The following is a 115,343-nucleotide window of genomic DNA, read 5'->3' on the forward strand; positions in this document are numbered from 1 at the left end:
TATGAAGAAAATGGCCTTAGCCAAGGCAGCATAAGCCAAAAAAACCTCAAATCTGGTCGGAAACCTCGCTAATCTAGTACATAACTCGCTTATTGCCCTTCAAGAACCCAACACTCGAACAATAAAGCTGCTATAAAAAATATCGCGATCGCAGCCTTCGGCTGCTAGAAAAAATAAACCCCTCTGAAAAAAGAGGGGTTTATCATCAATCTGCCACCGCACTAGCGGTGGTTTTTTTTTGTGTGTATGTAAAAGCGCTTATACCAACTTATTGACTCGCTTCTGGGTTGTACCACAAGCGCGTATCATCAACCGGTGTCGCCTCTGGCAACTGCGGGTTATCTAAATTAAACACTCGTCTTTTATCAATTTGTAATTGGTCTAACATACCTTGGTGTTTAGTGCGAAATAAGGCTTCAAAAGAGCCATCCTCAATGGCGCGCATTAACCCAGTTTCAATCAATCGTGCCATAGTCGGGTTTGCACGGTTCACAAAGAAATACATCGCACTGGTGTAATGTATCGCGAGATCAGGCTCTAGTACAACGGATGAGTCGAGTTTTGGGTTAGCAAGCTCCCCTTCAATCTCAGAGACCGAACGCGGGAAAAAATCTCCCATGCCATTAGCGAGTTGCTGATAGCCAGTGTTAAAATCTGAGATCAACAACACATTGAAACCATTGGCTTGTAATATTTTGGTATCGGGCCACTCCTCGCCTTGTAACGGGACGAGTTTAAGTAGAGAGGACAGATTTTTTACCGCTTGAAACTTCGGCTTTGCCTGCTCGTTAATCGCAAACACACGCCACCCTATCAGCCCTTTAGTAATAGGAATTCGAATAGGTAGTAGTTCTTTTTCCCGCTGAATATCCGTCATTGTCCATACCACGTTTATTTCGCGGTTTTCTTTCAACAAACGAACGGCTTTCCCCTGAAGCATAATGCGTTCTGAGGGCATTAACGAATACCGTACACCGGTTTTATCCAATGCCAGTTCTAACAACGCAAGGGGGTATTCGTGGCGTAAATCGTCTTCATCTAACGGACGAGGATACGTAATCGACCATACTGCAGCATGTAACTGCCCAACCAAACAAAACCAAAGTACAACTAAAAGACTAAGCTTGCTTACGCTGCTGCATCTCATCCTTGACCTGCTCCTCATCGTTTACGGCAACCACAATTTCAAACCCATAACGCCCGCCTCGTTGAATAGTGAACGAGCTCAAACGGCCTCGGGCAGGATGATGTGCTTCATCTAACCAAATCCAGCTAACCTGTACGAAGAACGTATCCTTCGACAATGGCATTACTTGTGTAAGATTCGGGATATAAGTCCCTGCATTTCCAGCGGCTTGATGCACCAAATAACTAGCAACGTGGGTAGCTATTTCTTCGCGTGAATAACACACGCGCTTATCGTCTTCATCAACGAAAATAGAGGGTAAATGATAACAATCAGCCATTTTTTCACAATCGTGCTCACTGGCATGCTGAGCCAATAAATGCAAAAACCCGCTGAGTTCAGCTTCACACTCACTGATTCCAGCGATAGGCCAACCTTCGATTGCCTTCATGTTATTCAATACCTATGTACTTATGTGTTTGTAATGATAGACGCCAATTGCGACGAATACAGGTTTCTATTGCTAACGACGTTGCTCTAGGTTGTTGGCTAATGGGCTGCAAACAAATGTGCTTGGGTACGTCTTCACCAAGCGGTGCTAGTAGCGCATCGAGCTCATCAATATGCTTTTGCATTGCAATCGGGTGTTTAACCTCATCGGCACGCCGCAGTGCACTTTCCAACACCGCATAACCACCACGCATGTTTATTTTCGGTGACACTGTTACCCATGTGTCGGGCTCACACTGTACTTCAAAGGTGCCACTGGTTTCGATCTGACTAGTAAAGCCTTGCTCTTTCAACAACCTAGTAAGTGGGACAAGATCATACATACAAGGTTCCCCTCCCGTGATCACCACATGTTTGGCGTAATATCCCTGTTGTTTAAATATAGCAAGTAATTGCGCAGGGTCAGAAATAAAGTAATGCTCGGTTTCCTCAGTTTGCATAATTATCGCGTCGGGTGAGGTCGCCATCTCAGCTTTAGTTTCCCATGTGTGCTTGGTATCACACCAAGGGCAGCCTACGGGGCAGCCCTGTAAACGCACAAAGATCGACGGCACGCCTGTGTGCACGCCTTCACCCTGTATCGTTTCGAATAATTCGTTAATTTTCAGTATTTGATCGCTCAAAGGACCACCTTATCTTTTTGCTTGTTGGGATTTTACCAAGGATCACATAGAATTCAGTCATCATTTCTCAACTTTTGATCTTCATGTCTGAAAAAGTCATTGTTATCTACTCGGGTGGTATGGATTCATTCACCGTACTTCACAAAGCATTACGCGAAGGCAAAGCGCCTATGGCGTTGTCTTTTAATTATGGACAACGCCACAAAAAAGAATTGGATTACGCCGCTCGCGTTTGTGATGCTATTGATATTCCTCATAAAATTGTTGATATTTCTGCTATCAATAGCTTGGTAGGCGGCTCTGCACTTACCGATGATATCGATGTGCCAGAAGGCCATTACGAAGAACCAAGCATGAAACAAACCGTTGTGCCCAATCGCAACATGATTTTACTGTCTCTTGCGGTGGGTTATGCGGTAAGCGAAGGCGCTACCAAAGTGTATTACGGCGCGCATTCTGGCGACCACGCCATTTATCCCGATTGTCGTCCAGAATTCGTAGAAAAAATGAATGACGTTTGTGCCATTGCCAACTACGAAGCCGTGGAAATTGTTACCCCCTACTTAAAGGTCAGTAAAACAGCAATTCTGACTGATGGCTTAGCCATGGGGCTAGATTACGGAAAAACCTGGACGTGTTACAACGGCCGTGAAAAAGCCTGTGGCCAATGTGGCGCTTGTCAGGAGCGTTTAGAAGCCTTTACCGAGAACCAAGCTACCGACCCTCTCGATTACGAATAACGCACAACCTGATACAAGCCTGACAAAACAAAAAAGGGCCGATTAAGGCCCTTCTCTCACAATCTGCCTAAACACAATCAGATTACTTGTCTTTCATCGCTTCGGAAATAAAATACGACAGCTCGCGAATACAATGGCGTAATACTGGATTTAATCGGGTGTTTTTACCATTCATCACAAAAATTTCGTGATCAAAGTTAAACAATGACCCTTTCGCAATAGGCACTAAGCCTAAGCTCACCCCTTGTTCTTTTGCCATATAATCGGGTAATAACCCCACGTATTCACCCGTCATCATTGCCGACATGGCGGCATCATATGAATCAGAAAACGTTTGAATAGCTAGGCGGCGATCATCTTCAATGTAGTTTGCTGAAGACAAACCCGATATACCGATGGCGGGGTAATCTTCAATTTTGACATCAGAAGGTAGCTCGTCGACATCTTTGTATTTGGCTAAAGGATGACTCGGTGCACAATATAAACGCCCTTTACAGCTTGTGCCTACTGGGTGGAAGGTCACCGATTCCGGCTTCACCATGTCATAAGTAGAAACAACCAAATGACACTCACCCGACAAGGCGACGTGCTCGACTTCGTTGTACAAACGAGTTTGAATATTCACGTGGATGTCATCAAACTTCTTCATGGTGCTTTTTACGGCTTTACTCACTGCCAACTGCAGTGACAACGGAAAGCCCGTCATCAATACCAGCGTAATATGGCCAGAGTAATCGTCGTGCAAAGATTTCAGGTTAAACACAAAGTTATCAAACGCATTGAAAATACGTTTGGTTTCCTGAAATACCACTTCCCCTTCCTTGGTCATTTGAAAACCACCTCGCCCACGGTGACATAACACCAGGTCCAATCGTTCCTCAAGCTTTTTGATAGCAGCGGAAATATTGGGTCTTTGCATACGCAAGACAGGTTCGGCAGCGGTAAATCCATTACAACTCGCAACCGCATAAAACACGCGGAGCAACTTAATGTCTGACTCTTGTAATCGGTTCAACATGGTAGCACCAGTTTTAGGTATAGTTATTGATACTCGAATCAATAATAGGCAAGTCACATAGCGATTACAACGACTAATTGTCGCTAACAGTAAAAAGCCCCATAAAATGGGGCGTTAAACGCAACAAAGGTTGTATTTTTGGGTCACTCATGTGCTAAGACAACGCAACAACCTGCTTTCTTAATGTTTCAATTTCATCTCGCACCGAGGCCGCTTTTTCAAACTCCAACTCCCGTGCATATTCAAACATGGCCTTTTCCAGCTCATCAATACGGGCCATAAGATCCGTAGCACTCGCCGCTTTCTCTTGTTGTTTCTTCTCAGCGACTTTTCGCAGCTTCACTTTACCAGATTGCGGATAGGTATCACTGCCTATATCCATTATATCGGTAATTGGCTTCACCAGACTTTGCGGTGTTTTATTGTTAAGCCTGTTGTGTTCGATTTGTTTCTCTCGTCGACGCGCCGTTTCATCCATCGCCTTTCGCATCGATTTAGTGATCGAATCGGCATACAAAATAGCGCGGCCATTAATGTGACGAGCGGCGCGACCAATGGTTTGAATCAATGACTTTTCAGCGCGTAAGAAGCCTTCTTTGTCTGCATCTAAAATAGCCACCAAGGACACTTCTGGCATATCCAAGCCTTCACGTAATAGGTTGATCCCGACCAGCACGTCAAATTTACCTATCCGCAAGTCGCGAATAATCTCTATCCGTTCAACGGTATCAATATCTGAGTGTAAGTAACGCACCTTTACGCCGTGTTCATTGAGGTATTCACTCAAATCTTCTGCCATGCGCTTAGTCAGAGTGGTGATCAGTACCCGTTCGTCCAGCGCAACGCGCTTCTGAATCTCAGACAATACGTCATCGACTTGCGTGGCAACAGGCCGCACCTCAATTTCAGGGTCAAGTAAGCCCGTGGGACGTACTACCTGCTCGACAATATCGCCTTCGCATTTCTGTAATTCATAATCACCGGGGGTTGCAGATACATAGATGGTTTGCGGTGAAATACGCTCAAACTCTTCGAATTTCAGTGGCCGGTTGTCGAGAGCCGATGGCAAACGAAAGCCAAACTCCACCAGCGTTTCTTTTCTTGAGCGATCCCCTTTGTACATTGCCCCAACTTGAGAAACAGTGACGTGAGACTCATCGATAAACAGTAAGCCGTCAGCAGGGAAATAGTCCAATAACGTTGGGGGTGGCTCCCCGGGTGTGCGCCCAGACAGATAGCGCGAGTAGTTTTCAATACCCGAGCAATATCCTAGTTCTAACATCATTTCTATATCAAACTGTGTGCGCTGGGAAATACGCTGCTCTTCAATAAGCTTATTGACCGATTTAAGCTGATCTTTTCGCTCAACCAGTTCTTCCTTAATGCGCTCTACTGCATTGAGTATTTTTTCCCGTGGCGTTACATAATGCGTTTTAGGAAAGACAGTAGCGCGGATCACCGACTTCTCCACTGCCCCAGTTAATGGGTCAAACATGCTGATCTTGTCGATTTCATCGTCAAACAACTCGACCCGCACCGCTTCTCTTTCAGAATCTGCAGGGAAAATATCAATAACGTCGCCACGCACTCGAAATGTACCGCGTTCGAAAGCAATATCATTGCGGGTATACTGCAATTCAGCCAAACGGCGCAAAATATCGCGCTGGTCCATGGTATCGCCTTGACGCAAATGCAATAGCATTTTCATGTAGGATTCTGGATCACCAAGACCGTATATAGCAGACACACTGGCAACAATGACAACGTCTCGTCGCTCCATCAGTGCTTTGGTTGCCGACAAACGCATTTGTTCAATATGATCATTGATCGAGGCGTCTTTCTCAATAAAAGTATCAGTACTCGGCACATAGGCCTCCGGCTGATAATAATCGTAGTAAGACACAAAATACTCTACGGCGTTATTGGGGAAAAACTCTTTCATTTCCCCATAGAGCTGAGCTGCCAAGGTTTTATTATGGGCAAGAATCAACGTGGGTCGTTGTACCTCGGCAATCACATTCGCCATAGTGAAGGTTTTGCCCGAGCCGGTTACCCCAAGTAACGTTTGGCAAGCCAGGCCATCCTCCAACCCCTCCACGAGTGAAGCGATCGCCGTGGGCTGATCACCGGCAGGCGCATAAGAAGAGGCGAGTTCAAAACCTTTAGTCATTCGTTTTCTCTACTTGTTCATTGTCTATGCGTGCTACCGCCCGCTTAAACCAGATAAAAGACAGCGACGCCATCGCAAAATTTGCCACTACACAGCCCCAATACAACCCGTGTAAGCCAAACCAAACACTTCCCGCAACTGCAAAGGGAACGAAAAACACAAACAACCGCAATACACTGAGGATTAAGGCCGCCATTGGCAAATGCAATGCGTTAAGCGAAGAGTTGGTCAAGATAACAGTGCCCTGCAGCCCATACCCTAACGGAACTATAGTCAGGAACAAGGTAAGCAACTTTGCCACTTCCGGCTCTTTGGCAAAAGTGTCAGCAATAACGCCCGCTAACAACCACAATACGAAAAATATCACTGCCTGCCACAGAATAATGAAGCGAATAGACAATAGATACGACTGCTTCACTCGGTCGATCAATCCGGCGCCGCTATTTTGACTAATAAAGGGCGGCAGTGTCATCGACATGGCCAGAATCACGATACAGGCGATCGACTCTAGGCGGGTTCCCACGCCCCACGCTGCAACCGCCTCTGCGCCGTAGGTCGCCACAACCGCCGTCATCACGCCTCCCGCAATAGGCGTTAACATATTCGCCCCCGCTGCCGGCAATCCAATTTGCAAAATTTGACGGCTTCGCTGTGCTAGCTCGGCACCAGACAATAAACGGGGAAGCATGAGTTCACGAGTACCGGTAAGCAAGCGCAAAATCCAAATAACACAAATAAACCACGCAATTAAGGTAGCTAAAGCCGCGCCTTGAATACCTAAAGCGGGCACAGGGCCCCAACCAAAAATCAGTAAAGGGTCGAGCAAAGCGTTTATTCCACCGCCTGTCGCCATAATAATACTCGGCGTTTTGGTATCACCACACGCTCGCAATACACTATTTCCTACCATAGGGACCGATAAAAATACTGCGGAGAAATACCACACCTGCATGTAGTGAGTAATAGGCACCAACAATGCATCACTCGCTCCCATTACGGAAAACACAGGGGCGATGAATAGATAACCCAGTGCGGCCAACAAGCCGACCAAAATCGCTGAGAGCATAAGTGCGCCCGTAGCCATACTTCTGGCTTCATCGAACTTTTGTTGCCCTCTGAGTCTGGCGACTATCGCCGACGTACCTATACCTAGCCCAATATTGAGGCTAATCACGGTAAAGGTTACTGGAAATGTAAAACTGATTGCCGCGAGTTGCTCAGTTCCCAGCAAACTGACAAAAAAGGTATCTACCAAGCCAAAGCTCATCATCATGATCATGCCCATGATCATTGGGATAGTCATTCGTTTGAGCGTACTGGCAATATCACCTTCGGTTAAGTTGGCTTGTTGCTGTCGATTTACTTTTATCTTCTTATTCAAAAGGTTTGCATCCTTTAATAGCAGTATGCCAGTTTACGTCGATACATTAATAAATGTGAGGCTCGCTATTTTCGCACAAATGAGTGAACAATCTACGTACATTAAAATAGCCAAACTCGTATTTTGTGTCGAACCGTCTATTTTCAATAAATAAATATTTCTATTAAGTCGATATTCTCTTTATCGAAACACTGTCTTTATTTTCGACAATTCACCTAGTAGATGAGAGACAAATGACGATAGAGTGACAAACAAATGACATGCCGCGCTTTTTTGACACTCTTGATGACGCAAAATCAGGCTTTTTTTGTATGATAAATTTTTATTTGCTTCTGCCTGAAAAGAAAAACAAATGATAAAACCATGTTAAACCACCGTTAACACCCTAAGTAATTCACAAAATTTTGGTGCTATCACAGCCGTATTTTTTTGTCTAACTGAAAATAACAAAAATCGGAGCTTCACGTTAAACAAAAATATAAAACAATGATTTAAAATACATTTTTCTTTAATTCAACTTATTTAACCAGCCGTATTGACAACACTGTCGGGTTAGTGAACCCCATCATCACAATTCTATTAACACACTTATCCACAGTTTCCGTGGATAAGTGTCAAAGAGCCAGAAAACACGGGAAGTTAAGACCGATCAACCAATACTTAGGTAAGTGATGACTAACCTCTTGAGTTAAGTATTAAGGTTACACTTTTATTAAAACATGGATAGGTATACAGTATTCAAGCACTTTCTAAATCACTTTAATTATATGCTTATAACCATTTATTTGTTTTTAGGTTTCTTATCAATCTGGTTATAAGTGTATTGAACACTCAGACTATTAGAATGGTCACCAGAGCAATATTTCTACAATAAAAAGTGTAAAAAACGCCGTTTTCAGCCTAGTTTTTAGCCGAAAACGACAAATTAGCTATTTTTTCAGCAAACGATACAAAAATTTTAGAAAGTTTGTTGACAGCAACGAAGGACGTCATTAATATCTCGCCCCGTTGAAAAGACAGGTCCCCCTTAGCTCAGTTGGTTAGAGCGACGGACTGTTAATCCGCAGGTCCCCCGTTCAAATCGGGGAGGGGGAGCCACTTTTCAGCAAGGTGAAAAATCGATTCCCCCTTAGCTCAGTTGGTTAGAGCGACGGACTGTTAATCCGCAGGTCCCCCGTTCAAATCGGGGAGGGGGAGCCACCTTTCCTTTTCTAGTACATCCGTACGACCTAATTCCATTATTTATATATCAATCCGTGATCACGTGATTTACCGCTTCGTGTGGCCTATCCTGCTGCCGAAAACACAGTATGAATTCAATTAGAAATAAGCGATAATACAGCCCTTAATTCTCTCTTAAACAACGGCTTTGATCCTTTACGACCAGTGCCAACGTTTATAGGGTCGAGTCACTATTGCCAATTCTGCTTGTGGTATACTGGCTGGAATCTATATAGCAAACGCAAATATTCAAACGAATAAACGAATTTAATAGAACCTGATGACTGATTTTTTGCTGTTGTTGGTTGGTACTGTATTGGTCAACAACTTTGTATTAGTAAAATTTTTAGGGCTATGCCCTTTTATGGGTGTATCGAGCAAACTCGAAACAGCTATGGGTATGTCTATGGCAACAACCTTTGTACTGACACTCGCCTCTGTGTCTAGCTACTTGGTTGAAACCTACATTCTCGCCCCACTAGGCATTGAGTTTTTGCGCACCCTGTCGTTTATATTGGTTATCGCCGTTGTTGTGCAGTTTACTGAAATGGTTGTGCACAAAACCAGCCCGACCTTATACCGTTTGCTAGGTATTTTCTTACCGCTAATCACTACCAATTGCGCTGTGTTAGGTGTCGCTTTGCTGAATATTACAGAGCAACACTCTTTAGTAGAAAGTATCATTTACGGCTTTGGTGCCGCTGTGGGCTTTTCTCTCGCAATGATTCTTTTTGCCGCTATGCGTGAACGCCTTGCAGCGGCAGACGTACCCGCTCCGTTTAAAGGTGCATCGATTGCCATGATCACAGCGGGATTAATGTCACTTGCCTTCCTCGGCTTTACTGGCTTGGTGAAAGTGTAATGACTGTCACTTTCGCAATGATCGCCATTGGCCTGTTAGCATTGATCTTCGGCTTAGCCCTTGGGTATGCCGCCATTCGCTTTCACGTTGAAGGCGACCCACTCGTAGACCAAATTGATGCCGTACTACCTCAAACCCAATGTGGTCAATGTGGCTATCCCGGTTGTCGACCTTACGCCGAAGCAATTGCCGACGGCGATGAAATAAACAAATGCCCGCCAGGTGGTGAAGCAACAATCAAAAAGCTGGCCGACATGATGGGCGTAGAGGCTAAGCCTCTGGATGCGGCTCACGGCGAAGAAGACGTTAAACGCGTTGCTTACATTCGCGAAGATGAATGCATTGGATGCACCAAGTGTATACAAGCCTGCCCTGTTGACGCCATCGTTGGTGCAACGAAGCACATGCACACTGTGATGATAGACGAGTGTACTGGCTGCGACTTATGTGTTGACCCCTGCCCCGTTGACTGTATCGACATGGTGCCTATTGCCACGACTACGGCCTCGTGGAAATGGAATTTTGAGCAATCCCGTTCTGGCGATATCCCGATTAAAATGGTGTCTTAATTAATGATGTACCCTGATTTTGAAACCATCACGCAACATCTGGAAAACGGCAAGCTATGGGACTTCCCCGGTGGCGTTCATCCTGATGACAAGAAAGCCCTAGCAAGTGAATCGCCCATTCAAACGATTCCGCTGCCAGACAAATGTTACATCCCCGTTAAGCAACACATTGGCGTAGAAGGCCATACGCTTGTTGCCGTTGGCGATAAAGTGCTGAAAGGGCAACCGCTCACGCGCAGTAGCCACCCGTTTGCCGTTCCCGTACATGCCGTTACTTCAGGCGAAATTACGGCAATTAAAGAACACGTATCAGCGCACCCGAGCGGCTTGCCTGAAATAATGATTGAGCTTACCCCCGATGGCCTAGAGCAATGGACTGAGCTATCACCGCTTACCGATTACCAAACTCAAGATAAAACAAAGGTCATCGAGGCGATTTGCGATGCAGGCATCAGTGGTATGGGTGGCGCGGGCTTCCCTACTCACATAAAAACCAATGCCCGCGTTGATGTAGAGTTTTTAATTATCAACGGGGTGGAATGCGAACCCTATATTACCTCTGATGATCGTTTGATGCGGGAACACGCTTGGCAAATTCGTCAAGGCATTGATGTGTTGACGCACTTGGTAACCCCAAAATGCGTGATAGTGGCAATTGAAGACAACAAGCCTCGGGCCTTAGAGGCCATGCGTATTGCTTGTCAGGGTAACGACCGCATTAAAGTGGTGTGTGTACCGACCAAGTATCCTACCGGTGGCGAGAAGCAATTAATTCAAGTACTCACTAACCGTGAAGTACCGAGAAATGCGCTTCCCGCTGATGTGGGAGTGTTGATGTTTAACGTTGGCACCTGTTATGCGATTGCTGACGCTATTTTTCACGGTAAGCCTCTGATCCAACGCGTGGTTACTATTACTGGTGAAGCCGTTAAAACACCTATGAATGCATGGGTGTTGTTAGGTACGCCCGTGTCTCACCCGTTATCGATCGCAGAATATTTGCCTAAAAAGCAGTATCAACCACGCATTGTAATGGGTGGCCCCATGATGGGCTTTAGCTTAAGCACCATGCAAGTACCTGTGGTAAAAACCACTAACTGCTTACTGGCGCCCGGCAAGAAAGAACTGGCTGATGGCGACAATGAACGGCCGTGTATCCGTTGTAGTGCCTGCGCCGATGCTTGTCCCGTGAGTTTGTTGCCGCAACAGATGTTCTGGCATGCCAAAGCTAAAGAGCTCGATAAAGCCGAAGACTACAACTTATTCGACTGCATAGAGTGCGGAGCTTGCGCTTATGTGTGCCCGAGTGAAATTCCTTTGGTGCATTACTATCGCCAAGCCAAAGCGGAAATAAAAATACAGCGCGATGAAAAGAACAAAGCAGAAAAAGCCAAAGCGCGTTTTGAGGCACGAAAAGAACGACTTGAAAAAGAAAAACAAGCTCGAGAAGAAAAACATCGCAAAGCAAAAGAAGCGCGTAGTGCGTCAGCAGTGAAAAAAGCGACTTCAGCCAGTGCGCCTGCAGTCGAGCAAACGAATGATGTAGCCCCTAAAGACAAGGTGGCGGCAGCACTGGCACGCGCCAAGGCGAAAAAAGCCCAGCTCGCTGCGAGTACAAATTCACCCGACAACACACCTGAAAAAACCGAACCAGCACCGGTCAAAGCTGCCGATGAAGGTAACGACAACAAGGCTCGTGTAGCGGCCGCTATTGCTAGAGCAAAAGCCAAGAAAGCCGCCCAACAACAAGCGAGTGCGCTTGAGTCTGCCCCCGTTCTGGAGCAATCCGAGAATGAAGAAGTTGGTGACGACGCTGAGGCTAAAAAGAAAGCTCGAGTCGCTGCTGCGGTAGCAAGAGCCAAGGCCAAAAAAGCGGCTCAACAAGCCGCGCAGTCAGATTCGTCTGTCACGGAAGATAAAGCGGAAAAAACTGACAACCCAGACACCAACAGCAATGACACTGTCAGCGCGCCATCAACGTCCGCGGAAGACGATGCAGAGGCTAAAAAGAAAGCCCGCATTGCCGCTGCGGTAGCAAGAGCCAAAGCCAAGAAAGCTGCGCAACAAGCAGAGAAGCCTGATGCACCAAAAGCAGAAGGCGAAGCGTTACAGAATGACAAGCCTGAGGCTGAAAGTCATGACGCGGCAAGCGCCCCATCAGCAACAGTTGAAGACGACGCAGAAGCGAAAAAGAAAGCCCGCATTGCAGCGGCTGTGGCAAAAGCCAAAGCGAAGAAATTGGCACGCGAAAACAACGAAGAGAATTCATAGATGGTTTCACTGAGTCTATCCAGTTCCCCGCATCAACGTGTTAAACGCGACACCGGTCAAGTTATGCGTTTGGTTATTTATGCGATGATTCCGGGCATCATTACCCAGTGGTTATTTTTTGGCTGGGGCGTACTCGTGCAATGCGCCCTAGCAACCATCACTGCATTAGCCACCGAAACTGTCATTCTTGCCTTGCGCAAGAAAAACGTCGAACGCGCCCTCAGTGACTACAGTGCCATCGTAACTGCATTATTAATTGGCGTTAGCATACCGCCGTTCTTACCTTGGTGGATGACAGTATTAGGCACAGTATTCGCCATTGGCATGGTTAAACAATTATACGGCGGTTTAGGGTTCAATTTATTCAACCCTGCTATGGCTGCCTATGTCATGCTGTTGGTGTCTTTTCCGGCGGCCATGACAATGTGGTTACCCCCCGCAGGTTTGGCTCAGTATAGCCTGTCTGCGATGGATGCGCTGTCGATGATTTTCACCAATTATTCAACATCCGGTTACGACATTACTCAATTAAAATCCGCTGTCGATGGCTTTACCATGGCAACACCGTTAGACCATGTAAAAACGGCATTGACCCAAGGGACAACCTATACAGAAGCATTGCAAAGTTCGCAGTTTACCAGTAGTTGGCTTGCCAGTGGTGGCGCAGGCTTCCTTTGGGTCAGTTTAGCGTATTTACTGGGTGGCCTGTTCCTGATTGGCACAAAGGTAATCAACTGGCGTATACCAGGTAGCTTGTTATTGTCAGCCGTCGTAGTCGCTCTAGTACTTCACTTGATTGATGCGGATCATTACGCCTCACCACTTTTCCACTTGCTTAACGGCAGCATAATGATTGGCGCGTTTTTTATCGCCACCGACCCGGTTTCAGCTTCAACCACTCCGAAAGGTCGCCTTTGGTACGGGGCACTCATTGGTTTTTGGGTTGTTATTATTCGCACCTTTGGTGGTTACCCTGATGCCATCGCTTTTGCAGTGTTAATTATCAATATGGCGGTGCCACTTATTGACTACTACACCCAACCCCGTACTTACGGCCATAAGAGACAGGGGTAAAAAACATGTTTCAATCAATTGGTAAAAACGGGGCCTTACTGGCTGCTTTTGCGCTGGCGACAACGTCTTTGATTGGGGTGACTCATATTCTGACCAAAGACAGGATTGCCGCTCAACAAGCCTTAAAGTTAAAACAAACCCTCAATGAGGTGATCCCCCCCGCGTTATACGACAATGTTTTGCTAGAAGACTGCATTGAAATTCCCGACCCCATTCAAGGTGAAAAGGTCATGCAACGGGTGTACCGCGCACGCAGCAACAATACACCGACGGCGCTTGCCATTGAGTCGACTGCGCCTAACGGTTACAGTGGAGACATCCATTCTATTATTGGCGTAGATACACAAGGCAATGTGCTGGGTGTACGCGTACTTGATCACAAAGAAACACCAGGGTTAGGCGATAAAGTTGATTTGGCAGTGAGTGACTGGGTATTGTCATTTACCAACAAACATTTTACGCAAGACAGTCAATCGCAATGGCAGGTGAAGAAAGACGGGGGGCAGTTCGACCAATTTACCGGCGCCACCATCACGCCTCGTGCAGTGGTCGGCAGTGTTGCGTCTACCCTCAGCTATGTGATTACCCATCAACAAACGCTGTTTGATAGACCTTCCCAGTGCTCTGGGCTTGCAGAGAGCGAGGAATAAGCATGAGTGAATATCAACAACTCACACTCGAAGGGTTATGGAAAAACAACCCTGCCCTTGTACAGTTACTGGGTTTATGCCCGTTATTAGCAGTAACCACCAGTTTTATTAATGGATTGGGGTTAGGGATTGCCACCACCTTGGTATTAATAGGTGCGAACATTACCGTGTCATTAATCCGAAACGTGGTGACCAATGAAATTCGCATACCCGTATTTGTTATGATCATCGCGGCTTTTGTTACCATCGTCCAATTGTTGATGAATGCCTTCACCTACGACCTGTATCTCGCCTTAGGAATTTTCATCCCCTTGATAGTGACCAACTGTGCCATTATTGGTCGCGCCGAAGCCTACGCGTCGAAAAACCCCGTCGCGCAGAGTGCATTCGATGGCTTGGCTATGGGAGTTGGGTTCACACTAGTATTGGTATTGCTTGGTGGTGTACGAGAGGTACTCGGCAGCGGCACCTTATTTTCAGGCGCAGACCGCTTACTCGGTGCTTGGGCCAGCGACATGACGGTCACCCTATTTGCCACCGAAAATCCATTCTTGTTGGCCATTTTACCCCCCGGTGCGTTTTTGGGGATGGGGTTACTCATCGCCATCAAAAATAGTATTGACACTAAACTGGCACAACGTGCAGAATCCGCGAGCGACGCTAAAACCATTGTTCGCGCCCGAGTAACCACAGATTCATAAAAAAGCGATTCTGATGACTACAACAATCAGTAAAAAAGAAAAAGTCGAAGCCATCGTTAATATACTCGATGAACTTTATCCTGAAGTGCCGATCCCACTGGATCACAAAGACCCTTACACCTTGCTCGTTGCGGTGCTGTTGTCTGCTCAATGCACCGACGAACGGGTAAACCAAATTACGCCTAAACTCTTTGCTCGCGCCGATAACCCCTTCGATATGGTGTTGTTGAGCATTGAAGAGATTAAAGAAATTATTAAGCCTTGTGGCTTATCGCCAATGAAATCTAAAGGCATCTGGCACTTGTCAGATATGATCATCAAGCAACACAATGGTCAGGTTCCACAAGATTTCGCCGCGTTAGAAGCCATGCCGGGTGTTGGGCACAAAACCGCCTCAGTGGTCATGTCTCAAGCGTTTGGCGTGCCAGCGTTTCCTGTCGATACTCACATTCATCGACTGATGTACCGTTGGGGGCTATCCAATGGCAAAAGTGTTGAACAGACCGAACGTGACGCAAAGCGCTTATTCCCACGAGAAAAATGGAACGATTTGCACTTACAAATTATTTATTATGGTCGCGAATATTGCCCAGCTCGAGGGTTTTCATTAGAAAAATGTATCATTACGCGCCAATTCGGACGCCGCAGTTTTATTAATGAAGTGCTCAAAGAGCAAGAGAAAAAACAGAAAAAAGCGGCAAAGCGTTAGCCATATCAACGCTATGATTCTTTTGAATAACGCGCTATTCCATCGTTCCTAAACCCACATTTCACATGGACTTTACTACATGAAACTGGAATCTATTATAGAACGCGTGATGTACGCCTCCCGCTGGCTACTCGCGCCGATTTATTTCGGCTTAAGCCTAGCGCTTATCGCCTTGGGTATAAAATTTTTTCAGGAAATCTTTCACCTTCTTCCCCATGTATTTGAAATTGGCGAAACCGATATTGTCTTAGTGGTATTGTCGCTGATCGATATTGCGTTGGTGTCCGGGCTTATTGTGATGGTGATGTTCACTAGTTATGAAAACTTTGTCTCGCGTATCGACCTATCTGAAGACACAGAAAAGCTCTCATGGCTAGGTACGCTTGATACCGCCTCATTGAAAAGTAAAGTGGCCGCGTCTATTGTTGCAATTTCCTCTATTCACTTGCTTAAAGTGTTTATGAATGCAAGTAAAATAGACAATGACAAACTGCTTTGGTACGTCGTCATACACCTTACCTTTGTGATTTCTGCCGCCGCAATGGGCATGTTAGACAAAGCCACGCGTAAACACTGATCACCACCAGCAACGTATATACTCGATAACTGGCCTAGAGGCTTTGCACGTCACCACTTAAAATATGAGTGAAATGCTAATCCAAGCTGTCATCGAAATGTCTTATCCACGCCGTAGTCTTCACTACGGCGTGTTGCTTTAAGGAATATGATAATGAGAATGTTACATACCATGCTTCGCGTCAAAGACTTAGACGCATCATTGCACTTTTATACTCAAGTAATGGGTATGCAATTGCTACGTCAAAGTGAAAATACCGAATACGAATACACCCTCGCGTTTGTCGGCTATGGGCCCGAATCAGAACAAGCCGTCATTGAGTTAACCTACAACTGGGGTGAAAACGACTATGACAAAGGCAACGCCTATGGTCACGTAGCGTTTGCGGTAGACGACATTTATACCTTTTGCGAAAACCTTGAGCAAAAAGGCGCTGATGTGTATCGCAAACCGGGGCCAGTAAAAGGGGGTTCTACGGTCATCGCATTTGTGCGTGACCCCGATGGTTACGCTATTGAATTAATCGAAGAAAAAGCCTAAACCTGACAATAGGGTGAAAGGCAAAACGGAATTGCGCTATGAAAACAACATTAATTGCAACTTTTACCTGCTTAGCTAGTTTCGCTATACAAGCAGACCCTTTCACCCTGATCGCCCACCGTGGCGCCTCCGGTTACCTGCCAGAACACACGCTTGAGGCCGCTTCGCTTGCCCATGCGCAACAACCAGATTTTATCGAACAAGACGTGGTGATCACGAAAGATGATCAAGCGGTTGTTTTACACGATATACATTTAGAAACCGTAACAAATGTGGAACAGGTGTTCCCGAATCGTCATCGTGAGGATGGACGTTATTACGCCATTGATTTTACCTTAGCCGAACTTAAAACCCTGCGTGTTCATGAACGTGAAAACGCCGACGGTTCGATGGTTTTCCCGAACCGGTATCATGGCAATGGTCATTTCACTATTGCTACGCTGAGCGAGCATATCGAAACCATTGCTGAGCTCAACCGGCTTACAGGGCGTGACATTGGCTACTACCCAGAAATAAAGTCGCCGGCATTTCACCGACAGGAAGGTAAAGATATCAGTAAAATTGTGCTCGCGATTCTGCGTCACTATCACCTCGACAGTGCCGAGGCCAATATTTACGTACAATGCTTTGATTTTGAAGAACTGCGTCGCCTGCGAAACGAATTGGGTGCAAAAGTAAAACTGATACAACTATTGGCCGAAAACAGTTGGCATGAATCACCGACCGATTACGACCAGTTAAAAACGGCGCAAGGAATGCAAACCATAGCAGAAGTGGCGCAGGGAATTGGGCCGTGGTTGGGCCAAATGTCAGACCCCAATGCTGATACGCCATTTGTTTTGGCTGATTGGGTAAAAGCGGCACAAAAAGCGGGCTTAGCCGTTCATCCATACACGTTTCGAATGGACGCATTACCACCAGGTTTACAAGCCGAACAAGTGCTCAGCATTCTGAAAAACCAGTGGCATGTGAATGGCGTATTTACTGACCAAGTACCTCCAGTAAAAGCCTTGCTCAACAAGCAGTAAACAATATTAAAAAACAAAGGGCCGATACAATATCGGCCCTTTGTTTATTGTTTTTATGAGCAAATTTAAGGTTTTGACAACCTCACCACGACACGGCGGTTCGTGGCTCTGTCACGACTGGTCGCGTTTGGCGCAATATGGCGTTTTTCACCATGCCCCGTCACTTCTATTCTGTCTGACGCAACCCCAAGATTGGTAAAATAGGTTTTAATTTCATTCGCACGGCGAATCGACAACTGTTCGTTATTCCAGCGCCCGCCGTAGCTGTCGGTGTAACCGTCTAATAACACCAGCTCTAACGCTGCATCTTCTTTCAGATACTCGCCAATCATTTGCAATCGCTTCTCAGAATACTTTGTCAGTTCGACAGAGTTCGATTCGTAACTCAATACGGTATAAGCAATATCGTCAAAACTATACGGCAATAAATTAGACACGCAATCGACAAACGTTTGATAGGCTGGAGCAAAATTGCTGGCATTCAGCGCCACTGCCACTTTGTCATTTTGGTTATACCAGTCTTGATAGTAAATCGTCGGCCAATATCCTTTTTCTAATTCAGACAACATTGTCCATGCCGCCTGTTCAGGCAAATCGCCATCATACTGTTTGCGGATAGTCATTTGAGCTATTTCATGACGTTGTCGGCCCGGCATCCAGCGCGGCGGGACCGAATACACGGCCGCCATACCAAAGTTTTTAGGCAATAGTTTCATTTGCAGGTCAAATTCCATATTGAGCTGCTTAGAAGCCACACTGGTAAAATTGGCTTTGCCATACCCTGGCACAGGGTGCGTCAAGGTACATTGCAATCGAGAGCCTTGTTGCAGCATCCATTCAGAATTTTCAACAGTCGAGGTATATTGACGCATTGCCGCTTGGGAATACGCACTTACCAACAGTAGTGAAAGTAGTAAAGGTTTGAACATGGACTGCGCCCTACAATAATTAAAATGACTCAGTTTAAAAAACAATTTTGTCATGCCTGACTTAAGTATCGTCACTTACGCGTAAAAGTTTAGTCAAAGGTAGATACTACTGTCTAATGTTGCGATAATCACGGTTTTTAGTCTGCCTTTTCAGGCGTACACTCATTCATGTTTAATAAGGCAGTTATGTCAGCTCAGTCAAATAAGCTTAATCAACGCTTTCGCGGTTATTTCCCAGTGATTATCGATGTTGAAACTGCGGGGTTCAATGCCCACACTGACGCCCTACTTGAAATTGCTGCTGTTACAGTAAGTATGGATGACAACGGCGTACTACACCCTGCTGACACTTTCCATTACCACGTTAATCCATTTGAAGGGGCTAACTTAGAACCAGCCGCTCTCGAATTTAACGGGATCGACCCTCATTGTGCATTGCGCGGGGCAATTGAAGAGTCTGAAGCAATGAAGTCGCTATGCAAAGGTATTCGCAAAGCCCAAAAGGACCAAGACTGTCAGCGCTCTGTGATTGTGGCGCACAATGCGACCTTTGATCAGAGCTTTGTAAATGCGGCAATTGAGCGCAGCAGTATCAAACGCACGCCTTTTCATCCTTTTGTGTCCTTTGATACCACCACCCTTGCAGGGTTAGCATTAGGACAAACCGTACTGGTGAAAGCGTGTCGAGCGGCAGGAATTAGCTTTGATCAGAACGAAGCACATTCAGCACTTTACGATGCGCAAAAAACCGCAGAACTGTTCTGCTACATCGTCAACCGATATCAGTCGCTCGGTGGCTGGCCTCTGATTGAAAACGATGAAGGCAATACATCGTCATAACCCCTGTTTCGCCCGCCGTTAACACCAAAATCGTCGATTGGGTTAATCGAGTTTTACGATCAATAAAATAGTAAAAATTGAACAATAAACTTGCATTAAGACCGAATAGTAATTATTATCATTTGCAGAATTACTTGGAGTCTTCTGATGTACGTGTGCATGTGTTACGGCATAACAGACAAACAAATTAAACGAGCGGTTGAAGCTGAAGGCGTAGGCAATATGCGTGAACTGCGTCAGCATTTGTCTGTTGGCGCTCAATGCGGTAAATGCATCCAAATGGCTCAGCAAATTATCGATTCCACTATTATCGATGAGTCGTTGTTTAAAGACGTAGGCTAATTTGCGCTAAACCATAGTAAACAGATATAAAAAAACCCTGAATAACATTCAGGGTTTTTTCGTTTAAGAAGGTTTACTCTTCCGTTTTATGCTTTGCCGCTGTCTCTTTGATCAAGGGCTGAAGCTCGCCTTGTTGGAACATTTCAAGGATGATATCGCATCCACCAACCAACTCACCTTCTACCCACAACTGTGGAAATGTCGGCCAATTAGCATACTTAGGTAGCTCCGCACGGATATCAGGGTTTTGCAAAATATCGACGTAAGCGAATGCTTCACCACATGACATAAGCGCCTGTACGGCTTGTGCTGAGAAGCCACAGCTAGGTAGCTTTGGAGAGCCTTTCATATATAACAGAATGGGGTTCTCTCCAATCTGCTGTTTAATTCTATCTACTGTGCTTTGTTCGCTGTTTGCGTCCATTTGGGCCTCGCTCAAAAATCTGTATTAGGCAAAGATATGGGGGATTCATTGTCAAAATCAATCCCCGAATACATTTCAAAACACCAGTCTATCACGCCTTGATCACATCGCCTACTCACTCACAGGTTTCACATTCGCAAAATTTCTTCAATTCTCACAACGACGCCATTAGTGCGATTGATCTTTCTCGACTCTCGCCGCTTAATCACTTAGGCTAGTGAACATAAATGTTTTTTTGCCGCAAGTCGCGTTAACGCGAATAACGCTAAACCCCACGAGGTTTTATCGTTCAGCGGCAAAATTTCAGCTCAATGACCAAGAAAACTTCTTTTTCTGTCATTGAGTTAACACAATTCATCCCTATATAGGGACGTACTAGGAAAGTTCGGTTAACTCCCGACAGGCAATATATCAATAAATGCAAACCCCTTTGCAAATTAACCAAGACAAATATGGAGACTCATATGGCTTTTGAATTACCAGCGTTACCTTACGAAAAAAATGCACTAGAGCCGCACATTTCGGCAGAAACAATTGAGTATCACTACGGTAAACACCACGCAACTTACGTGACTAAACTAAACGGTTTGGTTGAAGGTACTGAGTTGGAATCAAAGAGCCTTGAGGAAATCGTTAAGACTTCTGAAGGTGGCGTTTTCAATAATGCAGCACAAATTTGGAACCACACTTTCTACTGGCATTGCCTAAGCCCAAATGGCGGTGGCGAGCCTTCAGGTGACCTTGCAGACGCTATCGTTGCAAAGTGGGGTTCATTTGCTGATTTTAAAGCGGCGTTCAACGACAAAGCAGTTAACAACTTCGGCTCTAGCTGGACGTGGTTAGTAAAAACTGCAGACGGTAGCCTAGACATCGTAAACACAAGCAACGCTGCAACACCTCTAACAGACGAAGGTGTTACACCTCTACTGACTGTTGATTTGTGGGAACACGCTTATTACATCGATTACCGCAATGTACGTCCTAACTACCTAGAAGGTTTTTGGGCGTTGGTAAATTGGGAATTCACTGCAGAAAACTTCGCAGCTTAATCGGCCCAATATTGCGTTAATTTAATGCCTCGCTTATGCGGGGCATTATTGTTTTTAAACGGCGAAAACATCAGACTCCACAGCCCTTAAAAAGAGGGAAAATAGCCATATAACCAAAAATTCTGACGAAGTAGCGCCCCTGCCAAGCTCAATAACCACCCAGCCCCGCGCCAAACTGTTCGATATTTAAACAGCCTTTTGCGACGAAAAATCCTTGATCCTGCTTACTTTTCGTTCATTTCAGGTCTAGTATGAAATTACGGGCTCCCGTTTTTTCGACAGAGGTATTCATGGGCATCTTTGAACATTACCAACAACGATACGAAGAACATAAGCACGAAGAGTTCAGTATTCAGGAGTTTTTAGCGCTGTGTAAATCTGATCCAATGACCTACGCCAACTCGGCAGAACGATTATTACAGGCCATTGGTGAACCCGAAATGATTGATACCGCAAAAGACTCTCGATTGAGCCGTATCTTCTCTAATCGCATCATCGCACGCTATCCCGCATTCAGTGAGTTTTATGGTATGGAAGAAGCCATAGAACAAATTGTGAGTTATTTGCGTCACGCCGCTCAAGGCTTGGAAGAGAAAAAACAAATTTTGTATTTACTTGGCCCCGTGGGTGGCGGTAAATCGTCTTTGGCTGAACGCCTAAAAGAGCTGATGCAGAAAGTGCCTATTTATATGCTGAAAGGTTCGCCGGTTAACGACCACCCTTTTAGTCTTTTCGATGCAGCGGAAGACGGTGACATTTTACTGAAAGAATACGGCATTCCTAAACGCTACTTACGCGGCATCATGTCGCCGTGGGCAAGAAAACGCCTGCACGAATTTAATGGTGACATTACTAAATTCAAAGTCGTGCGCGTTTATCCCTCTATACTCGACCAAGTGGGGATTGCCAAGACAGAACCCGGTGATGAAAACAATCAAGACATTTCATCCCTTGTCGGTAAGGTGGATATTCGCCGTTTAGAACAATTCGCACAAAACGACCCAGATGCATACAGTTATTCAGGCTCATTGTGTAAAGCCAACCAAGGGCTGATGGAGTTTGTAGAGATGTTTAAAGCTCCGATCAAGGTGCTGCATCCACTATTAACTGCCACACAAGAGGGTAACTACAACCCGACAGAAGGCTTTTCGGCCCTGCCTTTTGACGGCTTAATTTTGGCTCATTCTAATGAGTCAGAGTGGCAATCTTTCCGTAACAACAAAAACAACGAAGCGTTTCTTGATAGGGTTTACATTGTCAAAGTGCCTTATTGTCTGCGCATGAGTGAAGAAATTAAGATCTATCGCAAGCTACTCGACAACAGTGAACTCAATGGCGCGCCTTGCGCACCTGATACGCTGGAATGCTTAGCGCAATTTACCGTACTTTCGCGCATGAAAGACCCAGAAAACTCCAGTATCTACTCAAAAATGCGTGTTTATGATGGCGAAAGTCTGAAAGATACCGACCCTAAAGCGAAGTCTTATCAAGAATATGTGGATTACGCGGGAGTCGATGAAGGCATGGACGGGCTATCCACCCGGTTTGCGTTCAAAATATTGTCTCGTGTATTTAACTTCGACCACAGTGAAGTGGCTGCTAACCCTGTGCATTTATTCTATGTGCTTGAGCGCCAAATTGAGCGAGAGCAATTCCCACAAGACACGGCTGATCGCTACAAAGAATTTCTCAAGGGTTACTTAATTCCCCGTTATGTTGAATTTATTGGCAAGGAAATTCAAACCGCGTATTTGGAGTCGTACTCCGAATACGGCCAAAACCTATTCGACCGCTACGTGACTTATGCCGATTTTTGGATTCAAGACCAAGAATACCGAGATCCGGAAACTGGCCAATTGTTCGATCGAGAATCGCTTAATGCTGAACTTGAGAAAACTGAAAAGCCAGCGGGCATTAGTAACCCCAAAGACTTCCGCAACGAAATCGTCAACTTTGTGCTGCGCGCACGTGCCAACAATGGCGGCAAAAACCCAGCATGGACGAGTTACGAAAAGCTGCGCACCGTCATTGAGAAGAAAATGTTCTCAAATACAGAAGACTTATTACCCGTTATTTCCTTTAACACCAAAGGCAATACGGAAGACAAGAAAAAACACGATGACTTTGTCAATCGCATGACGGAGAAAGGCTATACACAGAAACAAGTGCGCTTACTGTGCGAATGGTATTTGCGCGTAAGAAAAGCATCTTAAGGAGGCAGCCTTACGGGTAGTCATTATGGCGCATTTTATAGATAGACGTCTCAACAGCAAGGGTAAAAGTACCCTAAACCGACAACGCTTTTTGAAGCGCTATAAGCAGCAAATCAAACGAGCAGTGTCAGATGCCGTCGGCAAACGTTCAGTCACCGATTTGGATACGGGCGAACAGGTCAGTATTCCTACACGTGATATTTCCGAGCCTGTATTTCATACCGGTAAAGGCGGTAAACGTACCGTTGTTCACCCTGGGAATGACCAATTCACAGCCGGCGATCGCATTGACCGCCCTCCTCAAGGCAGCGGACAAGGTTCTGGAGAAGGTGAAGCAGGAAACAGCGGTGAGGGCCAAGACGAGTTTGTATTCTCTATATCAAAAGACGAATATTTAGACCTACTGTTTGACGATTTAGCCTTGCCTAATTTACAGCGCAATCAATTCGATAAAGTGGTGCAGTACGAAACGTATCGCGCTGGTTACCAAACCGATGGCGTACCCAGCAATCTGGATATTGTACGGTCACTCAAAGGCTCTGTTGCGCGTCGCATTGCGCTTACTGCAACGAGCAAACGAGAACTCAGAGAATTGGAGGAGAAGCTCGAGGCCTTAAAGCAAGATAAGCACGACAACACCCTCGCGATCATTGAATTAGAAAAACAAATTGAAGCACTGAAACAAAAAATTTCAGCCGTACCTTTTATCGATACCTTCGATCTTCGATTTAAGAATTACGACAAGCGCCCTATCCCCACCAGCAAAGCCGTGATGTTTTGCTTGATGGATGTGTCTGGCTCGATGGATCAGGCAACCAAAGATATGGCAAAGCGCTTTTATATTTTGTTGTACCTGTTTCTTACCCGAACCTACGAGAATGTAGAAGTGGTGTATATCCGGCATCACACCCAAGCAAAAGAAGTCGATGAACAGGAGTTCTTTTACTCCCAAGAAACCGGCGGCACAATTGTGTCCAGCGCGCTCAAACTGATGGATCAGATCGTCAAAGAACGTTATCAGGAAAGTGACTGGAACATCTACGCAGCACAAGCCTCCGATGGCGATAACTGGGCCGATGATTCCCCCTATTGCAGGGAGTTATTAGTGAATAACTTGTTACCGGCAACCCGCTATTTCGCTTATATCGAAATTACCGAACGTCAACATCAGAGCTTATGGCGCGAATACCAACATGTCGAAGCCGCTACCGATAACTTTGTGTGTAAACACATTCAATCGGTGAACGATATATACCCCGTGTTTAGGGAGTTATTCCAACAATCTTCCGTCAATTCGGAAACGGGAGGGCAATAATGCCAACAAAGAGCAAAACCAACAAAACGTGTTTGAGCGACGGCCCAGATTGGACATTTGAATTGCTTGAACAGTACGAGGCCGAAATCGACCGCGTCGCCAAACTCTATAAACTCGATATTTATCCGAACCAAATTGAAGTGATTACGGCAGAGCAAATGATGGACGCATACGCCAGTATTGGCATGCCCATTAACTATACTCATTGGTCATTTGGTAAAAAATTTATTCAAACCGAACAACAATATCGTCGCGGTCATATGGGGCTGGCCTACGAAATCGTCATTAATTCCGACCCGTGTATTGCCTATTTAATGGAAGAAAATACCGTGACTATGCAAGCGCTGGTGATGGCTCATGCCTGTTACGGGCATAACTCTTTTTTTAAAGGTAACTACTTATTTAAAACATGGACTGATGCGAGTTCCATTATCGATTATTTGGTATTTGCGAAAAAATACATCCATCAATGCGAAGAAAAGTACGGCGTAGAAGCGGTAGAAAACACTCTCGATTCGTGCCACGCCCTCATGAACTATGGCGTAGACCGCTACAAACGTCCTCAAAAAATCTCTATTCACGAGGAGCAATTACGGCAGAAACAGCGGGAGAAATATTTGCAGTCGCAGGTTAATGATCTGTGGCGCACGCTCCCTGAACACCACGCTGAACACAAACCGCAAAAACTGCGTTTTCCCAAAGATCCTCAAGAGAACTTACTCTACTTTATTGAGAAAAACGCACCACTTTTAGAGCCTTGGCAACGAGAGTTAGTGCGTATTGTAAGAAAGGTCTCGCAGTATTTTTACCCCCAAAAACAAACCCAAGTAATGAACGAAGGATGGGCCTGCTTTTGGCATTACCATATTCTCAATCACCTTTATGACGAAGGGCTTGTCAGCGACCGCTTTATGCTCGAATTTTTACATAGCCACAGTAGCGTGGTGATGCAGCCGGAATACAACAGCCCCTACTATTCAGGTATTAACCCCTACGCCCTTGGGTTTAATATGTTCATGGACATTAAACGGGTGTGTGAAAACCCCACAGAAGAAGACAAATATTGGCTACCTGAAATTGCTGGGAAAAACTGGTTAGACACCGTGCATTTCGCCATGGAGAATTTTAAAGACGAGAGTTTTATTAGCCAGTTTTTGTCACCCAAGCTAATGCGCGACTTTAAACTTTTTGCGATTGAAGACGACACGGCTAACCCTTTTATTAGTGTATCGGCAATTCACGATGAAGAAGGCTATGCGTTAATTAGAGAGCGCCTGTCGGCACAGTACAATTTGAGTAACCTCGAACCTAACATTCAAGTTTACAATGTAGATGTGCGCGGTGATCGCTCACTCACTCTTAGGTACATACCACAAAATGGTGTACCACTCGCCGATTCAAAAGACGAGGTGATGCGTCACCTGCATCGCTTATGGAAGTTTGATGTCAGTTTGGAAGAAGAAGTCAGCCCCGGTGTCGTGAAAACCATCGCTTGCTGCAGGCGGTCACCAAATGCAGCCTAACCACATGAGGTTGTAAAGAATAAGTATTGCAACATTAACTCACAACAGGCCTTGTTACTTGGCGTAATTAGGCCACTATTTTTGACTCCGAAACTGGCAGCCCTTGTTGCGCAAGATATTCGAATGCGTCATCGACATTTTCGAAATGCGCAACAATGTGGTTTTTGTAGCCTTCTTCAAACATCTTGTTGATTTGAAAGTCTTTTAGAGGGTCTGGGGCGTAAACTCTCACGGTATGAGACATGCCGTTGTCTACACACCACTCCAGCATTTCCTTCACCATAGCCTCAACGGCAGGCGTAGATAACGCCCACTCCTCTAAATAAACAATGTGCGCCCAAGGTTTGTTCCACACTGTTTTGGCGAGTGCTTTAAATGCGCGAATAAAACGTTTTGCGATCCCTTCATTCCAAGCGCCGTACACATACACCACTAACACTTGGTTGTCTTTTCGCAATTCATATCTTGGCTTATTCGACATCTTTTCACCTGACTACATCTGAAACGCTACGCTGTTGTTGTATGCGAGGCACTGTGTTCCATCGCTTTACCTTTAACAAATAGTAAGCTTAAGGTACCAATCATTGCAAATACCGCCGCCAAAAAGAAGGTTTCGAATGCCCCTTCACCTTGTTGCCAGTATAAACCCGCTATGTAATTCCCGATGGCACCACCAATTCCAAACGCCACACTAATATAAATTGCCTGTCCACGACTCTGGCAATGGGCTGGAAAGTACTGATAGATAAAATGGACTGAAGCCGAATGATTAAGACCAAAACTCAGTGCATGAACCAATTGACTGACAAACACCCACAGCGCCACATGGGCATAATCAGCTAGCATGTACCAGCGCAAGCTAGTGAGCAATAAACAAGTGAACAATAGTGTTTTTACACCAAAGCGGCTGATAAAACGCCGCGCAATCAGAAAGATGCCGACCTCAGCCAATACGCCCAACGCAATAAATAATCCGGTTTCTTGGCCTGAATAGCCGAGATCACGCAAATAAAGAGCAAAGAAACCGTAGTATGCGCCAAAGCTCATTTGCAACATAGAGGCAGAGAAAATAAAGATCACAAAGGGCTTGCGAAATAACAATGGCAAAATAGGTGTCTGATGGCTTTCAACGTCTTCAGCTCGCGCAGGCTGCTTGATAAACAGCGAGCTGACGAACAACAACGACAATACCATCATTGACGCATACACTGGAGCCTCAGAAGAAAAGACATCCAATGCTTTACCTAACCCAACGGTTAAGACAATAAAACCAATACTGCCCCACAAGCGCACATTGCCATACCCGCCTTTGCGGTTGGCCACGCATTGCATCGTGATGACTTCTAACTGCGGCAAAACCGCCGTCCAAAACATCATCATTAATCCAAACACTAAGGTGAGTAACCAGAAGCCGTCAACCCAAAACACCGCGACAAAACTCAGTACCGTTAACCCACAACCTAGTCGTAGTACTCCTACGCCATCACCCGACTTATCGGATAAATTAGCCCAAAGTGTCGGCCCTACAATGCGGGCAAGAGTGATAATTGCGAGCAGCTTACCAATATCTACCGAGCTGAATCCTCGTCCGTCGAGGAAAATCCCTAAGTACGGGGTGAGTACCCCTAATTGGCCGAAATAGAGAAAATAAGTAGCACACAAAATAAAAATATTGCGGCGAGAAAAAGAAGACCCGTCTAACATAACGGGCCTTGCGTGTAACAATTGAACATACCGTCCCTTGATTTTATTGAGCAGACCCCGGAATAATCGGTGTTTGAGAACTCACATCTGCATTTTGCGCCCGATGGCGTAGGCAATGGTCCATCAGAACGAGTGCCATCATTGCTTCTGCAATAGGCACAGCTCGAATACCCACACATGGGTCGTGACGCCCTTTGGTAACGATATCAATAGGGTTACCGTCAATATCAATAGTACTGCCTGGTACAGAAATACTCGATGTGGGTTTTAGCGCCATGTGTACAACCACATCTTGCCCGGTTGAAATACCGCCCAATACGCCACCAGCATGGTTTGAGGTAAACCCTTCTGGCGTCAGAGAATCTCGATGTTCACTGCCCAGTTGGGTGACTACGTCAAAGCCGTCACCAATTTCCACACCTTTCACGGCGTTAATCCCCATCATGGCATGAGCAATATCGGCATCTAAACGATCAAAGACTGGCTCACCCAAACCAACAGGTACTTGGGTAGCAACCACTGACACTTTAGCCCCCACAGAATCGCCTGATTTTTTCAAATCACGCATGTACGCATCCAGTGCGTCTAACTTGCTCTCATCAGGGCAAAAGAACGGGTTGGTATTAATCACATTATAGTCAACCGTATCCATCGCAACTGGACCAAGCTGAGACAAATAGCCGTGAATTTCAATACCGTGTACTTGCTTAAGGTATTTCTTGGCAATACCCCCCGCCGCAACGCGAATAGCCGTTTCTCGTGCCGATGAACGGCCGCCACCACGGTAGTCTCGAGTTCCGTACTTTTGTTGATAGGTGTAGTCTGCATGACCAGGGCGAAAGCGATTTGCGATGTTGGAATAGTCTTGGCTGCGTTGATCTTTGTTTTTTATCAACAACCCAATACTGGTTCCTGTAGTCTTGCCCTCGAACACACCAGAGAGAATTTCCACACAATCATCTTCGCGTCGCGCCGTCGTATAACGAGATGTGCCCGGTTTGCGGCGGTCGAGATCAATCTGTAAATCTTCTGCGCTAATTTCAAGCCCCGGAGGACAACCGTCCACAATACCACCTAACGCGATACCGTGACTTTCTCCAAACGTGGTAACAGAAAACAACTTACCAAAGGTATTACCTGCCATAATGCGTGTCTATTCCTTCTCTTGCCAATAACGCTCTAACTCTTCACGAACCACAGCGAAAATACCTTGGCCACCGTTCTCGAACGACAACCACTCAACTTGTAATCCGGGGAAACGTGCTGCCATGTGCACTTCACTGTTCCCCACTTCAACAAACAACCAGCCGCCCGCAACCAAGTGTTTGGGTGCTGCCTGCAAGATAGTCTCAACTATATCTAAACCGTCTTCGCCCGCCGCTAATGCCAGCTCAGGCTCGTGATGGAATTCATCGGGTAAGTCACCCATGTCTTCCGCATCAACGTAGGGCGGGTTTGATACGATAAAATCGTACTGTTGGCCTTCCAACGCAGTAAATAAATCGGATTGGATAGGAAACACGCGGTCAATCACCCCGTGTTCTTGAATATTCACGTCGGCAACAGCAAGGGCATCGGTGCTAATATCAACCGCGTCAACTTCTGCTTCGTCAAAAGCGTAGGCAAGCGCAATCGCGATACAGCCGCCTCCCGTACACATATCCAAAATACGACGAGGCTCGTGTTGTACCCACTGTTCAAAGCGGTTTTGTATCAGTTCAGCAAAAGGTGAACGTGGGATCAGCACTCGCTCATCGACATAAAACGGCAAATCACAGAACCATGATTCATGGGTGATATAGGGTAATGGCAAACGAGTTTGCACACGCTTTAACACCAATTCCGCCACTTTCGAGCGTTCACTGCGCGTTAATCGTGACGCGAAAAGACCATCGCCAGTATGCTGTGTGATCGTATGTGGGAGGTGCAAAGCTTGCAGAACCAAGCTCACAGCTTCGTCCCAAGCGTTGTCTGTACCATGACCAAAGAAAAGCTCAGCGTCGTTAAAGCGGCTGACAGCCCAACGCACAAAATCCAACATAGTGTGGAGATCTTCAATGGCTTCATCGAGGTAAATTTTATCAGTCATAAGACTCGCGGTGCATGTGTTGCGACAAAGCTGGTATCATACCGAATGTTGGCGTAAACCCAAACAGGTAGCGGCCAGTAAATTACGCTATTAGTTATATTTACTTTATCTGTTCTATTAGAACTGGTTATTTATCCGTCAACCAGTTGAGAATCGCCCTATATCAACCTTAACGATGCGCAATAAAGACCACTGAACATGAAACGCTCTCCTTTTAAAGATGCTTTAAAAAAGATGGATCGCACGGCGCTGCGGCCTCGCAAGAACCTGCAAAACCCCGAAGATTCAACAGAACAAGAAGAGCCATCTTTCGCATCGCTAATGTCTGGCGTAAAACCATTAACCCAAGATACCTATGTTCCACCGAGAAAAAAGCCCCGCCCCGGCAAAAATCAAGTACAACTAAAACACCACAAGCAGCGTGAGGCTAGCTTCGCTTTTTCTGATATTTACCAAGCGCATTTTAATCAACATGGCCCGCTGAAACATTGTCGTGAAGACGTCCCCACCTTTGAATTAAAACGACTTCGTCGTGGCGACTATTACCCTGAATACGTGCTCGATTTACACGGTTTAACGCGGGAGCAGGTAAAACAAGAGTTGTCAGCGCTCGTCGACACGGCGCGAAGAGAGCTCATTGACTGTATTTGTATTGTGCATGGAATTGGTGAAGGTGTGCTGAAAAATGCGCTACCTCATTACTTGGTACAACACCCATTTGTGAGAGCATTTCACCAAGCACCATTAGAATATGGTGGTCACGGCGCATTGTTGGTACTACTCGATGTGAATCATCCTCACAGTCAATACGACTGATATAAAACTCAAGCAAAAAAAAGCTACCTGACCGCACTCTAAAAGGATAACGGCTCAAATTACCCCTCTCGGTTCAGGTAGCTACGCCAAAACTGGCAGTGAGGACGTGCGACGAACCTGCTCGTTCGTCTCCTCAAACAACAAACATCGGTAGCAATTATTTATCGTGATCAGCGCTATTGCTCACGAATAAATAAGTGTAATACGCCATCATCACTACAATGATGAAAATACCTAACAAAGACCCCCAGACCACAGGATCTTTAATCATTGTCATAAACATACGTCACCTCGAACAGTGTGCATTGCCCAGTCAACCTTTGAGCGTATTACGTTAAAAAACACCACACCTAAAACCGTTTTTGGTTGGATTAAACAAAAAAGTTTGATGTTTTGTTTCGATATGAAGAGTTTGCAATGAATGGAGAAAAATAACCCTGATCTAAATCAAACCCTTGCAGAGCCTGACTTCAAGAACATGACCTAGATCAAAATTTAAAACAAAGACTGCGTATTTCAACGCAAAAGAAAAATAGAGAACAAAAAAAACGCATAAAATGGCGAAAATAGTATTGAAAACAATTCTCATTTACAATAGTATTAATCCTGCCTGTTCGACGTTAGATATTTACGGTCTTGGCCTAGCGTCGTATCTTTAGACAGGTGCAAGGGGTTGCACCTGTCTTCTTTTCCCACCCAGTTCTCTACCACTTAACTAAACAGTTTCCAAAACCAACTTTTCTGTAAGTCTTCTTCACATGTTTTAAGTTGCGATGCATAGCGGAGCGAACGCGATTTCACCGTGCTTGACACTTTTTTCAGCCACGGTTTGGCATTGTAGGAACCACGGCGATATCCACCCCAGCCTTCGTGGTAATTTAAATACTGCGCATAGGCATCCCATTTCGACACGCCGTTCACTTTATGCGTTTTGCTGATAAACCATCCCATAAAATCGATAGCATCTTCAAAATCATCGCGATCAGCACCACTGTTTCCTGTTTCGCGAATATAATCGCTCCACGTAGGTGTTTTGGCTTGAGAATAACCATAGGCAGAGCTTACCCGACCCCATGGAATTAAACCGAAGAACACATAATCTCTCGGCGGTAAGGCATCGTGGCGAAACGAGCTTTCTTGATACATCATCGCCATTGGCACGTGAATAGGAACGCCCCATTTGTCCCTCGCATCAGCTGCAGCATCATACCAATCGTCTTTTTCGTAAAAAATTTCACAAAGATTGCTGATGTCTTTTGGAGGAGTGGTTGCACACCCCGCTAGGAGTAGCGGCGTAGTCACAACTACACCGGAGAAAAACATGCATATTTTTTTGAACTTTCTGCTCATAGGATGTCCAACTCTATAGTTCTAGCATAGTGTGTTTCCCTGGAACGAATCTTGTGCCTGACGAGTTTTCGTCAGGCATTTTTTTTGGCTGGAGGCGCCGCAAAATAGTCTCGTATAAAGTCGTCAAAATGCACACTATCTGACGTTTCTATTGTTCGTTGGGCTGCTAACGAATCAACCGCCGCTTGCTTAAACCCTGCTTCGTCTTGAAATTGATAGTCATAACCATCAAACGCTGATTTATAGTGCTTTGCAATATCACGACCCACATAGCCGTTATCACCCTCTTCGAGCAATTTAGCTAGCCACTGCCCAGATAATGTCAGTGATGGGTCTTGCACCTTTTTCCATTCGCGGGCAACGGCATCACTATATCGCGTATTGTTGTTTGCGCGGTCTAATAATGCTGCCGCTTGAGAAAAGTCAGCAAACAAACTTTCTGCCCATGCCGACATTGTTACCTCAGCGCCATCGCGAACCAGCGTTAAACCGGGCTTTCTGCCCTCAAGTACAATACGCTTCAAGTTTTCATCTGATGCTTTAAATTGCACTTCATCCATTTCGGCACTGGGCTTAAGTAAACAACTCACTAAAAACACATCGAGAAAATCGATTTGATCGCGCTCAATCCCAACCGGAGAAAAAGGATTCACATCCAACGCGCGTACTTCAATATAACTCACGCCACGACGCGCCAAAGCGTCGGTAGGTTTTTCCATCGATGCCGCAGGCTGTTTGGGACGAATCGGAGAGTAAAGCTCATTTTCAATTTGGAGTACGTTGCGACTAAGTTGCTGATAGTGCCCTTCTTCGCCGGCGGCGAACTTTTCAAACCGCGGAGAAGGGGTATACATGGCGCCGCGCAACAAACCTATATAGGTGTCGAGTTGGTTGTAACAAATCTTCAGTGCCGATTGTTCGCTATTGGTATAACCCAAATCACTCATTCGCAATGACGTGGCATATGGCATGTAAAGTGTGCCCTTGCCCAAATGTTCAAACGGCAAGGCGTGTTCTTTTCCTTTTAAGAAAGAACTACACAAAGCAGGAGATGCGCCATACAAATAAGGAATAAGCCAGCACATTCTGCGGTAGTTGCGGATCAGTGCAAAGTACTGTGAAGAAACAAAATCCTGACTGTATTCTTGACCTTGAAATTCAGCCCATGCGCGCCAAAACGTATCGGGTAACGAAAAGTTAAAATGCACACCCGCAATGGCCTGCATCATACTTCCGTAACGGTTTTTCAAACCTATTCGGTAAACGCGCTTCATTTTCCCAATGTTCGACTCACCAAAGTACGCAATGGGAATATGACTTTCATCATCGATAAAGCAAGGCATACTCATCGGCCAAAGGCTCTCATCACCGAGATTACCGGTGACATATTTGTGAATATCCCACAACTGCCCAATCGTAGTATTGGCATCAGACTCTGGCGGCGTAATGAATTCCAATAGCGATTCAGAAAAGTCCGTTGTAATAGAGTCGTGCGTTAATGCCGCCCCTAATGCCTGAGGGTGAGGCGATTGGGCTAAGCTTCCATTAGGGTTGATACGCAACGTTTCGCGCTCAACGCCGCGTTTTATTTCTGGCAATGCTGATTGAAACGCATCAGAAGCAAGGGCCTTCAGCGCGTCGGTAAATTGATGAGTGGTCGCAGTCAAAGCATGTATCCATAAAAAGCAATATCCCTCAAGATGAGGGATATTGTCTGTGAATTCAAGTGCGGGTTACCCTGAGGCTCCCGCACAAAACTATCGAGAGTGTACCAGTCTAAAACGACACTGACATGTCAATAATCGGAATATCCAGTTCGCTCAACTGTGGCATCAAGCTCGCTTTGTCTCCAACAACAATAATTTGTGCGTCGTCAAGATTCAGCATCTCTTTTGCCAACCCATTGATTTCTTCTTGAGAAATGGTTTTGATAATCTCCATTTGCTCATCTCGATAATCGGCGGGTAAGTTATATTGCAATAAGCGCGACAAGAAACGCCCTTTGCTGCTTGGCGTTTCGTATTTAAGCGCTTCACTCAAGGTATAAGCGCTACGCATAAAGCTTAGCTCGCTCTCGGTCACGCCATTATCGCGGTATTGGTTAATCTCTTTCAGGAACTCAGTAATCGATGCGCCAGTACTACTTGCGGTAACATCGGCACCTGCGTCAAAAGATCCCAAGGTTTTACCGCCGTTAAAGCCTGAACGTGCGCCATAGGTATAGCCCTTGTCTTCACGAAGATTTAGGTTAATACGGCTATTGAATGCTCCGCCCAAGGGGAAGTTCATCAAACGAGCGCGGAATTGCTTCCCTGTCGCATCATAAGGCAAACTGTGTTTAACAATTGTCACCACCGACTGCGGCGCGTCTGGCTTGTCAATCAAGTAAATGTGTTGCGATTTATGTTCAGGGAAAGGTGCATAATCTGGAATAGCGTAATCTTCACCCGCCCAATCAGCCAAAAATGATAAAGACGACTCAGTTTCAGCTTGGGTAAGGTCACCCACCATAACGATTTGCGCTTTGCTTGGGTTAAAGTAACTTGCATAGAAAGCTTTTACATCGTCTAATGTTAGCGTCGTTAATGTTTCAATGGTTCCGCTGTCTGGCAAACTCAAACGCTGCTCGTCACCATACAAAACAACGCTTTCTGCACGCCCAGCAAGGGCTGATGGGTTCTTACTACTTTGCTGAATGCTCTGTAGCATGCGAGCTTTTAAGCGGTCAAAATCAGCTTGAAGAAATGCAGGATTGAACATCTTCTCTTCAAGTAACTTCAGTGTTGCAGGGAAGTTCTTGCTCAATGAAGACAAAGATACGCGCGTATAGCGCCCACCCGCACTGATGCGAATCGAGCTACCCAGTTTAGCCATTTCATTGGCCATTTCTTCATTTGAATAATGTTGAGTCGTCTCGTTGAGTAAAGCAGCCATCATCACTGCCGTGCCTGCTTTTTCTTTTGACTCAAGCAACGGGCCGCCTTCCATGCTCAGTGACAAGCTCACTGTTGGCGTTTCGTGTGAAGTTACACCGATCATCGGGATACCCGGCTTGACTTCAGACTTCCAAAACTCTGGTACAAGTACCACTGGGGCAGGGCCCGCTTTCGGATGAATACTGCGGTCAAATTCACTGTCCAGCGCAGGCGTTTTCACATCGCCGTCTACAGTTTCGATCTCGATATTACGTGCCGGTAAGGTAAAGTTTTGTGGAGCAGCAGCAATTGCTGATTGCCCTTTAGGCACAATACTCAACACTACACCATGACCATTTTTAATGTACTTGTTGTACACGCGCATCACATCTTCAGGAGTGACAGCGTTATAACGCGCAATGTTTTCGGCGACGATATCTGGCTCGCCTTCAAACACTTGGTTGTGAGCCAAGGTAGACACCTTGCCCGACACACTTTGCAAACCAAATACCGTTGACGATTCAATGCTGGCTTTAGTGCGTGCTAAGTCGTCTTCGGTTACGCCACGTGTTTCAAACTCTTTTAACGACGCATCCATACTGGCTTTTAATGTTGCCAAATCAGTCACTTTGGCAGGGTTTGCTAACGCAATAAGTTGAAATTGGCACGCCAACTCACGACAAGGATGAGACACCCCAGCCTGCACGGCATCACCGCCTTTCACCATATTTTTATATAACAGTGACGTTTTACCGCCACCTAAAATATCTGACAACACATCAAGAGGCGCTTCATCAGGATGACGGGCATACACGGTAGGGAATGTGATTTGCAACAAAGGAAGATGCACATTGTCTTCTAGCGTAATATAGCGGTCTTCTTCCAGCGTCACCATCTGTGGTTCAGGTTCAGCCACTTCAGGGCCACGAGGGATTTCGCCGAAATACTTTTCAACCCACGCTTTTGTTTGTTTCACATCGATGTCACCACCAATGGTCAGTGTTGCGTTGTTTGGGCCATACCAACGTTTAAAAAAGGCTTTGAGATCGTTCACGTTAACGCGGTCTAAATCTTCAACGTAACCAATTGTCGTCCACGAATAAGGGTGGCCTACTGGGTACAAGGCTTCGCCCGTGCGCTCGTGACGTAACCCGTAAGGTTGATTATCGACGCGTTGACCACGCTCGTTTTTCACCGTTTCACGCTGTACTTCAAACTTCTCTTCTGTAACCGCTGGTAGCAAGAAGCCCATGCGGTCAGACTCAAGCCATAAAATCTTTTCGAGTTGGTTTGCAGGTACGGTCTGGAAGTAATTCGTGCGATCGGTATTGGTGGTACCATTCATATTACCACCCGCTTCCGTCACGATTTTAAAATGTTCTTCATCTTCTACGTGCTGCGAACCTTGGAACATCATGTGTTCAAAAAAGTGAGCAAAGCCGGATTTGCCTAACTCTTCTCGCGCCGAGCCTACGTGATAAGTCACATCAACATGGACAATTGGGTCTGAATGGTCTTCATGCAAAATGACAGTGAGACCATTGTCTAATGTGTACTTTTCATAGGGGATTGATACAGAGTGAGCAGAGGCGGATTGGGTCTCTTTAACTTCCTGCTGAGACATCTGCTGACAGCCTGACAACATCACCGCGGAGGTGACTAGCGCTGCTATGGTGAACCTCATATTGATTCCTTCACTGGTTATTCTCTAATTGTAAACTGCCGAAGACTATCAGAAATAGCAAGGCTTTACCGCATAATCCGACGCAGCTTTGTATCAATTTATTACATATTGGAATACACTTAGCTTACAAAGCGTCAACCACACGGAATGAAATTGTGAGCACAGAAATCTTGTTTGACTTAAATTTTGGTCTCAACCAATTAAGTGGTAACCGAGAGCTTTTATTTAAGTTACTGGATAAGTTTATTCTTGAATATCAAAGTGCGCCCGAACGCTTGAATGCACAATTTAATGAAGGCGCGTGGCAAGATGCCACTGTACTTGTGCACACACTAAAAGGCGTAGCGGGTAATTTGGGTTTTGTTGCCCTACATCAACAAAGCAAAGTGATTGAGCAACACCTGCGTGAAACCCAAAGTACCCCACCTGACTTCGACCAGTTTGTTGATGTATTGCAGGCGTCTTTTGAAGCAGTTGAAATTGCGCGCTCTGGTCAAAACGAGCAAACAGGCTCGCATACCACTGCCACATCAACCCCGCCAGATGCTGATAATGCGTCGCTCGTCGCCCTTACACAAGCGCTGTCGAACCATGAGTTTATTCCCCCTGAACAGCTTGATAGCTGGCTCGACGCCTGTATAAGTGATGAAAATACCAAACAAGACATTCGACTCGCCATAGACGAGCTAGATTATGAAGAAGCGTTGAACCTGCTCGCGCCTCTTAGCTAACGGTTGAGTAATCAGTTGTGACCAACAATATATGTGGCATTTTTGCCCATCGGGATTTTATTGTCATTGATAAGCCGGTAGGCGTGCCTATGCACGACAGTGAACGCGGTGTGGTGACACTCGCGCAACAACACTTTAATATCGACAAACTCTATCTGGTTCATCGTTTAGATACCGTTACTTCAGGGTGCTTAATCTTAGCCAAGCACGCTCAAGCAGCGGCCGACTTATCAGCGCTGTTTGCGCAACATCGCATTCAAAAATATTACCTTGCTGTCACCGACAAAAAACCCAAAAAGAAACAGGGCACGATAGCTGGCGATATGATCAACCGTCGACGTGGCCAGCACGCCTTACTCAAAACAAAAGAAAACCCCGCCGTAACCCAGTTTTTTAGCGAAGCCTTAACTCCGCCCCTGCGCGTATGTGTTGTTAAACCACTCACGGGGAAGACTCATCAAATTCGGGTAGCATTAAAAAGCGTAGGCAGCCCGATTTTAGGTGACGAACACTACGGCGGCACGCCAAGCGATCGCACCTATTTGCATGCATTTCAATTGTGCTTTACGTACCAAAACGAGCAAATTCAAGTGTCATGCCCTCCGCGAGAGGGCGAAGTATTTCAAACTGAAGCATGGCAAACATGGCTCGCCGAGCAGGGTGAAGTATCACAGCGGGCGTGGCCCTCTTACACCCACCCGACGACAAAATTACAACAGGATTAGGGCATGGCTTTGCACTGGCACATCGTGGGTAATGGCGCCATAGGCAGTTTGTTTGCCGCAAAACTACAACAAAATGGCATTCCGGTAAGTACTTATACGCGGTCTGCGTCGTCGCCAATTACTGTGACCTTCACTGATAACACTCAAACTACGCTCGCGCCTGCTCATAGCTCACCCCACACATTAAGTTGCCATGATATTTTGGTATTGCCGGTAAAGGTGTATCAAGTAGCTAACGCGATTGCGGATTGGCAGCCCTACCTGGCAGCCGATACTCCAATCATGCTGTTACACAACGGCATGGGCGGAATAGAGCAAGTGCGAAAGCTCTGCCCTACTCAGCCTGTCATAGCGACAACCACGACCCATGGCGCTTTAAAAACTCAACAAGCTGTAACACACACAGGAAAAGGCGACATTACTCTGGGGTTCGCTGACAACATAACCGTTAATAGTGAATGTCAAAAATTGTTGCATTGCGATCTCGAAGCCGCATTCAAGCCCATACATTGGCTCGAAAATATAAACGAGGCGTTGTGGAAAAAGCTCATTGTGAATGCAGCCATTAACCCGCTAACAGCAATACACCAATGCCAAAATGGCGAACTCAGAGAGCCTAAGTTTCGCGCTCAGATCACTCGTGTGGTGGACGAAGTAATCAGTGTCGCCAAAGCCTGTGGCATACCGGTTGATGATGCCAGTACGCTGAACCATGTTTATGATGTAATAACAGCCACAGCCGCCAATTACTCCAGTATGAACCGAGATGTTGCTAATAAACGCACTACCGAAATTGATGGCATAACGGGTTATATTATTGAGCGGGCAAAAGAAAAGGGTATTGATGTGCCCACCAATACCCTTTTGTATCATCAAATTAAGCAGTGCGAGAAAACCTACACCGCTTAATGACTTTTATTCTTCGCTCGCACTTTCTGCTTTTTCAAGCGGTTTCATGTGCGGGAACAAAATCACGTCTTTAATCGTTGGACTGTCTGTAAACAACATAGTCAAACGGTCAATACCAATCCCCTGACCTGCTGTTGGCGGCAAACCGTATTCCAACGCGTGAATATAATCTTCGTCGAAGTGCATGGCTTCATCATCGCCTGCGTCTTTCTCTTCAACCTGTTTGCGGAAACGTGCAGCTTGGTCTTCAGCGTCGTTAAGCTCGCTGAAGCCGTTCGCCAATTCACGGCCACCAACAAAGAATTCAAAACGGTCAGTAATGAAAGGGTTGTCGTCGTTACGACGTGCCAACGGCGATACTTCCCACGGATATTCAGTGATAAATGTAGGCTGTTCGAGTTTCTCTTCCGCAGTTGCTTCAAAGATTTCGCACAGATACTTACCCGCTCCCCAGATACCGTCGACTTCAGGCTCTTTGATGTGTAACTGTTTAGCCATAGCTTTTAGTTCATCAAGGTGCGCTTCAGGGTCGCGAATCGCTGCTTCGTTAGCTTCAGGCCAGTACTTCAGGATCGCTTCACCCATACTTAAACGGTCGAATGATTTGCCGAAGTCATAATGCTTCTCTTCAACCACATTACCTTCAGTATCACGTACTGTGTTAACTAACTTGGTGTCGCCCAAGATGTTGGTCGCCAAGGTGCGAAGCATATCTTCGGTAAGGTCCATCAAGTCGTTGTAGTCAGCGTATGCCTGGTAGAATTCAAGCATGGTGAATTCAGGGTTATGGCGTGTAGACAAACCTTCGTTACGGAAGTTACGGTTAATTTCGAAAACACGTTCAAAACCGCCCACAACCAAACGCTTCAAATAAAGCTCAGGCGCAATACGCAAGAACATCTCAATGTCGAGTGAATTGTGATGTGTAACGAATGGCTTGGCCGAAGCACCACCTGGGATCACCTGTAGCATTGGCGTTTCTACTTCGATGTAGTCGCGCTCTGTAAGGTAGTTGCGAATACCGTTAACGATTTGGCTGCGGATTTTGAAAGTTTCACGGGTTTTTTCACTCGTGATCAAGTCAACGTAACGCTGACGATACTTTGTCTCTTGGTCTGTTAGGCCGTGGAACTTTTCAGGTAACGGGCGCAGTGATTTAGTCAGCAGTTGGTACTGCTCCATGTTCACGTACAAATCGCCTTTGCCAGACTTGTGCAATGCACCAGCCACACCAATGATGTCACCAATATCCAATTGGCCGTACTTGGCTTTCAAGACTTTTTGCGTGTCTTTGTCTGCATAGGCTTGGATTCGGCCAGTCATGTCTTGAAGCAGCATGAAAGGACCGCGCTTAGCCATAATACGCCCGGCGATGCTGACTTTGTTATCTTGCTCTGCCAAGGTTTCTTTGTCTAACTCACCAAACGCCTTTTGCAATTCTTCGGCGTAGTTTTCACGACGGAAATCGTTTGGGAAGCCGTTGGCACGGCATTGCTCACGGATCGCACTTAACTTAGCGCGACGCTCAGCAATCAATTTGTTTTCATCTAATTGTTGGTCGCTCATAACCTGTTCACTTATGTTGTTCGCTTACAGGCCTGACTTCAGGCTTGCTTCGATAAATTTGTCTAAATCACCGTCAAGAACGGCTTGTGTGTTGCGATTTTCAACGCCAGTACGCAAGTCTTTAATACGTGAATCATCGAGTACGTAAGAGCGAATTTGGCTCCCCCACCCAATATCAGACTTGCTGTCTTCCATCGCTTGTTTTTCTGCGTTTTGTTTTTGTAACTCAAACTCATAAAGCTTGGCTTTTAACTGCTTCATGGCTTGGTCTTTGTTCTTGTGCTGTGAGCGGTCGTTCTGACACTGCACCACAATGCCCGTTGGTTCGTGGGTAATACGCACCGCAGAATCGGTTCTGTTTACGTGCTGACCACCCGCGCCAGATGCTCGGTACGTATCAATACGCAAATCTGCAGGGTTGATATCGATTTCAATATCATCGTCAATTTCTGGGTAAACAAACGCAGAAGCGAATGACGTGTGGCGGCGATTTCCTGAATCAAACGGCGACTTACGCACCAAACGGTGAACGCCGGTTTCAGTGCGCAACCAACCAAAGGCGTATTCACCTTCAAAGCGGATTGTCGAACTCTTCAAACCTGCCACTTCGCCTTCTGACACTTCAATCAGTTCTGTCTTCAGACCGTGCGCTTCACCCCAACGTAAATACATACGCGTGAGCATGTTACACCAATCTTGTGCTTCGGTGCCGCCAGAACCAGCTTGTAAATCAACGTAACAATCGCACGTATCATTAGGGCCAGAAAACATCCGACGGAATTCGAGTTTTTCTAACTCGGCAATTAATTGGTCAATTTCAGCCGATGCTTCGTTGAAGGTGTCTTCGTCTTCGGCTTCTACAGCCAATTCAACAAGCCCTTCGGCATCTTCTGCGCCTTGCTCTAGCTTTTCGATGGTTTCAACCACCTGCTCTAAGGCGACTTTTTCTTTACCCAAGGCTTGCGCGCGCTCTGGTTCGTTCCATACGTCAGGGCTTTCAAGCTCTCGGTTAACTTCTTCTAAACGCTCTGCTTTAGCGTCGAAGTCAAAGATACCCCCTAAGCGACTGAGTGCGCTCACGGATATCAGCAATCGCGTTTTGTACTGGATTTACTTCAAACATTTTTCGCTTGCTTACATAACTAAAAATTGGACGCGAGATAGTAACGAATTTACGGCAAATTTGATAGGGAAAGGGGAAGCAATTCCCCTTATTTTTTATTTTAACTTAGAAGCGAGGTCAACGGTTTGCGTTGCAACACCGGCAATTTGCTTGAGTGTTTTCTCATCCACCACCTGACCTTGTTCATCAATGGCTTTGCCGATAAATGAAAGCGCGGCTTGCGAGGGTGCAACAATACACCCCAAGTTTTGCATCAGCATACGCAATGGTACCAACACTCGCATTCCACCTAGCCCGCCGGGCGATGATGCCAATAAACCAACAACTTTACCTTTATAAGCAGTAAGCGGTTGCTCCCCTTCTTCGGTCATGCGTGAGGCCCAATCTATGGAATTTTTAAACAGCGCAGGGTAACTGCTATTGTACTCTGGCGATGCAATCAAAAAACCGTCGTGATCAATGAGCAATTGCTTAAACGCTTTTGCTGCGGCAGGCATTCCTTGTTCGGCTTCAAGATCTTCGTTGAATAGAGGCATGGGAAAATCTCCCAAATTGACAATGGTTACCTCGGCTCCTGCGTCTTCTGCCGCTTTTGCAGCAGCCGTTACAACAGCTTGATTAAATGAACCTTTTCGAGCACTACCTGAAAACGCCAGTATTTTCGTCATGATTATTCCTTGTTAACAGCCAAACAATAAGTGGTGTTAGATCACTCTAATCGGTTGTCGAAAAATTACAATTAGTCGAGTTAAAAAAGACGATAGGCCACATGAATCTTGGGTTTACAGGTCAATCCACTCACGCTCAATCTCTATTAGTTTGCATTTTATTTCCCCTGTAGCACACACGCATTTCAAGAAATATCAATAAATTCAACACATTGATAAAAAACTATAAAAATAAAAATAAATTTTACAAATTTCTATAATCCTTCCACACCTACAAAACGTTAAATAAATGTTAAACACACAAATGACACTGGAGAAAATGATGAAGTTACACAAGTACACGGTCATTGGTTGCGCCGCTTTTTTAGCTGCTTGTATGAATGACGACGACAACAAAGAGGAGGAGATGGCCCCCCCTTCTCCTACGTTTAACGTTAGTACCTCTTTCGAGATCAACCTGAGCGGCAAGCAACAAGTTCCAGCGAATATGTCGATGCAAATGGGGACAGCGACAATCGAACTAGACGAAACCTTGGGGTTAATTCGAGCCTCCGTGGATGTGAGTAGCGTGGAAGGTGTTCAGGCTGTTCACATTCACGATGGCGATATTGGCCGAAATGGAGACGTGGCATTTGCGTTCGAGAGTGATGGTGACGGTACCTATTCGCTGGCCGAAGCATCGGTAACGACTGACTTAGTTGAAGACTTACTCAGTGGGGAATGGTACGTCAATGTGCACACCGACGCTTTTGAAGATGGAGAACTGCGTGGCCAAATCACAACCGATGATATGGCGGTTGTTACGTTTATGCTAGACGGTAAACAAGAGGTACCCGCAGTTTCCACCATGGCCGATGGTTATGGCTACGCATTGGTTTCAACTGCAACGTATGACGTTGACTTAGTCGTATACACAGATGGTATTGACGATGCGACAGGCGCACATATACACACTGGTCGCCCCGGTAACAATGGGGACGTGTTAGTTGCATTGCAACAATCCATGGACGATATGACCATGTGGATGACACCCGAGGGTACTATGATAGACGAAGACACATTCGCTGTGCTGGCGTCGGGCGGACATTACGTGAATGTACATACTAGTGAAGTACCTAGTGGCGAAATTCGTGGGCAAATTCTAACCGACGATTATCAACTCGCAACGTTTGCGCTAAGTGGCGCTCAAGAAGTACCTGCGGTGGATACCTCGGCGTCTGGCAGTGGTTATGCATTAATCAACACGTCAACCAATGCTGTTGAAGTTACTGTTGTAACAGACGGCGTTGATGATGCCACAGCAGCTCACATTCACACTGGTCGCGTGGGAATGAATGGCGATGTGTTAGTTGCGTTGGAACAATCTGGAGACGATATGGGAAAATGGATGTCACCGGAAAATCTGACCGTAGACGCAGCCACTTATGATGTATTGGTGTCTGGTGGGCATTACGTAAATGTGCACACTCCTGCAAACGGTGGCGGTGAACTACGCGGGCAAATCCTCACTAACGACTTTGCACTCGCCACATTTGTGTTAAATGGCGAACAACAAGTGCCTGCGACAACATCCATGGCAACCGGCAATGGCTACGCTGTAGTAAATACAATGACTTACGACCTTGAACTCGTGGTATTGACTTCTGGTGTAGATGACGCCACCGCAGCACACATTCATACCGGCGACATCGGCATGAACGGGGATGTATTGGTCGCGCTGGAACAGTCTATGACCGACCCTGGTATGTGGATGACACCAGCCGACACTGCAATTAACGCAGATATTTTACCTGTTTTAGCGGCGGGTGGTCACTACGTGAATGTACATACTCCGGCCTTCCCGGGTGGTGAAATTCGCGGCCAGATTGTTACCCCAGAATATACCATTGTCACCTTCGCCCTGAGTGGTGCACAAGAAGTCCCTGCGGTTACTACCACTGCGTCTGGTAACGGTTACGCCATGGTTAATTCACTCAATTATGCCCTAGATGCCGTGATTCTCACTGAAGGTGTTGATGACGCCACGGCAGCTCACATTCATACCGGCAACTTGGGTGAAAATGGTGATGTGTTAACTGGGCTGGAGCAATCGATGGACGATGCGGGCATGTGGATGACGGCTGACGACACCATGCTCACCGCTGACATATTCCAAGTATTAGTCTCTGGTGGGCATTACGTGAATGTGCACACACCTGCTTTTCCTTCGGGTGAGTTACGTGGGCAAATTCAATAAACCATCTCGATAACGCATAAAAAAAGGCCCGAACAAAAGTTCGGGCCTTCTCGATCAAATCGACGGTACAAATTACATTTTATCGAGTGTTTCTATACCCAATAACGCCAAACCTTGTTGCAAAGTATTTGCCGCTAACGCAGCCAACGCTAAACGGCTGTTTCGCGTGGCTTCTGATACATCGTCTTTCAAAATTGGGCAAGCTTCATAGAAGCTCATAAACGCACTGGCAACATCGTATAAGTATGTGCAAAGCACATGAGGCGTAGCATCACGAGCAACAACACCAATACTTTCTTCGACCTGCATTAAAATAACCGCAAGCGCGTGCTCCTTCGGCTCAGTGAGCTTTATTTCGCCAGGAATTTGCGTCACCGGAATACCAGATTTGCGGAAAATACTTTGAATACGCGTATACGCATACTGCAAATAAGGTGCAGTATTACCTTCAAAGCTCAACATGGTATCCCAGTTGAACATGTAATCGGTAGTACGGTTTTTACTCAAGTCGGCATATTTAACGGCACCGATACCCACTTTACGCGCAACCTCTTTAAGCTCCTCTGCGCTCAAATCATTGTCTCGCTCAGCCAATAATTTTTCTGCACGCTCCACCGCTTCATCTAGCAATTCCACAAGCTTAACTGTGCCGCCTGAACGCGTTTTAAATGGCTTACCGTCATTACCCAACATCATACCAAATGGGCAATGCTCGTAGGTTTGCTGCTCTTGAATAAAGCCCGCTTTGCGGCCGACAATTTCAGTTTGTTTGAAATGCAACGCTTGACGCGCATCGGTCAAAATCAACGTGCGGTCTGCGTGTAAAGTATTGCTGCGATAGCGCATTGCAGCAAGGTCGGTGGTTGCGTACAAGTAGCCACCACCTGATTTTTGTACAATGTAAACCGCTGGGTTGCCTTCTTTATCCGCCAATTCAGGAATAAAGACCACTTGTGCACCTTGGTCTTCTACCGCAATGCCTTTTTCTTTTAACTCAGCGACCACGTTAGCTAGGTCGTCATTGTAAGCCGACTCACCCATAATGTCTTTGCGAGTCAGGCTCACGTTTAGCTTGTTATATACTTCTTCGCTGTGAGCAATAGACACATCAATAAATTGATGCCAAAGGGTCATACATGCTTGGTCACCGCTTTGCAGACGAACCACATATTCGCGAGCGCGGTCAGCAAAGCCCTCTTCCTCATCAAAGCGCACTTTGGCTTCACGATAGAAGGTTTCTAAATCAGACAACGCGGTTTCTGCCACTTGGTTAGCTTCTAGCTTATCGCTCAAATGGGCCAGTAACATACCAAATTGCGTCCCCCAGTCACCCATATGGTTTTGACGAATCACATTGTGACCTAAGAACTCCAACACTTTTACTACGGCGTCACCAATAATGGTGGTACGCAAGTGACCCACGTGCATTTCTTTAGCGAGGTTTGGCGACGAGTAGTCCACCACAATATTTTTTGCTGGGTCTTTGGCAATGCCAATACGCGGGTCGTGCAATGCTAACTCACACTGGTTTGCTAACCAGGTATCGTTTAAATGGATATTGATAAATCCTGGACCAGCGATTTCCAGTTTGCTCGCTACATCGTCAAGCACAACAGCATCAAGAATAGATTGTGCAATATCACGTGGCTTTTGCTTTAATTTCTTCGCCAGTGCCATGGCACCATTAAACTGATACTCGCCGAACTCAGGACGGTTGCTGCGCGCCACCGGTACGGGTGCATCAGTAATGTCTAATTTTTCCAACGCTTCGGTGAAGCGGCTAACTAATAAGGCGTGTATGTTCATGCTATATCTTAATGTTCGCGAGTCGTTTTAAATTCAATGTCAGGGTAACGTTCCTGCGCTAGTTGCAGGTTAACCATGGTCGGTGCGATATAAGTGAGATTGTCGCCACCGTCCAACGCTAAGTTTTGCTCTGCTTTACGGCGGAATTCGTCTAATTTCTTAGCGTCATCGCCATAAACCCAGCGAGCGGTACTTACGTTAATATGCTCGTAAATAGCGTCGACGTTATATTCTGCTTTTAAGCGCGCCACGACCACATCAAACTGTAGCACGCCCACTGCACCCACAATCAGATCATTGTTAATGAGTGGTCGGAAAACCTGAACAGCCCCTTCTTCTGACAGCTGGATCAACCCTTTCTGTAATTGCTTTTGTTTTAATGGATCTTTCAAGCGAATACGCTTAAATAGTTCAGGCGCAAAGTTGGGGATACCGGTAAAGCGGTAATTTTGCCCGGAAGTAAAAGTATCACCTATGCGAATAGAGCCATGGTTATGTAAACCAATAATATCTCCTGCGTAGGCTTCTTCAAGCAAAGCACGGTCACCGGCCAAAAACGTCAAAGCGTCAGAAATACGAATGTCTTTACCAATGCGCGAGTGACGCATTTTCATGCCTTTTTCATATTTGCCCGACACGATACGGCAAAAGGCGATACGGTCGCGGTGTTTAGGGTCCATATTCGCTTGAATTTTGAATACAAAGCCGCTAAAACCAGGCTCACTGGCTTCAATAGTACCTTCGTCAGTTTCGCGAGATTGTGGCGCTGGCGCCCACTCAACCAAACCGTCGAGCATGTGATCAACACCAAAGTTACCTAAGGCCGTACCAAAGAATACGGGTGTTAATTCACCTTCCAAGAACATTTCCAGGTCAAATTCGTTAGAAGCGCCCACCACCAACTCTAGCTCTTCGCGTAATTGGTCGGCTAAATCACTGCCTACCGCGTCATCAAGCTCTGGGTTGTCCAACCCTTTTATAATGCGTACGTCTTGGATTGTGTGGCCATGACCCGATTGGTACAAAATGGTTTCATTGCGGTGTAAATGATACACCCCTTTGAACTGCTTACCACAACCGATAGGCCAGGTAATTGGCGCGCACATAATGTTAAGCTCGGTTTCCACTTCATCCAGTAGTTCCATGGGATCACGGATATCGCGGTCGAGTTTGTTCATAAAGGTAATAATGGGCGTGTCGCGCAAACGCGTGACTTCCATTAATTTACGAGTGCGGTCCTCTACCCCTTTCGCCGCGTCAATCACCATTAGGCAAGAGTCTACCGCTGTTAACGTGCGGTATGTGTCTTCAGAAAAGTCTTCGTGCCCCGGGGTATCGAGTAAGTTTACCAAAGAATCAGCATACGGAAACTGCATCACGGAGGTCGTCACTGAGATACCCCGTTCTTTTTCCATATCCATCCAGTCAGATTTTGCGTGCTGACCTGAACCGCGACCTTTTACTGTACCGGCTGTTTGTAACGCTTTTCCGAACAAAAGCACTTTTTCAGTTATCGTGGTTTTACCCGCATCCGGGTGCGAAATAATGGCAAACGTACGGCGTTTGGCGATTTCTTCGGTCAATGACATGCGTAATCTGGTTCTACTTGATGGAAAGGCGCGAATTGTACCGACTTAGGCGAAAAATTTGAATGCCTGAAACCGAGTAATCGCCAGAATGGGCTAAATATTCTTTGGTTATTCGCTAAGTAACAAGAAAAAAGCGGAAAACTCATGGAATGACTTCCAAACGAAACAATTTTTGAGTACTTTTTAGTCAAAATAAATAAAACATGCAGGAAGCTAAATAATGCATCGCACACTCATCATCGCCTCACTATGTTCACTAAGCAGCGTAATATTTTCAGCCAAAGCCGACCAATACCACTATGGCAATTTACTGGTGGGAGGCAAAGCCAATGGGTATGGCGGCGCGTTCGTCGCCATTTCTGACGACTTATCCGCCATGCATTATAACCCTGCTGGCTTGAGTTTTCAGAGCAGCGCCCGTTCAGCTTCGGTCAATACTATGGCTTGGGAACAAACTGAATTTAATAATGCCTTTTTCAACGACGACGACTTTACCCGCAAGTCTTTTGCTGTTGTACCAGGCTTTTTAGGCATTAGTGGGCAAACAGATAAATGGTCGTATGGCACCTTTTTTACTGTTACCGATTTTAGCCAAGAGAGAACCACTGCCGAAGCGGTTTATACACTGCCTGCCACCTTCACCAGTTATGAACAACAAATGCAGGAGTTTGTCGATTATGACTTTGATAACGCCGCGTATAAATTGGGGTTCAGTGGCGCATATCAATTATCAGAAACATGGTCGATTGGCGCAACAATAGCGGGTAGATACATTTCCGAAATTTCGGCACAAGGTTCAGGCGCTGTCATCACCTATGTGACGCCTGAAGGTAATTTGCCCACAGGTTTTCACGCTTATCGCCGTATCGACGACTCAACATATATATTGTCACCTTCGGTCGGCGTACTGTGGAAAACCCCGAGCTTGAATATTGGTGGCAATATTACCAAAGATATCGCCTTGTCTCGCAGCTATGAAACGCTCAGTTCTGTGTCGGCGCCAATTGCTGCGGTATTAACGAGCAATGTATTTACGTCTTTTCGAGAAGAAATGAACTCCACGGCTAAGCAGTCTTATCCTTGGCATTTCTCAGCCGGCATGGCGTACAAGGTGGATGGCTGGGTGTTTTCCAGCCAAGTTGATTATTACACCGCAGTGACCGACGAGCCTGCCCGCGCCAACTATAACTTCCCAGTTACCCGAGAACTGGCCAGTGTCACCAATGTCGCCTTAGCGGTCAGTATGCCGCTGGCGGAAAACACCAAACTTATCGTAAGCTATTTTTCTGATAATTCTAATGGAAAAATCGATACAACCCTTGATTACCAACGAGTTGAGGCTATCGATACCCATGGCGTAAGTGTGGCACTTGAGTCTATGATTTTCGACTATCCTTTTACCATTGGCATGTACGCAAAGTCAGGGAGAGGCCAAGTCCGCTTTGCCGATATTCGTGTGGTTAACGATATTATGGGTGCCGAGTTGTACCCTGCAACGGATGACTTTGATATTGACCCAGCGAGAAAAAGCGCGGTGGTCGTGTTTGCCAGCTTAGACTTTTAATCTCTTATTCTACTATGTGCGGGGGCACATGCCCCTTCACTACTACTTCGCTAATATTGCCCCGACAATCCCATATCACTGTTGCAATAAATGTTTAATCATTGAGCAACAAAGCACTGTCACACTCCTGTCTCAGCTTTCTCATCCTCGTTAATAAGCGGTGATTTCATTATTTACATGTGAATAAATATTGACCAATTAGTCAGTATGTTGAATGCTGTATTTTCGAGTACTAGCTGTACCAAAGTACAGGCTCAAAGGAAGTCCAAGAAGTACAACTAAAAACCACATTGCCGACGTGGCAACAACAAGGAAAACACATGAACATGACAACTCGCATAACTCATGCGCTGGCTCTCTTGTCGACCATACCGACGATGAGCTATGGCGCTCAACTCACCTTGTCAGGGGTAATTGACGGGCCATTATCTGGTGGCGTTCCCAAAGCCATAGAAATTTATGTGGTAGAAGATATTGCAGATTTAAGTGTGTGTGGCGTAGGGTCAGCCAACAATGGCAGTGGCGCGACAATTCAAGAACTGACCTTTGATGCCGTATCAGCAACGGCGGGGTCGTTTATATACGTGGCCTCAGAAAGTGACGGGTTCACCAGTTTCTTTGGATTTGCCCCTGACTACACAGGATCTGCGGCAAATATAAACGGCGACGACGCCATTGAACTGTTTTGTAATGGTGAAATGATTGATGTTTTTGGCGACATAAATACTGACGGTTCGGGCACCGCTTGGGAATACACCGACGGCTGGGCTTACCGCTTAAGTGACACCAATGCCGATGGCAGCGAGTTTGTTCTCAGTAACTGGTATTTCAGTGGTACCGATACACTTGATGACGAAACCGGTAATGCCTCTGCTGCCAACCCCTTCCCAACCGCTTCGTTCCTATATGGAGACGCGGCTGATGGTTCGACCGATGAAGGCGACAGCGATCCTGATGACGGCTCAAACGATGGTGAAGACGATAGTGATAGCCCGGTTGTCACCAATGATCTTCTATTTAGCGAATATGTAGAAGGCAGCGGCAGTAACAAAGCCTTAGAGCTATACAATGGTACTGAAAATGCCATAGATCTAGCCGCCAACAATTACACCATTATTCGCTATGCCAATGGTAATACTTCAGGCGCAACAATTACACTCACAGGCAGCATTGCGTCTGGCGGCACTTTTGTATTGGTCAACCCCAGTGCCGAGGAAGCGTTACTCGCCTATGCCGATATGACATCGGGTACAGTAAGTCACAATGGCGATGATGCTTATGAGCTGTACAAAGATGGCGCTTTGGTAGACTCTTTCGGCCGAGTGGGTGAAGACCCTGGCTCAGCTTGGCGCTCAGGTGACACCACAACAGTGAACAACACCCTTCGCCGTTTAGCTTCTGTCACCACAGGTGATGTTAACAGTACCGATGAATTTGACCCCGCGAATGAATGGCAAGGTTTTGGTAATGATGTATTCGACGATCTCGGTAAAGTTGGAGGCAGCACGCCGGAGGAGCCAGTTTTTGAAGTAGGCAGTTGTAGTGATACTGCAACGTTGATTCATGACATTCAAGGTTCTGCTGAGCTATCACCTGTAGTGGGAGAAAGCCATGCGATCGAAGGTGTCGTAACGGCTTCATTTGATGGTTTAAGCGGTTTCTTTGTACAAGAAGAATCGGCTGACTTTGACCAAAACGACGGTACGTCTGAAGGCATTTTTGTTTATTACACGGGAGAGCAAACATTACCCGCTGCCGGAGATAAAGTAAGAACAGGTGGCGCAGTATCTGAGTACTATGATCGCACCCAAATAACCGCCGACGCTTATGTTACATGTGGTAGCGACTCTTACATCGTCACGCCTGTTGTTTTGCCATTCAGCGATGAAAACAGCAAAGAAGCCCTCGAAGGGATGGCGATTTCTTTTGCTGACGCTTTGACGGTGAGTGACAACTACACATTAGGTCAATACGGCGAAGTGACACTGTCGTCTCAACGACTGTTTACCCCAACTAATTTGTATACGCCCGGTTCTGCTGAAGCTATTGCACTTGAATCAAGCAACGCCCTTGATCGCATTGTGTTAGACGACGTAATGTCAGGCTCTTACCCAGACCCAATCATCTACCCAACAGGCAACTTGTCGGCATACAATACCTTGCGATTAGGCGATACGGTTACCCAGCTAACGGGCGTCATGGATTTCAGTTTCTCTGAATATCGCTTGTTACCTACTGTGTCACCCACTTTTATTCAGTCGAATCCCAGAACCACAGCGCCAGAGATTGCACCGGGCAATGTGAAAATTGCCAGTTTGAACGTGTTAAACCTGTTTAACGGCGACGGTGAAGGCAATGGCTTCCCAACCTCGCGAGGCGCAGACACGCTGGAAGAATTTGAGCGTCAGATCGCGAAAACCGTAGTGGCCATTATCGCATTAGATGCCGATGTCATTGGCTTGATGGAAATCGAAAATGACGGGTTTGAATCAACGTCTACCATAGTGCAACTCGTGGATAGATTAAACCAGGAAGTCGGTGAAGATCGTTATGCCTATGTCGATGCTGGAGCTGAGATTGGTACTGATGCGATTGCGGTGGGCATCTTGTACCAACCCCATCGCGTCAAGCTAGAGGGCGATGTGTTGATCAATACAGACGACATTTTCAACCGCCCACCACTGGCGCAAACATTCCGCTTGCGCAATCATCCGGTTCACGGTGGTGTATTCACTGTCATTGCCAATCACTTCAAATCTAAAGGGTGTGGCAGCGCATCCGGCGACGATACTGATCAAGGTGACGGGCAAGGTTGCTACAATGCCAAGCGCGTGAGTCAAGCCCAAACCTTGATAAACTGGATTGCTACCGACGCCACGCTCAGTGAACAAGACAACGTAATGGTACTCGGTGATTTAAATGCATACGCTAAAGAAGACCCTATTACCACTTTTGAAGCATCTGGCTACACCAACCTGATTGCAGACAAAAATGGCACTCAAGCCTACTCCTATCTGTTTGGTGGACGCGTGGGTTATTTAGACCACATGTTGGTATCTGAAAGCTTGTTAGCGGCTGCTGTTGACGCAACAGATTGGCACATTAATGCTGACGAACCAACAGTATTAGATTACAACGTTGAAAGAAAATCTGACCTACAAATAGCAGATTTCTACTCCGCGGACCCATACCGTATGTCTGATCATGACCCCGTTGTCGCCACGTTTATGCTCGAAAAAGACAAGCCGGGAAAAGGGCCTAAAGACAAACACAAAGAAAAGTGGAAGAAAAAAGTGAAGCGCTTTTTCAAAGCGGTTCATCAATTCTTTAGTTTCTTCTTTGGCTAAATGACGAATCAGGCGCCTCATGAGCACAATAATGAGCACGTGGGGCGCATTTACGTAAGTAATACGTAAATTTTCGTTCTTTTATGAACCAAATACCCTCTCACCGTTCGAATTGGGGTTTTCGTCTTGTTAACTTCCCTGCTACAGTAGGGAAAGTAACCAAAAGTAAACTTAAGTTGCAATGCATTGCATAGTCACTTTTGGTTAAATGATAACAAAGACTCAGTCAACTGAGCGCAGTGTTAGAGGGTAGTATATGGCGTCACACAGGTTTTTTTCGATCACCAGTTTGTCTCACTCTGGTTCAACGGTATTTTCCATGGCGTTAGCCTGTCATCAAAACTTGATCTCACTTGGTGAGGTATTTCAGGTTCTGAGATATGCGCCAGAATACTGGCTCAACGACACCGCACATGCCTGTAGCTGTGGTAAGCCCGCAAGCGAGTGCAGCTTTTGGGGGCCAACGTTAAAAGCGATTCAACAACGTGTACCCATGCCCAGCGATCGCTGTGATAAATATCAGCATGTAGCGCCAGCTTATCAAGTGCTACTCGAGCAATTTCACCAAAAATATGGCCACGATAAGTTCATGGTAGACACGTCTAAAGGCGTGCGCCATCTAAAACTCATGGCCAACCACCCTGAACTAAACCCAACCGTATATTTTTTAATGCGCGATGTGCGTTCATTTGCCTGTTCGCAAACTCGGTTAGCAAAAAAACAAAAGCGCCAAGGGTACAAACGCATAAAGGGACATTACTGGTTTCAAATGCTGAAGTGGTATTTTGGCAACCGTAAACGAGAGAACTTACTCAAACAAAGTGATATGAACTTCACGAAGTTGGGGTACGAACATTTTTGCTTTAATGCAGCCGACGTTTTAAAAACACTTTATCAGGAAGCTGGGCTACCGCCGAAACAATGCGACAAAAGTTTGCAAGAAGCCGAGCACCACATTCTGTTTGGCAATCCAATGCGCTTGTCGGCAGAGAAGTCTTCCGAAATTAACTATGACTCGCGCTGGCTAAAAGAAGAAGGCTATTTGCTGCCCGCATGTTTGATGCCTTTTGTGATGAAGTACAACAACTCAAACGTGTATCAAGGCTAATTATGTGAACAAGAGACGCATGATAATTGCGTCTTCTTTTTCTCCCGTCTGTGCATGCGTGTAATACCCTTTGCGGGTTTCGATGGTTTCAAAGCCGTACTTATTGTACAAACTCACGGCAGCAACATTTCCGGCTCTCACCTCCAACCACAAACTCGCCATTGAAGCCTGTTCGCATTCATTGATGATATGCTTCATCAATGTGTTGCCATGCCCATTACCGCGAACTGCGTCATCAACCGCAATATCCATTAGCGTTGCTTCATCAACTACCATCAACAAAACGGCGTACCCTAGGGTAATGGCATTATCTACTAGCACATAACCAGCATAGGGAGAGGTTTGACAGTCTGCAAAGGTGCTGAAAGACCAAGGGTTAGGGTGGGCAACTTGATGCAATGCATAGGCTTGAGCTAAACGCTCATCACTGAGAGGTAAAATGGACATGCTAACTTTTCAGCCGACTGAATAAACGCCAAATCTCCCGTTTTGTTTGAGCATCGAGTTTTTCCGGTGACACTGGTAACGTCAACGTATGCCCTTCTAACGCGACTCCAGCCCCCTTCTTTAACGCCAACGTGTGCTCACTAACCAAGCTGAACGCATGCGATAAATCTTCACATAACCGTGCAGAGTTTGCGAGTTCTTGTGCACTAAAAACGGTAGACGCAGTCGGCGGTTTTGGGAGGGCAGTTTCGGTGCTAGCCTGAGAAGACGTGAGCTGTTTTTTAGTTGTTGCCGCGCCTTTTTTATCGCCTAGTTGAGCTTTTAATTGTGCGAGTTTTTCTGCGCCATTTGCCACAGGCTTAGCGCTGACGACTGAAGTTGGCTGTGTTGCGGGCGTAGTGGTTTCTGTAGTGGCCGATTTGCTGGCAGGAAGCGATTGCGCTTGCCAAACCGTTAGCCCCATCTCCTGCAATATTGCACGCTGGTAATCAGTTAAATTCGCAGTCATAACTACTTGAAATATTAAGTATGAGGAGAGTGTACAGAAAATAGCTGGAATTTGCTATTAGCGCGTTGGCAGGGGTGGAGGGACTCGAACCCCCAACCATCGGTTTTGGAGACCGCTGTTCTACCAATTCGAACTACACCCCTAACGCGGATTTGCATTATACGTATCGACCTTGAAAGGTAAAGCACTTTTCTTCGCTTTATTGCATTTCCCAAGCCATACGCTCACAAATTAGCCGAACCCTGTTCAAGACTTGTACGACTCTGATCTAATGCTGCTTGCCACAAGGCATTAGTCACTTCGACAATTTCAAAAAACTGGGCAAACTTCGTATTCACTTCGCTCAAGTTTTGTTTGGAATAACGAGAATAAGCTTCGCACAATTTTTGACAATCATCAGCTGACAGCGCATTAATCGACGCACATGCAGCAAGATCAAAATAGCGATTACCCATCGCTGCATATTCCCAGTCGATCAAAACGAGCGGGTCTGATGAAAGTATATGCCCTGCCGATAAATCGTTGTGACACAGACATAAATCGTCTTCAATATTTTCTAATTTGCGAACAGTACTGCTCAACCCCACCACTTTTTCTCTTAAACTGTGATCAAGGGGTAAAGCGGCCTGGTCTAAATAATACTGCCAACGTTCAGATAGACCCAAACGCTTGGCGGTCATTGGCAACTGATGAATATGTGCCAAGGCTTTTGCCGAGGCCTCAATGGTGTCTGACACGTGGTTAGCACAAGGTACTATCCACTCCTCTACCCATACCCGTAAATCATCGCTTAACCAAACAGGCATAGGCGCCAGAGAACGCGCAGCAAGCTGTTCTTGCAAAGAATATTGCTGCATGCGGTCAACGCCAGTGAAGGAGTCATCACCAATCACTTTCACGGCATAATGCCGTTCTTGGTCTGTGAGGTGAAAAACTTGATTCACATCGCCTGAACGCAGTGGGACTATTTTCGTGTCGCCAGACAGTGATAAGACAGGTCGTAACAAGCCAATTAAGGTATTAGTGTGCATACTGCATTTTCCATTGCCGATACCAGCTTAAATAACCATAAATAGAAAAGCCTACATAGCCAGCAAACAAACACGCTGACAGTGCTAAACCACTTTGCCAATACAGCCACGCGGAAGCTAAATTTATGACGAACCAGTAAATCCAATTTTGCAGTATTTTATGAGCAACCATAAAGGTTGTCACCATACTTAACACATGAATAGATGCATCTAACCACAAATGCTCGCTAGTGAACCAGTTTTCAGCGTAACGAGACAAGCCTAACGCCATCACCAACAGAGCGGGCACTAAGCTGGCGTGCAACCAAATTGGCCACGAGCGCACGCCCTGACTTTGTTCCGTTTGCTTGCCCCACTGCATATAGCCGTAAACGGCCATCACCATGTAAAAAAAATTAAGTGCCGACTGAAATGGCAAAGCGACATGCCAAAACAACCAAGTGTAAATAGCCGTGCTTGAAAATGCACATACCCAACACCAACTGTTTTGCTTTGCGGCCAACCAAACGTAGCCTAAAGCGAGTATCACTGCACACCACTCCAATGGTGATGTGGCAGCGATTTGACTAACAAAGGTTTGTAGAAATTCAGTCATCAGTATTACGAGATTGCATGGCTGAGAAATTCAGAAACTTGGCTACGAAGATCGCTTGCCCTACTGATTCATGAGTACGTTGCATTTCTTCACCAAGAATAGTTACAACTGTCTGATAATCACCCGTGACCTGTGTACTGGTCGACGAGGTTGATACCGACAGCGCGTCATAGCTATTTAAACGCTCGATAAAGTTTTTAATTGGCTCGATAAAATCATCAACCAGCGGATACAAAGAGAGTTCTACCATTACTTGCATTTTATCTATTCCTTAAAAGTCGTAAGTCACACTAACACCAAATTGGCGACCATTACCTAATTGATAGTAGGGTTCGTCAAACTCATAATAATCACGAGGGTCATTACTAAACCCACCAAAACCGCGCACGTAATAAGTGCGGTCGAAGGCGTTTTTCACCCATAAGCTGGTTTGCCATTGATTGACTTGCCACACCAACTCAGAATTGACCAAAGTGGTCGAAGGAGAAGTGACGTCATGACCGTCTGAAAAACGGTATTCGTCTTTGTAATCAACATCAAAATTCCAACTTATATTGTCAGTAATCACTAACTGACTAAACAAATTGGCGGTATATTTAGGGGCTTGGGCTTGGCGCTGCTCTTCAATCTCTTCACCCGCCGCATTGGTGTAGCTTTCAAAAGTTGCGTCGAGATAACCCACCGCTAGTTGAACAGACCAATTGTCCGTGGCTTGTAAATTCAATTCAGCTTCAATACCACGGTTAGTGCCTAAGTCGGCATTATCAATGATATCGATAAAATCTGGGGTGCCATCTTCGCGAATCTGCACATCAAAATCGTTAACCTGTGTATTCTCCCTGTCCATGTAGAATACAGCGACACGGGCATGGAGGTTATCAGACAGCGAACCTTTATAACCAACCTCATAGTTCCAATTATATTCGGCTTCGAAAAAGCGTTTTTCATCACTTACGCGTTCATCTTGGTTAAAACCCGCACCTTTATAACCACGAGAAATACTGCCGTACCAGAATTGATCATCACTCATAACGTAGTGAATCGCGATTTTCCCCCCGACCATAGTGTCATCGTGGGTATGGCTTAAGCCTGCGTTGTCTGCATATTCAAACTCATAATTTTCAGCACGCAATGCTGTAGTAAGTAGCCACTGACTAGATAGCTGAGTGTCAAACTGAACATAAGCAGATATCGTGGTGGGAGAATACTCACTGGCAAAATCACCATCGGCGTAGGTGTACTGTCTCAACAATGACTCTTCTGATGTTTTAAAGTGCGTGCCAATCACCCAGTTTGTGGTGTCATTAAAGAGACGTGCATTGTCTGAGGAAGTAAAACGCATTTCAGCGGTTTGTGTATCAACATCGCGATAGTAGGCGTCAAAAGAGGAATATTCCCAAGGGTGAAAGCCCACATAGGTCCAGTCTTCATCATAGCCATAGGCAATATTATGTGATGCATGGGTGAGTATCACATCAAACTGCCCTTGCTGAGTTTGGGTTGTACTGTGTGCACTAACGGCGTGGGTTTGGTGTTCATCAAAACCCGGTTCATCTGAAAGTGTCTTGCCGTCATTGTCGAGAGAAAACGCATCGTAACCGTTGTCTACATCATAGAAGCGATAGTTAAGCGCCACGGTAGTGCGATTAGCAAAGTCGTGCTCAATGGCTAATCTCACGCCAGTCTCATCAATACTATTCGTGGCTTTATCCAAATACGTATTGTATGTGAAGCCATCACTCTGATTGTTCACCACTGCCGCGCGATAGCGCGTTTCACTACTAATATCAGCGCCATAAGAGCCTTCTATGCGAAACGTGTTTTTATTACCGGCACGCAGGCGTACAAAGTTTCTTCCCGCCTCACCAACATCATTTGACACAATTTTAACTGCTCCAGCTAACGCGCCGGTTCCAAAGACCGTAGCTTGAGGGCCGCGATATACTTCTACTTGCTGGGTGTCGAATAAAATGCCGGCCGCAGCCAAACCAGAAAAATCAAAGTCGTCGACCAAAAAGCTTACAGACGGATTAATAGGCTCAGCAAACTGACTGCGCTCTCCAATCCCCCTTATTTGGATAAAACGGCCGCGTGAAGCCCCTGCTGCAAAGTTAACATTAGGCGCTATATTGAGCATGCTATCTAGGTGTTCTTCTTGTCGTGCTGCGAGTCTGTCACTGCTGACAATGGAGGCGCTCGCACTCAACTGATCCAAAGTTGTTTGACGAAAATCACCCGTGACCTGAATGCGTTCAATATCATTGGGAGCGTCTTCTGCAAATGCGAAAGAAGATACAGTGAGAAAAGGTAAGGCTAAGTAAGTGTGTTTCATCAGGATCTCTTGTCTTTATAAGAAAAAAGATCCGGCTTTATACGGCAGGTAATCAGGTGTCGTGTTGTACCATTCCTACGCCGGTATTATCCGGATCAGGTTTAAGGGTTCCCATTTGTGGATCTCAGCCGATGACGGCACCCCTTGGCTCTGCACCACATGTGTAAACACGTCGATGCGGGTTGCAGTCTAACAGTAGTGGAAGAATCGTCAAGAGGCGGTAAAAACAAAAACGCCCACGGTGACAGCGTGGGCGTTTTCATGGATACGAATTTCGCAACCATTTTGTGACATATCTCAAACCAATTCTGATGTCTTATCATTAAAATGACTAACACGGTGAACAGACTTGAGACGAACTGCTGCTTAGCGGTCAGCAGTTTTGACAAATCAACGCTTATATTTCAAAGCCTTAACTTATCAAGTTTCATACTATACAGTGTATTGATATATTTTTGCAAAACTAGGACAGTTTACAGTAGAAACAGGACAAATTTGTTCACACTTTAACGTAAGTTAGTGATATAAAATTATTTATGGCTATTCTTGGATTTTTACATGACGCCTTATAACGGCTTGTTTTGGTCTTCGGTGACACGTGCGCTCCTAGCACTTCGCCGTGACAAAATGCTCGCCAATGAGCACGATATAACCGTTCTGGCCTTGATTGGTAAAATCGAGACCGCCGATTTACCACAAGAAAAACTCGCTCACGCCTTGATGACATTGGCACCGGAATCAGCGTTTCCGGTCATCGGCCAATCGCTGTTGAGTTACTTCGACTTCAATATGATGGGTAACCTTCCGTGTTATTTGTCGGCCGTTGAAAATATCAGAGAAGCACTCGACCAAATATTGCGATTTAAAGACCAATTGTGGGGCAGCGGCCGAAATTACCGGTTTGTGGTTAGCAAAGAAATGGTTCATTGCGAATGGCGCTCGGTGGGTCATGAAATCCTCATGCAATTCGAATTGCTCTACTTGCTCGCACTGTGTCGCCACCTCGCGGGGCGAAAATTTGATTTCAGCGAAGTACTCTTTCCCAACGGCGAACCTCTGCTTATTCAACCGGTAAGTAAAGCGGCTATCGGCGAGAGTGATAAGACGTCGATCCGGTTCGCGACCAAATGGCTTTCGGTGCATTCTTTCTTTCATAGCCACACAGTAAAAAGTATGTTGAAAAACGCCTTGTCTAAACGATTTGAAGCGCCTCTAGAAGAAAAATTACTGGCGTTATTTCAGCATCATCCGCATCCGGCTAAACTGCGCGTAGACAATGTGGCACAACAACTATCTATGTCTGAGTCGTTATTTCGACGCGAGCTGCGTGATAATCGTATTCCGTTTGGTCAATTGCTTCGCACCTTTATTCATGAAAAAGCGGTGAGAGCACTACTCACCGGTTGCTCTGTCGACGAATTGGCTGAAGACCTCGGCTTTGCCGACAGGCGTTCATTCGATAGAAGTTTCAAAGAAGTCACTGGAGTGAATGCAGGTCAACTCAGACTGTTGGGTAATCGTATGCGTTTTCAGCGGGGTAATACTACGTTACTTGATACGGTGGAAAATTTACCGCCATTACCTCGTACCCTGCAAGATATACTCGCGTTAAAAGATGACCAACTGAACGTTGCCAACCTGGCCACCAAAATACGCCAAGATCCACTGTTTAATGCCCATGTGATGGGCAAGGCAAATAAGGCGGTGTTTGGCGCCGCTCCTAGTAACTTAGAACAAGCAATAGGCAGAAACTTAGGCGTCAATGCCGTACAAGAGTTAGCCATTACGTTTGCCGCCCAGCAAGCCCTGTCAGACCAAAGTCGGTTTGAAAATGTACAAGGGCTAACAGACGCTATGTTGCTGAGTCGCACTCTCATAGACGTATTAACACATGGACAAGATGACGAGAAACCCATATTGACTCAACTCGCCATGTTTGGGCTGCTTTCTCTGCTGGTGATCTTCCACAAAGACTGTTTGCTATCTGAACGCAGCATTGAAATTTGGCGCGCAAATAAAGATATCGTTGCCTTTCACAAAGCGCTGAAAAAAGACGTGGGCCTGTGTCCCTACGGCGCCTCTTCACTCATGTTACTGCGTTGGGGACTACCTAAATCGTTGACACGTGTGTTGTGGGAAGTGAATCAAGGGGTATCTGAAGCGGCCAAATTAATACGAACATGTAATTACGTCGCCTTTGATTACATATTCAACGGTGAAGAACGGGCTAAACTGACATTGGCACAAAGCCCAATCTCTGCGCCACAAGCCGATGCGATTCGATTAAAACTGGGTTTTAATCACTGATCACATTCAGTGTTTTAAGTTCTTCTTGAGTTTGTGCTTCTAAGCTTTCCATGGTTTTGCCATGAGCTTCAGGAGCACGAGTTTCAGGGTTTAATTTCACAAAAACAATATCGTCTGCAAAACAGATGGTTTTCTTTGTCGCCTTATTTCTTACCAAGCAACTAACCGTAATTGAAGATCGACCTACCGCTTTAGTTTTTAATCCAAACTCAACGACATCTCCCTGCATAGCTGGTGATTCAAAGCTTATTTCACCAATGTGCTTGGTCACCAAACAGTTAGTTTCCAACTGGCAAATGGCATAAATGGCCGCTTCTTCATCTATCCACTCAAGAATACGACCACCAAAAAGCGACAAGGCATAGTTAAGGTCATTGGGCATAACAAGGCGGCGAGTCAAAAAACGCATTCGAAATCCTGTAAATCAAAAGGTAAAATAAAGGACTGATGATTATACCGAAAAATCGGTTTTTATGGCTGTAAATGACATACTTTCGTGGTTAAAAAAGCGAGAAAATGCAAAATCTCACCGACAAATACTGTGTATTTCCGGTAGCGAAACCTTTTGCTTACAAAGCGCCAACAACCTCGTTTCATCGTGTGAACAAGATGCCCTTTGGCTTGGTGATGACGCGCCGCCAATGTGCAGTTCTATCGCCATAAAACACTATAAAAAGCTCTTGGGCAGCGAATACGGCATTGTCGTTTACAATAGCTTTAGTGGCCTTCAACCCAATGCGCTATTGGCAAGTGCGGGTGTAATAAAACGACATGGCATTTTGGTTGTACTCTGCCCTCCTCTATCTTCATGGGCCAGTTACTCAGACCCACGCACTCTTGCATTGTCGAGCTATGGCTTTCCTCCCATAGCCAGTACGATTAAACAAAGCATCATTAATACGTTTAACACCGACCCTTTGATTGCAATGTGGCAAGAAGACAGTGCCGCTCGGTTGCCTATTGAGAAAACAGCCAAACACTATGCCAACGCACCACTGCCTTTTGCAACGCTAGATCAAGCAATAGCACATACAAAAATACTCTCTTGCCTCGATACCCCAGATACCGCCAATTTGTTAATTGCATCTCGTGGCAGAGGTAAGTCTTCGTTACTGGGCTTAATCGCAAACGAACTACTATCCCAAGGTCGCTCGGTTATAGTGACGTCTGCACACAGTAATGCGGTAACCTCGCTATTCAAACACATAGATACAGATACTACTTGTGCGACCAATGAATTTACTCGCCAGCACGTAGTAACGGGGGCTGAGTTAACATGGCAAACAACAACAAGTTGTGAGGCGTGCCAACCGTGCGCCACAACCGTATTAATGATAGATGAAGCCGCAAATTTACCACTCCCGGAACTGAAAAGACTTTCTCAACTCGGTATGCCGCTCATTTTTAGTTCTACGATTGACGGTTACGAGGGAACTGGGCGAGGCTTCTATCAACGTTTTATCCCTTATTTGTCCGAACATTTCTCCGCACTCAACCAGATTTCCATGCATACTCCAGTGCGCTGGTATCCGGAAGATACAATGGAAAGCACCCTTACAGCATTACTGTTCCAGCCACAGCCTCTACCTGTTTTCACACGCCCTCACATCAACAACGTTGAAGTGGCGAATAGGATGGATGAAAGCACGTTAAGTGTGGATTTTGCCGACGTTAAACAACTTACCAACGCTAGGTTACGCCAAGTTATCTCACTGCTCTCATACGCCCATTATCAAACGTCTCCAGACGATATATTAAGATTGATAGACAGCAGTGATTCACGCCTCGTCATAGCGCACTACCACAATAATATTGTAGGCGTTGCTATATTACTCGATGAGGGGGGGGAAATATTATCACCGTTAGCGGCAGATATCGCTGTAGGTAACAGGAGAGTAAATGGCCATTTATCGGCCCAATCTCTCTCGCTCATTTCTGCACAAGCTGAATTAGCTTGTTATGACTATTGGCGTATTAACCGAATAGCAGTGCTAGAAGGCTATCAAAGTCAGCATATTGGAAAGCGAATCCTACAGTTTATTGCGGATATTGCAGGTCAAAGTGGTAAAGATGGCCTCACCGTCTCTTTCGGTAACACTGATAGACTACGTCGGTTCTGGCAGCAAAGTGGCTTCAGCCCTGTAAGAGACGGGCAAAATGTTGACCCGAGTAGCGGAGAGAAAAGTGTGTTGATGTTAAAGCCTCTATCTAAAAGGCTAAACGACGACTCAGCGCTTTTGTTTAAACTGTATCAATTAGCATCAACTGAAGACAGAATTAAGGCGCAACGCCTATTGTCTGATGAATCTGTACTCGCGACGTTACGCAAAATGGCGTATCAGCTTACACAGCAGCAGCAGCGCTCTCTTATGCATTGTATTGTGTTACTTCATTACCTATTGCTGGTAATGCCTGAAACCTCCACTGCACGCGCGATGATTAAGGATTATCTGTCTCCTACGATAAGCAAGGTGTCATTCGCTCGAAAATACCAACTTGCTGGAAAGCGCTTTGTCGACAGTTTCGTTAAAGACAATATCACTTCGCTATTACAAAACCTATTGTTGAAACATCACGACAATTAGGCTTCGCTAGAAACAAAAAACCCCGAAACAAGTTCGGGGTTTTTTTACGCTAATCAATATTAGATCTTGATGCCACGGTTATCTGCTTTTTGCTTGATATAAGGTAACCAAGCATTAGCATTGCGTCGCATTGCACGATCTTTCTTAGCAAGCTCGCCGTACTCGTAAGCCGCTTTGAATCGACCCGCATAGAAATTCGCTTCCATTAATGAGAAGTGAACTTTAGCAGGCTCTTCAACGCCGCGCTCAAGAGCAGCTTCAAGTGCAGTAATTGCACCTTTGTAGTCTTCTGCAACCAATAGTAGTACACCCTGCTTACGGTAGTATTCAGGATCAGAAGTCATATCTGCAGCTTCTTTATAGAATTTAGCCGCTGATTTGTACTCCAACGCTTGGTGATAAGCATTAGCAAGTGATGCCAAGTTATCCGCCGAACGCTCTACCAGACCTGATTCAATGTTTGCTTTCAACACTTCCGCTGCTTTGAACGGCATGTCGTTGCTTGCATACAACTGAGACAGAGTCTTGATTTGGTTTTCTTTATCCAAGAAACCCTGCTGATAAGACATTTCAAACGTTGATAACGCTTTTTTGTAGTCTTCTGTAAGCATGTAGAACAGACCTAGTTGGGTCCACCACTTCTTCTCTTCAGGGAAAACGCGAACCAACTCTTCAGCCACTTCAGTAGCTTGAACAGACATTTTTCTCTCGTGGAAAGCAGAAAGCTTCAACACGTAAGGGTTCTTGTTTGGTTTCTCGTAAAGTGCAATCGCTTTATCAGCTGGCTCAATAACCTGATCGAACTGCTTAAGCTGGAAATACGCATTAGCTACGCGAGTATAGGTTTCGGCGTCTTCCTTACAGGTAAACTCCATCCAACTCTTGTACCACTTGATTGCATCAGCGTATTTCTCAACTGACATGTTCAAATCACCTAAAAGCTTAAGTGTTTGAGCATGTTCAAGGTCGTTCAATACCTTAGGTTCAACAGCTGATACTAGGTAGCCCATAGACTTGTTCGCTTGGCCCTCTTGAGCCGCCAACAAGTTACCAATAAAACGGTTAACGTAGGCTTTGTCGAAATCATCTGAAGGATCAATTTCGTAAAGGATGTTTAACGCTTCATCCATCAAATCTTCGTTATAGGCTTCAAAGGCTTTTTGAACTTTCTTACCAGTACGTTCGCCAACCAATGTTGTGTTGCCCTTCTCGTAACCAGGACAAACAACAGGTGCACTCGTTTGGGCCAACACAGGTGCAGAAATCGCTGCACCCAGTGTCATAACCACAGCAACTGCAGACATTTTAAACAGTGATTTTTTCATGATCATTGCTCCAGTTTAAAGTCTAGTTGCACAAACATGTTAGGCTGCTTAACAGGTTTACCGTCAACGATCTTAGGCTTGTACTTCCACTTTCTCAAAGCACGACGTGCTTCACGGTCGAAGATACGCTTAGGATCAGCATCGATTACTTCGATGTCATCCACACCGCCTTGTTCGTTGATAGTGAACTGCAGTTTTACCCAACCTTCTTTACCATCACGGGCAGCTTCAGGTGGATATTTCGGGTCGATACGAACGATTGGCGTCGCATCACCGTCAGACTGCATTGCACCCACACCGCCGATATTTACACCAATACCACCCGTGTCAACTTGGGGAATATTCATGTTAAAACCAGACGCGTCTGGCTCAGCAGTTTCCGGCTCAACTGGCTGCACTTTTGGCGGCTGTTGAGGCGGAGGTGGAGGCGGAGGTGGAACACGAGTACGCGTTTGCGTCTCGTCATCCGGTTCCTGCATCACAACATCAATTACAGGTACTTCTGGAATTTCTTCTAATGGACGGTTTGAGTTTTCAATCAACTTCGCCATTATAACAAACAAACCAAAAGCAACTGCAGCGCCTAAAAGAATAGAAACTATAAAACGTACCATGTTACCCCCTTGCCGCATACATAATGCGATCAATACCAGAGGCTTTAACTTGGTCAGCCACCTTGATTACCAAACCGTGTTTGGCTTTCTCGTCGGCCTGAATTACCACGTAATCCGTTGGCTGTTCTTTTAGCAATCGCTCTAAATTTGCCTTAACCGCTTCAGGAGCTACTTCACGCTTATCTAACCAAACAGCACCATCTTCTGTGATCGCGATGAAGATGTTAGCGTTTTTGTGAAGATATGCTCGGTTGGCCTCAGGCTTTAATACTTCGACGCCGGCCTCTTTAACGAAAACCGTCGTCACGATAAAGAAGATCAGCATGATAAACACGATGTCCAACATGGGCGTCATGTCAATCGCTGCTTCTTCTTCCTCGGTTCTGACTTTTCGAGCCATAATATCTCTCTCTAATGGTGAGGTAGGCTATCTACCAAACTTTCCCGTGCGATTTTCGCTTTAGTCTCAAGACGCGAACTGATAAACAGTCCAGACAGCGCCGCAACCATCCCTGCCATTGTAGGAATTGTTGCCATTGAGATACCACCAGCCATCAGACGGGCGTTACTTGTACCTTGCTGTGCCATTGTCTCGAACACGTTAATCATCCCTGTAACTGTACCTAGTAGACCGATAAGCGGACACATAGCTACAAGCGTACGAATAATCAACATACGGGCGTTCAGTTCATCTGAAGCCTGAGAAATCCACGCATCACGGATTCTATGCGCATACCATGACGTAGTATCAGCTCGAGCATCCCAGTTAGCGATAATATCTTTTTTCACTTTTGGGAATACTGAAGTCAAATACCAGTAGCGCTCAATCATTAAAACCCACATGAGAAAGAGCGCGGCAGCAACAAAGTACAATACGTTGCCGCCGGTAGCGATAAAGTCCCTGACCGATTCGAATAATCCAATCAGGTATCCCATCTTATGCTTTCTCCGTCTCTGCGTGAGCAGCAATGATACCCGCAGTTTGCTCGTCCAAAATGTGAACGATAGACTTGCTGCGAGAAGCTACGATGCTGTGAGTAAGAATCAGTGGCAATGCCGCGATGATACCCTGAGCTGTAGTTACCAATGCCATAGAGATACTTCCCGCCATCATACGTGGGTCACCAGTACCGAATAGTGTGATGGTTTGGAAAGTTTCAATCATACCCAATACTGTACCTAGTAGACCAAGTAGAGGAGCGATTGCTGAGAAGATTTTGATTACGTTGATACCGCTTTCGATTGAAGGAAGCTCACGAAGGATTGCTTCGTCAAGCTTAAGCTCAAGAGTTTCAGCGTCAACGTTTTTGTTCTCTTTGTAAACCTTAAGAATACGACCAAGAGGGTTTTTCTCTGAAGGTGCATCTGGGTTTTTAAGCTGGCTACGGATTTTGCCTTGAACAGAAGTCAATGTTACTAGCTTGTAGATACCGATTAGGATACCGATAGCCAACATAACAGTGATTACATAACCAACAACACCACCAGCGTGATAACGCTCAGACATAGTTGCTTTTGACTTCAATAGACCTAGAAGTTGGCCTTGTGAAGGGTCAGCGTAGAAAGGAACGATGCCAGAAGTTGCAGCACGTAGTTCTTCAGCAGAAGCAACTAGGTGACTATCTGGTTGACGACCTAGAGGTTGTACTACTTCGCTATCTGCATCATACGCAAGATAACCTTCTTCACCAATAAGGTTAAAAGTACCAACGCGAACGATTTCTTGGCTAGACGTACCACCTTCAAGACTTACTACGTCAGTCGTGAATTTAGCAACCTGACCAGACTCAGTCATTTCTGTTTGAAGTGCAAACCAAAGGTCTTCAAGTTCTTGAATGTTTGGTAGGCCTTGAGATTCTTCCGCCATACGCGACAAGAACTCACCACGACCTGGGTATTGTGCACTTACAATTGAAGTAGAGATACGGCCGTAAGCTTCAGAAGACGCTTGACGAACAACACCGAACATCTCACCAAGAGTACCAGTAGCTTGGTCTAGTTCAGCTGCTTTCTCGTTCAACGTTGTTTCGTTGTCAGAGAATTGCTTAGCTAGGCGGTCACCGCGGTCTTGCTCAGCTTTCAATTGACCTTGCGCTTTACGCAACAAAGCTTGCTTGTCAGAACGGTCAGAGCGGAATTCCGCTTCACGCTGTTCATTGATACGTGTTTCAGAAACACGGTTTTTCTTAACTTGTTCTAGCAAATCTTGCAGAGTGCTGGCTTCTTGAGCTTGTGCACCAGTTGCTAGTACCGCCATGGTTGCAGCGGCTAGAAGAGATTTAAATACGGGCTTCATTAACGCTTACTCCGCTGCTTTAATTGGTAGTTTAATCAAATTAATTGGAATCTGACCATTAGCCATTTTAACTGCATCAACTACAGAGCTAAGGTACTCGTCACCAAGTACTTGCCAATCGCGAGCATTGTTATCCCAAACCCAAGCGTGTCTCTGATCCAAAGATAGAGCAAGCAAAGCAGTACGGCCTAAGTTGAAGAAATCAACTGTGTTCTCAGTACCGTTAGCAGTAAGCGTGCCTTGGTAAGAGTCAATTTTTGTGCCGTATTCGTTTTCTACTAGATAAGCTTCGATAACCTGACGGAACTGCTCAGAAACAGTAACTTCAGAGTTAGCCATAAGATCGCGTAGACGTGCAACACGCTCACGACGCTCTTCTAGGTTAATTGGTACGTCAAGCTCGATGAATTTTTCCAAGCTTTCGATCATGCGGAACATCAAAGGTACGATACCTTTCTTAGTCGCTTCGATGCTGTCGATTTGACGCTGAAGAGAGTCGATGCCGCGTTGTTGGTCAGCCACAAGGCTTGCCAAGTAATCGTTGTAAATCTTTAGGTTTTCTGTTTCGTCGATAACAGCACGATATTCAACTAGCAATTCTTGAGACTGCTCAAACAGAGAGTTGATTTTTTCTTGAGATTTAGCTGCAGCCGCATGAATCTTCGCTTCTTCTTTGTGAAGGTCATTCAAAGGGTCTGCAGAGACGACTGCACTACCTGTTAGTGCGAATGCACCCATAACAGTAGAAGCAATAAGAGTTCTCTTGCTCATTTTGGACATAGTTCCCAACCAATTTCTTTTTTTGAATCCTTGTCTCTGCGATTGCAAGACAAGGGGCGTATAAACTTTTTACAAATTTTTTGTAGGAAGGTAGTTATTGCCGTTAGTACGCCAATACTACTAACTTCTTATACTCACACGGAAGTACAGAACGAGTCAAGTAACACGCTCTTTACACCCTGCTAATAATGGCTCAACCGCTCAATCAATAAGCAATTAAGACGTTAAACCATAAATTATCGAATATATTTATTATCTCTACCTACCCACTTTTGATCGACATTCATTACAGTTGACACACTCAAAACCGCACCGAAACAGGTCTTACCATTTTGATTATTCCAATATGGATGTTTTCGGACGAGTGCTTATCTATGCATCAAATGTATATAAAACGTCAGGATTTAATCCTTACATATGCATGGCAGGTTTTGATGTCGTTTGTCTCTCAAATTACGCTTTTTACCTCAGTCGCATCAATAGATATGGACAATATACTGAAGGATGATCGCTTTTAACCAAGTATTTCAAAATCTCATCATAGAGATCAATCGAGCAGATATATTCTTTGATTAGTTTGACAATAAGACGCACAACCAGGCTGCGGTACCGATTTAATAAATATTATTTACAACTCGATTTTGATATTAGGTTAGCTCTTCATCACAGACGGTGGTAGGAGCTATGACCAACGATCAAATAAATCGACAAGATAAATGACTTCATTCAGCTAAACAGAGACCTGCAATCAGATCAAAATGTTCATATAGTGAACTCCCATAAACAGCTAAGTCGGTTAGCGCCAATTTGTCCGAGATTGGATATATAGCCTTTCGTTAGTTGACAGTTCAGGTTTAACTATCAACTAAAGGCCAAAAAAAACCCCTCTAAAGCAGAGGGGTTTTCAGACTAAACACTTATTATAAGCTATAGCTTCTGTGCTAAATTAAAAATCAGCTTGAAGTCTTAAATAGTATGTTCTACCTAACGGGTCAAAGTTATAGTCGTCAAAACCTCTCCAACCACCAGGGTAATACGCTTCAAACTCATTAGTAAGGTTATTAATACCTACTGTGACTCTGAAGTTTTCATTTAAAACATAACCTGCTGTAATATTATGTTTCATATATGAGTCTGGGTACTTATAACCAGCGTATAACGAATCTCCATGTTCACCGATATATAAAATACGCCAAGAGGCTGTAAAATCTTCCTTAGACCAGTCTAAAGTAAGGTTGCCTCGCATATCAGGATAGAAGAGTTCACCAGCTAAATCCGTGCCTTCCTCCGAGTACTCTAAGACCTTAGACATTTCAAAGTTTACGCCGATATCCCCATAGCCGGTCTCAAGGTCGTAACCTAGAGTTACATCGAAACCATTGGTTTTAACGCTATTAAGATTAGCGTAACCAGAAACAACATAGTCGATTTGACCGTTACTCAAACGATAAACATTCGGAGACGTGCCATCCAAATCAACTGAAAGGATATCAGTCAAACTCACTGATTCAATCTTATCCACGTAATCATAATCGTAGTAACTTAACTCCAACGATAAATCATCCGTTAAGTTATAAACAACACCTAGCGTTAATGATTCTGAAGTTTCTGGTTGCAACTCTGGGTTACCGCCATTCCAAGTTAAGTGCTGTTGACTTGGATTACAATAGTTAGTATCGCTGGTAGCATTACCTAGAGTGTCACAATAGTACGGGTCATAGGCGCCAGGGAAACCAAAAGAACGACTAGCAAACATTTGTGACATAGTTGGAGCGCGGAAAGCTTCCCCCCAACTTGCTCGAACCAATAAATCATCAATTGGACGCCAAGAAATACCCAGCTTTGGCACGGTATCAGAAAACTCAGCTTTTTCGAATTGATCACCTGTGTCACCTTCCATCTCATAGCCGTCATATCTCAATGCAGCAGATAATTCGATGTTGAAAGGCATCGCTACAGCGACTTCAGTATAGTACGACTGACGTTCTCGAGTCGCAAATACATCGTCACCGCCCGACCCACCAGAAATGATACCAAGGCCTGATTCTGGGTCACTCATTTGTGTAAAGTCTAGGTTCGAATACTCAAACCCAACAACTAAACTAACACTAAACTCACCCGCGTTGAATATTTCACCACCGATGTTCCCGTCAACGATATCTCTTAATTGACTGACTTGGTAGTAACCGGTATGCATTACTGTGTCTAACGCAGCATCGTTATACGCTAGCCAGTCGTCATAACTTAATCCTTGTACATTCCAAAGGTCGACTAATTCATCATCAATTAGCTGTTGAAATTTTTCGTCATTTACCAAATTGGTATTTGCAGAAACTTCTTTAGCGTTGGTTCTCTGATAATATAGTTGCCAATCAAAATCGTAATCTGAGAATGACACCAAGCCTTCGAGACCTAATACAGCTTCCATTGTCGTTTTATCAGTAAACGTATCACGAGTCCCTTTAGTGGCTGTACGATAACGGACCAGTCCGTCATAACCAAAAGGATTCATAGCGTTATCTTTATCAATCGTAATGGTCGTTGTTGATACAGGAGTTGGTGCGTAACGTGTTTGCGTACTGGTTTGTATACCAGAAAAACGTCCTTTGAAAACGATATCATCAGTCAAGTCGTAAGAAACTTTAGTCATAATGCTGTCTTTCTTAGAAGCACCATATAACCAAGTCACGTTACCATAATAATAGCCACAATAACCATCTTCGTACGATGTATCAGGTACCTCGCCACACAACTCTGCGTTGGTTGCGTATGTACCGTCCAATGATCCCGCGCTGTCGTCGCTAACTTGGAATCGCGCAACAGGAGAGAAAGATGAATAGTCACCGTAGTAATAATCACCAAACAATCCTTGACTAAAAGAGCCAGTTACTGCCGTATCTGCGACCTGGTCTCTATTTTCGTGTTCAGCGATAACTACTACACTACCTCTGTCTGACGTAGCGCCTGCTGAAAACGAATAACGACGTACTGTCCCACCTTCAACACCAGGTTGCTCGTAAGAAAAGGTGAGATTCACACCCTCAACATCTTTTTTGGTAATAATATTAATTACACCGGCAATCGCATCTGAACCATATACAGCTGATGCCCCATCTCGAAGTATCTCGATACGCTCAACTATTGCCATTGGAATCATTGACAAATCGGCAGTTGAACCACCATCATAACCCACACCTGGAAGACGACGACCGTCAACCAATACCAATGTAGCACCAGAACCTAAACCTCGAAGGTTAACTTCACTAGATGCACCAGCGCCCGCACCGTAACCTGATTGTCCGCGGAACGAACCGAAGGAGTTAACCGATGAATTTCGCATAACGTCCGCTACAGTAGTATCGCCTGACAACTCAATGTCTTCGAATGTAATCACGGTTACTGGAGAAACAGATTCCATATCAACACGCTTGATACGTGAACCTGTTACTGAAATACGCTCAGTAACTTGTGCTTCTTCTTCGTCAGGTGTTTCTTGTGCATTCACTGATTGCACAGAAAAGGCTGCTGCCGCAGCACCGAAAGCGCAAGCCAGACGCACTGACTTTGCTAACTTAGTGTTTGTAAACATGTATTGTCTCCCTGGACCACTAAACTCTGTTTTAGTGTTTATTTTTAAATCGTTTTGATACGACTTATTATTAGAAGGTATAAAAACCTCGGATTGATAATATACATATCGATGGAAGACGGTCAACCTGCTTTCAGGGGCATTCCAGAAAAGTTCAATATTTTTTTGTTTATTTTCACGCTTTTCGTAAACCTGACATTACACTATTATACAAAAGTATAACCCCGCCGAACGAAAAACACACAAACCAATACACCTCAACTCAGATACTGTGTTTTTCGTCTCCCCAGACACACTTTTGACAAAAGTGTAACAAAGTAAATTTTGGTCAGTTTTTGTTATAATTCCGCAATATTTGATTACTTATTGACCACTCCCGCGAAAATAAAATCCGGTTGCTCTGAGAATATGAGGGGGTAAACAAGGCAGTGCGTGCTTCGGTAAAAGAAATGTCGCCATATTGAAGAAATCTAAGAACACGCGATTCGACTCTGTAGTTCGCTTTAAATAATGATGTCCCGACGAACCACCAGTACCTAATTTAGTACCTATCATCCTTTGTACCATCATGGCGTGGCGGTATCGCCACAGCGTGAACTTTTCATCGATATCTGTCAGTAGGGTAATGACCTGGAAAGGTAAGTTAAAAATTGGTTCTTCCGAATATTGTTTAATAAACAATGCCGACAACAACGCTTTGTGCGACAGCCTAAACTGCCCTTCACTTCTCAATTCCTCATATTGCGCTGCATCGAACAAGGCTTCGAAGTGAGCACGAGTACTTGCTAGAGCATCTCGTTCTTTTTGCTTTTCTGCATCACTCAACGTGGAGTTAGTTTCGATTGTTTCCTGATCTTCCGATAACATTTTGTGAGTGGCACTTTTGTAGTGTTCCCAAAATGCAAAGTCTTCAAACTGGAGTAGCGGAAGTCTTGCTAACCAAGCGTCTACGCGCTCAAACAAACTGGGCTTAGTTTCAAGTTCGGTAAGCCAAGCCCTATCTTCATCATTTAGTCGCTGATAAAAACTCTCTTGGTCAAAATCAATCCGATATTCTCGTTTCAAGCCAAGTGATATTTCAAGTTGTTTAAATTGAATACTTTGAAAACCGGAAGCAGGTACCAAATAATCCCTAAACGATAGGAATTGCTGTGGTGTCATGGTTTCCATTACCGCCATTTGATCGATCAACAGCGACTGAATTTGGCTAATCCGTTGAAGCCGAGACACAACAAGCGTTAATTCGTCATCTTTCAGATCATCATCCATAAAAGCGGCGATAACCGCATTGAGTTCATGCAAAATTTGTTTGAACCAGAGTTCATAAACCTGATGCACGATAATAAATAACATTTCATCGTGTGCGGCATCTCCGTATTGAGCGCTTTGTAATTGCTGCGCGCCAAGTAATTTGTCTAATGCCAAATAGTCGCCGTAATAACAGGGGGTAATATGCTTTTTCATGTCGTTTTCTCGTTATCATTATTAAGCGCCAGTGTAGCACGTTGACAGATTTTTCAGGGCGACACGGAAGAGGCTGATGTTTCACATTCATGTAAATGTCACCTAACGGTAAAATTCACAAACAAAATAAATGGCAAATTGCTCGACTATTTCTACACTTAAGAAGATTTGGCTGACACCCGTGCGAAAATCCGTGTCGTCGTAGGTAGCTGTGAATTAACAAAAAAGGAACGTGTATCATGAAGATGGATGATGATATCCATAATTACTATGAACATTTAGTGCTTGATCGTATTAGTAAGCTGGCATTAGAAAAAACGAAATCACCGGATTATCTCGCCGATGTATGTTGTTTAGCACTAAATCAAGTGCCGCCCCGCTATATTCGCTATGAAGTAGACATGGCATTTTATTTACCGCAAAGTGAGCGACAACAAATGGAAATGAACGTTATTAACGCGGTAGACAAAGCTATTCGCTTTTTGAATAGTACAGAAGAAGAATCGAAGAATAAGGCTGTATAACTAACACTGACGGAAGCAGTAGAGTGGGTGGCAGGCCCCCAGCCACATCCCGGCACATGAGTCGTCTGCTGCGGCTGCTCCCTTCCGGGCCTGACCGAGTCCACAGAGTATCATTGCGAGAGGACCAAAAGCCCACCATAGACACTGTTGAGTCGAAACTCGCCGCGCTAAAAAGTCTGACTTGCTAGCGCGGGGCGCATTATGACGATTTGAGACCTAAGTTTCAACCCTTATGCGAAAATCGTTCTTCAGCGATGGTATTGGCAACGCGATTCGTCGCCACACCTTCGGCATCTGCACGCTCATAAATTTCACGTAGCGTATCGCCAATTGCCTCAATATGACTACGCATGGCGGCATTTGACGACGATGGCATACGCTGATGGAAAATATCAATAATTCCCCCGGCGTTTAAAACGTAGTCTGGTGCGTACAAAATGCCTTTTTCTTGCAGCACTTCGCCAATGTCCTCACGCGCAAGCTGATTGTTAGCCGCGCCAGCGATTACTTTCACTTTCAATTGCGCAACTGTTTCGTCATTTACTGTTGCACCTAGAGCACAAGGAGCAAACACGTCGGCGTCTACTGAATAAATTTCTTCGGGTGATACAGCAATCGCACCCAGCTCTTTTACCGCTCGCTCAACCCCCTCAGGGAAAATGTCGGTGACTATCAGTTCTGCGCCTTCTTCAAATAAATGCTTGGCCAAACGGTAACCCACATGACCCATACCCTGAATAGCGACACGCTTGCCTTTTAATGAAGAACCAAAAGCATAGCGCACGGATTCGCGAAGCCCCACAAACACCCCATAAGCCGTTGATGGTGCTGGATTACCGTCAGCAACACCATCTAACACATGGTATTTGGCAGATGTTCCGGCAATAAATTCAGACTCTGTCGCCATGGTTTGTAGGTCAGTAACCGCGATACCAGAATCTTCTGCTGTAAAATATTTACCACCGAGAGACTCAACAAATTTGCCCATGGCTTTCATCATTTCAGGGGTTTTATCTTTACGTGGATCGCCGATGATCACAGACTTGCCACCACCCAGTGCCACTTTTGCCATTGCAGCTTTATAAGTCATTCCTTTTGACAACCGCAGTACATCAGTTAGGGCCGCTTCACTATTTACATAAGGCCACATACGGCAACCGCCCAAAGCAGGACCAAGGTTAGTGTTGTGCACAGCAATAATCGCACTCAGGCCCGCCGCTTCATCATGATAAAAAGCAACGTGTTCGTGGTTATCAAATTCAGCGTGATCAAATACAGCCATAATACTTATTTATATAGGGTTAGAATGGCGTAAGTTTAGCCTAGAGACGAGAGGACAAGCCTTGCTTGTTTTTACTGTTGAGATTTACAAATCGAAAGATGTTTCTTATGATATAGACTGAATTAGGATATATATCCTAGTATAATAAATATCATATAATAATTATCATAATAGTTGTGAGTGCGACAGAAATGAAACTCGACAAATTTGACCGCGAAATCCTTCGCGTGCTGCAACAAGATGCCACTGTTTCAATGGCAGACTTAAGCCAGCAAGTAGGGCTATCACACACGCCATGTTGGCGAAGAGTGAAACGTCTTGAAGCGGAGGGCATTATCCTTAAAAAGGTCACCCTTCTCAACGGTAAAAAACTCAATCTTGGCGTTTCAGTATTTATCTATGTAACGCTAAAAAACCACGATGGTGATTCACTCACTGATTTTGAAAATGCAGTGCAATCTATCGACGAAATTGTTGAGTGCCATACCACCAGCGGTGAAAAAGATTACTTACTCAAAGTCATCGTCGAAAGCATCGAGGAATACGAGTACTTGCTAAAATCCAAGTTAACCCACCTTCCTTTGGTTGATCACCTCAGCTCAACCTTTGCGCTTAAGCAAGTGAAAAATACCACGGCACTGCCGATAAAAAACAGCTAAGTAACAACGCGCCTATGATTTAGGCGCGTCACTTTGGTTTTCTGGTAGAGCATCTGCGAACGCAGGCAAAGCCGCACAGTTTTCATCGATCTTTTTAATCAATGGGAACTGCGTCAGATCTACATTAAATCGTTTGGCGTTATACACTTGTGGCACCAAACACACATCAGCTAACGTCACATCAAAGTCGAAGCAATATTTTCCCGCTTGTGTCGCTAAGCGCTGTTCAATTCCTTTAAACCCCTGTTCTATCCAGTTCCTGCACCAAGCTTGTTGCTGCTCAGAACTGGCACCAAACTGCGATTCAAGAGTCTGTAATACGCGTAGATTACCTAAAGGCTGAATGTCGCACGCAATATCATGGGCCAGCGCGCGAATACGGGCTTTTTCCACCGAGTGGTTAGGCAACAGCTTAACACCGTTGTCGTAACGCTCGTCTAAGTATTCAATGATACTAAGTGATTGGTTAAGGATAATGTCTTCGTCATCGTCGACAAAAGTGGGGACAAGCTCAGCAGGATTCATTGATTGATAGCTCGGTTTGCGCTGCTCTCCGCCATCTTTAACCAAATGCACGGGTACGTATTCGTATTCCAGCCCTTTTAAATTGAGCGCAATACGTACGCGATATGTCGCCGAGGAACGCCAGTACCCATAAAGTTTTAAGCTCATCACAAGCCTCGTTTTTAATTATTGTTAGTTTAAGTATAGGTGGGTCTGTAAAAAGTGTGAATCCTTTGACCACAAAGGTATTTTTACTATAGTCAAGAAAACCTGCCATCTATGGACAATGGCAGGATAGCAGGGGATCAGGTCTAGAGTGACGTTACCGTTTGGTTGATATCCCCAAAAATAGATTCACCGTTTCCGTCTTTCATAGAAATGCGAATGCTGTCACCAAACTTCATAAATGGTGTGGAAGGTTGGCCATCTCGAATGGTTTCAATCATGCGTACTTCGGCAATACAGGAGTAACCCACTCCACCATCCGCAATGGATGAACCATGATCAGTCCCCTGCTTATTCGACACCGTACCTGAGCCCACAATTGCGCCAGCACCGAGATTCCGGCTTTTGGCTGCATGAGCAATCAAAGTGGCAAAGTCAAAGGTCATGTCTTCCCCCGCATTGGGCTTACCAAATAAACCGCCGTTTAGTTCGCTCAACAAAGGCAAATGAAGCTTGTTGTTTTGCCAATGTTCACCGAATTCATTCGGTGTCACGGCGACAGGCGAAAACGCACTTGCGGGTTTTGACTGGTAAAAACCAAAGCCTTTGGCGAGTTCTCCAGGAATGAGACCACGCAATGACACATCATTCACTAGCATGACTAGCTTGATATGTTTTGCTGCATCTTGGGCCGAAATCGCCATTGGCACATCATCAGTAACTACGGCTATCTCGGCTTCAAAGTCCACGCCCCATTCATCACTGGGCAACACGATATTCTCTGTTGGTCCAATGAAGTCATCTGAACCACCTTGGTACATAAGGGGGTCACTCCAGAAAGACTCGGGAATTTCTGCCCCTCGCGCTCTTCTAACAAGCTCCACATGATTCACGTAAGCACTGGCATCAGCCCAATGATAAGCACGGGGAAGTGGAGACAGGCACTGAGTTTGGTCAAACACCTGCCCTTCGATATCTCGATGATTCAGCGCGTGATATTCAGATGCCAGTTTCACACTGATCGATTCCCAGCTATCCAATGCTTGCTGCAACGTACTGGCCGCTTGCGCTGGGCAGCACAAGGTTAAATCCCGACTTACCACCATTAATTGGCCGTCTCGGGTTCCATTTCTATAGGTTGCTAACTTCATGATTATGCCTCCCGAGGCTTGTTAGCATGGCTACGCCAACTGTACACATATTGTTTATTTTCTACCGATGCTGCTTCGTCGCTAAAATGCAACGCGTCTCTCGTATCTAGCATCACTGCCACTTCGTCTATAAAGTCTTTTGGCTTCTCAATACTGTTTGCATACGCTTTGGGGTGTGGACCGTGTGTGAATCCAGCAGGATGGAAAGTCACCATGCCGGCGTCGATATTGTCGCGACTAAAGAAATTACCCGCGTGGTAAAACAGCACTTCATCGAAATCGTCGTTGTTGTGATAAAACGGGACTTTGAGCGCACCGGGATCACTTTCAACTGGCCTAGGTACAAAGGTGCAGATCACGAATCGTGAAGCGACAAACGTGGTATGTGCAGAAGGTGGCAAATGATACCGATGACTCATGATCGGGCGAATATCTCGCCAATTGAGTCGTACAACACTTAAGTCACCATGCCAGCCCTGTGCATCCAGAGGGTTGAACGGGTAAGTAATACGCGATATTTGATTGTGGCGCTTAACTTCAACCTGCCAAGTCTCTTCTGTTTGTTGGGCTAAAAAGGTGTCATTGATATCGGGTGTATCTAACACTGCAGGGTCAAATACAGCATGACTGCCTAACATCCCCTTATCCGGCAACTGATAGCAATCATTAGTGGCTTCTATCAGCAAAATTACCATGGGCTCTTTTGGACTCATTCGCCACATAGTTGAGCGCGGGATAACGATGTAATCGCCATCTCTTACTGTCATGTGACCATAATCACAAAACAAATCACCGCTGCCTTTGTGAATGAATAACAACTCATCGCCATCTGCGTTGCGCGCAAGACGTTGCATTGGGCTTTCGCAATGCCAAATGCGATAACGACAATGCGCGTTGTACAAAAGCACTGACGCTTGGAATGGCGAATTCAACGGTTTGTTGGCGGCGAGTTCGTTAAGATCGAATAAACGCGGGCGAAGCTCCCCTTCCCACTCCGTCCAGCCTGTAGGTGCATGCTTATGATGCATATGAGTTGCGGCACCAAAAAAACCATCGCGCCCGATTTCCCGTTCGAAAGGCGCACGTTCTGGCAAATCAGCGTGCGCCTGCCTTGAACACACGCCTTTTGCCAATGGAAATTGAATGCGATTACGCATGCGCTTTGTCTTCCGTGATCACACCGCGGCGGATCTGATCTTGCTCAATCGACTCAAACAGCGCTTTAAAATTACCCTCTCCAAAGCCTTCATTACCCTTGCGTTGGATAATTTCAAAGAAAACAGGCCCAATCACGGTATCGGTGAAAATCTGCAGTAAAATGCCATCCTTCATAGGCGCGCCATCAATGAGAATGTTCAAGCGATGCAGTTCATCTAAAGACTCTCCATGCCCCGGCACACGCTTATTCACAGCTTCATAGTAAGTGTCTGGCGTTGTCATGAAGTTCATGCCTCGCGCCTTCAGTGCCGCCACTGTTTGGTAAATGTTGTCTGTCGACATAGCAATATGCTGAATGCCTTCACCGTTGTATTCGCGGATAAACTCTTCAATTTGCGATTTGTCGTCCGAAGATTCATTAATTGGAATACGGATTTTGCCGCATGGAGAGGTCATGGCTTTGCTAACTAGCCCCGTTAGCTTACCTTCGATATCGAAATAGCGAATCTCTCTGAAGTTACCGATATTTTCATAAAACTCTGCCCACACTGCCATGTTGCCACGGTGAACGTTATGAGTGAGGTGGTCGACGTATTGAAGCCCTGTATCGGCTTCTGCCATTAACGATTGCCAATTATCGTAGAAGTTAAAATCAACATCGTAGATGGTGCTATCACCGTAACGATCGACAAAATACAAGGTACTGTGGCCAATTCCATAAATAGCCGGAATATTGAGTTCCATAGGCCCTAAGTTGCCAATAACAGGTTTGCCGCCATTATCAATGGCATGTGCGACTGCCGCACCAGCATTTTGTACTCGAAATGCCATTCCACATACACTTGGACCATGTTTTGCCGCAAACTCTGTTGCGTGGGAAGAAGGTTGCGCATTAACAATAAAATTAACGTCGCCCTGCTTATATAACCACACCGCTTTTGAACGATGCTTTGCCACTTCGGCGAAACCAAAGGTACTGAAGAGTTCTTTTAGCGCTTTGATGCCCTGCTCATCTGCAGCGGTATATTCAACAAATTCAAATCCGTCTGTGCCTAGCGGGTTATAGTTTTGTGCTTCCACGTTATTGCTCCCATATTAACATTATGTTCACAATAAACCCGCTCAAGAGGTTTTGGGAAGTCGCAGTCGCTCTCAGGCTCATCAACAGGTGTAAAGCTAAAGCGTACCTAAATATTTACACTGCAAACCTATCAACTTTCAGGCACAAAAAAGGGCCAATTATCAATAATTAGCCCTGCGATAAAAACTGTCAGTGTAACTTAAAAGATTACAGTTTAACGGTAGATTTATTAATGCCGTATTCCCGCAACTTATTAGCAATCGCTGTGTGACTCAATCCTAGCTTTTTCGCTAGTTGACGAGTACTCGGATACGTTGGGTACAAACGTTTCAATAAGTTCTTTTCAAACTTTTTCACTTCTTCGTCCAAAGTACCTTCAAAGTTTTCATCGATGTAGGTCATATTGGGCGTACAATTAGGTAACTGAATATCTTCTTTGGTAATTTCGTTGCCATCTAACAGCGACAATGCACGATAGAGCGCATTCTGTAACTGTCGCACATTCCCAGGCCACGGATATTGCTGCAAGAAATCTACGCACGATTTACTCAATGCGGCAGGACGACGCCCTAGCTTAGTACTGTGCTGCAAAATAAAGGATTCAGCCAAGGGTAAAATGTCGGGTTTTCTTTCACGCAATGCCGGCATGACCAACGTCAAAACGTTTAAACGATAGTACAGGTCTTCGCGGAACTTGCCATCTTCCACAAGCTGGCCAAGGTCGCGGCTCGTCGTACAAACAAACCTCACATCAACAGCTAACGCTTTGTCATCGCCCACTCGACGATATTGACCATCTTCTAAAACACGTAACAATTTGGCTTGCAACTGAGGCGACATATCCGCCACTTCATCAAGTAACAAGGTGCCACCAGCGGCGAGCTCCAACAGGCCAGCTTTCCCATCAGGTTGATTAAATGCCCCTGCTGCGTAACCAAATAATTCGGTCTCGGCAACATTATCAGGTAATGCGCCACAATTGAGGGCTAGGAATTCGTGCTCACCACGGCGACTGGCTTGATGACAAGCTCGCGCAATGATTTCTTTACCCGTACCCGTTTCACCAAAAATCAGTACGGGGGCGTCAAGATCGGCAATGCGCTTGGCGTCTTTCACCGCTTTTGCCATAACGCCAGACACAGTAACAAACCGGTCAAAGCTATCGTTTTGCAATTGGTGGAAGGTATTAAACTGCTGACCAAGTCGAATCTCTGATTTCAGCATCACCACAGCGCCTGCAAGTACCGGTTTTTTATCGGCGTCAGACACAGTAACGGGCAATATGTCGGCGACGTAATCTTGTTGTATAAATTTCACCTTACTGCTGTATGGCCGAGGCTCATTGTTCTCCAGCCAACGACTGAAGTTAAAGCCTTTCACAAAATCGCCAATCTCAAGGCCTTCTAAATCGGATGCTGATAACTCCAAGCCGCTGCTCACCGATTCATTTACCATCAGCAAATGACCTCGCGTATCAATTGAAAATACAGGGTCTGGTAATGTTTGAATGATCGCAGTTAACTGATTTCTCTCTCGTTCAGCAGGCATAAAAGGAGTTGTTTTTACATCCTCGATACCTTCTATTCTTCTTATTTTTGGCATCAAATGCTGAAAGTCAGCAAATTCAATATTCGGGAAATTGAGGAAGATTTTGCCTACCTCGTCAATTTCAATGCCACGTAAATCAATTTGATGGGCCACTAAAATGTCGAGCACATCCTGTGTTATCCCCAATCGATCCTGACAACTGATTTCTAAACGCATAAACCGCCCACTATGTAAACCAACCTTTACAGAATATCATATTTTCGTTAATTAGGAATAATATCTGATACGCATCAATCGTGAGATTTGCTCACTTTATCTCGCTTTTTTAAAGGAAGGGAAAATAAGATAGGTCGAGGCGAGGGTCGCCCCTAGCCTCGAAATGAGCTTAATGGGTAATAAACCCAACCAGGTTTTGTAATTAGCCCGCTTTTTGCTTCGCCGGGAATTGAGGAGCAAGCAAACCGAGTTGATGCGCCTCTTTTACCAGCTGCATTATGTCCATGTCAGCAATGGCAAATAGGGCCGAAAAGTCGTTAAGAATATAATAAACAGGTTGCATGATATCGATGCGATAAGGCGTGCGTAATGCTTGTACAACATCCAATGGCGTTCTTGAAGGTGCTGCACTGTCTAACGCATAGCGCGTTTCTCCCGGTGATGAAAGAATGCCGCCTCCGTATATTTTTAATGCGTCCCCTTCCATAACCAACCCAAACTCAACGGTAAACCAATACAGTCTGGCAAGGGCCACCCTGTCTTCTTTACTCGCCGCTAAACCCAATTTGCCATACGTATGAGTAAAATGAGCAAAAGCGGGGTTGGTCAATAATGGGCAATGCCCAAATACTTCATGGAAAATATCAGGCTCTTGTAAATAGTCAAAGTCATCCTGACTGCGTAAGAAAGTCGCCACAGGAAATTGCTTGTTGGCGAGTAAGTTGAAAAACTCGCTAAAATTTATCAGTGCCGGAACAGCGACGGTTTGCCATCCGGTGCAGTCTTGTAACACATGATTGATATCGGGTAATTGGGGGACGCGGTCGGCAGCTAACCCTAAAATATCGATACCTTGTAAGTATTCCTTACACGCTCTCTCTTGCACAAGTGGCAACTGCCTGTCGTATAGCGCATTCCATCTGGCGTGCTCTTGTTCAGACCAAGAAATGTAACCTCGTTCATCACCTATTTTTGATTCATAATTGCTGGCTTTAACCATAGGGTATTTTATCTGGCGCTTTTACATCACCCTGCGAATGACAGCGCTTCTCCATTTATTCAACACGCCCCTAGTGTAATCATTCGCACCAGTCTTACTAGCAATCGGGCGTTGACACGGCCCATTCCGCGTAACATTTTTTTTACATCACGCTTTACACTTCTACCTGCAATAAAAAAGCAGCTTGGTTAGCTGCTTTTTTAAATTACGCGATATTTTTACAGTTGACTGATTTCTCGATTGAGCTGATATTCCCTAGATGTGACATAGGTTTCCATCTTTCTCAAACGTCGCTCAGTCTGAGCAAACTGATTTTGAATGTCGTGAAACGCCTGTTTGGGCGGCTCTCCCGCTTGCCAAACTTTGGTTTTCATTTCGACTTTCTGGTTGCTTTTGGCCGACTTATTCGACGCTTGGTTCTTCCAACCTTTGCCAAAACTCTGCCCTGAGGCCACAGGCCCCGAAGACTCAGGCACATATCCCTGTGGCTTTTTATCTAAAATAAACCAAGCAGCAATATATGAAACCAACACAAATGGTGCCGCGAGTAGGAAAAATGCCGTTACGGTGAGAATGCGAACAAGCCACACTTCTAGTCCAAAATACTCAGCAATACCTGCGCAAACACCCGCTATACGCGAGTTTTCAGAGTCACGATATAATTCCCGACGCTGGTTCATACCTTGCTCCTCCATTCAGGAGATTCACTATCCAAAATCGCTTCCAATGTTTCGATGCGCTCAGCCATCAACTCTGCTTTTTCTGCCAGTTGGTTCATCGTTACACGCTCTTCTTCCGTGAGTCCTTGATTGACTTGCTTCTTACTCCGGTAATGAAGAATCAACCATATAGGCGCCACAAAAATAATAAACAAAAAAATTGGGGCGACTAAAATGCCTACGATATCTTCGTCCATACCGTACCTCCTTTGCAAAATTGCCTGCTACAGGTATGTCGACACAGGCAATAAAAAATACACTTATTTAGTTGACGTTATGCTGGCTTATTTATCTGAATCTTTCGATTTCATTTTGGCTTTAAGTGCCGCCAGTTCGCTGTCTATATTGTCATCTGCTTCCAATTCTGCAAATTCGTCTTTCAACGATTTTTTACCCAAATCATAAGCTTCGACTTGTGACTCTAGGTCGTCAATTTTGCGCTCATATTGCTCAAAACGCCCCATTGCCGCATCCACTTTACTACTGTCTAATGTCCGTTTCACGTCTAAACGAGAACTTACGGTTTTCTGACGCAGTATAATTGCTTTTTGACGCGCTTTAGCATCAGACAACTTCTCCTGAAGCTGTGCAATCTCATCCTGGAGCTTCGTAATTTGCTCATCAACGACTGCCAATTCCTTGGTCAGTGCCTCTGCCGTTTCGATGCACTTCTTCTTTTCTTGAAGTGCAGCGCGGGCTAAATCTTCGCGTTCCTTACTGAGAGCCAATTCCGCTTTGGCCTGCCAGTCATCAGCTTCGCCTTCATACTTGGCAATTTGTGCACTGATTTCCTTTTTGGTGGCAAGTGTCTTAGCAGAAGTAGAGCGTACTTCCACTAATGTATCTTCCATTTCCTGAATAATGAGACGAACCATTTTTTCAGGATCTTCTGCCTTATCCAATAATGCATTAATATTTGAGTTCACTATATCTGTGAAACGAGAGAAGATACCCATAATTTTTACCTCTAGCTCGTGTTAATAAAAAAGCGTGAATTATCGCTATTGGTAGTTATACAAATAGCTTGCCAACTTCCCAACCAATGTAACCCAATGAAAAATAACATAATTATTTTGTTCATTTATTTATCGAATCATGTTTGATTTTCATCTACACTATTAATTGGTCGAATTGACTACTTTTTGAGGGAATTAATGAGTCGATATCGTCAACAAGACAACTTACTAGGGCAAGCAAACAGCTTTTTAGAAGTACTCGAACAAGTGAGCCAAATAGCGCCACTGAATAAACCTGTCCTTGTCATTGGTGAACGTGGAACAGGGAAAGAGCTAATTGCGGCGCGTTTACATTACCTGTCTCAACGTTGGGATCAAAACTACGTTAAGCTTAATTGTGCTGCGCTAAACGAGAGCTTACTTGAAAGCGAATTATTCGGTTATGAAGCCGGCGCTTTTACCGGTGCATCCAAACGACGCGAAGGCCGCTTTGAAGTTGCCCACAACGGCACCTTGTTTCTTGACGAATTGGCCAATACATCAGGGCTGATACAAGAAAAATTGCTTCGCGTCATTGAATATGGCGAATTTGAACGCGTTGGTGGAAGCCGCACGGTTAAAACTGATGTGCGCCTTATTGCCGCCACTAATGAAGACCTACCCAGCTTAGCGGAATCAGGAGAATTCAGAGCAGACCTTCTCGACAGGTTAGCCTTTGACGTCATCACCATTCCACCACTTCGTGAAAGAAAAGAAGACATACTGTTACTCGCAGAGAATTTTGCGATTAACATGGCACGTGAACTGGAAATGGAGCTATTTAGCGGCTTTACCGAAAAAGCAAAGCGTACGCTGCTTGAATATGAATGGCCTGGTAATATTCGTGAACTCAAAAACGTTGTTGAGCGCGCGGTTTATCGGACCAATAATCCTCACCTCCCAGTTCATGACATTATCCTTGACCCTTTTGAGTCTTCTTTCCGTCCCAAGGCCCGTATTAAAACAGCTGACCGTATTTATTCGCCAAGCCCTCAACAGGCGGCAAGCCCTGCGAGTACAAATGAAACCGTTATTGCCCAAGATGAATCTGCCAACGATGCCATTTCAACGCAAAACGTAAAATACGAAGAAAAAATAGTGTACCCTATCGACTTAAAAGAAAAGTCACAGCTGTATGAAATTGACATGATTCAGCAAGCCCTCGCAGACAGTCAATTTAATCAAAAAAAGACAGCAGAAAAACTGAGTCTGACATACCATCAGTTACGAGGTTACTTGAAAAAATACAACTTGCTGGAGTCTGCGAGTGCAGAGGAATAATCGCAAATGAAACGGTTAGCCGTACTGCCGGCTTTGATTGTGGCTATTGCTATATTCATTGCGGGCTGTGTGCCCAAACTTGACGACGAAGTCTATCGCTCAGGTATCATTTATTGCTCTGAAAGTAACCCTATTTCATTCAATCCGCAACTTGATACTTCGGGCACAACCGCCGATGCTACCGCGCACCAAATTTACGATCGCCTACTCGATTTTGATATTGATAGCGGTAAGATTATTCCGGCATTAGCCGAAAGCTGGTCGGTGAGTGAAGACGGTTTACATTATGTTTTCCAACTACAAAAAGGGGTAGCCTTCCACCATACCCCTTATTTTACCCCGACTCGCCTTTTTAACGCCGATGATGTCTTATTCAGCATTAACCGCTGGCGTGAAATCGATCACCCCTATCATTACGTATCGGGTGGCCGTTATCCCTATTTCGACAGCTTAGGTATTGCTGAAAATATCGCCAGCGTTGAGCGAGTGAACGGTTACCGTGTCGAAATCGTATTAAAACAAAGAGACAGCTCATTTTTGGCCAATTTAGCCAGTGACTTTTCTGTGATTTTATCAGCCGAGTACGCTGACACCTTGATGAATTTAGGCATTCCAGACCAAATTGACGAACTTCCCATTGGTACTGGCCCCTTTATTTTTCACAGCTATTTAAAAGACCACTACATTCGCTACGAAAAACACAAAAATTACTGGAAGCACGACGACAGTGTAGAAACGTTGATCTTTGATATCACACCGAAGAGTTCATTGCGTTTAGCAAAACTAATGACGGGTGAATGTGATGCAATGGCACTGCCTTCTCAAACCCAGTTAGATATTATACGAGAACGTGAAGATTTAACCCTGGCAGAAAAGCCTGGGTTAAATATCGGATATTGGGCCTTTAATACTGAAGTACCACCGCTCAACAACCCTGATGTGCGCCGCGCATTAGCCTTTGCCATTGATAAAAACACCTTACTCGAAGCCGTCTACTTTGACAGTGCGACCAGAGCAAAAACGCTGTTGCCTGCGGCCAGCTGGGCTTATCAAAACGACGCCGATGACACTGCTTATAACCCCGTACTTGCGCGTAAATTACTCGATGATGCAGGCGTGCCGCCAGGCTTCACCATGACAATTTGGGCTATGCCAGTAGCACGGTCATACAACCCCAATGCCACCCGAATGGCAGAACTTATTCAGCGGTATTTAGCCGATGTGGATATTCAGGTGAATATTGTGACCTATGACTGGACCACATTCCGCCGAGATCTCAGAGAAGGAAAGCATGACTCCGTGTTGATCGGCTGGTCGGCCGATAACGGCGACCCGGATAATTTCTACCGTCCATTGCTCAGTTGCGATGCGATTCCCTCTGGGACCAATCGTGCACGATGGTGCAACACTGACTATGACGACATATTAAACCAAGCTATAGAAACGGAAGATTTAGATAAACGACGCCTGCTCTACGCACAAGCTAACCGATTGCTTTACGAGAAATTACCGTTAGTGCCAATTGCTCATGCCTATCGTTATCAGGCCTTTCGCACTAATTTATCGGGTTTAACCATTAATCCGTACGGCGGTGTGCGCTTTGGGGGAGTAGTGAAAACGCTATGATAAGTATTGTACTTAGATACACAGTGCTGTTTGTGGCTACCTTGCTTATTTTAACCGGCTTGTCGTACACATTGGCTTACTTATTTCCCGGTGAAGTACTAACAAACCTCAGTGGGCTAGTGCCACAAAATGATGCGCAGCAACTCGCGCTAGAAGCTCAGTATAAACTCGACCAATCTTATTTTGCGCAGTTTTGGCATTACCTAACGCAACTGTGGGAGGGGAACTGGGGTTACAGTTTTATCTCAGGGCAGCCGCTGAAAGAAGAAATACTTGTCGCCTTACCTGCAACCATTGAGTTAAGCGCGTATGCTATGTTTATTACGCTAGTGGTAGGCATACCACTAGGTTGCTATGCTGGGCTAAGAGCCTATTCTGCCGCCGACGCTACGATTAATGCAACCAGCGTTATCTGCTATTCGTTCCCCGTGTACTGGCTGGCCCTTGTGTTTATCATGTCACTGAGCTTAGATTTGGGCTGGATGCCGTTGTCAGGTCGAATAAGTTTGCTATTCGACATTCCTTACGAGACCGGCTTTATTCTGTTTGATATTTATCTGCAAGACAGCGTCGATAAAAGCTTGGCCTTTAGAGATGCAGTTAGCCATTTAATACTGCCGACCTTATCAATTGCGGTTATTTCTACTGCGAGTATGGTTCGTATTGTAAGACGCTCTATTATTGATGTGGTACACAGACCATATATCGCTGCCGCACGGTCCAAAGGCTTGTCATCGTGGCAGATTTTTTACCGCCACATATTGCGCAATGCCTTGCTGCCTGTTTTACCCTTAATGGCTATGCTTATAACCACATTGATCACCAATGCGTTAATCGTAGAAACCTTGTTCTCATGGCCGGGTATTGGCAATTGGTTAATTCAAGCCATTTATCAAAGGGATTACCCAGCCTTACGCGTAGGAATGTTAGCTGTTTCAAGTTTGGTGGTGTTCCTGACTATCACGGTTGATTTATTCAACCGACTTATCGATCCAAGTCGAGAGAGGTTCGAAAGTGCCACGATTTAGTTTATATCAGGAAGAGTTTCATCCTTCCCCTTGGCAACAGACCTGGCGTGAATTTAAAGAAAGCCATATCGCCCTATTAGCGCTAGCAATATTGATGCTGTTTTTGTTTTTTGCACTGTTTGCTCCGTTAGTCGCGCCTTACGACCCTCTCCAACAAAACACCAATGCATTCTTAATCCCGCCAAGTTGGGAAATCAACGGCGACATTAGCCATTTATTTGGTACAGATTCATTGGGGCGAGATCTCTTCTCTCGTATTATTTATGGCTGTCGTGTGACATTTGGTACCAGTATTCTACTGGTTATTATTGCCATGGCAGTAGGTGTTGCGATTGGCAGTGTTGCTGGGATGACCAGTGGTGTGCGATCCAGTGTGTTAAATCACTTACTCGACGCCTTAATGGCAATTCCAACACTTTTAATCGCCATTATTATCGTCGCCATATTAGGTACTGGCTTAGTGAACAGTATGTGGGCTATTACGTTAGCCCTCATCCCGCAATTTGTTCATCACTCACGTACGTTTGTTCGCGACGAAATGAGCAAAGATTATATTCAGGCATCCTTGTTAGATGGTGCGAATTATTGGCAACTGTTTATTCATTCCATTTTACCCAATATGATTGAAATGTTGGTGGTGCAAGGCACTTTGGCGCTTTCAATAGCGGTTATTGATATTAGTGCACTTGGTTTCTTAAACCTTGGCGCACAACCACCGCTTCCTGAACTTGGCGCTATTCTTGCCGCCGGATTAGATGTGGCTTATTTGGCTCCTTGGAATGTAGCGCTACCAGGGTTATCTATTTTCATGATGGTACTGTCAATCACCTTAGTAGGTGATGGGCTGCGTTCTGCATTGAGAAAGAGGTTAATCCGCTAATGCCAATGCTCGATATTAAAAACCTAACGCTAGAAATCGACACGGGCACCCGCGTCATCAAAGCGCTTGATAAAATAAACTTAACTGTGAACAACGGTGAAATCCGAGCGCTCGTTGGTGAATCAGGTTCAGGAAAAAGCCTGATTGTGTCAGCCATTTCGGGCTCTTTACCCGAAAACTGGCTTCTCACCGCCGATCGTATGAGCTGGGATGGCAACAATATGCTGTCTATGTCGAATGAAGAACGCCGGCAAATCATGCGCAGAGACATAGGTGTGGTATTTCAGCATGCTATCGCGTCATTAGACCCGTCAGCCACGCTAATAGAACAACTTGAAGAGAGTATTCCCGACGAACTCGTGGAAGGGAAATGGTTTTGGCAACGCGGGCAATTTCGGCGACAAGCAGCGATCAACACGTTACATAAAGTGGGCATTAAAAATCATCAAAAATACTTAAATGCGTTTCCCCATCAGATTACCACGGATATTGGCCAGAGGATCACCATGGCGATGGCGCTTGTTTCACAGCCTAAGCTTCTGATTGCCGACGACCCAACCCGAGGGATGGAAACCACAACAAAAACCCAGGTGTTAAAGTTTTTATCGCGGCTCAATCAAACTCGCTCACTCGCCATTTTGTTTGTAAGTCATGACTTACTGGCAATTGCCAGCATGGCCGATACCATGACGGTTCTCTATTGTGGGCAAACGGTTGAATCTGGGAAAATGAAACATATTCGTAAACGGCCGCTCCACCCTTATACCAAGGCTCTCATGGACAGCGCCCCAAGCTTCAGAAAAGACCTACTGCCAAAATCTAAACTACCAACACTACCGGGCACAATTCCTACGTTACAACACTTGCCGATTGGCTGTAGGCTTGGCCCGCGTTGCCCTAGAGCTCAGCGTGCGTGCGTGAGCGTACCGGCAGTACGCAAAGTGCATGATCATAACTACAGTTGTCACTTTCCGCTGCATATGGAGAAGTTATGACCGATGTATTGAAGGTTGAGACCTTAACGTATCATCGCGAGCAAACGAAGAAATGGGGCAAGCAATCGGAGCCGTTTACCCTTGGACCGGTAAACTTAACCATTGTAAAGGGTGAAACCGTGGCGATCATTGGTGAAAACCGCTCTGGAAAATCGCTGCTCGCCAAATTACTCGTCGGTGCGATTAATGCCGATTCAGGCACCATTACTCTCGGCGAAACCACCAATGCGTTATCGCGTTATGACAAGTCACAAAGCGTCAAACGCAATCAAGCTATTCGCATGATTTTCCAACACAGCAGTGAGTCGATGAACCCTGGGATTCCCGTAGGACAAATACTGGATGAACCTCTTCGCCTCAATACCTCGCTTTCTCAGAATGAGCGCAATAGCTTAATTTTAGAGACCTTGGTGAAAGTTGGATTGTTGCGAGAACATTACCATTTTTATCGTCATATGCTGTCTGATGGTCAGCAGCAGCGGGTTTCGCTTGCCAGAGCCATTATGCTCAACCCCAAAGTATTGGTTGCAGACGAACCATTCGCGGCCCTCGACCCCACCATTCGCTCGCAAACCGTTAATTTGATATTGAAGGTACAGCAAGAGATGGGCATGGCATTTATTTTTATTTCACATAACTTGGGTATTGTCAGGCACATTGCTGACCGCGTGATCGTCATGAACGATGGTCAAATTGTAGAATCGGGGAAAACTGAAACGATATTCCGTTGGCCTCAACACGAGTTAACGAAAAAGCTAATCATGGGATACCATTCTTTAGTCCCTCAAAAGAACGGCTTAAGCTAATTTATATCCTTACATAGTAAAAACCCCTAGCCAAAAGCCAGGGGTTTTCTGTTTGCGAAACGTCTTACTTAACCAACAAGCGCCAACAAAATACCGGCCGCGACCGCCGAGCCAAGTACTCCTGCCACATTTGGCCCCATTGCATGCATAAGCAAGAAATTGTGTGGATTGGATGCCAAGCCAACCTTGTTAACCACCCTAGCCGCCATAGGCACCGCAGACACACCTGCTGCGCCAATAAGTGGATTTATCCCACCGCCAGACAGCTTGTTCAACAATTTCGCCATCAACACGCCTGCGGCTGTTCCGATTGCAAATGCAATAGCACCTAAACCAAGAATCCCAAGTGTTTCTACCGTAAGAAACTTATCGGCCGAAAGTTTAGAGCCCACCGCCAAGCCAAGAAATATTGTCACAATATTAATAAGTTCGTTTTGCGCCGTTTTACTTAGCCTGTCTACCACACCACACTCTTTCATTAAATTACCGAAGCAAAACATACCAACGAGAGGCGTTGCTGAAGGTAAAAACAAAATGGTGAGCAACAATACCGCGAGCGGAAACAATATCTTTTCTTTGCGCGATACGTGACGTAGTTGGGCCATTTCGATCTTGCGCTCTTCTTCATTGGTGAGTGCTTTCATAATGGGAGGTTGGATAATAGGGACCAACGCCATATAGGAATAAGCCGCAACCGCAATAGCGCCCAATAGATCTGGCGCTAAACGCGATGCAAGGAAAATCGCGGTTGGGCCATCGGCACCACCAATAATGGCGATAGCTGACGCATCTTTTAAAGAAAACTCAAACCCAGGTACAAAATTCAGTGCTATCGCACCAAACAAGGTAGCAAAAATACCAAATTGTGCCGCGGCTCCCAATAAAAGCATACGAGGGTTAGCGATAAGCGCGCCAAAGTCGGTCATCGCCCCTACCCCCATGAAGATCAATAGCGGGAACACACCTGTATCTATGCCCACCTTATAAATGTAATACAGCAAGCCTCCTGCCTCGGAAAAGCCCGCTAAAGGGATATTAGTTAGTAAGGCACCAAACCCAATAGGAAACAGTAATAACGGCTCAAACTTTTTTACAATGGCTAAATAGAGCAATAACAGCCCTACTGCCATCATGATAAGTTGGCCAGATTCAAAGTGAGCCAGCGCAGTGCTGTCCCACAAAATCTCAAGTTTTTCCATAAACTTAACTCAACTCTATCAATGCTTGGCCACTGGTCACTGCTTCACCTTCATTAGCCAGAACAGCACTAACCGTTCCTTCGACCGCAGCACGAATCTCAGTTTCCATCTTCATCGCTTCTAAAATCATGACCACATCACCATTAGCAACACGTTCACCAGGACTAACAAGGACTTTAAAAACCGTTCCTGCTAATGGCGCATTCACCGTACTTACCATATCGGAAGGAGCTGTTGCTGGCGATGTAGACGCTACTGGTTGAGGGGTAATCGCACCAAGTTCACCACTGGCCCCTACCTCTACACTGTATACTTTACCGTCTACACGCACATCATAAACTGCTGCGCCACTACTCGCTGCCGCAGGGGCTGTAGCTGGCGCAACAGCAAGCTCATTACCCGGAGCTGGCTCGAAAGCGTCGGGGTTACCCCGGTTTTCAAGAAACTTGAGACCTACTTGGGGGAACAATGCATACGTGAGCACATCATCCACTTTTTCATCAGCCAACTCGATGCCTTTTTCCGCGGCTAAAGCGGCCAACTCTTCCGTTAACTTTTCCAGTTCAGGCGCAATGTTGTCTGCAGGACGGCAAGTAACAGGCTCGGCACCATCAAGCACGCGCTGTTGTAGCTCAGCATTCACTGGTGCTGCAGTGGCGCCATATTCGCCTTTCAATACCCCTGCGGTTTCTTTGGTGATGCTTTTGTAACGCTCACCGGTTAACACATTCAGTACCGACTGCGACCCAACAATCTGCGACGTTGGTGTAACTAGAGGAATAAAGCCCAAGTCTTCACGCACTCGCGGTATTTCTTGTAGAACGGCATCAAGCTTATCTTCAGCTCCCTGCTCACGAAGCTGATTTTCCATATTCGTCAACATGCCGCCTGGCACCTGCGCTAGCAAAATACGGGCATCAACCCCTTTAAGGCTGCCTTCAAACTTAGCGTATTTCTTGCGTACATCACGGAAATGAGTGGCGATAGGCTCAAGCTCTGGCAGAGAAATGCCAGTATCGCGATCTGTGCCCTCTAGAATCGATACAATGGTTTCAGTGGCTGTATGGCCATAGGTCATACTCATCGGCGAAATTGCGGTATCGAGCATATCAATGCCCGCATCAATGGCTTTTTGGTACGTAGCTGTGCTCAAACCTGTTGTTGCGTGGCACTGCATTGCCAATGGCACCTCGACCGATGCTTTAATTTGCGTTACCAGCGCTTCACACTCGTAAGGCTTAAGCAGGCCAGCCATATCTTTGATACAGATAGAATCCACGCCCATATCTTCTAACTTTTTAGCCATATCAACCCAAAGTGAGATGTTATGGACAGGGCTAACCGTGTAAGAAATAGTACCCTGCGCGTGACCGCCACAGCCAATGGTGGCTTTTACGGCGGTTTCTAGGTTACGCACGTCATTCATTGCATCGAATATACGAAATACATCAACGCCATTATCGTGAGCGCGCTCTACAAAGCGGGTCACCACATCATCGGCATAGTGGCGATAACCTAGTAAATTTTGGCCACGCAGTAACATTTGCTGCTTAGTTTTAGGCATAGCCTGTTTAAGTAAGCGAATTCGTTCCCAAGGATCTTCTCCTAGATAACGAATACAACTGTCAAAGGTCGCACCACCCCATGATTCAATTGACCAGAAACCTGCTTCATCCAGCTTTTCTGCCATAGGCAGCATATCTTCAATGCGCATTCTGGTTGCGAACAACGACTGATGGGCATCACGCAATACCAGCTCGGTAATCGCCAGTGGTTTTGACATGGTAACTCCTAAAGTGTGTTAACGGTTTGCTTGCCTGTGCGAATGCACTGCGGCAGAGATGGCAGCGACAAGTTGGCCGTCTACCGTTTGCGTTTGATTTTGCGTTGTCGTTGGGGTGCGTTTCACTGACGCTCTTTTTGGCGCCTCTGGCTCTTGGCCGGGAAAACGACGACAGAAACTCGCTAAGCCATTCACACCTAGAATCAACAAAGTAAGAAAGGCGAATACAACTACCATACCCACCAGCATTAAATTCGCGGCTTCGAGTAATAGTTGATTGATGGTTTCTGAGTTCATAACAAATCCGACCATAAAAAAGGAAGTAGATAAGTATCACGCTACCTATTAAAAAACAACCTGGCAGCGCTCTCGATTTGAATAAAAATATTAATTACCCACCAATAAACGCCCCATTCACCCTATTTATGCAGAGAATGTAGATATTTATGCTACCAACATTTCTTTAGTGAATAGGCACAATAAATAAGGCTTAACGAATATATATTAGACAGATAATAGGCTCGATACGGATTTATCCCACGCGCACTTGTTTTATTCGCTTGCTCACTACGTTATTGTTTATAAGTTAAACAATATGTCACAGTGATTAGCTATCATTCTTTGTTATAGGTCAAAATACAAGCAATAGTTGTTTTTTGTTGTTTGTAGAAGCCGTTGGCATATTGAAAATAAACACCCATAAGACTGGGTGTATGGGTGGATAGTTGAGACCGGACTCAATCAAGCAATTTTGGTTTCGCCAAGCAAACGCCCCGAGCTCTTCAAGGAGCTGGTTCTCCGGTACTGCAATAAAAAAACCACCCTGTTGGGTGGTTTCTTCAATGTGGCGCGTGTGGAAGGATTCGAACCTCCGACCGCCTGGTTCGTAGCCAGGTACTCTATCCAGCTGAGCTACACACGCGTAATTCGGTACATTTAAGTTGGCGCGTGTGGAAGGATTCGAACCTCCGACCGCCTGGTTCGTAGCCAGGTACTCTATCCAGCTGAGCTACACACGCGCAATACTTAAATTTTAAAACGTGGCGGAGAGGGAGGGATTCGAACCCTCGATACGTGTAATACGTATGGTTCCTTAGCAGGGAACTGGTTTCAGCCACTCACCCACCTCTCCGTAACGTGGGGTGCATTTTAATGAGCCAAGTTCGGAAGTCAAACCTTTTTTATAGGAAAAATGACTGCTTGCCGGGATTTTAGCCAAACTGTCTATTATTTCGATTCGGATGTCTATTTCCCACCCAACATAGCTGTATTTTTCAGGCTCTGCACATTAAAAAAATAAACTGATAACCACTAAAATCATTTAAGAAAATCTAAATTTCGTAAACCACATGAAGAAATATTGAAAAAAACAGCACCTCATTCCGGTAATTTTTTCTATCAAACTCAATTCTCATGCGCAATATGATCAAAATATTCTTTTCGGAGCAAAAAAAACCCGACATCTCGTCGGGTCTTTTATATTTCAGTCATCACTTTTAATTAGTCGTCACTTTCTGCGCCGACTTGCTGACCAGATTTCTCAGCTTGTATGCGCATATAGATTTCTTCACGATGCACAGACACTTCTTTTGGCGCGTTAACACCAATGCGTACCTGATTACCTTTAACACCTAAAACAGTGACGGTAACGTCATCACCAACCATAAGTGTTTCACCAACACGACGAGTCAAAATAAGCATTCGCTTGCTCCTGTTCCTTTACAGTTTGTCCCTACAACAAAAATCAGAGCTGATCCTATACCAACACTGACTACAGTCATTCCGTGTTTTTGATGTCACTAGCAAAAACAGACTGTTAAAAAACTGTTAATTCAATTATAGCTTAGTTTCGAGCCAAGGTTGAACTAATGCTAAGGCTTCTGTTAGTTTTTCAGGTTGGTCACCACCCGCTTGGGCCATATCTGGGCGACCACCGCCTTTACCACCAACATGAGCAGCCACAACGTTCACTAACTCTCCGGCTTTCACCTGCCCTGTTAGCCCTTTTGTTACCCCTACAATCAAACTTACTTTTGCGTCTCCAGCAACACCGAGTACGACAATACCTTCCCCAATTCGGTTCTTCAGATCGTCGACCATGCCTCGCAACGCTTTGGCTTCTACGCCTTCTAAATTAGCAATAAGTACTTTCACACCATTTATTTCAATGGCACTGCTAAGTAAGTCAGCTCCTTGCTGGCTCGCTAACTTCTGCTTCGCAGCGGCCAGTGCTTTTTCCAAATCTCGACTCTGTGACTGTAGCGCCTGAATACGCTCAACCAAGCCACTCGCGTCGGTTTTAAGCAAGGCGCCGGCATTATTAAGCATATGTTGCTGTTGCTGCACAAATTCAACTGCAGCTGCGCCAGTTATCGCTTCTATACGACGAACACCAGAAGCGATACCGCTTTCAGAGATAATTTTGAACAAACCGATATCACCGGTTTGATTGACGTGAGTACCACCACATAATTCAACAGAGAATCCCCCCATTGACACTACACGTACTTTTTCATCGTACTTCTCACCAAATAATGCCATGGCGCCAGACGCTTTAGCTTCGTCTAGTTCCATAAGCTTAGTTTGTAATTGGTGATTTGCACGAATTTCTTCGTTCACTCGTCTTTCTATTCGGTCGCGTTGCTCTGGCGTAATCGATTCAAAGTGTGAAAAGTCAAAGCGCAAACGCTCTGCATCTACCAACGAGCCCTTTTGCCCAACGTGCTCACCCAGCACTTCGCGTAGCGCTGCGTGCAATAAATGAGTAGCAGAGTGATTTTTACGAATCGCATCGCGATTGTCCGCATCGATCTTAGCCTCTGCTTTATCACCCTTTTTCACTGTGCCTTTTACAACCCCCTTATGAGCAAATGCATTACCCATTTTTTGAGTGTCGTGCACGATAAATTCGCCATTGGCCACTTTCAGCACGCCCATATCGCCCACTTGGCCGCCCGATTCTGCATAAAAAGGCGTTTGGTCAAGCACGACCACACCTTGTTGACCATCGGTTAACTCATCGCAAAACGCAGAGTCTGTGATAAGTTCGATTACATTCGCTTGGCCTTCGTTATCGCTGTAACCCGTAAAGGCGGTTTCGCCATCAATTTTCAAGGTGGCATTGTAATCAGCACCAAAGTTACTGGCTTGTTGAGCACGCTCACGCTGTGCTTGCATCGCCGCTTCAAAGCCAGCTTCGTCAATTGCGAAACCTTGCTCGCGAGCAATGTCATTGGTTAAGTCTGTGGGGAAGCCATAAGTATCGTAAAGTTTGAATACCACTTCGCCAGGAATCGTTTTATCTTCCAACGCTTCTAGCGTATCGCTTAGCATCGCCATACCGCGGGCGAGTGTCTTACTAAACTGTTCTTCTTCAACTTTTAACACTTTTTCGATCACAGGCTTTTGGTCGCCCAGCTCTGGATACGCAGAACTCATCTCTTGGCAAAGTGCATCCACCAGCTTGTAAAAGAAAATATCAGATGCGCCAAGCTTGTTTCCGTGACGCACTGCACGACGGATAATGCGGCGTAACACATACCCTCGGCCTTCGTTACTCGGCATTACACCATCACAAATCAAGAAAGCACATGAGCGAATGTGGTCAGCGATGACGCGTAATGATTTATCTTCCAAATCTTTCGCGCCAGTCACTTCGGCGGCCGCTTTGATTAGGTTTACAAATAAATCAATTTCGTAGTTGCTGTGCACGTTCTGCATAATTGCCGAAATACGTTCAAGCCCCATCCCCGTATCGATAGACGGTTTAGGAAGTGGCTCCATCGTGCCGTCTGCCTGACGGTTAAATTGCATGAATACCAAGTTCCAGATTTCAATGAAACGGTCGCCGTCTTCTTCAGGGCTGCCTGGAGGACCACCCCAGATATGTTCACCATGATCGTAAAAGATCTCAGAACAAGGGCCACAAGGACCAGTGTCACCCATCGACCAGAAGTTGTCAGAGGTACTAATGCGAATGATTTTTTCGGCCGGTACGCCGATCTCGTTTTCCCAAATATCAAATGCTTCATCATCTTCTGAGTAAACAGTAACGAGCAATTTTTCTTTCGGTAATTGCAGCTCTTCAGTCAAGAAAGACCATGCAAATTTAATCGCGTCTTGTTTAAAATAATCACCAAAACTGAAGTTACCCATCATTTCGAAAAATGTATGGTGACGCGCCGTGTAGCCCACGTTTTCTAAATCGTTGTGCTTGCCGCCAGCACGTACACAACGCTGAGCAGATACCGCTCTTGTGTAACTGCGCTTCTCTGAACCCAGAAAGACGTCTTTGAACTGGTTCATACCTGCGTTCGTAAACAACAAGGTAGGATCATCTGCAGGTACTAGTGACGAGGTGGCCACGGGTTGATGCCCATGACGACTAAAGTATTCGATAAATTTTCGACGTATGTCAGCAGTAGAAAGTGTCATTGAATCCTGAGTTCCTGTTCTTGTATCTATAAACTGATGTTAAACACTGAAGTATAGTGCTTACGGGGGCGCAACAATATCATGGATGCCGCATATTTGTTAAGCAATGCAACATGATATCGCGGCAGTTTAGCGATTATTTACTGATAATAATGAAGGCAATGAAGTAAATTCCAACGAAAAAAGCAGATTAGCGTGATTTATCGGCTCAATGAATCACTGAAGCTGCTATTTATTGGTCATTAATGGCATACATAATATGTTGTTGTTCAAAGCCTCGGTATTGTAAAAAACGCATCTGTTTTTGCTTTTCTTTGAAATCATCTTCCAACGCTGCGCCATACTTTTTTTCTTTTACTGATTTAGCCAGTGCAAACCAGTCGATGTCATTTTCGGCGATAGCCTCTTCGATCAAGCGTTCATCAACCCCTAATTGCTGACATTCTGCCATGATCCGCGCAGGTCCCTGCCCTTTGTTGGCCGCAGCTCGCACTTTCATTTCTGCAAACCGAGCATCGCTTTGAATCCCTGATTGGCGAAACTCGTCAACAATGGTCTCTACGGGAGTACCCGTCAGCCCCTTCTGTGCCAACTTTCGCAAGACTTCTTCAAAAGCGTGTTCACGTCTCGCCAACATGCGAGTGACCGTGTTAATAATGTTGTTTCTCAAATCGTTTGACATAATAAGATGACGATTAACATCTCACAGAACCTAAAGATATAGGTTCTATTCTACCTCTTAAAGACACGAATGATGAACTGGGAAACCCAAATTCATACCACAGTAGCCGACTTTGATCCCGAGGCATGGGGCGTATTAGCCAAAAACGCCGGACCGTTTTTACACTACGACTTTTTATTGGCTCTGGAAACAACCCACTGTGTGGGTGAAAATACCGCATGGTGGCCATGCCATACTGGGTGTTATCAAGATGGAAAGCTGGTTGCAGCGATTCCCGGCTATATTAAACTCGACAGCTCGGGTGAGTATGTTTTCGACCACGCTTGGGCTAATGCCTATCACCAATACGGACTCAACTATTACCCCAAATTTGTCAGTGCAATTCCATTTACACCCATTAGCGGCCCACGCTGGTTAGGCTTAGAGAATTTATCTGAGTCTCACATTGCACATACACTGTCACAAATAAGCGCGATGAAATGGCAAGGGCAATCATTGTCTTCTTTTCACTGGTTGTTTGTTCCCGCCTCAACCCTGCCGACCTTATCTAACGCCGATTACTTAACTCGTCTTTCGGTGCAGTTTCAATGGCAAAATAGAGGCTATCAGGACTTTGCCGATTTTCTTTCTCGTTTTACCGCACGAAAACGCAAAGAGGTGAAAAAGACCCGCCGTCGTATCGCCGAGCAGCAGGTTTCATGCGTCAAACTTACCGGTGAAGCAATTACTGAAGAAGAAATCACTTTCTTTTATCAATGCTATCGCGATACCTATTTAAAACGCAGTGGACATGACGGTTATCTGACAGAAGCGTTCTTTCAACGTTTACGCCATGTTTGTAAAGGGCAACTTCTGCTAATAAAGGCAGTACAAGATGGCGAGCCCGTGGCGAGTGCCATGTTGTTTTATGATCATACAGGATTGTATGGACGCTATTGGGGTTGCCTGAAAGAGATAGACCAACTGCATTTTGAATGTTGTTACTTCCAAGGTATTGAGTTCGCAATTGCAAATCAGTTACCGATTTTTAATCCGGGAACACAAGGCGAACACAAAATATTGCGTGGTTTTGAGCCAATATTTTGCTATTCGGAGCACAAACTCGTTCGACCAGATTTTCATCACGCTGTAGCTGATTATTTACACCGTGAAACGCCGAGTATTCAAGCGTATTTCAATCAAGCGGAAGATGTTTTACCTTTTAATCAGGATTACCTAAATAACTATAAATCTAAATAAGAGAAGGCAGTGATGCCTAACTCAATTAACGATAGGACTGAGTGTAAACAATGAAATATACCCTCCTTGCCGCAATTGTGGCAGCAACATGTGGATTAACGGCTTGTAGCAAGCCTGCGGAAACAACGTCAGCGTCAACAGAACAAACCGTACAAAAAGGTCAACCGGAGTTAGGCAGCTTTGGGGTAGATCTCAGTGCGCGTGATACTTCAGTTAAACCCGGTGACGATTTCTTTATGTACGCCAGCGGTACTTGGTATAAAAATTACGAACTTCCCGCAGATAAAACTCGTTTTGGCGCATTCAGTAAATTGGCTGAGCGCAGTGAAGACCAAGTAAAATCAATTGTTGATGACATTATGTCTAAAACAGATTTGAACGCCGAAGAAAAGCTAGTTCACGACTACTACACCGCCTATATGGACGTGGATGCCATTAACGCCAAAGGCATTGCACCAATCCAAGATACCCTTGACGATATTGCGGCCATTAAAGATGTAAAAGGGCTAACCGCGGCTTTTGGTGAAGCCTGGCTTACTAACTCTTCATCACCGCTTTGGGGTGGTCTGTGGTACAACCGTCTTGACCCTAACCAATACCAACTCTCTCTGGGTGTAGGTGGCATTGGCTTACCTGACCGTGATTATTACCTCAATGACGCCGAGCGTTTTGTTGAAATTCGCGCTGCCTACAAAGCACACATTGAACAAATGTTAACCCTAGGTGGTATTGAGAACCCTGCTGAAAAAGCACAGGCGATCTTAGACCTAGAAACAAAAATTGCGGAAGTCCAATGGCCACGTGAAAAACGCCGTGACCGCGACCTAACGTTGAACCAAATTAAACGCAGTGAATTGTCTGATACCTATCCTGGGTTCGATTGGGATACCTTTTTTGCTTCTCAAGGTTTGAAAATCCCGACGTTGAACGTGTCAACTCCTGAGCCAGTGAAAGGCGCAATCAAGCTAATTAATACTGAAGATCTCGAAGACTGGAAAGCCTATATGGCGTATCACACCATCAGCGGTAACGCGAGTTTACTGTCTGAAGATGTCTACATGGCCAACTTTGATTTCTACGGTAAAACACTCAGTGGTCAACAAGAGCCTCGCCCTCGTTGGAAGCGCGCTATCCGTGCCATGTCTGGCACACAATCACTCGGTTTCGCTATTGGTAAAATTTACGTAGACCGTTACTTCCCTGAAAGCTCAAAAACCCAAATGGCTGAATTGGTTGAAAACCTTCGTACAGCGTTAGGTGAGCGTATCGATAACCTCGATTGGATGGGTGAAGAAACCAAGGAAAATGCAAAAGAAAAACTCGCGGCATTCCGTCCTAAAATTGGTTATCCAGACAAATGGGTAGACTTAACAGGGTTAGAAATCACAGATAGCAGCCCAGTGACTAACGTGCGTAACCTCAGCAAATTCTTTATGCAAAAAGACGTTGAGAAAGAGTTAGAGCCAACCGATCGCGAACGTTGGGGCATGACGCCACAAACCGTAAACGCCTACTATAACAGTTCGTTTAACGAGATTGTTTTCCCTGCAGCCATTTTGCAACCGCCGTTCTTTGATCCAAACGCTGATCCCGCCGTTAACTATGGTGCTATCGGTGCAGTGATCGGGCACGAAATGGGCCACGGCTTTGACGACCAAGGCGCAAAATCTGACGCTAAAGGTATTCAGCGTAACTGGTGGACTGACGAAGACTTAGCTGCGTTCCAACAGAAAACCAATATGCTGGTTGAACAGTACGATGCCTACGAGCCGATTGAAGGCATGCACGTAAACGGTAAGAACACCTTGGGTGAAAACATTGGTGACGTGGGTGGTTTGTCAATGGCATACCACGCATACAAACTAAGCCTTAACGGTAAAGAAGCTCCCGTTATCGACGGCCTTACCGGTGACCAACGCTTCTTCTTAGCATGGGCACAAGTATGGCGTGAAAAACAAACCGAACAAAGTTTGTTGACCCGCTTACGCTCTGACCCACATTCACCTGCGCATTATCGTACATTCGCACCGCGTAACCACGATGCGTGGTACAAGGCGTTTGACGTGAAGCCTGGTGATGCTTTGTATCTTGCACCAGAAGAACGTGTGAAGATTTGGTAAGTACTACGGTTATTAAAGAGTAAGAATTAAGCCCTGATTTTTCAGGGCTTTTTTATGTGAATTACACAGTTCCAAGCCTCGAAAGCTCAAAATTATTGGGCATGACAGTCACCCATGCAACCAATGACTTCACTGCTACTTAATTAAAACCCTGACACGTCCGACGGTGAGACGTCGCAATACGCAGAATTCCAGAATTCGCCCCACTTAGGCGAGGACTCTCCGCTTTGCACTCCCCAGTACTCTTCACAAACTGGCGGGTTACCCGACGAGTAATTTTGAATATGTAAGTCTCGAATCGTGGCTTTATCACCAAAGTTACTATTCACTCCTGCGATAGAGCCAATCGTGCCGTTAATCGTCACATTGTAAATATACACATCCCGTGGGCCACCATTATTTGAACAGTTACCACATGAACGCCAGAGTTTCCCATTTTGACCATTGGCAGTAAAACCACCAGCGATAACAGTGACACTATTTTTCGAATTGTGTTGGAAGATTTTGTCGGGCTGGCCACCGTATCCGCTATTGCTGTTATACGCGCTCCCTCCCGCGATGGTCATCGTGCCGCCTTCAGACTTATTCGTAGCCGCATCCTCACAAATATCCTGCCAATTAACATCAGCGAGGGTGCAATTCCCCGAAGTACAGTGAATACCGTCAGATCCTCCACTAGCAGATATATTCAAATTGCGAATTGAGGAATTTTGTAGCGTCAGTACCGGTGGCTGAGACTCACTATCACTGGCACAACTTAACCCTATAGTTTTGCCACCACAATCGACAAATTTATTCGTTAATGTTGCACCAGCATAGCATTCTGATTGGTCGCCCACTTGTTGAAAAGTCCATAGCTGGCCCGCTCCTCCCCAATAACTATACAGCCGCACATCAGCGCCTGCGTACATGCTCATTTCCCACACGTCTAAAGCTCGGCCACTGAACTGGGATATCACTGAGTAATACCCGTTACCTCTGTCTTCTATCCACCATTTTTGATTGTTTGCCCCAGTGTAGTCCCATTGACGAAGCTCAGCCCCATCATCGGCATTCCACGCCCATACATCCAAAGATTTACCACTGTGTACAGGCCTAATTGAATAAGTGCCATCTCCCAAATCAGCCACATCAAACTGTTGATTCTCATACCCCAGTGTTAGCCAGGTCATGACATTGGCGCCGCCATCCGTACTAAAATTGTCAACGTCGAGGGCATTGCCGTTGAGCTTTGAAACAATCACATAACGCCCGCTAGACAACGCCGCTAAGGTTGATGCGCTGAAACAAAGCAAAATAAAGGTATACACACACTTTTTCATTGTTTTCTCCATATTCGTTACATAGCAAAATCCATATCACTGCGCGAAGATATGGGATTTGAGGCACAGAAACCGTCAATACAGCCTCTTATGTAACTCCCAGCAACGGCGTTTTAGTCGCAACCAAACATGCAAAACTAGAGGAAAGCGGCGATCCCTGAACATATTGTATGATAATTAAGCGGATTGCGTGAGGCAAAGTAAATGAGGGGTTACGTTATAAAAATACGTGCTATTGGTGTTATTATTCAAATGTAAATATTTTGAACGATTTTCGTTAAAACAAAACGCTCACCAAGGTCAAAAAAACATTGGCGAGCAGTGATTGAGTACTCAGGTTAAATTTTAAATTGATTGACGATTTCTTTGAGTTCAGAAGCCACGCCATTTAACTGAGTAGCTTCTTCGGCTAACTCGGCGGCATGTCGCGCAGTTTTATCACTCAATCCCGTTATGGTAATTAAGGAGCGATTGATATCCGATGCAACCACACTCTGCTCCTCGGTTGCACTGGCAATTTGACTAGACTGTATTTGAACAGTGCCAATAGAGCGATTGATATCATCTAGAGAAGAAGCGATCGCCTGAGTTTTGTCTGCACCTTGTAGAGTTTTCGATTTACCATCTTGCATGACGGTATCTGTTTGCGCAGCCATAGATTGCAAACGTTCAACCATTTTACGAATATCATCGGTTGACTCTTGTGTGCGACTGGCTAGAGAACGCACTTCATCGGCAACCACAGCAAAACCGCGACCTTGTTCACCGGCTCTGGCGGCTTCTATCGCCGCATTCAACGCCAATAAATTGGTTTGCTCCGCAATACTGTTAATAACATCGATAACCGCACCAATGTTGTCCGATTCTTTACTTAACCCACTAACCACTTCTACCCCTTGGGTAATAGATTGAGTCAATGCATCCATCCCCAATTTAGCTTGTTGAGCTTGGTCTGCCGTACTGTGGATCAGGGCCTCCACTTCAGAGGCTGCACGGTGAGAGTCACTGGCGTTGGCCGAAATTTCATGCACAGTCTGCGACATTTGGCCAATGGCTGTAGTAACAGACTCAACTTGTACCTTTTCTTGTTGAATCTCATCACTCGTCGCCTGAGACACGTCGCTAAGATGCCTTGCCGCATCGGCTACGGCTTGGGTTTGCTGAGCGGTTTGTTGAAGTAAGTGACGCAGCTTATCAGTAAAAAGATTAAACTCTTGCGCCAATGCGCCTACTTCATCATTGCTGTGAATCGTGAGAGATTTTGTTAAGTCGCCGTCACCACTCGCTATTTCCGACATGGCCTGTTTCATTTGCAATATTGGGCGTGTGATCTTGGCGCTAGCCCAGTATGTAATAAACGCGATCAACACAATAATAACGAAAGAAACCACAACTGCTGTTGTAGTTGCACTCTGAATGGGACCATTAATTAAATCTGCGGGGATCAGCAATACCAAGGTCCAATTAATGTTGGGCTCGTCTAGGCTGATACGATGAAATACCCCAATATAGGATTCGCCTTTCCACGTTAACGCCTGCATTCCGGTTGTATGTTGGTTAATCGTACTTTCTAAGTCACTAAACCCCGTGGTATTCGGAAAAGCCCGATCTAACGCATCTAAACGCGAACTCAGAGGCAAATCTACGCCTTGCTCAGGGAAATACACCAGTGCTTCTTCTTCATCGAGTAAAAACGCCGTGCCCGCATTGCGGTAATGAATATGGTCGATGAGATCACCGATTGTACTGATCAGTATATCGACCCCGCCCACTCCAAGTAACTTTCCATTTTGATAGATAGGTGCTTGTACAACGGCTGAAACCGAACCATCCTGAGAGTCGACGGCAGGCGGCGTTACATATAAACCGTCTTTTGCAACTGCGGTAGAGAACCAAGGCCGCTGATTAGCAAAATAGTCGCTTTCTTGACCCACACGGCCCTGCTCATAAAAATACTCACCGGTGAGATTAGAACCAAAAAACGCCGACTTTATATTAGGATCAGGCTGACTGATGTTGTCAAACAATTGATACATTGTGCTGGCGTCTTTAACCCGGCTGTCGCTGCCTCCTCGCTGTGTATGAGCAGCGAAAAAGTTTTGGAGAAAAGGGTTACCGAGGAACGTTTTTGCTACACCACCATATTTAGCAAAAAAGCCAGCGATTGAGCGGGCTTCACTGTCTATCAGGCCGGTCACTTCCTGTTCAACGGTAGATTCGACGGAACTGCTGATACTACTAACAACCACTGTAGCCGTAGCGATGAGCATTAAAGCACAGCTACCGCCGACAATAGTCATAAACTTCTTCTGAAGGGACTGATACTTCATAATTTACCCTGAATTGTCGATATTATTATGGGTTTAGCGAGGTACTAGTTGTATTTTAAGGTCAAAAAATACCACTCACCTGACTCGTTTATACCAGAACAAATTTCGATTTAAAGGGTAACTCACGAGAAAACTGGTTATTTTACATTCTATTGAATACGGTTAACCCAGCCTCTAAGTGCTGAAAAGTTATGCTTTTCTCCATATCAGTAGCAAATTATTAGCGGGCATAGGGATGACATCTTTTAGCGTGAGGCCGCTCGCCCACTGTTGTAAGGTGCTGATATCCTGATAGCCACCAAACCCTCGTTCAATCAGACTTTGATGAAAAGCGGCATTGCTCTGTGAAGTAAAATCACCATCGACTTTAAACGGGCCATATTGGCAAAACACACCGTTATCGTTCAGTAGTCCGCCTACCGACCCCATCATTAATTTGGCTTCATGAGGCTGCATAATATGTGTGGTATTAGCAGTATAAACACCATCATATTTCTCAGATGGCAATGGAGATTGCCCAATAGTCAGAGCCAAAGGTGGAAGCACATTGGGCAATTGATACTCCGCTAGCCAAGCTTGAATACCTTGATGATTTTCAGCCTGATCACTGGTTTGCCAACGTAAGTGCGGCATTAATTTTCCGAAGTAAACCGCGTGTTGCCCCGTGCCTGAGCCAATCTCAAGCACACTACGAGCGTGACAAAATTCACGCTCCAGCACATTAAAGATTGGCCCTTTGTTATTCTCGCAGGCTTGACTAAATGGCTTAGTCATGAAGATTAGGCCCCAACCATTTTTCAGCTTGCTCTAACGTCCAGCCTTTCCGCTCTGCGTAATCTTTTAACTGGTCTTCTTGGATTTTCGCTACAGCAAAATAACGACACTCAGGATGAGAGAAATACCAACCCGACACCGACGCCCCGGGCCACATGGCGTAGCTTTCGGTCAGTTTCATGGTGGTGTGCTTCTCTGCGTCAAGTAAATCCCAAATCATTTGTTTTTCGGTATGCTCAGGGCACGCCGCATATCCTGGCGCTGGGCGAATACCTTGATATTTCTCACGGATTAACGCTTCGTTATCGAGATTTTCGTCTTGTGCATAACCCCAAAACTCTTTGCGCACACGCTCGTGAAGATATTCGGCAAACGCTTCTGCCAAACGGTCAGCAACGGCTTTTACCATAATCGCGTTGTAATCATCGCCTTTCGCTTCATACGCTGCTGCCAATTCGTCCTCGCCTATACCCGCAGTCACGGCAAAGGCACCAATGTAATCTTTGATTGACGATGATTTCTTGGCAACAAAGTCACTCAAACAATAGTTTGCACCTTTGTCTTTCAAAGTTTGCTGACGTAAATGATGCGACCTGCCAAGCAACGTATCACGAGCTTCATCGGTATAAATTTCAATGTCATCGTCAACGCGGTTGGCAGGGAATAAACCACACACGCCTTTGGCTTCCAAACCGCCTTCGGCGATCAGCTTGTCCAACAAATTATTGGCGTCGTTGAATAGCTCTTGAGCCTGCTCTCCCACTACTTCATCATTTAAAATACGAGGATATTTACCCGCCAATGACCAAGTAAGGAAGAATGGTGTCCAGTCGATATAATTGCGTAACGTAGATAAGTCAGCTGTGACTGGAATAACACCAAGTTGTTTTGGCGTCACCGGCAATACATCAAAGCTTGGCTCCATCGCGTTAGCTCGTGCCTCTGTAAGTGTAACAGGGCGGCTTCGAGGCTTTTTACGTGCGTGTTGTTCACGCACTTTGTCGTATTCTTTAGCCAATTCTTCACTGAAAATATCCCGTGACGCTTTGTTCAGTAAGCGCTGACACACACCAACTGCACGGCTAGCATTGGGCACGTAAGCTACAGGGGCATGATAATTCTGTTCAATTTTCACCGCTGTGTGAGCCTTAGACGTGGTCGCACCGCCGATCAACAAAGGCAAATCAAAACCCTGACGTTCCATTTCCTTGGCAACGTGAACCATTTCATCCAATGAAGGTGTGATTAGGCCTGACAGCCCGATCATGTCTACATTCTCATCTTTGGCGGTCTGTAAAATAGTCGCACACGGCACCATTACACCCAAATCCACCACTTCAAAGTTATTACATTGCAGCACCACACCCACGATATTTTTACCTATATCGTGTACATCGCCTTTTACTGTCGCTAACAAAATCTTGCCGTTGCTCTTCGCATCGTCAGACTTTTCAGCTTCGATGTAGGGTTGTAGATGGGCAACCGCCTTTTTCATTACCCGCGCCGATTTCACCACTTGGGGTAAGAACATCTTACCTTCACCGAACAAATCACCTACCACGTTCATGCCGTCCATCAACGGCCCTTCAATCACTTCAAGGGGGCGCGAGGCGGCTACGCGGGCTTCTTCGGTATCATCAATAATGTAGTCGGTTATCCCTTTCACCAGCGCATGTTCTAAACGCTTAGTGACCGGCATTTCTCTCCAGGCTAAATCTTCTTTTGCAGCAACCTTCCCATCGCCTTGGTATTTAGGCGCTAATTCAAGTAGGCGGTCGGTAGCTTCATCGTGCTTGTTAAGAATTACGTCTTCGACAGCGTCCCGCAGTTCAGCCGGAATTTCGTCATATACTTCCAACTGACCGGCGTTAACAATGGCCATGTCCAGACCCGCGCGAATTGCATGATAAAGAAACACAGAGTGCATGGCTTCGCGAACGGGGTTGTTACCACGGAACGAGAACGAGATGTTCGAAAGCCCGCCAGATACGTGCACATGAGGGCACGTTTCACGAATGATGCGCGTGGCTTCGATAAAATCGACCGCGTAATTATTATGTTCATCAATCCCTGTGGCGACCGCAAATATATTAGGGTCGAAAATAATATCTTCCGGCGGAAAACCAACTTTTTCCACCAACAACTTATAGCTGCGTTGGCAGATTTCAATTTTACGCGCTTGGGTATCAGCCTGGCCTGTTTCATCAAACGCCATCACCACCGAGGCAGCGCCATATCGACGAATTAACCGTGCTTGATGAAGAAAGTTCTCTTCCCCTTCTTTCAAGCTAATTGAGTTAACAATGGCCTTACCTTGTACGCACTTTAATCCCGCTTCAATCACTTCCCATTTAGATGAGTCGATCATGATAGGTACACGGCTAATATCAGGCTCTGAGGCGATAAGGTTAAGGAATGTACGCATGGCCTCGACCGAATCCAACATGGCTTCATCCATGTTAATGTCGATAATTTGTGCGCCGTTTTCTACTTGTTGTCGGGCGACATCAAGTGCTGCCTCGTAATCGCCTTCAAGAATTAAACGCTTAAAGCGAGCAGAACCAGTGACATTGGTACGTTCACCAATATTGATAAAAGTGGAAAATTCTACAGACACTATTTCACCTTAATGAACGAATGGTTCTAGCCCAGATAGACGCATTTTGGTCTCGATTTCTGGAATGACTCGGGGTTCAGCTTGAGCAACGGCATCAGCAATGGCTTTAATATGTTCAGGTGTGCTGCCACAACAACCACCTACGATGTTAACCAGGCCAGCTTGCGCCCATTCACCAATATGTTCCGCCATCTCGGCGGCATCCATATCATACTCACCAAATTCGTTCGGCAAGCCCGCATTGGGGTGCGCTGATACTAAACACTCAGACACATTGGCAATTTCATTCACATATTGACGAAGTAAATCTGGCCCTAGGGCACAATTTAACCCCATCGACACAGGGTTTACGTGACGTACAGAGTAATAGAAAGCTTCTGCTGTTTGCCCTGACAAGGTTCTACCTGACGCGTCGGTGATGGTGCCAGAAATCATAATCGGTAGACTAACACCCAACTTTTCGAAGGTTTCTTCCACAGCAAATAATGCCGCTTTTGCATTCAATGTATCAAAAATGGTTTCGACAAGGATTAAATCACTGCCCCCTTCAATAAGCGCTTCAGTACTTTCTTTATACGCTTCAACGAGCTCATCAAAGGTCACATTGCGCTTGCCAGGATCATTCACGTCGGGTGAAATCGACGCGGTACGGCTAGTTGGGCCAATCACGCCTGCGACGTATCGCGGTTTGTTGGGAGTTTTGGCAGTAAATTCATCACACGCTTTGCGAGCTAACTTTGCCGCAGCAATATTAATTGCCTTCGACTGCGCCTGCATGTCGTAATCAGCCATAGAAATGGTCGTTGCGTTAAAGGTATTGGTCTCGATGATATCGGCACCGGCTTCGAGGTACGCACAATGAATATCAAAGATGATATCGGGTTGCGTAATCGACAATAAGTCATTGTTGCCTTTTACATCACAATGCCAATTTGCAAACGCTTCGCCACGATAAGCGGCTTCGTCCAGTTTATGGCGTTGGATCATTGTGCCCATCGCACCATCTAAAATGAGAATCCGCGATTTAGCAGCTTCCAACAATTGTTGCTTGCTAGACGTTGTCACTAATTACCTCTTTGGCTGGGTCTTTTCTTCCAGCAAATTTAAGTCGAATGGGGTCGTCTGGTAAACATAATAGTTTAACCAGTTGGTGTATAGTAGGCTTCCGTGTGAACGCCAACTCACAATCGGCGATTTAGATGGGTCATTGTCAGTAAAATAATTCACTGGCACTGAAGGATTAAGCGCGGCAGCCACGTCACGTTCATATTCATCTTTTAATGTGTCGGGGTCATATTCTGGGTGCCCTGTCACAAACACCATACGCTTGTCTTCCGATGCAACCACGTAAGCGCCGGCTTCGGCAGATTCAGCGATCACTTTAAGCCCTTCTACGCCTTCGTAGTCAGCAGTGTCGATATACCCATACCGAGAGTGCGGCGCATTAAACGTTGGGTCAAACCCACGTAATAATTCATTAAAAGGGTCGCGAACTTGGTGCTGATAAACACCAGATAGTTTGTTGTCGCGCAACTTTCGCTGTATCCCATAAAAGTGGTACATAGCAGCATGCGCCGCCCAGCATAAATACAGTGTTGAGTTAACATGACGTTGCGCCCATTCCAGAATGGTTGTCATGGTTTCCCAATAGTTTACCTTTTCATAATCTAATAAGGCTAAAGGCGCACCGGTAACAATCAAACCGTCATATCGTTTAGACGCCACCTGACTAAAATCATGATAAAACGCATCCATGTGGGATTGGGGAGTGTGTTTACTAACCTGATTATCGATGCGAATAAGGTCAACGTCGATTTGCAGAGGCGTGTTAGACAACAAACGTAAAATCTGTACTTCCGTTTCGATTTTATTCGGCATCAAATTTAAGATACCTACGGCCAATGGGCGAATATCCTGCGACGCGGCGCGATTGGAATCCATTGTAAAGATGTTTTCCTCTTGCAGCACATCTTGAGCAGGCAATTGCTCGGGGATACGAATCGGCATAATCACTCCACGGTTTATCACTTAATGACCGTATTGTGGCTGAAGCCGCCAAAAAGTCAACATCTTTACGTCTAGACGTCTAAATGAAAATCACCACAATAATAGACAAACGGAGCTAGCGAAGCTCGCTTAAATTGATAATTTTTAATTGGGCGTAACTAGAAGTGGTTAGCGTTGATGAAGGTTTATCAACAACTGTGCTTCAGCAAATGGCATTTCACACGCAGCAACGATTTCATCTACTGTAGCCCCGTCTTTCGCCATATCTGCCGCGCGATGGTACATACGCACCGCAGGGTCTTGCTGCTTTAGTTCTCGGGTTTGGTTTTCTAATTGCACCATCTGTTCTTGCAGCGTAGCAATATTTCTCGCAACGGCGATAGTTCGGGCATTAGCTTCTTCATCTTGGTTCTGTAGAACCTTAATGTGAGATTCGGTCCAATCAGAGAGTTCAGAGAGCTTGTTTTCGAGAAGGGAAAGGCGCTCGTTGAGCGCCTTTATTTTCATTACATGAATCAGCCATAAAACAAGTGTCAGTACACAGGCACTGATTGCAACAATGAGCGAATAGCGAACGTCCATGCCTACCTTTACTGACTACGGCTTACTTATAAGCTACTGATTTCATCCCACTCATCATCAGTGAGCAGTTTGTTTAGATCGACAAGAATGAGCAATTCACCATCGCGGTTACTCACACCTTGAATGAATTTAGCGCTTTCTTCGGTACCGACGTTTGGTGCGCTGTCTATCTCAGACGAGCGAAGGTAAACAACCTCGGCAACGCTATCAACCAAAATACCCACAACTTGCTCATCTGACTCAATAATTACAATACGTGTATTATCGGTGATGTCATTGGGGGGGAGTCCAAAACGAGAGCGCGTGTCGATTACAGTAACGACATTACCACGCAAGTTGATAATACCGAGCACATAATCTGGTGCACCTGGCACTGGGGCTATTTCGGTGTGACGTAATACTTCCTGTACTTGCATTACGTTAATACCGTAGGTTTCTTCACCCAAGCAATACGTTACCCACTGCAACACCTCATCGTTTGCATCTGTACCGCTGTTGTTGTTTCTGTCATCAGTCATGAACTTGGCTCCACTTGACTATGGCATCTGGTCTTTACTGCCCAAGCCATTATTCAACATTGAAATCAGTTGCTCAACATCAATCAATGCACACATTCTTTCTTTCACCATGCCAGCTAGCCATGGTCGCTTACCCTGAGCTTCGCGCCACTGGATGTCACTTTTGTTTAAAGTCACATTGTTGACCAGCTTATCGCTGGCTAAACCCCATGCACTATCGCCTAACATGATAAGATATTGATAGTTTAGCTTATTCGCCAGTGTTTGATCGTATTTTTCTGGCATAACCCACATTGCGGTATCAACAACGTTGATTTTTTCATCACGATGCAGCATAACCCCTCTAAACCACTTGGGTTTGCCAATGAGCGGGCCAACTTTCTCCAGCTGGTGAATACCGCCCAATGTAATAAGAGGCACAGCCAATGTCAGGCCCGCGACCTCAAAAAACAACGCTTGAAATCGCTCTTCCAGCATGTCTTGAAGTGATGCGGTGGCGATACCCTGGGAGACCGGTTCTTCTTGCTGAGCGGCTTCTACGTCAGCAATAATCTGTTGGGATTGCTCAAGCGCCATATCCGGAACATCGACCGGTTCGATATCAGGGGTAATATCGGCCTGCACCACACTCGCTTGTTCTAACAACCGAGCCGCCACCTCAGTGGATTCTTCTGGTGTATCCACCTCGCGCAACAAACCATCGAGGTATGCTTCCATGACATCTTCACGCGCAAAGTGGGCGGGTTTGCTCATTAACAATCCAACTCTTTTAACAATTTAGAATAAGCGTAAACACCTCGCGAACGCGGATAGGCCACTGAAGCGGGTGTCTGTTCTTGACTTGCATCCCTGAACCGCGTATCCACAGGGATAACGCCGGTCCAAGTTTTATCTTTATAATCTATCAGCAGCTGCCTATGGGCTTCAATGGCAGCATTAATTCTTTTATCGAACATGGTTGGCACAATTAACGTATTAAACGACTTATTGAGTGATTTCCCCATAATCGCCAACGTGTGCATCATCCTGTCTAGCCCTTTTAGAGCCAAAAACTCCGTTTGTACAGGAGCCACTACCCGGTCGCAGGCCGCGAGGGCATTAACCATCAAAACTCCCAGTAATGGCGGGCAATCAATTAACACATGGTCAAAGTCGTTTTCCACTTTCGCCAAGGCTTTCTTTAATATTAAACCCATGCCATTTTGGCTGCCCATCGACCTATCTAAGGTCGCTAACGCCATATTCGCTGGCAGTATAAATAAACTGTCTAACCGGCTTGAGCACAAACAATCTAAAACGTTATCGGCCGTAAAAGGTTCTTTTTGAACAAAAATATCATAAACAGATGCAGATAAATCTTCAGAGTCTATGCCGAAATAGTAACTTAATGACGCTTGGGGATCTGTATCGACCAAAAGCACGCGTTTGCCTTGTTGCGCTAGCAAACCACCTAAAGTCACCGTAGTGGTCGTTTTTCCCACTCCGCCTTTTTGGTTTGCAATCGTCCAGATTTTCACGGATCTACTCCAGCGCCATACGCGTTATGTTTAATGTTGTAATTCTGTGAGTATACAACTACCAATGGCATCTAGGCTGATACTTTTTTGCGAAATATTGGCAGCAGCAACCGCTTGTGGCATCCCGTAAACCACACACGACGCCTGATCTTGCGCCCAGATAGTTGCGCCCAATTGCTGCAACTCTCTGCACCCTTCTCGGCCGTCGGCTCCCATACCGGTAAGAATAACCCCCAGTACATCGCCACTGTACACTTTAGCTAAACTTGAAAAAGTAATATCAACACTGGGCTTGTACCCCACTTTATCTTTGTCTGGCACATCGCACACCTGCAATGTGACATTTCTAAAGTCGCGCTTAGCCACAAGCTGTCTGCCACCTGGCGCCAAATA

100 protein-coding genes, 6 tRNA genes, 1 other RNA gene and 1 riboswitch (1 of these 108 running past the window's edge) are annotated in these 115,343 nt (G+C 45.5%); of the genes, 39 read left to right on the forward strand and 68 right to left on the reverse strand.

All coding sequences use genetic code 11. From position 1 onward, the window contains the following. Window positions 1-268: 268 nt before the first annotated feature. The 3 genes from ACXAH6_RS05140 to queE are packed head-to-tail and all read right to left on the reverse strand — an operon-like array spanning window position 269 to window position 2,259. Complete coding sequence (locus tag ACXAH6_RS05140; RefSeq protein ID WP_474875574.1) at window positions 269-1,147, reverse strand: amino acid ABC transporter substrate-binding protein; 879 nt, start codon at window positions 1,145-1,147, stop codon at window positions 269-271. Continuing rightward, entirely contained in the window at window positions 1,119-1,577 is a 459-nt protein-coding gene (locus ACXAH6_RS05145; protein WP_474875575.1) for a hypothetical protein, read from the reverse strand. The genes ACXAH6_RS05140 and ACXAH6_RS05145 overlap by 29 nt, the downstream gene beginning before the upstream one ends. A 1-nt stretch (window position 1,578) precedes the next feature. Then, on the reverse strand, window positions 1,579-2,259 hold the full coding sequence (gene queE / locus ACXAH6_RS05150; protein WP_474875576.1) for a 7-carboxy-7-deazaguanine synthase QueE: 681 nt from the start codon (window positions 2,257-2,259) through the stop codon (window positions 1,579-1,581). 83 nt (window positions 2,260-2,342) lie between these two features. Here queE and queC point away from each other — a divergent pair, with 83 nt between their 5' ends. Further along, window positions 2,343-2,999: a 7-cyano-7-deazaguanine synthase QueC gene (gene queC / locus ACXAH6_RS05155; RefSeq protein ID WP_474875577.1), complete on the forward strand. Its 657-nt coding sequence runs from the start codon at window positions 2,343-2,345 to the stop codon at window positions 2,997-2,999. An 82-nt stretch (window positions 3,000-3,081) separates the two neighbouring features. Here queC and ACXAH6_RS05160 read toward each other — a convergent pair whose 3' ends face one another. The 3 genes from ACXAH6_RS05160 to ACXAH6_RS05170 form a co-directional block, all read right to left on the reverse strand. After that, window positions 3,082-4,017, reverse strand: a complete 936-nt coding sequence (locus tag ACXAH6_RS05160) for a LysR family transcriptional regulator (protein WP_474875578.1) — start codon at window positions 4,015-4,017, stop codon at window positions 3,082-3,084. A 154-nt stretch (window positions 4,018-4,171) separates the two neighbouring features. Further along, window positions 4,172-6,187: an excinuclease ABC subunit UvrB gene (gene uvrB / locus ACXAH6_RS05165; protein WP_474875579.1), complete on the reverse strand. Its 2,016-nt coding sequence runs from the start codon at window positions 6,185-6,187 to the stop codon at window positions 4,172-4,174. Further along, complete coding sequence (locus ACXAH6_RS05170) at window positions 6,180-7,490, reverse strand: MATE family efflux transporter (protein ID WP_474875813.1); 1,311 nt, start codon at window positions 7,488-7,490, stop codon at window positions 6,180-6,182. Before ACXAH6_RS05170 ends, uvrB begins: the two co-directional genes overlap by 8 nt. A gap of 1,099 nt (window positions 7,491-8,589) precedes the next feature. Between ACXAH6_RS05170 and ACXAH6_RS05175 the strand changes: the two genes are divergently transcribed. From ACXAH6_RS05175 to glpQ, 12 genes are all read left to right on the forward strand, one after another. Continuing rightward, window positions 8,590-8,666, forward strand: a tRNA-Asn gene (locus ACXAH6_RS05175). Window positions 8,667-8,691: 25 nt separating this feature from the next. Next, window positions 8,692-8,768, forward strand: a tRNA-Asn gene (locus ACXAH6_RS05180). 301 nt (window positions 8,769-9,069) lie between these two features. Next, entirely contained in the window at window positions 9,070-9,651 is a 582-nt protein-coding gene (gene rsxA, locus ACXAH6_RS05185) for an electron transport complex subunit RsxA (RefSeq protein WP_474875580.1), read from the forward strand. Continuing rightward, a complete protein-coding gene (gene rsxB, locus ACXAH6_RS05190; RefSeq protein ID WP_474875581.1) occupies window positions 9,651-10,220 on the forward strand; it encodes an electron transport complex subunit RsxB in 570 nt (189 codons plus the stop codon). Before rsxA ends, rsxB begins: the two co-directional genes overlap by 1 nt. 6 nt (window positions 10,221-10,226) lie before the next feature. Beyond that, on the forward strand, window positions 10,227-12,491 hold the full coding sequence (gene rsxC, locus ACXAH6_RS05195; RefSeq protein WP_474875814.1) for an electron transport complex subunit RsxC: 2,265 nt from the start codon (window positions 10,227-10,229) through the stop codon (window positions 12,489-12,491). After that, complete coding sequence (rsxD, locus tag ACXAH6_RS05200) at window positions 12,492-13,565, forward strand: electron transport complex subunit RsxD (RefSeq protein ID WP_474875582.1); 1,074 nt, start codon at window positions 12,492-12,494, stop codon at window positions 13,563-13,565. A 5-nt stretch (window positions 13,566-13,570) separates the two neighbouring features. Beyond that, window positions 13,571-14,215 carry an electron transport complex subunit RsxG gene (gene rsxG / locus ACXAH6_RS05205; RefSeq protein ID WP_474875583.1) on the forward strand — a complete coding sequence of 215 codons (645 nt, stop codon included), beginning with the start codon at window positions 13,571-13,573 and terminating at the stop codon, window positions 14,213-14,215. Window positions 14,216-14,217: 2 nt separating this feature from the next. Then, the gene (locus tag ACXAH6_RS05210) at window positions 14,218-14,916 is read left to right on the forward strand and encodes an electron transport complex subunit E (RefSeq protein WP_474875584.1); all 699 of its coding nucleotides are present in this window, start codon (window positions 14,218-14,220) and stop codon (window positions 14,914-14,916) included. A 13-nt stretch (window positions 14,917-14,929) separates the two neighbouring features. Continuing rightward, window positions 14,930-15,625, forward strand: a complete 696-nt coding sequence (gene nth / locus ACXAH6_RS05215) for an endonuclease III (RefSeq protein WP_474875585.1) — start codon at window positions 14,930-14,932, stop codon at window positions 15,623-15,625. Window positions 15,626-15,710: 85 nt separating this feature from the next. Further along, the gene (locus ACXAH6_RS05220) at window positions 15,711-16,202 is read left to right on the forward strand and encodes a TIGR00645 family protein (RefSeq protein WP_474875815.1); all 492 of its coding nucleotides are present in this window, start codon (window positions 15,711-15,713) and stop codon (window positions 16,200-16,202) included. Window positions 16,203-16,355: 153 nt separating this feature from the next. Next, a complete protein-coding gene (gene gloA, locus ACXAH6_RS05225) occupies window positions 16,356-16,742 on the forward strand; it encodes a lactoylglutathione lyase (RefSeq protein WP_474875586.1) in 387 nt (128 codons plus the stop codon). 38 nt (window positions 16,743-16,780) lie between these two features. Next, complete coding sequence (gene glpQ, locus ACXAH6_RS05230; protein WP_474875587.1) at window positions 16,781-17,770, forward strand: glycerophosphodiester phosphodiesterase; 990 nt, start codon at window positions 16,781-16,783, stop codon at window positions 17,768-17,770. Window positions 17,771-17,835: 65 nt separating this feature from the next. Here glpQ and ACXAH6_RS05235 read toward each other — a convergent pair whose 3' ends face one another. After that, on the reverse strand, window positions 17,836-18,699 hold the full coding sequence (locus tag ACXAH6_RS05235) for a flagellar protein MotY (RefSeq protein ID WP_474875588.1): 864 nt from the start codon (window positions 18,697-18,699) through the stop codon (window positions 17,836-17,838). Window positions 18,700-18,867: 168 nt separating this feature from the next. On the opposite strand from ACXAH6_RS05235, the gene rnt reads away from it, so the two are divergent. Both rnt and ACXAH6_RS05245 read left to right on the forward strand, forming a co-directional pair. After that, a complete protein-coding gene (gene rnt / locus ACXAH6_RS05240) occupies window positions 18,868-19,539 on the forward strand; it encodes a ribonuclease T (RefSeq protein ID WP_474875589.1) in 672 nt (223 codons plus the stop codon). A gap of 147 nt (window positions 19,540-19,686) precedes the next feature. Then, window positions 19,687-19,881, forward strand: coding sequence for a bacterioferritin-associated ferredoxin (locus ACXAH6_RS05245; protein WP_474875590.1), 195 nt, complete (start codon window positions 19,687-19,689; stop codon window positions 19,879-19,881). A 73-nt stretch (window positions 19,882-19,954) separates the two neighbouring features. Here ACXAH6_RS05245 and ACXAH6_RS05250 read toward each other — a convergent pair whose 3' ends face one another. Further along, window positions 19,955-20,305 (reverse strand): Grx4 family monothiol glutaredoxin, encoded by a 351-nt coding sequence (locus ACXAH6_RS05250; protein ID WP_474875591.1) that lies wholly within the window; start codon window positions 20,303-20,305, stop codon window positions 19,955-19,957. A 464-nt stretch (window positions 20,306-20,769) separates the two neighbouring features. Between ACXAH6_RS05250 and sodB the strand changes: the two genes are divergently transcribed. From sodB to ACXAH6_RS05270, 4 genes are all read left to right on the forward strand, one after another. Beyond that, on the forward strand, window positions 20,770-21,354 hold the full coding sequence (gene sodB, locus ACXAH6_RS05255) for a superoxide dismutase [Fe] (RefSeq protein WP_474875592.1): 585 nt from the start codon (window positions 20,770-20,772) through the stop codon (window positions 21,352-21,354). A 290-nt stretch (window positions 21,355-21,644) separates the two neighbouring features. Continuing rightward, window positions 21,645-23,567 carry a PrkA family serine protein kinase gene (locus ACXAH6_RS05260; RefSeq protein WP_474875593.1) on the forward strand — a complete coding sequence of 641 codons (1,923 nt, stop codon included), beginning with the start codon at window positions 21,645-21,647 and terminating at the stop codon, window positions 23,565-23,567. Between the two features lie 25 nt (window positions 23,568-23,592). Then, window positions 23,593-24,882, forward strand: coding sequence for a YeaH/YhbH family protein (locus ACXAH6_RS05265; protein WP_474875595.1), 1,290 nt, complete (start codon window positions 23,593-23,595; stop codon window positions 24,880-24,882). Then, complete coding sequence (locus ACXAH6_RS05270) at window positions 24,882-26,405, forward strand: SpoVR family protein (RefSeq protein WP_474875596.1); 1,524 nt, start codon at window positions 24,882-24,884, stop codon at window positions 26,403-26,405. Before ACXAH6_RS05265 ends, ACXAH6_RS05270 begins: the two co-directional genes overlap by 1 nt. Before the next feature lie 67 nt (window positions 26,406-26,472). Here ACXAH6_RS05270 and ACXAH6_RS05275 read toward each other — a convergent pair whose 3' ends face one another. Genes ACXAH6_RS05275 through prmB form a run of 4 tightly spaced genes read right to left on the reverse strand, consistent with a single transcriptional unit; the run spans window position 26,473 to window position 30,198 of the window. Continuing rightward, the gene (locus tag ACXAH6_RS05275) at window positions 26,473-26,886 is read right to left on the reverse strand and encodes a hypothetical protein (protein ID WP_474875597.1); all 414 of its coding nucleotides are present in this window, start codon (window positions 26,884-26,886) and stop codon (window positions 26,473-26,475) included. Between the two features lie 26 nt (window positions 26,887-26,912). Continuing rightward, window positions 26,913-28,109, reverse strand: a complete 1,197-nt coding sequence (locus tag ACXAH6_RS05280) for an MFS transporter (RefSeq protein WP_474875598.1) — start codon at window positions 28,107-28,109, stop codon at window positions 26,913-26,915. 43 nt (window positions 28,110-28,152) lie between these two features. Continuing rightward, window positions 28,153-29,253 (reverse strand): chorismate synthase, encoded by a 1,101-nt coding sequence (aroC, locus tag ACXAH6_RS05285; RefSeq protein ID WP_474875599.1) that lies wholly within the window; start codon window positions 29,251-29,253, stop codon window positions 28,153-28,155. 9 nt (window positions 29,254-29,262) lie between these two features. Beyond that, the gene (prmB, locus tag ACXAH6_RS05290) at window positions 29,263-30,198 is read right to left on the reverse strand and encodes a 50S ribosomal protein L3 N(5)-glutamine methyltransferase (RefSeq protein ID WP_474875600.1); all 936 of its coding nucleotides are present in this window, start codon (window positions 30,196-30,198) and stop codon (window positions 29,263-29,265) included. Between the two features lie 198 nt (window positions 30,199-30,396). On the opposite strand from prmB, the gene smrB reads away from it, so the two are divergent. Continuing rightward, window positions 30,397-31,014: an endonuclease SmrB gene (gene smrB / locus ACXAH6_RS05295; RefSeq protein ID WP_474875601.1), complete on the forward strand. Its 618-nt coding sequence runs from the start codon at window positions 30,397-30,399 to the stop codon at window positions 31,012-31,014. Between the two features lie 157 nt (window positions 31,015-31,171). On the opposite strand, the gene ACXAH6_RS05300 is transcribed toward smrB, so the two are convergent. From ACXAH6_RS05300 to ACXAH6_RS05315, 4 genes are all read right to left on the reverse strand, one after another. Continuing rightward, entirely contained in the window at window positions 31,172-31,291 is a 120-nt protein-coding gene (locus tag ACXAH6_RS05300) for a DUF3149 domain-containing protein (RefSeq protein ID WP_474875602.1), read from the reverse strand. Window positions 31,292-31,725: 434 nt separating this feature from the next. Next, window positions 31,726-32,364: a transglycosylase SLT domain-containing protein gene (locus tag ACXAH6_RS05305; RefSeq protein WP_474875603.1), complete on the reverse strand. Its 639-nt coding sequence runs from the start codon at window positions 32,362-32,364 to the stop codon at window positions 31,726-31,728. Window positions 32,365-32,435: 71 nt separating this feature from the next. Then, entirely contained in the window at window positions 32,436-34,031 is a 1,596-nt protein-coding gene (gene gshA / locus ACXAH6_RS05310) for a glutamate--cysteine ligase (RefSeq protein WP_474875604.1), read from the reverse strand. A 109-nt stretch (window positions 34,032-34,140) separates the two neighbouring features. Next, on the reverse strand, window positions 34,141-36,963 hold the full coding sequence (locus ACXAH6_RS05315; protein ID WP_474875605.1) for a M16 family metallopeptidase: 2,823 nt from the start codon (window positions 36,961-36,963) through the stop codon (window positions 34,141-34,143). 155 nt (window positions 36,964-37,118) lie between these two features. Here ACXAH6_RS05315 and ACXAH6_RS05320 point away from each other — a divergent pair, with 155 nt between their 5' ends. The 3 genes from ACXAH6_RS05320 to ACXAH6_RS05330 are packed head-to-tail and all read left to right on the forward strand — an operon-like array spanning window position 37,119 to window position 39,328. Beyond that, the gene (locus ACXAH6_RS05320) at window positions 37,119-37,694 is read left to right on the forward strand and encodes an Hpt domain-containing protein (RefSeq protein ID WP_474875606.1); all 576 of its coding nucleotides are present in this window, start codon (window positions 37,119-37,121) and stop codon (window positions 37,692-37,694) included. Between the two features lie 17 nt (window positions 37,695-37,711). Next, window positions 37,712-38,419, forward strand: coding sequence for a TIGR01621 family pseudouridine synthase (locus ACXAH6_RS05325; RefSeq protein WP_474875607.1), 708 nt, complete (start codon window positions 37,712-37,714; stop codon window positions 38,417-38,419). A gap of 3 nt (window positions 38,420-38,422) precedes the next feature. Then, window positions 38,423-39,328: a ketopantoate reductase family protein gene (locus tag ACXAH6_RS05330; protein WP_474875608.1), complete on the forward strand. Its 906-nt coding sequence runs from the start codon at window positions 38,423-38,425 to the stop codon at window positions 39,326-39,328. Window positions 39,329-39,334: 6 nt separating this feature from the next. Here the strand turns inward: ACXAH6_RS05330 and lysS are convergent, their stop codons facing one another. From lysS to ACXAH6_RS05345, 3 genes are all read right to left on the reverse strand, one after another. Further along, window positions 39,335-40,894 carry a lysine--tRNA ligase gene (lysS, locus tag ACXAH6_RS05335; RefSeq protein ID WP_474875609.1) on the reverse strand — a complete coding sequence of 520 codons (1,560 nt, stop codon included), beginning with the start codon at window positions 40,892-40,894 and terminating at the stop codon, window positions 39,335-39,337. A 24-nt stretch (window positions 40,895-40,918) separates the two neighbouring features. Further along, a protein-coding gene (gene prfB / locus ACXAH6_RS05340; protein WP_474875610.1) for a peptide chain release factor 2 occupies window positions 40,919-42,017 on the reverse strand; the annotation gives its coding sequence in 2 pieces (ribosomal slippage) (window positions 40,919-41,941 and window positions 41,943-42,017; 1,098 coding nt in all). 95 nt (window positions 42,018-42,112) lie between these two features. Further along, a complete protein-coding gene (locus ACXAH6_RS05345; RefSeq protein WP_474875611.1) occupies window positions 42,113-42,685 on the reverse strand; it encodes an NADPH-dependent FMN reductase in 573 nt (190 codons plus the stop codon). 319 nt (window positions 42,686-43,004) lie between these two features. Between ACXAH6_RS05345 and ACXAH6_RS05350 the strand changes: the two genes are divergently transcribed. Beyond that, a complete protein-coding gene (locus tag ACXAH6_RS05350; RefSeq protein ID WP_474875612.1) occupies window positions 43,005-44,921 on the forward strand; it encodes a CHRD domain-containing protein in 1,917 nt (638 codons plus the stop codon). A gap of 72 nt (window positions 44,922-44,993) precedes the next feature. Here the strand turns inward: ACXAH6_RS05350 and argS are convergent, their stop codons facing one another. Together argS and prfC are read right to left on the reverse strand one after the other, a co-directional pair. After that, window positions 44,994-46,727 (reverse strand): arginine--tRNA ligase, encoded by a 1,734-nt coding sequence (gene argS / locus ACXAH6_RS05355; RefSeq protein ID WP_474875613.1) that lies wholly within the window; start codon window positions 46,725-46,727, stop codon window positions 44,994-44,996. An 8-nt stretch (window positions 46,728-46,735) separates the two neighbouring features. Further along, window positions 46,736-48,316 carry a peptide chain release factor 3 gene (gene prfC, locus ACXAH6_RS05360; RefSeq protein ID WP_474875614.1) on the reverse strand — a complete coding sequence of 527 codons (1,581 nt, stop codon included), beginning with the start codon at window positions 48,314-48,316 and terminating at the stop codon, window positions 46,736-46,738. 220 nt (window positions 48,317-48,536) lie between these two features. Between prfC and ACXAH6_RS05365 the strand changes: the two genes are divergently transcribed. From ACXAH6_RS05365 to ACXAH6_RS05375, 3 genes are all read left to right on the forward strand, one after another. Next, window positions 48,537-49,880: a hypothetical protein gene (locus ACXAH6_RS05365; protein WP_474875615.1), complete on the forward strand. Its 1,344-nt coding sequence runs from the start codon at window positions 48,537-48,539 to the stop codon at window positions 49,878-49,880. Window positions 49,881-50,200: 320 nt separating this feature from the next. Continuing rightward, window positions 50,201-53,227, forward strand: a complete 3,027-nt coding sequence (locus tag ACXAH6_RS05370) for an ExeM/NucH family extracellular endonuclease (RefSeq protein WP_474875616.1) — start codon at window positions 50,201-50,203, stop codon at window positions 53,225-53,227. 256 nt (window positions 53,228-53,483) lie between these two features. Then, window positions 53,484-54,335: a hypothetical protein gene (locus ACXAH6_RS05375; protein WP_474875617.1), complete on the forward strand. Its 852-nt coding sequence runs from the start codon at window positions 53,484-53,486 to the stop codon at window positions 54,333-54,335. On the opposite strand, the gene rimI is transcribed toward ACXAH6_RS05375, so the two are convergent. From rimI to ACXAH6_RS05410, 7 genes are all read right to left on the reverse strand, one after another. Beyond that, window positions 54,336-54,782, reverse strand: a complete 447-nt coding sequence (gene rimI, locus ACXAH6_RS05380) for a ribosomal protein S18-alanine N-acetyltransferase (protein ID WP_474875618.1) — start codon at window positions 54,780-54,782, stop codon at window positions 54,336-54,338. 1 nt (window position 54,783) lies between these two features. After that, the gene (locus ACXAH6_RS05385; protein WP_474875619.1) at window positions 54,784-55,290 is read right to left on the reverse strand and encodes a hypothetical protein; all 507 of its coding nucleotides are present in this window, start codon (window positions 55,288-55,290) and stop codon (window positions 54,784-54,786) included. Between the two features lie 66 nt (window positions 55,291-55,356). Next, a tRNA-Trp gene (locus ACXAH6_RS05390) sits at window positions 55,357-55,433 on the reverse strand. 81 nt (window positions 55,434-55,514) lie between these two features. Next, window positions 55,515-56,321, reverse strand: coding sequence for a phosphotransferase (locus ACXAH6_RS05395; RefSeq protein ID WP_474875620.1), 807 nt, complete (start codon window positions 56,319-56,321; stop codon window positions 55,515-55,517). After that, complete coding sequence (locus tag ACXAH6_RS05400) at window positions 56,311-56,916, reverse strand: nicotinamide mononucleotide transporter family protein (protein ID WP_474875621.1); 606 nt, start codon at window positions 56,914-56,916, stop codon at window positions 56,311-56,313. Before ACXAH6_RS05400 ends, ACXAH6_RS05395 begins: the two co-directional genes overlap by 11 nt. After that, window positions 56,909-57,175, reverse strand: coding sequence for a YkoF family thiamine/hydroxymethylpyrimidine-binding protein (locus ACXAH6_RS05405; protein WP_474875622.1), 267 nt, complete (start codon window positions 57,173-57,175; stop codon window positions 56,909-56,911). Before ACXAH6_RS05405 ends, ACXAH6_RS05400 begins: the two co-directional genes overlap by 8 nt. A 12-nt stretch (window positions 57,176-57,187) precedes the next feature. After that, window positions 57,188-59,248: a TonB-dependent receptor gene (locus ACXAH6_RS05410; protein ID WP_474875623.1), complete on the reverse strand. Its 2,061-nt coding sequence runs from the start codon at window positions 59,246-59,248 to the stop codon at window positions 57,188-57,190. A 55-nt stretch (window positions 59,249-59,303) separates the two neighbouring features. Continuing rightward, window positions 59,304-59,403: riboswitch (TPP riboswitch) on the reverse strand. Between the two features lie 403 nt (window positions 59,404-59,806). Between ACXAH6_RS05410 and ACXAH6_RS05415 the strand changes: the two genes are divergently transcribed. After that, the gene (locus ACXAH6_RS05415) at window positions 59,807-61,555 is read left to right on the forward strand and encodes a helix-turn-helix domain-containing protein (RefSeq protein WP_474875624.1); all 1,749 of its coding nucleotides are present in this window, start codon (window positions 59,807-59,809) and stop codon (window positions 61,553-61,555) included. Here ACXAH6_RS05415 and ACXAH6_RS05420 read toward each other — a convergent pair. Then, window positions 61,545-61,964 carry an acyl-CoA thioesterase gene (locus tag ACXAH6_RS05420; protein ID WP_474875625.1) on the reverse strand — a complete coding sequence of 140 codons (420 nt, stop codon included), beginning with the start codon at window positions 61,962-61,964 and terminating at the stop codon, window positions 61,545-61,547. The two genes, ACXAH6_RS05415 and ACXAH6_RS05420, sit on opposite strands and share 11 nt — an antisense overlap. A 64-nt stretch (window positions 61,965-62,028) precedes the next feature. Here ACXAH6_RS05420 and ACXAH6_RS05425 point away from each other — a divergent pair, with 64 nt between their 5' ends. Next, entirely contained in the window at window positions 62,029-64,140 is a 2,112-nt protein-coding gene (locus ACXAH6_RS05425) for a GNAT family N-acetyltransferase (RefSeq protein ID WP_474875626.1), read from the forward strand. 59 nt (window positions 64,141-64,199) lie between these two features. Here the strand turns inward: ACXAH6_RS05425 and ACXAH6_RS05430 are convergent, their stop codons facing one another. The 8 genes from ACXAH6_RS05430 to ACXAH6_RS05465 form a co-directional block, all read right to left on the reverse strand. Then, window positions 64,200-65,465, reverse strand: a complete 1,266-nt coding sequence (locus ACXAH6_RS05430) for a tetratricopeptide repeat protein (RefSeq protein ID WP_474875627.1) — start codon at window positions 65,463-65,465, stop codon at window positions 64,200-64,202. A gap of 2 nt (window positions 65,466-65,467) precedes the next feature. Continuing rightward, entirely contained in the window at window positions 65,468-66,079 is a 612-nt protein-coding gene (locus tag ACXAH6_RS05435) for an energy transducer TonB (RefSeq protein WP_474875628.1), read from the reverse strand. A 1-nt stretch (window position 66,080) separates the two neighbouring features. Next, the gene (locus ACXAH6_RS05440) at window positions 66,081-66,479 is read right to left on the reverse strand and encodes an ExbD/TolR family protein (protein ID WP_474875629.1); all 399 of its coding nucleotides are present in this window, start codon (window positions 66,477-66,479) and stop codon (window positions 66,081-66,083) included. Window positions 66,480-66,490: 11 nt separating this feature from the next. After that, window positions 66,491-67,015 (reverse strand): MotA/TolQ/ExbB proton channel family protein, encoded by a 525-nt coding sequence (locus ACXAH6_RS05445; RefSeq protein ID WP_474875630.1) that lies wholly within the window; start codon window positions 67,013-67,015, stop codon window positions 66,491-66,493. A gap of 1 nt (window position 67,016) precedes the next feature. Next, the gene (locus ACXAH6_RS05450) at window positions 67,017-68,375 is read right to left on the reverse strand and encodes a MotA/TolQ/ExbB proton channel family protein (RefSeq protein ID WP_474875631.1); all 1,359 of its coding nucleotides are present in this window, start codon (window positions 68,373-68,375) and stop codon (window positions 67,017-67,019) included. Between the two features lie 6 nt (window positions 68,376-68,381). Further along, window positions 68,382-69,146, reverse strand: a complete 765-nt coding sequence (locus ACXAH6_RS05455; protein ID WP_474875632.1) for a DUF3450 domain-containing protein — start codon at window positions 69,144-69,146, stop codon at window positions 68,382-68,384. Between the two features lie 955 nt (window positions 69,147-70,101). Further along, the gene (locus ACXAH6_RS05460) at window positions 70,102-72,744 is read right to left on the reverse strand and encodes a TonB-dependent receptor (protein WP_474875633.1); all 2,643 of its coding nucleotides are present in this window, start codon (window positions 72,742-72,744) and stop codon (window positions 70,102-70,104) included. Window positions 72,745-73,107: 363 nt separating this feature from the next. Continuing rightward, window positions 73,108-74,208, reverse strand: coding sequence for a tryptophan 2,3-dioxygenase family protein (locus ACXAH6_RS05465; RefSeq protein WP_474875634.1), 1,101 nt, complete (start codon window positions 74,206-74,208; stop codon window positions 73,108-73,110). Window positions 74,209-74,447: 239 nt separating this feature from the next. Here ACXAH6_RS05465 and ACXAH6_RS05470 point away from each other — a divergent pair, with 239 nt between their 5' ends. Beyond that, window positions 74,448-74,732: a late competence development ComFB family protein gene (locus tag ACXAH6_RS05470; RefSeq protein ID WP_474875635.1), complete on the forward strand. Its 285-nt coding sequence runs from the start codon at window positions 74,448-74,450 to the stop codon at window positions 74,730-74,732. Between the two features lie 33 nt (window positions 74,733-74,765). On the opposite strand, the gene ffs is transcribed toward ACXAH6_RS05470, so the two are convergent. Together ffs and ACXAH6_RS05480 are read right to left on the reverse strand one after the other, a co-directional pair. Continuing rightward, window positions 74,766-74,862: signal recognition particle sRNA small type (gene ffs / locus ACXAH6_RS05475), an RNA gene on the reverse strand. A 93-nt stretch (window positions 74,863-74,955) separates the two neighbouring features. Beyond that, entirely contained in the window at window positions 74,956-76,014 is a 1,059-nt protein-coding gene (locus ACXAH6_RS05480) for a Glu/Leu/Phe/Val dehydrogenase dimerization domain-containing protein (protein WP_474875636.1), read from the reverse strand. A gap of 191 nt (window positions 76,015-76,205) precedes the next feature. On the opposite strand from ACXAH6_RS05480, the gene ACXAH6_RS05485 reads away from it, so the two are divergent. Further along, a complete protein-coding gene (locus ACXAH6_RS05485) occupies window positions 76,206-76,673 on the forward strand; it encodes an Lrp/AsnC family transcriptional regulator (protein WP_474875637.1) in 468 nt (155 codons plus the stop codon). A 12-nt stretch (window positions 76,674-76,685) separates the two neighbouring features. On the opposite strand, the gene maiA is transcribed toward ACXAH6_RS05485, so the two are convergent. The 9 genes from maiA to pspA all read right to left on the reverse strand — a co-directional run bounded on the left by maiA (window position 76,686) and on the right by pspA (window position 85,171). Next, complete coding sequence (gene maiA / locus ACXAH6_RS05490) at window positions 76,686-77,345, reverse strand: maleylacetoacetate isomerase (RefSeq protein WP_474875638.1); 660 nt, start codon at window positions 77,343-77,345, stop codon at window positions 76,686-76,688. Window positions 77,346-77,488: 143 nt separating this feature from the next. After that, window positions 77,489-78,493: a fumarylacetoacetate hydrolase family protein gene (locus ACXAH6_RS05495; protein ID WP_474875639.1), complete on the reverse strand. Its 1,005-nt coding sequence runs from the start codon at window positions 78,491-78,493 to the stop codon at window positions 77,489-77,491. Between the two features lie 2 nt (window positions 78,494-78,495). Beyond that, window positions 78,496-79,650: a homogentisate 1,2-dioxygenase gene (locus ACXAH6_RS05500; RefSeq protein ID WP_474875640.1), complete on the reverse strand. Its 1,155-nt coding sequence runs from the start codon at window positions 79,648-79,650 to the stop codon at window positions 78,496-78,498. Next, complete coding sequence (gene hppD / locus ACXAH6_RS05505; RefSeq protein WP_474875641.1) at window positions 79,643-80,731, reverse strand: 4-hydroxyphenylpyruvate dioxygenase; 1,089 nt, start codon at window positions 80,729-80,731, stop codon at window positions 79,643-79,645. Before hppD ends, ACXAH6_RS05500 begins: the two co-directional genes overlap by 8 nt. Before the next feature lie 208 nt (window positions 80,732-80,939). Then, window positions 80,940-82,496 (reverse strand): transcriptional regulator TyrR, encoded by a 1,557-nt coding sequence (tyrR, locus tag ACXAH6_RS05510; protein WP_474875642.1) that lies wholly within the window; start codon window positions 82,494-82,496, stop codon window positions 80,940-80,942. Between the two features lie 202 nt (window positions 82,497-82,698). Next, on the reverse strand, window positions 82,699-83,496 hold the full coding sequence (phhA, locus tag ACXAH6_RS05515; RefSeq protein ID WP_474875643.1) for a phenylalanine 4-monooxygenase: 798 nt from the start codon (window positions 83,494-83,496) through the stop codon (window positions 82,699-82,701). 218 nt (window positions 83,497-83,714) lie between these two features. Beyond that, window positions 83,715-84,176, reverse strand: a complete 462-nt coding sequence (gene pspC / locus ACXAH6_RS05520; protein ID WP_474875644.1) for an envelope stress response membrane protein PspC — start codon at window positions 84,174-84,176, stop codon at window positions 83,715-83,717. After that, window positions 84,173-84,412 carry an envelope stress response membrane protein PspB gene (pspB, locus tag ACXAH6_RS05525; RefSeq protein ID WP_474875645.1) on the reverse strand — a complete coding sequence of 80 codons (240 nt, stop codon included), beginning with the start codon at window positions 84,410-84,412 and terminating at the stop codon, window positions 84,173-84,175. The genes pspC and pspB overlap by 4 nt, the downstream gene beginning before the upstream one ends. An 87-nt stretch (window positions 84,413-84,499) precedes the next feature. Further along, window positions 84,500-85,171: a phage shock protein PspA gene (gene pspA / locus ACXAH6_RS05530; RefSeq protein ID WP_474875646.1), complete on the reverse strand. Its 672-nt coding sequence runs from the start codon at window positions 85,169-85,171 to the stop codon at window positions 84,500-84,502. Window positions 85,172-85,369: 198 nt separating this feature from the next. On the opposite strand from pspA, the gene pspF reads away from it, so the two are divergent. From pspF to ACXAH6_RS05560, 6 genes are read left to right on the forward strand one after another with little or no spacing between them, the layout of a single operon-like run. After that, entirely contained in the window at window positions 85,370-86,491 is a 1,122-nt protein-coding gene (pspF, locus tag ACXAH6_RS05535; RefSeq protein ID WP_474875647.1) for a phage shock protein operon transcriptional activator, read from the forward strand. Window positions 86,492-86,497: 6 nt separating this feature from the next. Beyond that, complete coding sequence (locus ACXAH6_RS05540; protein WP_474875648.1) at window positions 86,498-88,117, forward strand: ABC transporter substrate-binding protein; 1,620 nt, start codon at window positions 86,498-86,500, stop codon at window positions 88,115-88,117. Next, complete coding sequence (locus ACXAH6_RS05545) at window positions 88,114-89,145, forward strand: ABC transporter permease subunit (RefSeq protein ID WP_474875649.1); 1,032 nt, start codon at window positions 88,114-88,116, stop codon at window positions 89,143-89,145. Before ACXAH6_RS05540 ends, ACXAH6_RS05545 begins: the two co-directional genes overlap by 4 nt. After that, window positions 89,132-90,025 (forward strand): ABC transporter permease subunit, encoded by an 894-nt coding sequence (locus ACXAH6_RS05550; RefSeq protein WP_474875650.1) that lies wholly within the window; start codon window positions 89,132-89,134, stop codon window positions 90,023-90,025. Before ACXAH6_RS05545 ends, ACXAH6_RS05550 begins: the two co-directional genes overlap by 14 nt. Continuing rightward, window positions 90,025-91,020, forward strand: a complete 996-nt coding sequence (locus ACXAH6_RS05555) for an oligopeptide/dipeptide ABC transporter ATP-binding protein (RefSeq protein ID WP_474875651.1) — start codon at window positions 90,025-90,027, stop codon at window positions 91,018-91,020. The genes ACXAH6_RS05550 and ACXAH6_RS05555 overlap by 1 nt, the downstream gene beginning before the upstream one ends. After that, on the forward strand, window positions 91,017-91,826 hold the full coding sequence (locus ACXAH6_RS05560) for an ATP-binding cassette domain-containing protein (protein WP_474875652.1): 810 nt from the start codon (window positions 91,017-91,019) through the stop codon (window positions 91,824-91,826). The genes ACXAH6_RS05555 and ACXAH6_RS05560 overlap by 4 nt, the downstream gene beginning before the upstream one ends. Window positions 91,827-91,894: 68 nt before the next feature. On the opposite strand, the gene ACXAH6_RS05565 is transcribed toward ACXAH6_RS05560, so the two are convergent. From ACXAH6_RS05565 to ACXAH6_RS05605, 9 genes are all read right to left on the reverse strand, one after another. Next, window positions 91,895-93,025, reverse strand: a complete 1,131-nt coding sequence (locus tag ACXAH6_RS05565; protein WP_474875653.1) for a sodium ion-translocating decarboxylase subunit beta — start codon at window positions 93,023-93,025, stop codon at window positions 91,895-91,897. A gap of 4 nt (window positions 93,026-93,029) precedes the next feature. After that, the gene (gene oadA, locus ACXAH6_RS05570; RefSeq protein WP_474875654.1) at window positions 93,030-94,808 is read right to left on the reverse strand and encodes a sodium-extruding oxaloacetate decarboxylase subunit alpha; all 1,779 of its coding nucleotides are present in this window, start codon (window positions 94,806-94,808) and stop codon (window positions 93,030-93,032) included. Window positions 94,809-94,826: 18 nt separating this feature from the next. Then, window positions 94,827-95,105: an OadG family protein gene (locus ACXAH6_RS05575; RefSeq protein ID WP_474875655.1), complete on the reverse strand. Its 279-nt coding sequence runs from the start codon at window positions 95,103-95,105 to the stop codon at window positions 94,827-94,829. Window positions 95,106-95,653: 548 nt separating this feature from the next. Next, window positions 95,654-95,730 (reverse strand) — tRNA-Arg (locus tag ACXAH6_RS05580). 20 nt (window positions 95,731-95,750) lie between these two features. Continuing rightward, a tRNA-Arg gene (locus tag ACXAH6_RS05585) sits at window positions 95,751-95,827 on the reverse strand. 22 nt (window positions 95,828-95,849) lie between these two features. Further along, window positions 95,850-95,940, reverse strand: a tRNA-Ser gene (locus ACXAH6_RS05590). A 368-nt stretch (window positions 95,941-96,308) separates the two neighbouring features. Continuing rightward, window positions 96,309-96,509 carry a carbon storage regulator CsrA gene (gene csrA, locus ACXAH6_RS05595; RefSeq protein ID WP_474875656.1) on the reverse strand — a complete coding sequence of 67 codons (201 nt, stop codon included), beginning with the start codon at window positions 96,507-96,509 and terminating at the stop codon, window positions 96,309-96,311. A 135-nt stretch (window positions 96,510-96,644) separates the two neighbouring features. Next, window positions 96,645-99,242 carry an alanine--tRNA ligase gene (alaS, locus tag ACXAH6_RS05600; protein WP_474875657.1) on the reverse strand — a complete coding sequence of 866 codons (2,598 nt, stop codon included), beginning with the start codon at window positions 99,240-99,242 and terminating at the stop codon, window positions 96,645-96,647. Window positions 99,243-99,474: 232 nt separating this feature from the next. Beyond that, window positions 99,475-99,879, reverse strand: coding sequence for a regulatory protein RecX (locus ACXAH6_RS05605; RefSeq protein ID WP_474875658.1), 405 nt, complete (start codon window positions 99,877-99,879; stop codon window positions 99,475-99,477). Between the two features lie 114 nt (window positions 99,880-99,993). On the opposite strand from ACXAH6_RS05605, the gene ACXAH6_RS05610 reads away from it, so the two are divergent. After that, a complete protein-coding gene (locus ACXAH6_RS05610) occupies window positions 99,994-101,163 on the forward strand; it encodes a GNAT family N-acetyltransferase (RefSeq protein WP_474875659.1) in 1,170 nt (389 codons plus the stop codon). A 50-nt stretch (window positions 101,164-101,213) separates the two neighbouring features. Continuing rightward, the gene (locus tag ACXAH6_RS05615; protein WP_474875660.1) at window positions 101,214-103,283 is read left to right on the forward strand and encodes a M13 family metallopeptidase; all 2,070 of its coding nucleotides are present in this window, start codon (window positions 101,214-101,216) and stop codon (window positions 103,281-103,283) included. 143 nt (window positions 103,284-103,426) lie between these two features. Here the strand turns inward: ACXAH6_RS05615 and ACXAH6_RS05620 are convergent, their stop codons facing one another. The 11 genes from ACXAH6_RS05620 to ACXAH6_RS05670 all read right to left on the reverse strand — a co-directional run. Then, window positions 103,427-104,605, reverse strand: a complete 1,179-nt coding sequence (locus tag ACXAH6_RS05620) for a pectate lyase (RefSeq protein ID WP_474875661.1) — start codon at window positions 104,603-104,605, stop codon at window positions 103,427-103,429. A 338-nt stretch (window positions 104,606-104,943) separates the two neighbouring features. Beyond that, window positions 104,944-106,935 carry a methyl-accepting chemotaxis protein gene (locus tag ACXAH6_RS05625; RefSeq protein ID WP_474875662.1) on the reverse strand — a complete coding sequence of 664 codons (1,992 nt, stop codon included), beginning with the start codon at window positions 106,933-106,935 and terminating at the stop codon, window positions 104,944-104,946. Window positions 106,936-107,124: 189 nt separating this feature from the next. Continuing rightward, on the reverse strand, window positions 107,125-107,709 hold the full coding sequence (locus tag ACXAH6_RS05630) for a DUF938 domain-containing protein (RefSeq protein ID WP_474875663.1): 585 nt from the start codon (window positions 107,707-107,709) through the stop codon (window positions 107,125-107,127). Then, a complete protein-coding gene (metH, locus tag ACXAH6_RS05635) occupies window positions 107,702-110,326 on the reverse strand; it encodes a methionine synthase (protein ID WP_474875664.1) in 2,625 nt (874 codons plus the stop codon). The genes ACXAH6_RS05630 and metH overlap by 8 nt, the downstream gene beginning before the upstream one ends. Before the next feature lie 9 nt (window positions 110,327-110,335). Continuing rightward, window positions 110,336-111,391, reverse strand: coding sequence for a homocysteine S-methyltransferase family protein (locus tag ACXAH6_RS05640; RefSeq protein WP_474875665.1), 1,056 nt, complete (start codon window positions 111,389-111,391; stop codon window positions 110,336-110,338). A gap of 3 nt (window positions 111,392-111,394) precedes the next feature. After that, entirely contained in the window at window positions 111,395-112,333 is a 939-nt protein-coding gene (gene metA, locus ACXAH6_RS05645) for a homoserine O-succinyltransferase MetA (protein WP_474875666.1), read from the reverse strand. Window positions 112,334-112,501: 168 nt separating this feature from the next. Beyond that, window positions 112,502-112,915, reverse strand: coding sequence for a DUF2802 domain-containing protein (locus ACXAH6_RS05650; RefSeq protein WP_474875667.1), 414 nt, complete (start codon window positions 112,913-112,915; stop codon window positions 112,502-112,504). Between the two features lie 26 nt (window positions 112,916-112,941). After that, on the reverse strand, window positions 112,942-113,433 hold the full coding sequence (locus ACXAH6_RS05655) for a chemotaxis protein CheW (RefSeq protein WP_474875668.1): 492 nt from the start codon (window positions 113,431-113,433) through the stop codon (window positions 112,942-112,944). An 18-nt stretch (window positions 113,434-113,451) separates the two neighbouring features. Continuing rightward, window positions 113,452-114,186 carry a chemotaxis protein CheW gene (locus ACXAH6_RS05660; RefSeq protein ID WP_474875669.1) on the reverse strand — a complete coding sequence of 245 codons (735 nt, stop codon included), beginning with the start codon at window positions 114,184-114,186 and terminating at the stop codon, window positions 113,452-113,454. Beyond that, window positions 114,186-114,950: a ParA family protein gene (locus ACXAH6_RS05665; protein WP_474875670.1), complete on the reverse strand. Its 765-nt coding sequence runs from the start codon at window positions 114,948-114,950 to the stop codon at window positions 114,186-114,188. The genes ACXAH6_RS05660 and ACXAH6_RS05665 overlap by 1 nt, the downstream gene beginning before the upstream one ends. A 30-nt stretch (window positions 114,951-114,980) precedes the next feature. Beyond that, on the reverse strand, window positions 114,981-115,343 hold the final stretch of the coding sequence (locus tag ACXAH6_RS05670; protein WP_474875671.1) for a protein-glutamate methylesterase/protein-glutamine glutaminase. It continues 798 nt past the right edge of the window; the window shows 363 of its 1,161 coding nt (coding positions 799-1,161); the start codon falls outside the window, past its right edge; its stop codon occupies window positions 114,981-114,983.

It is taken from the genome of Alteromonas sp. ABE4_545 (assembly GCF_056161325.1).

What these genes read in the sequence shown, in the direction of transcription:
- ACXAH6_RS05575 (WP_474875655.1), bottom strand. Translation starts at nt 95,105, where the DNA reads ATGAACTCAGAAACCATCAATCAACTATTACTCGAAGCCGCGAATTTA.
- csrA (WP_474875656.1), bottom strand. Translation starts at nt 96,509, where the DNA reads ATGCTTATTTTGACTCGTCGTGTTGGTGAAACACTTATGGTTGGTGAT.
- tyrR (WP_474875642.1), bottom strand. Translation starts at nt 82,496, where the DNA reads ATGCGTTTAGAAATCAGTTGTCAGGATCGATTGGGGATAACACAGGAT.
- ACXAH6_RS05620 (WP_474875661.1), bottom strand. Translation starts at nt 104,605, where the DNA reads ATGAAAAAGTGTGTGTATACCTTTATTTTGCTTTGTTTCAGCGCATCA.
- ACXAH6_RS05140 (WP_474875574.1), bottom strand. Translation starts at nt 1,147, where the DNA reads ATGAGATGCAGCAGCGTAAGCAAGCTTAGTCTTTTAGTTGTACTTTGG.
- ACXAH6_RS05245 (WP_474875590.1), top strand. Translation starts at nt 19,687, where the DNA reads ATGTACGTGTGCATGTGTTACGGCATAACAGACAAACAAATTAAACGA.
- ACXAH6_RS05385 (WP_474875619.1), bottom strand. Translation starts at nt 55,290, where the DNA reads ATGACTGCGAATTTAACTGATTACCAGCGTGCAATATTGCAGGAGATG.
- lysS (WP_474875609.1), bottom strand. Translation starts at nt 40,894, where the DNA reads ATGAGCGACCAACAATTAGATGAAAACAAATTGATTGCTGAGCGTCGC.
- ACXAH6_RS05260 (WP_474875593.1), top strand. Translation starts at nt 21,645, where the DNA reads ATGGGCATCTTTGAACATTACCAACAACGATACGAAGAACATAAGCAC.
- prfC (WP_474875614.1), bottom strand. Translation starts at nt 48,316, where the DNA reads ATGTCATTGACCGAAGAAATCGCCAAACGCCGTACGTTTGCCATTATT.
- ACXAH6_RS05560 (WP_474875652.1), top strand. Translation starts at nt 91,017, where the DNA reads ATGACCGATGTATTGAAGGTTGAGACCTTAACGTATCATCGCGAGCAA.
- rsxA (WP_474875580.1), top strand. Translation starts at nt 9,070, where the DNA reads ATGACTGATTTTTTGCTGTTGTTGGTTGGTACTGTATTGGTCAACAAC.
- ACXAH6_RS05415 (WP_474875624.1), top strand. Translation starts at nt 59,807, where the DNA reads ATGACGCCTTATAACGGCTTGTTTTGGTCTTCGGTGACACGTGCGCTC.
- ACXAH6_RS05145 (WP_474875575.1), bottom strand. Translation starts at nt 1,577, where the DNA reads ATGAAGGCAATCGAAGGTTGGCCTATCGCTGGAATCAGTGAGTGTGAA.
- ACXAH6_RS05450 (WP_474875631.1), bottom strand. Translation starts at nt 68,375, where the DNA reads ATGAAGCCCGTATTTAAATCTCTTCTAGCCGCTGCAACCATGGCGGTA.
- ACXAH6_RS05210 (WP_474875584.1), top strand. Translation starts at nt 14,218, where the DNA reads ATGAGTGAATATCAACAACTCACACTCGAAGGGTTATGGAAAAACAAC.
- ACXAH6_RS05565 (WP_474875653.1), bottom strand. Translation starts at nt 93,025, where the DNA reads ATGGAAAAACTTGAGATTTTGTGGGACAGCACTGCGCTGGCTCACTTT.
- ACXAH6_RS05480 (WP_474875636.1), bottom strand. Translation starts at nt 76,014, where the DNA reads ATGGCTGTATTTGATCACGCTGAATTTGATAACCACGAACACGTTGCT.
- ACXAH6_RS05660 (WP_474875669.1), bottom strand. Translation starts at nt 114,186, where the DNA reads ATGAGCAAACCCGCCCACTTTGCGCGTGAAGATGTCATGGAAGCATAC.
- argS (WP_474875613.1), bottom strand. Translation starts at nt 46,727, where the DNA reads ATGAACATACACGCCTTATTAGTTAGCCGCTTCACCGAAGCGTTGGAA.
- ACXAH6_RS05435 (WP_474875628.1), bottom strand. Translation starts at nt 66,079, where the DNA reads ATGGTACGTTTTATAGTTTCTATTCTTTTAGGCGCTGCAGTTGCTTTT.
- ACXAH6_RS05440 (WP_474875629.1), bottom strand. Translation starts at nt 66,479, where the DNA reads ATGGCTCGAAAAGTCAGAACCGAGGAAGAAGAAGCAGCGATTGACATG.
- ACXAH6_RS05485 (WP_474875637.1), top strand. Translation starts at nt 76,206, where the DNA reads ATGAAACTCGACAAATTTGACCGCGAAATCCTTCGCGTGCTGCAACAA.
- ACXAH6_RS05605 (WP_474875658.1), bottom strand. Translation starts at nt 99,879, where the DNA reads ATGTTGGCGAGACGTGAACACGCTTTTGAAGAAGTCTTGCGAAAGTTG.
- ACXAH6_RS05280 (WP_474875598.1), bottom strand. Translation starts at nt 28,109, where the DNA reads ATGTTAGACGGGTCTTCTTTTTCTCGCCGCAATATTTTTATTTTGTGT.
- ACXAH6_RS05365 (WP_474875615.1), top strand. Translation starts at nt 48,537, where the DNA reads ATGCATCGCACACTCATCATCGCCTCACTATGTTCACTAAGCAGCGTA.
- ACXAH6_RS05300 (WP_474875602.1), bottom strand. Translation starts at nt 31,291, where the DNA reads ATGACAATGATTAAAGATCCTGTGGTCTGGGGGTCTTTGTTAGGTATT.
- ACXAH6_RS05625 (WP_474875662.1), bottom strand. Translation starts at nt 106,935, where the DNA reads ATGAAGTATCAGTCCCTTCAGAAGAAGTTTATGACTATTGTCGGCGGT.
- ACXAH6_RS05555 (WP_474875651.1), top strand. Translation starts at nt 90,025, where the DNA reads ATGCCAATGCTCGATATTAAAAACCTAACGCTAGAAATCGACACGGGC.
- ACXAH6_RS05545 (WP_474875649.1), top strand. Translation starts at nt 88,114, where the DNA reads ATGATAAGTATTGTACTTAGATACACAGTGCTGTTTGTGGCTACCTTG.
- ACXAH6_RS05305 (WP_474875603.1), bottom strand. Translation starts at nt 32,364, where the DNA reads ATGAGCAGAAAGTTCAAAAAAATATGCATGTTTTTCTCCGGTGTAGTT.
- ACXAH6_RS05630 (WP_474875663.1), bottom strand. Translation starts at nt 107,709, where the DNA reads ATGACTAAGCCATTTAGTCAAGCCTGCGAGAATAACAAAGGGCCAATC.
- ACXAH6_RS05405 (WP_474875622.1), bottom strand. Translation starts at nt 57,175, where the DNA reads ATGCAAGTAATGGTAGAACTCTCTTTGTATCCGCTGGTTGATGATTTT.
- ACXAH6_RS05370 (WP_474875616.1), top strand. Translation starts at nt 50,201, where the DNA reads ATGAACATGACAACTCGCATAACTCATGCGCTGGCTCTCTTGTCGACC.
- ACXAH6_RS05420 (WP_474875625.1), bottom strand. Translation starts at nt 61,964, where the DNA reads ATGCGTTTTTTGACTCGCCGCCTTGTTATGCCCAATGACCTTAACTAT.
- ACXAH6_RS05160 (WP_474875578.1), bottom strand. Translation starts at nt 4,017, where the DNA reads ATGTTGAACCGATTACAAGAGTCAGACATTAAGTTGCTCCGCGTGTTT.
- ACXAH6_RS05445 (WP_474875630.1), bottom strand. Translation starts at nt 67,015, where the DNA reads ATGGGATACCTGATTGGATTATTCGAATCGGTCAGGGACTTTATCGCT.
- ACXAH6_RS05650 (WP_474875667.1), bottom strand. Translation starts at nt 112,915, where the DNA reads ATGGACGTTCGCTATTCGCTCATTGTTGCAATCAGTGCCTGTGTACTG.
- ACXAH6_RS05330 (WP_474875608.1), top strand. Translation starts at nt 38,423, where the DNA reads ATGGCTTTGCACTGGCACATCGTGGGTAATGGCGCCATAGGCAGTTTG.
- glpQ (WP_474875587.1), top strand. Translation starts at nt 16,781, where the DNA reads ATGAAAACAACATTAATTGCAACTTTTACCTGCTTAGCTAGTTTCGCT.
- pspC (WP_474875644.1), bottom strand. Translation starts at nt 84,176, where the DNA reads ATGAACCAGCGTCGGGAATTATATCGTGACTCTGAAAACTCGCGTATA.
- metA (WP_474875666.1), bottom strand. Translation starts at nt 112,333, where the DNA reads ATGCCGATTCGTATCCCCGAGCAATTGCCTGCTCAAGATGTGCTGCAA.
- ACXAH6_RS05400 (WP_474875621.1), bottom strand. Translation starts at nt 56,916, where the DNA reads ATGACTGAATTTCTACAAACCTTTGTTAGTCAAATCGCTGCCACATCA.
- nth (WP_474875585.1), top strand. Translation starts at nt 14,930, where the DNA reads ATGACTACAACAATCAGTAAAAAAGAAAAAGTCGAAGCCATCGTTAAT.
- queC (WP_474875577.1), top strand. Translation starts at nt 2,343, where the DNA reads ATGTCTGAAAAAGTCATTGTTATCTACTCGGGTGGTATGGATTCATTC.
- ACXAH6_RS05500 (WP_474875640.1), bottom strand. Translation starts at nt 79,650, where the DNA reads ATGCGTAATCGCATTCAATTTCCATTGGCAAAAGGCGTGTGTTCAAGG.
- ACXAH6_RS05655 (WP_474875668.1), bottom strand. Translation starts at nt 113,433, where the DNA reads ATGACTGATGACAGAAACAACAACAGCGGTACAGATGCAAACGATGAG.
- sodB (WP_474875592.1), top strand. Translation starts at nt 20,770, where the DNA reads ATGGCTTTTGAATTACCAGCGTTACCTTACGAAAAAAATGCACTAGAG.
- ACXAH6_RS05250 (WP_474875591.1), bottom strand. Translation starts at nt 20,305, where the DNA reads ATGGACGCAAACAGCGAACAAAGCACAGTAGATAGAATTAAACAGCAG.
- rnt (WP_474875589.1), top strand. Translation starts at nt 18,868, where the DNA reads ATGTTTAATAAGGCAGTTATGTCAGCTCAGTCAAATAAGCTTAATCAA.
- ACXAH6_RS05270 (WP_474875596.1), top strand. Translation starts at nt 24,882, where the DNA reads ATGCCAACAAAGAGCAAAACCAACAAAACGTGTTTGAGCGACGGCCCA.
- rimI (WP_474875618.1), bottom strand. Translation starts at nt 54,782, where the DNA reads ATGTCCATTTTACCTCTCAGTGATGAGCGTTTAGCTCAAGCCTATGCA.
- ACXAH6_RS05430 (WP_474875627.1), bottom strand. Translation starts at nt 65,465, where the DNA reads ATGAAAAAATCACTGTTTAAAATGTCTGCAGTTGCTGTGGTTATGACA.
- ACXAH6_RS05315 (WP_474875605.1), bottom strand. Translation starts at nt 36,963, where the DNA reads ATGAGGTTCACCATAGCAGCGCTAGTCACCTCCGCGGTGATGTTGTCA.
- pspA (WP_474875646.1), bottom strand. Translation starts at nt 85,171, where the DNA reads ATGGGTATCTTCTCTCGTTTCACAGATATAGTGAACTCAAATATTAAT.
- ACXAH6_RS05265 (WP_474875595.1), top strand. Translation starts at nt 23,593, where the DNA reads ATGGCGCATTTTATAGATAGACGTCTCAACAGCAAGGGTAAAAGTACC.
- ACXAH6_RS05395 (WP_474875620.1), bottom strand. Translation starts at nt 56,321, where the DNA reads ATGCACACTAATACCTTAATTGGCTTGTTACGACCTGTCTTATCACTG.
- ACXAH6_RS05275 (WP_474875597.1), bottom strand. Translation starts at nt 26,886, where the DNA reads ATGTCGAATAAGCCAAGATATGAATTGCGAAAAGACAACCAAGTGTTA.
- ACXAH6_RS05470 (WP_474875635.1), top strand. Translation starts at nt 74,448, where the DNA reads ATGAAGATGGATGATGATATCCATAATTACTATGAACATTTAGTGCTT.
- rsxB (WP_474875581.1), top strand. Translation starts at nt 9,651, where the DNA reads ATGACTGTCACTTTCGCAATGATCGCCATTGGCCTGTTAGCATTGATC.
- ACXAH6_RS05495 (WP_474875639.1), bottom strand. Translation starts at nt 78,493, where the DNA reads ATGAAGTTAGCAACCTATAGAAATGGAACCCGAGACGGCCAATTAATG.
- smrB (WP_474875601.1), top strand. Translation starts at nt 30,397, where the DNA reads ATGAAACGCTCTCCTTTTAAAGATGCTTTAAAAAAGATGGATCGCACG.
- ACXAH6_RS05425 (WP_474875626.1), top strand. Translation starts at nt 62,029, where the DNA reads ATGGCTGTAAATGACATACTTTCGTGGTTAAAAAAGCGAGAAAATGCA.
- uvrB (WP_474875579.1), bottom strand. Translation starts at nt 6,187, where the DNA reads ATGACTAAAGGTTTTGAACTCGCCTCTTCTTATGCGCCTGCCGGTGAT.
- ACXAH6_RS05460 (WP_474875633.1), bottom strand. Translation starts at nt 72,744, where the DNA reads ATGTTTACAAACACTAAGTTAGCAAAGTCAGTGCGTCTGGCTTGCGCT.
- rsxG (WP_474875583.1), top strand. Translation starts at nt 13,571, where the DNA reads ATGTTTCAATCAATTGGTAAAAACGGGGCCTTACTGGCTGCTTTTGCG.
- prmB (WP_474875600.1), bottom strand. Translation starts at nt 30,198, where the DNA reads ATGACTGATAAAATTTACCTCGATGAAGCCATTGAAGATCTCCACACT.
- ACXAH6_RS05465 (WP_474875634.1), bottom strand. Translation starts at nt 74,208, where the DNA reads ATGAAAAAGCATATTACCCCCTGTTATTACGGCGACTATTTGGCATTA.
- pspB (WP_474875645.1), bottom strand. Translation starts at nt 84,412, where the DNA reads ATGGACGAAGATATCGTAGGCATTTTAGTCGCCCCAATTTTTTTGTTT.
- ACXAH6_RS05410 (WP_474875623.1), bottom strand. Translation starts at nt 59,248, where the DNA reads ATGAAACACACTTACTTAGCCTTACCTTTTCTCACTGTATCTTCTTTC.
- ACXAH6_RS05610 (WP_474875659.1), top strand. Translation starts at nt 99,994, where the DNA reads ATGATGAACTGGGAAACCCAAATTCATACCACAGTAGCCGACTTTGAT.
- rsxD (WP_474875582.1), top strand. Translation starts at nt 12,492, where the DNA reads ATGGTTTCACTGAGTCTATCCAGTTCCCCGCATCAACGTGTTAAACGC.
- pspF (WP_474875647.1), top strand. Translation starts at nt 85,370, where the DNA reads ATGAGTCGATATCGTCAACAAGACAACTTACTAGGGCAAGCAAACAGC.
- maiA (WP_474875638.1), bottom strand. Translation starts at nt 77,345, where the DNA reads ATGAGCTTAAAACTTTATGGGTACTGGCGTTCCTCGGCGACATATCGC.
- ACXAH6_RS05375 (WP_474875617.1), top strand. Translation starts at nt 53,484, where the DNA reads ATGGCGTCACACAGGTTTTTTTCGATCACCAGTTTGTCTCACTCTGGT.
- ACXAH6_RS05455 (WP_474875632.1), bottom strand. Translation starts at nt 69,146, where the DNA reads ATGAGCAAGAGAACTCTTATTGCTTCTACTGTTATGGGTGCATTCGCA.
- alaS (WP_474875657.1), bottom strand. Translation starts at nt 99,242, where the DNA reads ATGACACTTTCTACTGCTGACATACGTCGAAAATTTATCGAATACTTT.
- ACXAH6_RS05615 (WP_474875660.1), top strand. Translation starts at nt 101,214, where the DNA reads ATGAAATATACCCTCCTTGCCGCAATTGTGGCAGCAACATGTGGATTA.
- rsxC (WP_474875814.1), top strand. Translation starts at nt 10,227, where the DNA reads ATGTACCCTGATTTTGAAACCATCACGCAACATCTGGAAAACGGCAAG.
- ACXAH6_RS05540 (WP_474875648.1), top strand. Translation starts at nt 86,498, where the DNA reads ATGAAACGGTTAGCCGTACTGCCGGCTTTGATTGTGGCTATTGCTATA.
- ACXAH6_RS05170 (WP_474875813.1), bottom strand. Translation starts at nt 7,490, where the DNA reads ATGACTATCCCAATGATCATGGGCATGATCATGATGATGAGCTTTGGC.
- phhA (WP_474875643.1), bottom strand. Translation starts at nt 83,496, where the DNA reads ATGGTTAAAGCCAGCAATTATGAATCAAAAATAGGTGATGAACGAGGT.
- aroC (WP_474875599.1), bottom strand. Translation starts at nt 29,253, where the DNA reads ATGGCAGGTAATACCTTTGGTAAGTTGTTTTCTGTTACCACGTTTGGA.
- ACXAH6_RS05235 (WP_474875588.1), bottom strand. Translation starts at nt 18,699, where the DNA reads ATGTTCAAACCTTTACTACTTTCACTACTGTTGGTAAGTGCGTATTCC.
- gloA (WP_474875586.1), top strand. Translation starts at nt 16,356, where the DNA reads ATGAGAATGTTACATACCATGCTTCGCGTCAAAGACTTAGACGCATCA.
- ACXAH6_RS05350 (WP_474875612.1), top strand. Translation starts at nt 43,005, where the DNA reads ATGATGAAGTTACACAAGTACACGGTCATTGGTTGCGCCGCTTTTTTA.
- ACXAH6_RS05345 (WP_474875611.1), bottom strand. Translation starts at nt 42,685, where the DNA reads ATGACGAAAATACTGGCGTTTTCAGGTAGTGCTCGAAAAGGTTCATTT.
- oadA (WP_474875654.1), bottom strand. Translation starts at nt 94,808, where the DNA reads ATGTCAAAACCACTGGCGATTACCGAGCTGGTATTGCGTGATGCCCAT.